At 33.5% G+C, this 101,423-nt stretch carries 92 protein-coding genes (1 of these 92 cut by a window edge); 29 read left to right on the forward strand and 63 right to left on the reverse strand.

Annotation, left to right across the window (positions count from 1 at the left end):
- Positions 1 to 1,945, reverse strand: partial view of a beta-galactosidase GalA gene (galA, locus tag ABXT06_RS15205; RefSeq protein ID WP_354591506.1) — the 5' portion only. 875 nt of this gene lie to the left of the window's left edge; 1,945 of the gene's 2,820 nt are visible here — the first part of the coding sequence; its start codon is at positions 1,943 to 1,945; the stop codon falls past the left edge of the window.
- Between the two features lie 212 nt (positions 1,946 to 2,157).
- On the opposite strand from galA, the gene ABXT06_RS15210 reads away from it, so the two are divergent.
- Entirely contained in the window at positions 2,158 to 2,538 is a 381-nt protein-coding gene (locus tag ABXT06_RS15210) for a hypothetical protein (protein ID WP_354591507.1), read from the forward strand.
- 262 nt (positions 2,539 to 2,800) lie between these two features.
- Here ABXT06_RS15210 and ABXT06_RS15215 read toward each other — a convergent pair whose 3' ends face one another.
- Complete coding sequence (locus ABXT06_RS15215) at positions 2,801 to 3,295, reverse strand: TlpA family protein disulfide reductase (protein WP_354591508.1); 495 nt, start codon at positions 3,293 to 3,295, stop codon at positions 2,801 to 2,803.
- A 32-nt stretch (positions 3,296 to 3,327) separates the two neighbouring features.
- Entirely contained in the window at positions 3,328 to 3,639 is a 312-nt protein-coding gene (locus ABXT06_RS15220) for a hypothetical protein (RefSeq protein WP_354591509.1), read from the reverse strand.
- On the opposite strand from ABXT06_RS15220, the gene ABXT06_RS15225 reads away from it, so the two are divergent.
- Positions 3,638 to 3,940, forward strand: a complete 303-nt coding sequence (locus ABXT06_RS15225) for an ArsR/SmtB family transcription factor (protein ID WP_091496855.1) — start codon at positions 3,638 to 3,640, stop codon at positions 3,938 to 3,940. The two genes, ABXT06_RS15220 and ABXT06_RS15225, sit on opposite strands and share 2 nt — an antisense overlap.
- Positions 3,941 to 3,947: 7 nt before the next feature.
- A complete protein-coding gene (locus ABXT06_RS15230; RefSeq protein WP_354591510.1) occupies positions 3,948 to 5,054 on the forward strand; it encodes an NADH:flavin oxidoreductase in 1,107 nt (368 codons plus the stop codon).
- A gap of 501 nt (positions 5,055 to 5,555) precedes the next feature.
- Here the strand turns inward: ABXT06_RS15230 and ABXT06_RS15235 are convergent.
- The 4 genes from ABXT06_RS15235 to susR form a co-directional block, all read right to left on the reverse strand.
- The gene (locus ABXT06_RS15235; protein WP_354591511.1) at positions 5,556 to 6,695 is read right to left on the reverse strand and encodes an acyltransferase family protein; all 1,140 of its coding nucleotides are present in this window, start codon (positions 6,693 to 6,695) and stop codon (positions 5,556 to 5,558) included.
- Positions 6,696 to 6,767: 72 nt separating this feature from the next.
- Positions 6,768 to 7,415, reverse strand: a complete 648-nt coding sequence (locus tag ABXT06_RS15240; RefSeq protein ID WP_354591512.1) for a DUF1349 domain-containing protein — start codon at positions 7,413 to 7,415, stop codon at positions 6,768 to 6,770.
- A gap of 203 nt (positions 7,416 to 7,618) precedes the next feature.
- Positions 7,619 to 9,835 (reverse strand): glycoside hydrolase family 3 C-terminal domain-containing protein, encoded by a 2,217-nt coding sequence (locus ABXT06_RS15245; protein WP_354591513.1) that lies wholly within the window; start codon positions 9,833 to 9,835, stop codon positions 7,619 to 7,621.
- Positions 9,836 to 10,038: 203 nt separating this feature from the next.
- The gene (gene susR, locus ABXT06_RS15250; protein ID WP_354591514.1) at positions 10,039 to 11,685 is read right to left on the reverse strand and encodes a SusR family glycan utilization regulator; all 1,647 of its coding nucleotides are present in this window, start codon (positions 11,683 to 11,685) and stop codon (positions 10,039 to 10,041) included.
- A 112-nt stretch (positions 11,686 to 11,797) separates the two neighbouring features.
- Between susR and ABXT06_RS15255 the strand changes: the two genes are divergently transcribed.
- A complete protein-coding gene (locus tag ABXT06_RS15255) occupies positions 11,798 to 12,142 on the forward strand; it encodes a 5-carboxymethyl-2-hydroxymuconate Delta-isomerase (RefSeq protein ID WP_354591515.1) in 345 nt (114 codons plus the stop codon).
- Between the two features lie 120 nt (positions 12,143 to 12,262).
- Here ABXT06_RS15255 and ABXT06_RS15260 read toward each other — a convergent pair whose 3' ends face one another.
- Both ABXT06_RS15260 and ABXT06_RS15265 read right to left on the reverse strand, forming a co-directional pair.
- Positions 12,263 to 14,521 (reverse strand): acyl-CoA dehydrogenase family protein, encoded by a 2,259-nt coding sequence (locus tag ABXT06_RS15260; protein WP_354591516.1) that lies wholly within the window; start codon positions 14,519 to 14,521, stop codon positions 12,263 to 12,265.
- Between the two features lie 319 nt (positions 14,522 to 14,840).
- Positions 14,841 to 15,755, reverse strand: coding sequence for an EamA family transporter (locus ABXT06_RS15265; RefSeq protein ID WP_354591517.1), 915 nt, complete (start codon positions 15,753 to 15,755; stop codon positions 14,841 to 14,843).
- 109 nt (positions 15,756 to 15,864) lie between these two features.
- Here ABXT06_RS15265 and ABXT06_RS15270 point away from each other — a divergent pair, with 109 nt between their 5' ends.
- Positions 15,865 to 17,289 carry an aminotransferase-like domain-containing protein gene (locus ABXT06_RS15270; protein ID WP_354591518.1) on the forward strand — a complete coding sequence of 475 codons (1,425 nt, stop codon included), beginning with the start codon at positions 15,865 to 15,867 and terminating at the stop codon, positions 17,287 to 17,289.
- Positions 17,290 to 17,487: 198 nt separating this feature from the next.
- On the opposite strand, the gene ABXT06_RS15275 is transcribed toward ABXT06_RS15270, so the two are convergent.
- The 5 genes from ABXT06_RS15275 to ABXT06_RS15295 all read right to left on the reverse strand — a co-directional run bounded on the left by ABXT06_RS15275 (position 17,488) and on the right by ABXT06_RS15295 (position 22,859).
- Positions 17,488 to 18,435: a bestrophin family protein gene (locus tag ABXT06_RS15275; protein WP_354591519.1), complete on the reverse strand. Its 948-nt coding sequence runs from the start codon at positions 18,433 to 18,435 to the stop codon at positions 17,488 to 17,490.
- Positions 18,436 to 18,543: 108 nt separating this feature from the next.
- Positions 18,544 to 19,266 (reverse strand): adenine nucleotide alpha hydrolase family protein, encoded by a 723-nt coding sequence (locus tag ABXT06_RS15280; RefSeq protein WP_354591520.1) that lies wholly within the window; start codon positions 19,264 to 19,266, stop codon positions 18,544 to 18,546.
- Positions 19,267 to 19,349: 83 nt separating this feature from the next.
- Positions 19,350 to 20,732, reverse strand: a complete 1,383-nt coding sequence (locus ABXT06_RS15285) for a HAMP domain-containing sensor histidine kinase (protein WP_354591521.1) — start codon at positions 20,730 to 20,732, stop codon at positions 19,350 to 19,352.
- 1 nt (position 20,733) lies between these two features.
- Entirely contained in the window at positions 20,734 to 21,408 is a 675-nt protein-coding gene (locus ABXT06_RS15290; protein ID WP_202001614.1) for a response regulator transcription factor, read from the reverse strand.
- Positions 21,409 to 21,572: 164 nt separating this feature from the next.
- Positions 21,573 to 22,859, reverse strand: a complete 1,287-nt coding sequence (locus tag ABXT06_RS15295; protein WP_354591522.1) for a BamA/TamA family outer membrane protein — start codon at positions 22,857 to 22,859, stop codon at positions 21,573 to 21,575.
- A gap of 225 nt (positions 22,860 to 23,084) precedes the next feature.
- On the opposite strand from ABXT06_RS15295, the gene ABXT06_RS15300 reads away from it, so the two are divergent.
- Positions 23,085 to 23,558, forward strand: a complete 474-nt coding sequence (locus ABXT06_RS15300) for a hypothetical protein (protein WP_354591523.1) — start codon at positions 23,085 to 23,087, stop codon at positions 23,556 to 23,558.
- Between the two features lie 76 nt (positions 23,559 to 23,634).
- On the opposite strand, the gene aspA is transcribed toward ABXT06_RS15300, so the two are convergent.
- Positions 23,635 to 25,044, reverse strand: a complete 1,410-nt coding sequence (gene aspA / locus ABXT06_RS15305) for an aspartate ammonia-lyase (RefSeq protein WP_354591524.1) — start codon at positions 25,042 to 25,044, stop codon at positions 23,635 to 23,637.
- 157 nt (positions 25,045 to 25,201) lie between these two features.
- Between aspA and ABXT06_RS15310 the strand changes: the two genes are divergently transcribed.
- On the forward strand, positions 25,202 to 25,780 hold the full coding sequence (locus tag ABXT06_RS15310) for a pentapeptide repeat-containing protein (RefSeq protein WP_354591525.1): 579 nt from the start codon (positions 25,202 to 25,204) through the stop codon (positions 25,778 to 25,780).
- Positions 25,781 to 25,921: 141 nt separating this feature from the next.
- On the forward strand, positions 25,922 to 26,647 hold the full coding sequence (locus ABXT06_RS15315) for a DUF6090 family protein (protein ID WP_354591526.1): 726 nt from the start codon (positions 25,922 to 25,924) through the stop codon (positions 26,645 to 26,647).
- A gap of 55 nt (positions 26,648 to 26,702) precedes the next feature.
- Here ABXT06_RS15315 and ABXT06_RS15320 read toward each other — a convergent pair whose 3' ends face one another.
- The 4 genes from ABXT06_RS15320 to glyA all read right to left on the reverse strand — a co-directional run bounded on the left by ABXT06_RS15320 (position 26,703) and on the right by glyA (position 30,483).
- A complete protein-coding gene (locus ABXT06_RS15320; RefSeq protein WP_354591527.1) occupies positions 26,703 to 27,200 on the reverse strand; it encodes a GNAT family N-acetyltransferase in 498 nt (165 codons plus the stop codon).
- A gap of 20 nt (positions 27,201 to 27,220) precedes the next feature.
- Positions 27,221 to 28,261 carry a GMP reductase gene (locus ABXT06_RS15325; RefSeq protein WP_354591528.1) on the reverse strand — a complete coding sequence of 347 codons (1,041 nt, stop codon included), beginning with the start codon at positions 28,259 to 28,261 and terminating at the stop codon, positions 27,221 to 27,223.
- Between the two features lie 242 nt (positions 28,262 to 28,503).
- Positions 28,504 to 29,097: a MiaE family protein gene (locus tag ABXT06_RS15330; protein WP_111376884.1), complete on the reverse strand. Its 594-nt coding sequence runs from the start codon at positions 29,095 to 29,097 to the stop codon at positions 28,504 to 28,506.
- Between the two features lie 111 nt (positions 29,098 to 29,208).
- Entirely contained in the window at positions 29,209 to 30,483 is a 1,275-nt protein-coding gene (gene glyA / locus ABXT06_RS15335; protein ID WP_354591529.1) for a serine hydroxymethyltransferase, read from the reverse strand.
- A gap of 109 nt (positions 30,484 to 30,592) precedes the next feature.
- Here glyA and fahA point away from each other — a divergent pair, with 109 nt between their 5' ends.
- On the forward strand, positions 30,593 to 31,876 hold the full coding sequence (gene fahA / locus ABXT06_RS15340; protein WP_354591530.1) for a fumarylacetoacetase: 1,284 nt from the start codon (positions 30,593 to 30,595) through the stop codon (positions 31,874 to 31,876).
- Positions 31,877 to 31,981: 105 nt separating this feature from the next.
- Here fahA and ABXT06_RS15345 read toward each other — a convergent pair whose 3' ends face one another.
- Both ABXT06_RS15345 and ABXT06_RS15350 read right to left on the reverse strand, forming a co-directional pair.
- Positions 31,982 to 33,166 carry an endonuclease/exonuclease/phosphatase family protein gene (locus ABXT06_RS15345; protein ID WP_354591531.1) on the reverse strand — a complete coding sequence of 395 codons (1,185 nt, stop codon included), beginning with the start codon at positions 33,164 to 33,166 and terminating at the stop codon, positions 31,982 to 31,984.
- A 213-nt stretch (positions 33,167 to 33,379) separates the two neighbouring features.
- A complete protein-coding gene (locus ABXT06_RS15350; RefSeq protein ID WP_354591532.1) occupies positions 33,380 to 34,420 on the reverse strand; it encodes an agmatine deiminase family protein in 1,041 nt (346 codons plus the stop codon).
- A 183-nt stretch (positions 34,421 to 34,603) separates the two neighbouring features.
- On the opposite strand from ABXT06_RS15350, the gene ABXT06_RS15355 reads away from it, so the two are divergent.
- The gene (locus ABXT06_RS15355) at positions 34,604 to 36,124 is read left to right on the forward strand and encodes a choice-of-anchor I family protein (protein ID WP_354591533.1); all 1,521 of its coding nucleotides are present in this window, start codon (positions 34,604 to 34,606) and stop codon (positions 36,122 to 36,124) included.
- Positions 36,125 to 36,326: 202 nt separating this feature from the next.
- A complete protein-coding gene (locus ABXT06_RS15360) occupies positions 36,327 to 37,586 on the forward strand; it encodes an OmpA family protein (protein ID WP_354591534.1) in 1,260 nt (419 codons plus the stop codon).
- Between the two features lie 337 nt (positions 37,587 to 37,923).
- On the opposite strand, the gene ABXT06_RS15365 is transcribed toward ABXT06_RS15360, so the two are convergent.
- The 4 genes from ABXT06_RS15365 to clpB form a co-directional block, all read right to left on the reverse strand.
- Positions 37,924 to 38,814 carry a carbon-nitrogen hydrolase gene (locus ABXT06_RS15365; protein ID WP_354591535.1) on the reverse strand — a complete coding sequence of 297 codons (891 nt, stop codon included), beginning with the start codon at positions 38,812 to 38,814 and terminating at the stop codon, positions 37,924 to 37,926.
- A 178-nt stretch (positions 38,815 to 38,992) separates the two neighbouring features.
- Positions 38,993 to 39,406, reverse strand: a complete 414-nt coding sequence (locus ABXT06_RS15370) for a hypothetical protein (protein ID WP_354591536.1) — start codon at positions 39,404 to 39,406, stop codon at positions 38,993 to 38,995.
- A gap of 338 nt (positions 39,407 to 39,744) precedes the next feature.
- Complete coding sequence (locus ABXT06_RS15375; protein WP_354591537.1) at positions 39,745 to 40,623, reverse strand: DUF808 domain-containing protein; 879 nt, start codon at positions 40,621 to 40,623, stop codon at positions 39,745 to 39,747.
- A gap of 399 nt (positions 40,624 to 41,022) precedes the next feature.
- Positions 41,023 to 43,620, reverse strand: a complete 2,598-nt coding sequence (gene clpB, locus ABXT06_RS15380) for an ATP-dependent chaperone ClpB (RefSeq protein ID WP_354591538.1) — start codon at positions 43,618 to 43,620, stop codon at positions 41,023 to 41,025.
- A gap of 206 nt (positions 43,621 to 43,826) precedes the next feature.
- Here clpB and ytxJ point away from each other — a divergent pair, with 206 nt between their 5' ends.
- Positions 43,827 to 44,216 carry a bacillithiol system redox-active protein YtxJ gene (gene ytxJ / locus ABXT06_RS15385; RefSeq protein WP_354591539.1) on the forward strand — a complete coding sequence of 130 codons (390 nt, stop codon included), beginning with the start codon at positions 43,827 to 43,829 and terminating at the stop codon, positions 44,214 to 44,216.
- A 201-nt stretch (positions 44,217 to 44,417) separates the two neighbouring features.
- Here the strand turns inward: ytxJ and ABXT06_RS15390 are convergent, their stop codons facing one another.
- Both ABXT06_RS15390 and ABXT06_RS15395 read right to left on the reverse strand, forming a co-directional pair.
- Entirely contained in the window at positions 44,418 to 45,584 is a 1,167-nt protein-coding gene (locus ABXT06_RS15390; protein ID WP_354591540.1) for a hypothetical protein, read from the reverse strand.
- Positions 45,581 to 46,582, reverse strand: coding sequence for a DUF2157 domain-containing protein (locus ABXT06_RS15395; protein ID WP_354591541.1), 1,002 nt, complete (start codon positions 46,580 to 46,582; stop codon positions 45,581 to 45,583). Before ABXT06_RS15395 ends, ABXT06_RS15390 begins: the two co-directional genes overlap by 4 nt.
- A gap of 258 nt (positions 46,583 to 46,840) precedes the next feature.
- Between ABXT06_RS15395 and ABXT06_RS15400 the strand changes: the two genes are divergently transcribed.
- Positions 46,841 to 48,157, forward strand: a complete 1,317-nt coding sequence (locus tag ABXT06_RS15400; protein WP_354591542.1) for a pectate lyase family protein — start codon at positions 46,841 to 46,843, stop codon at positions 48,155 to 48,157.
- A 79-nt stretch (positions 48,158 to 48,236) separates the two neighbouring features.
- Here ABXT06_RS15400 and argH read toward each other — a convergent pair whose 3' ends face one another.
- From argH to ABXT06_RS15455, 11 genes are all read right to left on the reverse strand, one after another.
- Positions 48,237 to 49,517: an argininosuccinate lyase gene (gene argH, locus ABXT06_RS15405; protein ID WP_354591543.1), complete on the reverse strand. Its 1,281-nt coding sequence runs from the start codon at positions 49,515 to 49,517 to the stop codon at positions 48,237 to 48,239.
- 61 nt (positions 49,518 to 49,578) lie between these two features.
- Positions 49,579 to 50,649 carry a M20 family metallo-hydrolase gene (locus tag ABXT06_RS15410; RefSeq protein WP_354591544.1) on the reverse strand — a complete coding sequence of 357 codons (1,071 nt, stop codon included), beginning with the start codon at positions 50,647 to 50,649 and terminating at the stop codon, positions 49,579 to 49,581.
- Positions 50,650 to 50,895: 246 nt separating this feature from the next.
- A complete protein-coding gene (argB, locus tag ABXT06_RS15415; protein ID WP_354591545.1) occupies positions 50,896 to 51,672 on the reverse strand; it encodes an acetylglutamate kinase in 777 nt (258 codons plus the stop codon).
- 97 nt (positions 51,673 to 51,769) lie between these two features.
- Positions 51,770 to 52,723 (reverse strand): N-acetylornithine carbamoyltransferase, encoded by a 954-nt coding sequence (locus ABXT06_RS15420; RefSeq protein ID WP_354591546.1) that lies wholly within the window; start codon positions 52,721 to 52,723, stop codon positions 51,770 to 51,772.
- Positions 52,724 to 52,808: 85 nt separating this feature from the next.
- The gene (proB, locus tag ABXT06_RS15425) at positions 52,809 to 53,567 is read right to left on the reverse strand and encodes a glutamate 5-kinase (protein ID WP_354591547.1); all 759 of its coding nucleotides are present in this window, start codon (positions 53,565 to 53,567) and stop codon (positions 52,809 to 52,811) included.
- A 96-nt stretch (positions 53,568 to 53,663) separates the two neighbouring features.
- Positions 53,664 to 54,857: a glutamate-5-semialdehyde dehydrogenase gene (locus ABXT06_RS15430; protein WP_502909050.1), complete on the reverse strand. Its 1,194-nt coding sequence runs from the start codon at positions 54,855 to 54,857 to the stop codon at positions 53,664 to 53,666.
- Between the two features lie 106 nt (positions 54,858 to 54,963).
- A complete protein-coding gene (locus tag ABXT06_RS15435) occupies positions 54,964 to 56,103 on the reverse strand; it encodes an aspartate aminotransferase family protein (protein WP_354591548.1) in 1,140 nt (379 codons plus the stop codon).
- A gap of 87 nt (positions 56,104 to 56,190) precedes the next feature.
- Positions 56,191 to 57,168, reverse strand: a complete 978-nt coding sequence (argC, locus tag ABXT06_RS15440) for an N-acetyl-gamma-glutamyl-phosphate reductase (RefSeq protein ID WP_354591549.1) — start codon at positions 57,166 to 57,168, stop codon at positions 56,191 to 56,193.
- A gap of 41 nt (positions 57,169 to 57,209) precedes the next feature.
- Complete coding sequence (locus ABXT06_RS15445; protein ID WP_354591550.1) at positions 57,210 to 57,620, reverse strand: hypothetical protein; 411 nt, start codon at positions 57,618 to 57,620, stop codon at positions 57,210 to 57,212.
- A 31-nt stretch (positions 57,621 to 57,651) separates the two neighbouring features.
- Entirely contained in the window at positions 57,652 to 58,845 is a 1,194-nt protein-coding gene (locus ABXT06_RS15450; protein WP_354591551.1) for an argininosuccinate synthase, read from the reverse strand.
- A gap of 54 nt (positions 58,846 to 58,899) precedes the next feature.
- Positions 58,900 to 59,547 carry a GNAT family N-acetyltransferase gene (locus ABXT06_RS15455; RefSeq protein ID WP_354591552.1) on the reverse strand — a complete coding sequence of 216 codons (648 nt, stop codon included), beginning with the start codon at positions 59,545 to 59,547 and terminating at the stop codon, positions 58,900 to 58,902.
- Between the two features lie 201 nt (positions 59,548 to 59,748).
- Here ABXT06_RS15455 and ABXT06_RS15460 point away from each other — a divergent pair, with 201 nt between their 5' ends.
- Positions 59,749 to 59,916: a hypothetical protein gene (locus ABXT06_RS15460; RefSeq protein ID WP_354591553.1), complete on the forward strand. Its 168-nt coding sequence runs from the start codon at positions 59,749 to 59,751 to the stop codon at positions 59,914 to 59,916.
- Between the two features lie 100 nt (positions 59,917 to 60,016).
- On the opposite strand, the gene ABXT06_RS15465 is transcribed toward ABXT06_RS15460, so the two are convergent.
- Entirely contained in the window at positions 60,017 to 62,287 is a 2,271-nt protein-coding gene (locus tag ABXT06_RS15465) for a M1 family metallopeptidase (RefSeq protein WP_354591554.1), read from the reverse strand.
- A 185-nt stretch (positions 62,288 to 62,472) separates the two neighbouring features.
- Between ABXT06_RS15465 and ABXT06_RS15470 the strand changes: the two genes are divergently transcribed.
- From ABXT06_RS15470 to ABXT06_RS15480, 3 genes are all read left to right on the forward strand, one after another.
- Positions 62,473 to 63,324 (forward strand): aldose 1-epimerase family protein, encoded by an 852-nt coding sequence (locus tag ABXT06_RS15470; RefSeq protein ID WP_354591555.1) that lies wholly within the window; start codon positions 62,473 to 62,475, stop codon positions 63,322 to 63,324.
- Between the two features lie 9 nt (positions 63,325 to 63,333).
- Positions 63,334 to 63,882: a GNAT family N-acetyltransferase gene (locus tag ABXT06_RS15475; RefSeq protein ID WP_354591556.1), complete on the forward strand. Its 549-nt coding sequence runs from the start codon at positions 63,334 to 63,336 to the stop codon at positions 63,880 to 63,882.
- A gap of 112 nt (positions 63,883 to 63,994) precedes the next feature.
- Positions 63,995 to 64,549 carry a DUF3575 domain-containing protein gene (locus ABXT06_RS15480; protein WP_354591557.1) on the forward strand — a complete coding sequence of 185 codons (555 nt, stop codon included), beginning with the start codon at positions 63,995 to 63,997 and terminating at the stop codon, positions 64,547 to 64,549.
- Between the two features lie 3 nt (positions 64,550 to 64,552).
- Here the strand turns inward: ABXT06_RS15480 and ABXT06_RS15485 are convergent, their stop codons facing one another.
- Together ABXT06_RS15485 and ABXT06_RS15490 are read right to left on the reverse strand one after the other, a co-directional pair.
- On the reverse strand, positions 64,553 to 64,777 hold the full coding sequence (locus ABXT06_RS15485) for a VF530 family protein (protein ID WP_354591558.1): 225 nt from the start codon (positions 64,775 to 64,777) through the stop codon (positions 64,553 to 64,555).
- A gap of 107 nt (positions 64,778 to 64,884) precedes the next feature.
- Positions 64,885 to 65,523 carry a hypothetical protein gene (locus tag ABXT06_RS15490; RefSeq protein WP_354591559.1) on the reverse strand — a complete coding sequence of 213 codons (639 nt, stop codon included), beginning with the start codon at positions 65,521 to 65,523 and terminating at the stop codon, positions 64,885 to 64,887.
- A gap of 140 nt (positions 65,524 to 65,663) precedes the next feature.
- Between ABXT06_RS15490 and smpB the strand changes: the two genes are divergently transcribed.
- The 3 genes from smpB to ABXT06_RS15505 all read left to right on the forward strand — a co-directional run bounded on the left by smpB (position 65,664) and on the right by ABXT06_RS15505 (position 67,923).
- Positions 65,664 to 66,119, forward strand: coding sequence for an SsrA-binding protein SmpB (gene smpB, locus ABXT06_RS15495; protein ID WP_095927676.1), 456 nt, complete (start codon positions 65,664 to 65,666; stop codon positions 66,117 to 66,119).
- An 81-nt stretch (positions 66,120 to 66,200) separates the two neighbouring features.
- The gene (locus tag ABXT06_RS15500; RefSeq protein ID WP_202001522.1) at positions 66,201 to 66,839 is read left to right on the forward strand and encodes a hypothetical protein; all 639 of its coding nucleotides are present in this window, start codon (positions 66,201 to 66,203) and stop codon (positions 66,837 to 66,839) included.
- 88 nt (positions 66,840 to 66,927) lie between these two features.
- Positions 66,928 to 67,923: a helix-turn-helix domain-containing protein gene (locus ABXT06_RS15505; protein WP_354591560.1), complete on the forward strand. Its 996-nt coding sequence runs from the start codon at positions 66,928 to 66,930 to the stop codon at positions 67,921 to 67,923.
- 27 nt (positions 67,924 to 67,950) lie between these two features.
- On the opposite strand, the gene ABXT06_RS15510 is transcribed toward ABXT06_RS15505, so the two are convergent.
- Complete coding sequence (locus ABXT06_RS15510; protein WP_177209989.1) at positions 67,951 to 68,592, reverse strand: protein-L-isoaspartate(D-aspartate) O-methyltransferase; 642 nt, start codon at positions 68,590 to 68,592, stop codon at positions 67,951 to 67,953.
- Between the two features lie 315 nt (positions 68,593 to 68,907).
- Here ABXT06_RS15510 and ABXT06_RS15515 point away from each other — a divergent pair, with 315 nt between their 5' ends.
- The 7 genes from ABXT06_RS15515 (at position 68,908) to ABXT06_RS15545 (ending at position 75,719) form a co-directional block, all read left to right on the forward strand.
- Entirely contained in the window at positions 68,908 to 69,873 is a 966-nt protein-coding gene (locus ABXT06_RS15515; protein ID WP_354591561.1) for a Gfo/Idh/MocA family protein, read from the forward strand.
- An 88-nt stretch (positions 69,874 to 69,961) separates the two neighbouring features.
- Positions 69,962 to 70,849, forward strand: a complete 888-nt coding sequence (locus ABXT06_RS15520; protein WP_354591562.1) for a 3-hydroxyacyl-CoA dehydrogenase family protein — start codon at positions 69,962 to 69,964, stop codon at positions 70,847 to 70,849.
- A 12-nt stretch (positions 70,850 to 70,861) separates the two neighbouring features.
- On the forward strand, positions 70,862 to 71,518 hold the full coding sequence (locus ABXT06_RS15525) for a YggS family pyridoxal phosphate-dependent enzyme (protein WP_354591563.1): 657 nt from the start codon (positions 70,862 to 70,864) through the stop codon (positions 71,516 to 71,518).
- A gap of 97 nt (positions 71,519 to 71,615) precedes the next feature.
- Complete coding sequence (locus tag ABXT06_RS15530; protein ID WP_354591564.1) at positions 71,616 to 72,977, forward strand: exonuclease domain-containing protein; 1,362 nt, start codon at positions 71,616 to 71,618, stop codon at positions 72,975 to 72,977.
- A gap of 30 nt (positions 72,978 to 73,007) precedes the next feature.
- Positions 73,008 to 73,847, forward strand: coding sequence for an ion transporter (locus ABXT06_RS15535; RefSeq protein ID WP_354591565.1), 840 nt, complete (start codon positions 73,008 to 73,010; stop codon positions 73,845 to 73,847).
- Between the two features lie 152 nt (positions 73,848 to 73,999).
- On the forward strand, positions 74,000 to 74,920 hold the full coding sequence (gene miaA / locus ABXT06_RS15540; RefSeq protein WP_354591566.1) for a tRNA (adenosine(37)-N6)-dimethylallyltransferase MiaA: 921 nt from the start codon (positions 74,000 to 74,002) through the stop codon (positions 74,918 to 74,920).
- A 52-nt stretch (positions 74,921 to 74,972) separates the two neighbouring features.
- Complete coding sequence (locus ABXT06_RS15545) at positions 74,973 to 75,719, forward strand: acyl-[acyl-carrier-protein] thioesterase (protein WP_354591567.1); 747 nt, start codon at positions 74,973 to 74,975, stop codon at positions 75,717 to 75,719.
- Positions 75,720 to 75,927: 208 nt separating this feature from the next.
- Here ABXT06_RS15545 and ABXT06_RS15550 read toward each other — a convergent pair whose 3' ends face one another.
- From ABXT06_RS15550 to ABXT06_RS15625, 16 genes are all read right to left on the reverse strand, one after another.
- The gene (locus tag ABXT06_RS15550) at positions 75,928 to 76,461 is read right to left on the reverse strand and encodes a hypothetical protein (RefSeq protein WP_354591568.1); all 534 of its coding nucleotides are present in this window, start codon (positions 76,459 to 76,461) and stop codon (positions 75,928 to 75,930) included.
- Complete coding sequence (gene prfH / locus ABXT06_RS15555) at positions 76,448 to 77,137, reverse strand: peptide chain release factor H (protein WP_354591569.1); 690 nt, start codon at positions 77,135 to 77,137, stop codon at positions 76,448 to 76,450. Before prfH ends, ABXT06_RS15550 begins: the two co-directional genes overlap by 14 nt.
- 16 nt (positions 77,138 to 77,153) lie before the next feature.
- The gene (locus tag ABXT06_RS15560; protein ID WP_354591570.1) at positions 77,154 to 78,545 is read right to left on the reverse strand and encodes an RtcB family protein; all 1,392 of its coding nucleotides are present in this window, start codon (positions 78,543 to 78,545) and stop codon (positions 77,154 to 77,156) included.
- Complete coding sequence (locus tag ABXT06_RS15565) at positions 78,535 to 79,296, reverse strand: hypothetical protein (RefSeq protein ID WP_354591571.1); 762 nt, start codon at positions 79,294 to 79,296, stop codon at positions 78,535 to 78,537. Before ABXT06_RS15565 ends, ABXT06_RS15560 begins: the two co-directional genes overlap by 11 nt.
- 496 nt (positions 79,297 to 79,792) lie before the next feature.
- A complete protein-coding gene (locus ABXT06_RS15570; protein ID WP_091496987.1) occupies positions 79,793 to 80,509 on the reverse strand; it encodes a response regulator transcription factor in 717 nt (238 codons plus the stop codon).
- Between the two features lie 3 nt (positions 80,510 to 80,512).
- On the reverse strand, positions 80,513 to 82,099 hold the full coding sequence (locus ABXT06_RS15575) for a sensor histidine kinase (RefSeq protein WP_354591572.1): 1,587 nt from the start codon (positions 82,097 to 82,099) through the stop codon (positions 80,513 to 80,515).
- A gap of 59 nt (positions 82,100 to 82,158) precedes the next feature.
- Positions 82,159 to 82,755, reverse strand: coding sequence for a dephospho-CoA kinase (gene coaE, locus ABXT06_RS15580; RefSeq protein WP_354591573.1), 597 nt, complete (start codon positions 82,753 to 82,755; stop codon positions 82,159 to 82,161).
- Between the two features lie 2 nt (positions 82,756 to 82,757).
- The gene (locus ABXT06_RS15585) at positions 82,758 to 83,756 is read right to left on the reverse strand and encodes a glycosyltransferase family 2 protein (RefSeq protein WP_354591574.1); all 999 of its coding nucleotides are present in this window, start codon (positions 83,754 to 83,756) and stop codon (positions 82,758 to 82,760) included.
- Between the two features lie 127 nt (positions 83,757 to 83,883).
- The gene (gene fabV, locus ABXT06_RS15590; protein ID WP_354591575.1) at positions 83,884 to 85,074 is read right to left on the reverse strand and encodes an enoyl-ACP reductase FabV; all 1,191 of its coding nucleotides are present in this window, start codon (positions 85,072 to 85,074) and stop codon (positions 83,884 to 83,886) included.
- A gap of 100 nt (positions 85,075 to 85,174) precedes the next feature.
- The gene (gene recN, locus ABXT06_RS15595) at positions 85,175 to 86,827 is read right to left on the reverse strand and encodes a DNA repair protein RecN (protein WP_354591576.1); all 1,653 of its coding nucleotides are present in this window, start codon (positions 86,825 to 86,827) and stop codon (positions 85,175 to 85,177) included.
- Positions 86,828 to 86,890: 63 nt separating this feature from the next.
- Positions 86,891 to 87,775, reverse strand: a complete 885-nt coding sequence (porD, locus tag ABXT06_RS15600) for a type IX secretion system protein PorD (protein ID WP_354591577.1) — start codon at positions 87,773 to 87,775, stop codon at positions 86,891 to 86,893.
- A gap of 73 nt (positions 87,776 to 87,848) precedes the next feature.
- A complete protein-coding gene (gene coaBC / locus ABXT06_RS15605; protein WP_354591578.1) occupies positions 87,849 to 89,060 on the reverse strand; it encodes a bifunctional phosphopantothenoylcysteine decarboxylase/phosphopantothenate--cysteine ligase CoaBC in 1,212 nt (403 codons plus the stop codon).
- 7 nt (positions 89,061 to 89,067) lie between these two features.
- Entirely contained in the window at positions 89,068 to 89,385 is a 318-nt protein-coding gene (locus tag ABXT06_RS15610) for a DNA-directed RNA polymerase subunit omega (RefSeq protein WP_008463064.1), read from the reverse strand.
- 9 nt (positions 89,386 to 89,394) lie between these two features.
- Entirely contained in the window at positions 89,395 to 90,189 is a 795-nt protein-coding gene (locus ABXT06_RS15615; RefSeq protein ID WP_354591579.1) for an outer membrane protein assembly factor BamD, read from the reverse strand.
- 139 nt (positions 90,190 to 90,328) lie between these two features.
- Entirely contained in the window at positions 90,329 to 91,210 is an 882-nt protein-coding gene (dapA, locus tag ABXT06_RS15620) for a 4-hydroxy-tetrahydrodipicolinate synthase (protein WP_354591580.1), read from the reverse strand.
- A 15-nt stretch (positions 91,211 to 91,225) separates the two neighbouring features.
- Complete coding sequence (locus ABXT06_RS15625; RefSeq protein ID WP_354591581.1) at positions 91,226 to 91,738, reverse strand: DUF6913 domain-containing protein; 513 nt, start codon at positions 91,736 to 91,738, stop codon at positions 91,226 to 91,228.
- Between the two features lie 47 nt (positions 91,739 to 91,785).
- On the opposite strand from ABXT06_RS15625, the gene ABXT06_RS15630 reads away from it, so the two are divergent.
- Together ABXT06_RS15630 and ABXT06_RS15635 are read left to right on the forward strand one after the other, a co-directional pair.
- Positions 91,786 to 92,565, forward strand: coding sequence for a 5'-nucleotidase C-terminal domain-containing protein (locus tag ABXT06_RS15630; RefSeq protein WP_354591582.1), 780 nt, complete (start codon positions 91,786 to 91,788; stop codon positions 92,563 to 92,565).
- 132 nt (positions 92,566 to 92,697) lie between these two features.
- Entirely contained in the window at positions 92,698 to 93,609 is a 912-nt protein-coding gene (locus ABXT06_RS15635) for a bifunctional metallophosphatase/5'-nucleotidase (protein ID WP_354591583.1), read from the forward strand.
- Here ABXT06_RS15635 and ABXT06_RS15640 read toward each other — a convergent pair.
- From ABXT06_RS15640 to ABXT06_RS15660, 5 genes are all read right to left on the reverse strand, one after another.
- Positions 93,596 to 94,288, reverse strand: coding sequence for a lysoplasmalogenase family protein (locus ABXT06_RS15640; protein ID WP_354591584.1), 693 nt, complete (start codon positions 94,286 to 94,288; stop codon positions 93,596 to 93,598). The genes ABXT06_RS15635 and ABXT06_RS15640 overlap by 14 nt on opposite strands.
- Positions 94,278 to 96,281, reverse strand: coding sequence for an NAD-dependent DNA ligase LigA (gene ligA, locus ABXT06_RS15645; RefSeq protein WP_354591585.1), 2,004 nt, complete (start codon positions 96,279 to 96,281; stop codon positions 94,278 to 94,280). The genes ABXT06_RS15640 and ligA overlap by 11 nt, the downstream gene beginning before the upstream one ends.
- Before the next feature lie 243 nt (positions 96,282 to 96,524).
- Positions 96,525 to 98,462 carry an OmpA family protein gene (locus ABXT06_RS15650; RefSeq protein ID WP_354591586.1) on the reverse strand — a complete coding sequence of 646 codons (1,938 nt, stop codon included), beginning with the start codon at positions 98,460 to 98,462 and terminating at the stop codon, positions 96,525 to 96,527.
- A gap of 11 nt (positions 98,463 to 98,473) precedes the next feature.
- The gene (locus ABXT06_RS15655) at positions 98,474 to 99,406 is read right to left on the reverse strand and encodes a PorP/SprF family type IX secretion system membrane protein (protein ID WP_354591587.1); all 933 of its coding nucleotides are present in this window, start codon (positions 99,404 to 99,406) and stop codon (positions 98,474 to 98,476) included.
- A gap of 47 nt (positions 99,407 to 99,453) precedes the next feature.
- Positions 99,454 to 101,423: T9SS type B sorting domain-containing protein (locus ABXT06_RS15660; protein WP_354591588.1), on the reverse strand; the 1,970-nt coding region annotated here is incomplete at its 5' end.

The following is a 101,423-nucleotide window of genomic DNA, read 5'->3' on the forward strand; positions in this document are numbered from 1 at the left end:
TTTTTTTGTTTAAGAAAAGCTCTACTTCATCGCAATTCGAATATGCCCAAACACCAATTTCTTTGCCTTCCATTCCGCTCCAATTCCAATGTGGCAATAAATGTAGAACAGGTTCTTTACCCCACCACGATTTTAAATAGAAAACATTGTCTTTCGGGAAACCGCAAACATCCATCATTCCGAAATAAGAAGTTACAGATGGCCAACCATACGGCGTTGGTTCCCCACGATAATCAAAACCTGTCCAGATAAACATTCCTGCCAAATAAGGTCGCTCAGCATAAAATTTCCAGCCTTCTTCGATACTGTAAAAAGTTGGGCGAGGTTTTTTATCGTAAGCGCTATGGTAATGTTTGGCATCATCTGTAAAATAAATGCCTCGAGTGGCAAAAGTCGAACCTTCTTCCGTTCCCATTCCTGGCTGCTGCTTAAATTGATTTCGATGCGCATCTATGTCTCCGTTTCCTAAGTAATTATAACCCATAATTTCTACTACAGAGGAAATTCCGCTTTTAAATCCACTGCTGATTCCTACAGTTACAGGTCTTGTCGGGTCAATACTTTTGCTGAAATCCTGCATGATATTGGTAATTCTTTCACCTGCAATTCCACCTTCAATCTGCCATTCTTCATTTCCAACTGACCAGCAGAAAATACTCGGATGATTGCGGTCACGCTCCATCATTCGCTGCAAATCATTCAAATGATAATCGTTAATTCCCATCAAACGCGTTTCGTCAATAACCAACATCCCCAGTTCGTCACAAGCCTTCAATAATTCAGGAGTCGGTGTATGATGTGAACAACGATAAGCGTTAGACCCCATTTCTTTCAGTTTTTTAATTCTGTAATACTGAATTTCATCTGGAAGCGCCGTTCCAATTCCTGCGTGATCTTGATGATTGTTGGTTCCTTTTAGTTTTACATGTTTTCCGTTAAGGGAAAAACCATTTTCTGGGTCAAATTTTATAGTTCTGATTCCGAACGAAGTTTTATAACTGTCAATTACTTTTCCTTCGCTTTTTATTTCTGTTATTAATTGATACAAATTAGGAGCATCAACATCCCACAAAAGCGGATTAGTGACATTTAATTTTGAACTATAACTATTTGTTTTGTAGAAATCTGGAGCTGAAACATTTTCCGAGTTTGATGCAACTTGTTTTCCAGAAGCATCAAAAATAGTCTGGCTTATTTCGACATTACCTTTATAATATCCTTTATTCCCCAATTTTACCTCAGCAGTAATTACAGCATTATTATTTTCAATTGCTGAAGTTACATAAGTCCCGTTCTGCGCCACATGAATCGGATTTGTTTTCTGAAGATAAACATGTCTGTAAATCCCTGCGCCTTCATAAAACCAGCCTTCTTCCATCGAAGCATCCACACGGACTACGATTGTATTTTCGCCACCATAATTTACATAAGCCGTTACATCATATTCAAAACCATTATAACCGCTTTCTTCAGTTCCTAAATAAAATCCGTTAAAAAATACTTTTGAGTTTCTAAAAACACCATCAAACTTTAAAGAAATGATTTTTCCTAAATCATCATTCGAAATGTTTATCTTTTTTCTGTACCAGCCAATGCTCTTTTCAGGATAATTTTTTCCTGCCGCTTTAAATCCGTGGCTGAAACTTGCGCTTTCGCTAAAAGGCTGTTCTACTGCCCAATCGTGCGGAAGATCTAATTTTCTCCAAGCGCGATCATCAAATCCAGAAGCCGCTGGCCCATCAGCAAATCCTGTTTTGGTCAAATAGGAAAAGTAACCTTCAGCATGTCCGAAATCTTTTTTAGTATCATATAAGTGTCCGAATGAAAATCGCCAGTCTTTATCAATTAAAATAAGTTCTCTACCCGATTTATTTTGAGCCAATAAATGGAATGAACATAGAAGGAAAAAGTAAAAAAAAGATTTTTGAGTAAAAGTGGTTTTCATGAGTTTGGTTGTTAGTAAATCAAATAGCGATAAAAATAAAGCTTTTAGAAAAGAAACATTAATAGTATTTTATCAAAATATGATAACTCATTCATAACAAATGCTTCTAGAATGGACTTTCTAAATTTAGAATGAATCTAATGGCTTCAGATTCAAAAATGATTTTCTTTTGATGTAATTTTATATTGAAATCATAAAAAGCAATTACCACTATGAGTACTATTATTAACGAAAATAGACTCCAAAGTACTTTTAAGAACCTTGATCATAAGATTAGCAAGCTTAATGATCAGAAGATTAGCGCTTTTTTTGAATCTTTAGGATTGTTGGAAAGAAAAGATGTTCCGAAAGACTTTTTGAACTGGGAAAATATACTAATTGTTGTTCCAAATCGACATGTCTCGCACGAACTGAAATACTATAAATATACCATTTCACGAATTTCATTCTTAACGAATCCTTACGCAGATCAGATTCATATTTTTGATCTCAAAGATTGGAAAAACGCATCGGGAAACAAAACGCAGTTTCAGATAAGAGAAATGCTGAAAACGAGTTTTGGAGGTGTAAAAAAAGTGATTAAAGAGTCTTAAGAAAAGAATTAAAAATCTGGAATTAAAAATTAAAAGTCTGGCTGTTTGCTGGACTTTTTGTTTTTTAACCGCAAAGAGCGCCAAGGTTTACGCTAAGCACGCTACATTTTTAAAGAATCTCGCAAAGTCGCAGAGTCGCTAAGAATAATAAACTTTGCGACTCTGCGACTTTGCGAGAGTTTTATTTTTCAAGTAAAAAACTTTGCTCCCGACAGTCATCGGCATTGCGTAAACCTTTGCGCTCTTTGCGGTTAAGGAAAATCTATTGCGCCTCTAAAAGCTCTTTAATTTTAGCTTCTAAAGCTTGTCCGTGAATATTTTTAGCTAAAATGATTCCGTTTTTATCAATTAAAAAGTTTAACGGAATAGATTGAAGCATATAATCTCCAATTACTGGAGATTGCCAGTATTTTAAGTCACTAACATTTGTCCAAGGCAATTTTGCTTTTGCGATTGCACCTGTCCATAATGGCTTTTTGGTATCCATAGAAACTCCGTAGATTGATAATTTATCAGGATAAGCATTGTGCAGTTTTAGCAATAATGGCTGTTCTTTAATGCAAGGTCCACACCATGAAGCCCAAAAATCGACTAAAGTCAATGAACCTCTTAGAGAAGAAAGTGCAACCTTCTCTCCTTTTGTATCTGGAAGATCAATTTCTGGAGCAATATCTCCAACATCTACACCTACAACTTGTGCTTTTGAATTGGTAATTATACAGCATAAGAATGCTACGATAAGTAAAGTTTTTTTCATAGTTAAGTTTATTTGATAAATATGGAGCCGTTTTAATCTCGCAAAGTCGCAGAGTCGCAAAGTTTTTTTTGAGTTGCCTCCAGCTTTAGCTGGAGATGCTCAGGAGATTGTAAAAAGGCTTTAGCCAAATCTATATTTTTGGCTAAAGCTGGAGGCATTTCAAATGGCATAACTAAAAACTTTGCGACTCCGCGACTTTGCGAGATTAACACAGTAGCAAATATAATTTTCTTTATTAAATCTTCCATCATTTTTACTTCATCATTCTCTTCCCAATCATAAAAAAATCCTAAATATTTTTCTTTAAATCCATATATCGGGAAAAGTCGATATATTTGTACCATGGAAACGATAGAAATTTTTAAAGCATTATCCAATAAATCCAGACTACAAATGCTGGAATGGTTAAAAGAACCCGAAATTAACTTTCCTGGTCAGCTAGAACATGCCGGATTTGAGCATGGAGTCTGCGTTGGGCAGATTCAAGCCAAAGCTGGTTTGACACAATCTACAGTATCTGAATACTTGTCTATTTTACAGCGCGCTGGTTTTATCGAAGCGAAACGTGTTGGACAATGGACTTATTATAAACGCAACGAAGGTGCCTTTGAAGCACTTAGTAAATTAATTCAATCTAATTTGTAAAATTACTATGAGTACAAACAACCTCTTTTCGGCATTTAACTTAAAGTCGTTAAATCTGAAAAACCGAATCGTAATGGCGCCAATGACGCGCTCTTTTTCTCCTAACGGAGTTCCAACTGATGATGTAGCAGCTTATTACCAAAAAAGAGCTGAAGGCGAAGTTGGATTAATTCTTTCTGAAGGAACTGTTATTGACAGAAAATCTTCTTCTAATGATGCTAATGTTCCTCATTTTTATGGCGATGCAGCTTTAAACGGATGGAAAAAAGTTATTGATGAAGTTCACGCTGCAGGCGGAAAAATGGGACCGCAAATCTGGCATATGGGAATTATGGACAACCATCATTCTGGATGGGTTCCTCCTGTTCCTTTCGAAGGGCCGTCTGGATTAAACCGTCCCGATTTTAGAAATGGTGTTGCCATGACTGAAAAAGATATTGAAGAGACTATTCTTGCTTTTGGTAAAGCTGCTGCAGATGCCAAAAGATTAGGATTTGACACTGTTGAAATTCACGGTGCACACGGCTATTTAATTGATCAGTTCTTTAGAGCTGAAACTAACTTGCGTGAAGATATTTTTGGCGGAAAAACTTTGCCAGAACGTAACCGATTTGCAATTGAAGTCATTAAGGAAGTGAGAAGACAAGTTGGAGATGATTTTGCTGTTATCATGAGATTCTCTCAATTTAAACCTTCTGATTACAATTATAAATTGGCTAAAAATCCGCAAGAATTAGAAGCTTGGCTTACTCCTCTTGTTGATGCTGGAGTTGATATTATTCACGCTTCACAACGTCGTTTCTGGGAACCAGAATTTGAAGGTTCTGATTTGAACTTTGCCGGATGGGCTAAAAAAGTTACTGGAGCGCCAACTATTACCGTAGGTTCTGTTGGTTTATCTGGTGATTTCTTCGGTGCATTTGCTGGAGAAAGTTCTCAGCCAACTTCTTTAGAGGAATTAAACAGACGTTTCGATAGAGGCGATTTTGATTTAGTTGCTGTCGGAAGACCTCTTTTATCAGATCCAAATTGGGTGGCTAAAATCAAAGCAGGAAAAACTGATGAATTAAAAGGTTTCAGTAAAGAAGCTTTAGGACAATTGGTTTTAGAATAATTTTTTTTGAAAGGCTCAAAGAAGCAAAGGTTCAAAGGAACAGAGGTTTTTCCTTTGATTGTCTTTATTTCTATCCGAAAAAAAGTGGTTGTTTCGATTTCGAGACAGCCACTTTTTCTTTATATATTTTTGTTCCGTAGGAACATTTCATTGGTAGAAAATAATAATTTCGTCCCATTTTTTACGTTCCGTAGGAACGTTTGATATCTCATAGCGTTAAAAACGACGTCTAAATCAAACGTTCCTACGGAACGTAAACATCTACGGACATTGTTCTACTACCGATCAAACATTCCTACGGAATGACAGCTTAATGAAAAATTATTTTTCATTATAAAATAATCAAAAAAAAAGAAAAGGGATAAACATAAAGTTTATCCCTTTTTGAATATCTATAACTAACAAAATTTAGAAATTCATTTTTTTAGGTTCAGAGCTACAAAGTTTCAAAGGGACAAAGTTTTTCACCTCTATACCTTTGCGCCTTTGAACCTTTGCTCCTTACAAAGAAACTTTTCTTTTTTGAAATTTTTTCATCAGCCACTTTCTAACTGGTTCATCGTATAATTTTAAGCATACAAAAGCAAGCAGTGTACTTACAATCAAAACTCCAATTCCTTCTAAATAGCCATTTTCCATTGAAACTTTATTATCTACAACCCAAGCGGTAAACCAGTAAATTAACGGATAGTGTGTGATGTAAATTGGATAAGAGATATCTCCTAATAGTTTACAGATTTTTAATGAAAATTCGTTTTTAATTTCTCCTCCTGCTCCAATTGCAACAATTATCGGGAAAATAAAAATAATGCAGATTGATTCATACAGACCATTCATCCAAAGGCTGTTTTCGTCTCCAAATCTTGGCAAGGCTAAAACAATTGTTATCAAGATACTACAAATCCAGAAAGCATTTTTTACATGGATTAATTTTCCTAAACGGCACAATAAAACCCCAGCAAAAAACGGATACAATAAACGGGTAAAACCAACATTCAGCTGTTCTAGATTTAATGACCATCCGCCGATTACGTCACCTTTTGGTCCAAAAACAGTATAGTTAATTAACAGTCCGGCAAATATCAATACAAAAACTGACATTACTTTATTCGAAAATTTACGGAAGATTAAGGCGTACAAGATGTTTGCAATATATTCGAAAAAAAGCGACCATGCCGGACCGTTTAAAGGATGCATTTCTCCCCAACCTCTAATTTCTAATGAAGGTGGGATTGGCAATAATGTAAATCCGATGACCATTGTTAGAATGACTTTCCACACTTCCATTCCTCCAATCATTGGAAACAATATATCTGAAGCTTGAAAATAGTAAAATATCGCCCCAATGATCATTCCTAGAATTACCATTGGCTGTAAACGAATTAAGCGTCGTTTGTAAAACTCCCATTGTCCCATTTTTACCCAGCGGTCGTCATATGCGTAAGCGACAACAAATCCAGATAAAAGGAAAAAGAAATCAACTGCAAGATATCCGTGATTGATGATTTGAACGAAACGATTTCCGCCAGCAAAAGCTTCAAAAATGTGAAAAGCAACTACTAAAATAGCGGCAACACCACGCAATCCGTCCAGAATTTCGTAGTGTTTTTTTGGTTTAATATCAGATGAAATTGAACTCATATTATAATGGTTAATTATTAATTGTTAATGGTTAGTTTTAATTAATAATTGATAATTTACAATTAACAATTATTATTGATGATTTTTAAGCCATTCTAATCTTCTTTGATCTGGCAAGTGTTTTACGGTGAAGTTTTCAAATTTAGCTTCAAAACCTTTTCCGTCTGGAGAAGCGGCCATTAAACCAACCATTACTGGCGTGTTATCTTGCAAAGGCGCATTTCTGGTCATGATATAGTTTTTATCATCAAAAGAATAAAATATCTCAACAGCATCTAAACGGCGTACTGCTTTTATCCAAATAAAAGGAGGCACTTTTTCTAGAGTTGTTACGCTCCAATCACTTTTATGTTGCGTTACAACGGTACTGATATTGAATTTTCCGTCAACGAATTCTACTCCTGTTTTAATGTAATTCTTTTCGTCGATACGAATCATTAATCCCATTTGGTCAAAACGGGCAATGTAATTTCCCGTCAATTTTACTTTTGCTTCAAATTCACCTCCATACGTTGCATAATAAAAAGGCGCATCATCTACTGTAAAACCATAATGCGAAATTCTCCAATAATCGCTATTTGCAGTAACATTCATAATTAAAGCATTGTTTTTAATTTCCCATTTTTCAGGTTCATTAAACCATTGCATTTTATTCAGGCTTTGTGCTGAAATATTTTTCGCAAAAAATAAAGTCAATATTGCAATCGTAATTTTTTTCATATTGTTTCTTTTTTTACCATTAAGATATTAAGAAAATTAAGTTTGACTTAATGAATCTACTCTTAATGCTTAAAATATTAAGAAAATAAAGCTTCTCTTTATGTTTCTTAATGTCTTAATGGTGAATTTTTAACCAAAAGCAAAGCTGCAAATTTTTACACTTGCAGCTTTACAAACCAACCAATTTTTAGAAATAAAAAAACTTATTTAAGTGAAAAATTCACTTTAGATTTAATATCTGTTGAAGAAGCACCAATAATTGCTTCAAAATCACCAGGTTCAGCAACCCAGTCGTGTTTTTTATCATCGAAGAAACTTAAAGCCGTTTTATCAACTGTAAACGTAACTGTTTTTTCTTCTCCAGCTTTAAGAGCTACTTTCTCAAAACCTTTTAATTCTTTTACCGGACGCGGCAATGAAGATTTTAAATCAGAGATATACAATTGAACTACTTCAGAACCTTCTCTGCTTCCTGTGTTTTTTACGTTTACTGAGAATGTGATTTTATCTCCAGCATTCATTTGTTTTTTGTCTGCTGTTACTTTTCCGTAAGCAAAAGTCGTGTAGCTTAAACCGTGTCCGAAAGAGAACAAAGGTTTTATTTTGTTTTTATCTGCCCAACGGTAACCCACAAAAATTCCTTCATTGTATTTTACTGAATCACCACCTGGGAATTCGCCTAAAGCGTGAGCTCCGTTATCAGATAATTTTACTGGGAAAGTGAAAGATAATTTTCCTGACGGATTCACATCTCCAACTAAAACATTTGCTAAAGCATTTCCAGCCTCAGTTCCTAAAAACCATCCTTGTACAATTCCAGGAACTTCTTTAATCCAAGGCATTGCAATTGCATTTCCAGAAATATTTACGAAAACAATGTTTTTGTTTACTTTCGCTAAATCGCTGATTAACTTATCTTGACCATAAGATAAATTCAATTCATTACGGTCATGCCCTTCGTCATCTTGATTTGGACTTTTGTTCAAACCTCCGATAAAAAGAACAATATCAGCATCTTTAGCCACTTTTAAAGCTTCTGCTGTCAATTCTGCTGGAGAGCGTTTGTCTTCTAAACTTACTTTGGCTACAACTCCGTTATAATTACTTGTAGGGTCTCCTACATAACCTCTTGCGTATACAATTTCAGCTTGATTTCCGATTCTTTTCTTTAAACCTTCAAGCGGAGTAATTTCGTATCTCGCTTTAAGCGAAGAACTTCCTCCACCAACAGTCATCATTTTGATAGCATTTTCTCCAATTACAGCAATCTTTTTAGTTTTAGAAAGATTGATTGGAAGAATATTGTTGTTGTTTTGCAATAAAACAATTCCTTCTTCAGCAATTTTGCGTCCTGCAATAGCATGTTCTTCTGTTCCGAAAGAGCCAAAAGGACGATTTCTATCCATTGTTGTCAAGAAAGACAAACGAAGAATACGACGTACTTTTTCATCTAATTCTTTTGTTCCAACTTCTCCTTTTCTGATCATTTCAGAATATGGTTTTGCTAAATAATAGTTGTCATAAGCATTGCTTGTTCCCCAAGATAGACCATTTGTCCATGAACCAAATTCCATATCTAAACCGTTGTGAATAGCTTGTTTAGTATCATTAACTCCTCCCCAATCTGAAACTACAACTCCTTTAAAGCCCCATTCTCCGCGAAGAATATCGTTTAACAAATATTCGTTGTGGCAACATTGCTGACCTTTGTATTTATTGTAAGCTCCCATAATTGACCAAACATCTCCTTCTTGAACCGCCGCTTTAAAAGCAGGAAGATAAATTTCGTACAACGCACGATCGTCAACAATTACATCAACTGTATTACGCTTAGTTTCCTGATTGTTTAAAGCAAAGTGTTTTACACAAGCAGCAACTCCATTTGATTGAACTCCTTTAATATAAGGAACGACCATTTTTGAAGCTAAAAACGGATCTTCTCCCATATATTCGAAGTTACGTCCGTTTAATGGGCTTCTGTAAATGTTTACACCTGGCCCTAATAATACGTTTTTGTTACGGTAACGCGCTTCTTCTCCAATAGATTTTCCATATAAAGAAGCCAATTCTTTATTCCATGTAGATGAAAGTGCAGTAAGCGCAGGGAAAGCAATACAAGAATCGTTTGTCCATCCTGCCTGATCCCATTCGTCCCATTTTACCTCAGCACGAATTCCGTGTGGCCCATCGGTCATCCAGTTTTCTGGAATCCCAAGACGTTTTACACCTGGAGAACTAAATTTAGACTGCGCATGAATCATGGCAATTTTCTCTTCGGTAGTCATTCGTTTAAGCGCATCTTCTACACGCTCTTCAATCGGTTTTTTATCGTCTAGATAAACTGGAACTTTGTTCTGGGCATTCATTCCTACAGAACTTAGTAAAAGTAAAACAACAATTGTTTTAACGTTTTTTAACATAACAGTAATTATTAAAGCATTAGTTTATAATAGGGAAAGTCTTTTTGAGAAAACTTTTTTATCATATTGTAAAACTAAAACGTTATCGTACAAGTTACATTTTTAGATAGAAAAAAGTAGTGAATTAAAAAATTAAAATATTGATTTACAGGTTTTTAAATTTTAAAAAACACTAAAAAAAGTAGTAGATTTAAAACGAATATTTATACTTTCAAAGCCTTCGAACCGATTTTCATGACCATTTCTTCGAAATCATTTCGCGAAACTGCAGCCTTATTTCGCGCTCTTGTGCGATAGTTGTAAATTGTGCTTAAAGAATAACGTAAAAATGCCGCTATTTTAACACTGTCTGTAATTCCGAGTCTGATTAAAGCAAAAATTCGAAGCTCTGTATTTAGCAATTCGTTTTGCTTAAGAACAATCTGTTCTTCTGGAATTAATAAGGCATTGAAATCTTTGACAAATGTTGGATATAAGTTTAAAAAGATAATATCGAAGTTTTTGTACAATTCTTCCAACTCATTATCAACCAAAGTGGTTGATTTTAAAATCTTATAAATCTCATCAAATTGTTTTGCCGTTGCTTTCTTGTTTAAGATAATACGATAATTTTCGAGCTTATTAATATAAGTGGAACAAAGATTGAAAAAATGCGCAATATATTCTTCCTTAACCAAGTTAGATTCGGACAATTGCAAGTTACTTTCCTGCAGCTGGCTGTTGGTTTCGGTAATATCTTTGTTTAATTCAGCTAATTTCTGACTCGTTTCGAAAAGTTCGGTTTTAATTCTCGAAACTTTTTTCATTTGTATATACACATAAATTACGGCAACGATCAAAAACAGAGAAAGCAGACTAATGCAAAGCAAATAAATCTGTAATTCGCTTTTTCTTTGCGCTTCACGCTCTAAATATACGGTATTGATAATCGAATATACTTCTGACATCAGCAAAGTTCTAAACTGAACATTGCAATAAAGTGCATCTTCAATAGCCGATTGTGTGAGTTTATACGCCATATCTACATCGCCAATTTCGTAAAAAACTAAAGCTAATTCTTGTAATGAAGCATTGTCTTTGTTGGCATTTTTAATATCTGAAGTTGCTGACAGCGCATAATACTTTTTTCTTGATTCAAGATCGTGCGTCGCTTCTCCAATTTTACCCAATAAATAGGTAATCATGGCATAGTTTGGACTTTCGTCTTTTGTTTTGCTCAATAAAGAAAGTAATTGCTTTTGTGGTTCTTTATATTTTCTATGAATAAAAATATCTTGCTGGATTCTGTTAATCTGATAATCTAAAGTATTCGGATTCAAAATCCCTAACAAGGAATCACGGTATTTACCAATCTGCTTTCTGTATTCCGCGCTGTAACTATTAGCCGCATAATGCTCAAAAAACTCACGATAAGAAATATAATAATTTGGAAGCAGCGAAGTGGCTAGATTTTTTTTATTAATGCTTTTCAAAATCGCTTCTGATTCTCGGTATTTTCCTGAAGAAGAATAAAGTGTCACCAATTGAAGCTGGGCCAAATTAAAAAGCTCTTTATCCTGAAGTTCTTCTGCTAGTTTGAGATTCTTTTTTACATATTGAATAGCCGAATCTGAATTTAGTTTCTGATATTCTAAATACAGGGTTTTGTTATAATTGTATTCTTGCTCTTTGGTAAGATTATCAGATTTAATTTTCTTGAAATTAGCAATTCGTTCTTCTTTAATCTTTACGTAATACTGTTTATTTTTGATTGCTTCATTTAGTTCTTTTAAAATAACATCCGTGCTTTCCGATGCAAAAAGAGGAAAGCTGATAAGAACTATAAAAAGGGAGAGAAATAGATTTTTCAAACTGACAAAAAATAAATAAGATATACAAATATAATAAAGTGTCTATTCTAAAATATTACAAGTAACCTTTTTTATAATTTTGTTACAGCAAACCCGATAAAACTTAAAAATTATGCCACACTTTATAATTGACTGTTCAGAAAATGTACTGCGCCGACTTGCAGCAGACGAAATTATGCAGGAGGTTTTTAATGCCGCTTTCTCGACTAATCTTTTTGCCGCTTCTGAAATTAAAGTTCGTATTAACCCTTTTACATATTATAACAACGGAAATACCTTAGATGATTTCATTCATGTTTTCAGCTACATCATGGAAGGAAGAAATGACGAACAAAAAGGTAATTTATCAAAAGTTATTGTTTCAAAATTAAATACGTTGCTTCCTGAAGTTCCTGTAATCTCTATTAATGTAATGGAATTCGAAAAGTCCAATTATTTCAATAGAACGATGGTATAAATATATTTAAGATATAAATATAATTATATCATTAAATACAAATTCATAAAAAAACTTTGTCAAAATTTTAAACTTTGACAAAGCTTTTTTCAAAACTTATATTACTTATATGGTTTAAAATCAAACTGCAATTGGCGCCGCCAAGCAACTTTCTGGAATATCGAAAGCATTTACCAGTGCGACTGCATCAGGACGAATATCCCAGCAAAGCTGATTTACGATTTTGCGGACTGCTTTAGTTTTAACCGCTTCCATATAACCGTCTTCCAGATACCAAGCTTTATTTTTTTCGATTGTTGAAAGTGCGTACAGCTGATTCAGTTTTGTCAAAATTGCTTTTGATGGTTCATCCTTGACCTCTTTTATTGCGATTTGAAATTGTTCTAAAACGATTCTCTCCAAATACGCCTGTGCGACATCAATCATTTGATGCTGAACGACATTAAAAGCATCATACGGTTCTAATCCTCCGTCAATTAATTTCTTGATACGTCGCGCTGCTGAAGCTAAAATTGTTTTTTCTCTGTGAACAAATGCCTGAAGATGAAATTCTCTATCCAATAAATGTTCATCGTCTGTTTTTCTAGTTGCAATTGGGTTTTTCTCTGCAATAGCCGTTTTTGCATTTTCGTAAACATAATTAATGATTCCCAACGAACCCATTTCTCCAAACGATTTTCTGAATTCTGCCAAACGATTTTTAGCTACTAATTGCATCAAAACTGTATTATCGCCTTCAAAAGTAGTATAGATTTCGGTATCATTTTTAAGCGCATCGATTCGGTTTTCAGACAAATATCCTTTTCCTCCACAAGCTTCACGGCATTCCTGCAAAATATCTCTCGTGCTCCAAGTAGAATATGATTTCATTCCTGCAGCTAGTGCTTCAATGTCTTGCATTTCAGATTCTGTTCTATTTAAAAATCTGTTTGTTAAATATTGAAGCGCAAAATGAACGGCATAAGTTTTTGCCAAATGCGGTAATAATCTGCGTTGATGCATTCTATAATTTAAAATCGGAACTTCAGATCCGCCTTCTGGTCCAAATTGTCTTCTTTGATCGCTGTAGCGAATTGCAATTGTCAGTCCAGATTTTGCTGCTGCTAAAGCCGAACGCGGAATCCCGATTCTTCCTCCTACCAAAGTGCCTAACATGGTAAAAAATCTACGATTATCACTCGGAATCGGACTTTCAAATTCACCTTTATCATTCACAGAAGCAAAACGATCCAGCATATTGTCTTTCGGAATCATCACATTATCAAAACTGATCGTTCCGTTGTCTACGCCATTTAATCCCATTTTATGGCCGCAATCGCCGATTGTTACGCCATTTACGACATTTCCATTTGGATCGCGTAACGGAACAACAAAAGCATTTACACCATAATCGTGATCGTCAATAATTAATTTAGCAAAAACAGTCGCCATTTGCCCGTGAACAGCTGCATTTCCAATATATTCTTTTTGTGCGTTTTTATTTGGTGTGTGAATAATAAAAGTCTGATCATTATGATTGTAAGTCGCTGTGGTTTCCAACCCTTTTACGTTGGAACCATGATGTGTTTCGGTCATCGCAAAACAGCCCGGAAGTTTCAGCGAACCAATATCTTTTAAATATTTGGTATAATGTTTTTCGGTTCCTAAAGATTGAACGCTCATTCCCCACAATCCAAATTGTACTCCAAATTTAATTACCAGACTTAAATCGTGATAACTAAGCGTTTCCATAATGGCAAAATAATCAGCTATGTTTTCTCCTCCTCCATATTGTTTTGGATACGCCATATTTCCGAGGTTTTCATCGGCTAATATTTTACACCATTTGTAAACAGTTTGCCTGAAAACATTAATATCTGTCGAAGTTTCATAAGCAAATTCAGGTCTTGAAATAACCGATTTTACTCTTTTGATTATCGCGGCCTCCTTTCCGTCCAAAATTTGTGTGAGTTTCAGAATGTCAAAACTCGCATTGGTTTGAGAATTGGCTGTAAAAGAACCAGCTTTAGTTTTAAAGTTTTGAAGTGCTTCTTCACCTAAAATTCCAAGATCATTTTCCAATTTCACAAAATCTGATTCTATGGGAGTTAAATCCAAATCTTGTGCAGAAAGTGCTTTAGCAATATCAAAAATCGATTTTATAGAAGATTTATCCTGAATGCTTTTTTCAATATCCGATTTCCATTGTGTAAGTTCATTTCGCGAAGGCGGATTTGAAATATCTACTTTAGAAAGCAAATATTCTTTTTCGTCTGGAGATAAAACATTTAAGGAATTTATAAACTCTTTTAAAGTTGTAAATTCTTTCTGTGTCAGTAAATCATCTGACCACACTAAATAAAATAACGGAGTAAAGGCTTGAAGTTTGGATATTTTCATATGAACGGTATTCGGTTTATAATAGTTTTTTTTGCCACAGATTAGAAAGGATTTTTTGTTTGCCACGAATTACACGAATTTGCACAAATTTTATTCTCAATTCTATAACAAATTAATTCGTGGAAATTCGTGTAATTGGTGGCAAAAATTCTTAGTATAAAGAATATAATCCTTTTAATCCGTTAAATCATTGGCTAAATAATTTTTCTGTTTAGTCAAAAAAAAACAGGAATGAAATATACTCATTCCTGTTTAAACATCCTGTTAAGATTCTGACAATTTTCGATTTTAAACCAATAAAAAATATGAAAACTAAGAATTAAGAACCTTTGGATATTGAGGTCATTTTTTGCTTTATGGCAAAAATATGATGCGAATTAAAAACTAACACTGCGGTAAAAATGATACCGTATGCTGTAATCTGTAAAGGCGTAATATTTTCTTTGAAGAAAAAGGCCGCCAAACCAAATGCAATCATCGGATTAATGTTTAATAACATTCCAACTGTCGAAGAGTTGATTCCTGAGAGTGCATACAAATTGAGAAATAACGGAATTATAGTAAATACAATTGCAATGGTTTCAATGCAGAGATAAAACTTAAATTCCGTTGGAACCGGTCCCCCAAAAACCGGATAAAACGGTAATAATACTAATGCTGCCAAAGTAATGTGAAAAGTCAGTACAATAAATTTGTCAAAACCTTTATTGGCGCGCTGGCTTACTAAATAAGATGCATAAGTTAATCCGATAATGATACTGAAAACCATATCCATTATAGCAGCGTATGACAATAATACACATCCTGAAATACTTAATCCAACAGAAATCCACTGCGTTTTAGACAGTTTTTCTTTTAATATAAAATAAGCTAGTATGGTTGTCAGAATAGGACAAACTAAATATGCTAGAGAAGTTGCTTTTACGCTGACATGATTCATTACATAAATATACGTAAACCAATTTCCCATCAAAAATGCGCTTCCGCCAATATTAAGCAGAATTGATTTTCTTTTTTCTGATTTTGGCAACGCTTTAAATATCTCGATGGTTTCTTTTATTTGTTTTCTTTTGAATAAAAGAGCAATCAAAAGCATCAAAATACTACAGCTGAAAACGCGATAAAATAAAATATCTAATGATGGATATTCATGAATTGGTCTTAAAACCAAACTGAAAAGTCCCCATGTTGTAAAGGCAGAAATAGCTGCGATATAATATTTTGTTGTTTTCACTAAAGCCGTTTTTGAAATGTTTCTTTTTGATGAAGCAAATTTCTAAAAAATATAACAGCAATACAGATACAGTTTTTGTAAATTGCAGCATAACAGTTTTTATTTTCTCATGAAAAATTCGAATTACTTATACCTTCAATTTGCTGACCGAATTGAAAAACAGATTAAATCTGGTGTTCTAAATGTAGGCGATAAACTTCCCTCCATACGTGAAGTATGTGCAGAAACGGGTTATAGCATGAGCACGGTAAGCAAAGCATATTATGAAGTAGAAAGCCGTTCTTTGATCGAATCAAGACCACAATCAGGCTACTATGTTAGTAATATTTCGGCAAGAACAATTCCAGAACCATCGGCAAGCAAACCACTTTTAACTATTGAAAATATTGAACGCGAAGGTTTAGTGGATTTGGTTTATGGCGATATGCGCAAAAAAGACATTACGATGCTTTCGCTTGGTTTTCCGTCTAACGAATTGCTTCCGATTGCGAAATTGAATAAAGGAATGGTTCAGGCGATGCGCCAATTGCCCAACAGCGGAACAAGTTATGAGGAAATTGAAGGAAATAGTAATTTGAGAAAAGAAATTGCGCGCTGGTCATTTACTTGGGGCGGTTCTTTGACCGAAGAAGATATTATCACGACTCCGGGCTGCATTTCTGCAATTTCAAATTGTTTGCTGGCACTGACTAAACCTGGAGATACCATTATTACTGAAAGTCCAGTTTATTTTGGAATTCTTCAATTGGCTCGATCTTTAGGTTTGTATGTAATGGAACTTCCTACCAACATGACCACAGGAATTGAGCTTGAAGCAGTTAAAAAAACTCTTGCTTCCAACAAAGTAAAAGCTTGTGTTTTGATGAGCAATTTCAGTAATCCATCTGGAAGTATGCTCCCAAACGAACATAAAAAAGAAATTGTCCGTTTAATGGAATTTTATAATGTTCCGCTTATTGAAGACGATATTCATGGCGATTTGTATTTTGGCGCAAGCCGTCCTACGAATTGTAAAACTTACGATGAAAGTGGCATTGTACTCTGCTGCAGTTCTGTTTCTAAAAGTCTAGCACCAGGCTATCGTGTGGGCTGGGTTTCTCCAGGAAAATTTAAAAAAGAAGTCTTGAGAACCAAATTGTACCATACAATCTCCAATTCAACTATTACACACGAAGTGGTTGGTGACTTTCTAAAAAATGGTCGTTATGAAAATCATCTCAGAAAAATTCGCCAGATTCTGAATCGCAACTGTACTAATTATATCAATACTGTTTTAGAGTCTTTTCCAGCGGGAACAAAGGTAAGTCAGCCTCAAGGCGGATTTTTTCTTTGGGTGGAATTGGACAAAAAAATTGATACTGCTGCTTTTTATCATTTAGCGCTAAAACATAATATTAGCATTGCCCCAGGAAGGATCTTTTCATTTCAAGATCAGTTTTCAAATTGCATGCGATTGAGTTTTGGATTGCCTTGGTCTAATGAAGTGCGAACTGCTATTCAGACTCTTGGACAATTAGCTAAATCTCAATTATAGATTAAGTTTGTCATTTCGACCGAAGGGAGAAATCACACTCGGAATTCCATAAAGATTAGCGATCAATCTATGCAGAATTTAGAGTGAATCCTCGTTCCTCGAAATGACAAAACTGTGAGAATATTTTTTACAAAAAAACTGGACAGCGCAACTACACACTGTCCAGCCAACAATTAAAAGAAGACCAAAATTAAATAGTTATAAGACAAAATAAGCGTCCTTTTCGACTTTCTTAGGTTCGTCATTTAATTCAAATTCTTTCAGGATATCAAATTCGCTTTGATATTCATTCAGCATTTGCTTGATATTTTTTTCAATTGTGTTTGCAATTGTTGTAACTGGCGTATCTGTTGGCCTGTTTTCAAATGGATCTTGCAAATGAATCGCCATTCTTTCGATCAAAAAGAAAGCGGCACCAATTGCAGTAATCAGCGGAATTGCAAACCAACTCAATACACTTGTCAAACCAAAAGGCAACAATAGAATAAACAAACATAAAGTCAATCTAATGTACATGCTATATGTTGTTGGAAAAATCGTGTTCTTAATACGCTCACACTTTCCCATTTCGTCACATAATCTAGACAATGTATTATCAATCTCAACCTGCTGGTACATATTGATTTTCTTTTCGTTTTTAGCATTTTTCAAATCTCTTGCATGCAGCATCAAAATTGCATTTGGAACGTTTTGATGATTCTTGATGTATTTGATTTCTTCTTCGCTAATTAAACCTTCAAGGGGTTTTATGGCATCTCTATTTCGAAGCGACTGACCTAAACTGTAGCACCAAGCAATTTGCCTTTTAGCAAAGTTTTCTTTGAATTCACTAGCTTCAACTGAATAATCAGGATCATCATAAAAGGTTAAAACCTGACGAATTAAGGTTCTAGAATCGTTTACAACTGCTCCCCAAACAATTCGCGCTTCCCACCATCTATCGTAAGCTTGATTGGACTTAAAAGCTAATAATAAGGAAATAATTGTTCCGATCATCGTCGGAATTGCAATTGGAATATCTACAGGAAGATTTATAAAATAATGATGAAAAATTTCAAATAGTACAGTATATGCTAATACCAATACAATTTCTACTTTAATTTTCCCGAGAACGTACTTCATTGGTATTCTTTTCTTTAATAACATATTTTCGGTTTTAAATTAATATTTTTAAGGGGCTAAGGTTCTGAGATTCTAAGGTTAAAAATTAAAAAACTTAGTATCTTAGAACCTCAGAATCTGAGGGCCTTAGCCTCAAACCATCTCTTCGTACAATGAAAGAACTGGAAGTCCTAGCTTTTCATTAACATTTTCTTTTTTGACTTTTTTAAATTTGATTTTTTCGCCTTTTCGAGTTTCTACCAGCATATCGATATTGTGTTTTGATATGGCTTCTGATAAAAAGGGCGCTACATTTTCGTAATTATCTTCAAAACTTGCCGTCTGGCTTACGATTTCAAAAGAGAAATTGGCACTTAAAAATTCCTGCAAATCTTTTACATGAATATTTTTACTAGAATTTTCTACATACAAGGCTTTATGGAAAACTTCTTTATTGATTTCTGTGCTTAAATGCAAAATCGGGCATTTTTGATTTCCTGCCAATTGCACCAAATATTGATGAATTCTTTTGGTTTCTTGCTTATAAGAATGCGTAAGTATAATTAACTTTACTGAAAAAGCTTCGATAAGACGTTTGAAAATTGGTGCTGAAAGTCCATATTGATTATGAACTTTTAGTTTAATATTTGAAGTGTGTTCTATAATATATCGGCAGGTTTCTAGAACTTCTTCCTGACTTTTGGTAAGTCCAGACCTCATTTCTCTTAAAAAACCCGACGATGAAAACGTATCGGGAGCTTCTGAAACTAATACTAAAATAATTTCCGATTCCGTATTCTTAGACTGATTTACCGCAGATTTAACAGCCGAAATAGTATCATCTTTTAAAGTTGTAGGTATAAGAAAATTTTTCATAAGTATATCTTTTAGTTTTATACTTACAAAATAACTTTCGGCAAATTAGACCTTTATTAATCTAAAATTAGAATTTTCTAAAATTAAACATTAGATTTTTTAATGTTGCCTTTTTTAAAAATGATGGTAACGATTGTTCCTTTGTTTTGTTCAGATTGCACTTGAAGTTCACCATCGTGCATTCTAATGATTTTAGAAGCCAAAGGAAGTCCTAAACCATAACCAATGTACTTAGCCGCGATTTTACCTCTAAAGAAAGGTTCATATAAGTGCGGAATGTCTTCTGGCGGAATTCCTATTCCAATATCATTGATCGCAATTTTGATCATTTCTTTGTTGGCCGTAAGATTTACAAATACCTCATTGTTATCAGAATACTTTACGCCATTGGTTATAATATTATTAATTGCCAGTTCTAATAAAGGCTTATTGCATGGTAACAAAAGCAAATTTGAGTCTTCTGGAGCAAAATTTAGCTTAATGCTTACGCGATTGTCTGGATAGATTTTGTCTAAATCAGATTTTACATCCAATAACAGTTCATCCATTCTCGCAATATCAGATACCTGTTTTTGTCCGTCATATCCCGTCTGAGTCAATTTAAGCAAACTTTCTGTCAAATTTCCTAATCTTGAAGCCTGACTGTAAATATTTTGAAGAGATTCTACATATTCATACTTTTCTCTTTCTTTTAAAAGCATAATCTCAGATTCGGCAATAATGGTGGTAATTGGCGTCTTTAATTCGTGAGAAGCATTATTAATAAAATTAGCCTGAATCTCAAAAGAAGTTTCCAATCGATCCAGCATATTATTAAACGTATTGGTTAAGTCTGATATTTCATCGGAGTTTTTAACCTCAGGAAGACGATTATGAAGATTAGAAGCGCTAATTCTTTTTACTTCTTTTGTAATTCTTGCTACAGGATTAATAACACGTTTTGCCAGATATCGACCTAAAAGAAAAGCTAGAATCACAAAACCAATACCGCCAAAAAGCATAATTTTGACAATATAAACCGTTGTGTCTTTTCCTTTACGGTCTCTCGCACCAACAATTACAATATATTTTTGATTGTTTTCTTGAAAAATCTGCCCTAAATAATACTTGTTATCTCTCTCATAAGAGTCTTTTCCTATACTTAAAATATTAGTATAAAAAGTATTCGGCAGATTTAGGTTTGTATTGTAATCAAAACTGTTGTGACTGTTTATTTTGAGTACATACTCTTCTTCTTCAATTAATTCTTCAAGGCCATTTTTTTGAAGATTTTTATAATATTTAATTTTCTCAGGATCCTTTTGAAAATGGATTGAAGCTACAATTTTTGCCCTGTCATCTAAACGCTTTAAAAAATGGTATCGATTGTTTTCTCTGAATAAAAAAAACACAATGATACACAATAGCGAAGTGCTAAAAGTAGAAAGAGCAACATAATTGAAAGTGATTTTTTTCCTAATATCCATATTATGGTTTTATTACATAACCCAAACCTTTCATGGTGTGAATCAGTTTGGTTGAAAAAGGCTTGTCTATCTTTCTTCTTAAATACGTAATATACACATCGACAACATTGGTATTCATATCAAAATTAATATCCCAAACATTATCCAAAATCTGATCACGCGAAACAATACGTCCAGTATTTTTAGCCAAATAATATAAAAGTTTAAACTCCTTGGCCGTCAGTACAATGTTTTCTCCATCTCTTTTGACCGTTTTTGCACGACCATTTATCTCTAAATCACCAATTGTAATAGTATCAATTTTCTCTGTTTCCTGCTGAGATCTTCTGTACAAAGCATTTACTCTAGCATCGAGTTCCCCAAATTTAAAAGGCTTAACCAAATAATCATCGGCACCAGAATTAAGTCCAGTCACAATATTTTCTGAAGTTCCCAGAGCAGTTAAAAGTAAAATTGGTACGAAGTTTTTGGCTGCGCGAAGTCTTCTGCAGATTTCAATTCCGTTAACATCAGGAAGCATTACGTCTAAAATTACAACATCGAAAGTATAATTATGAATCATTTCTATGGCCGTTTTGCCATCCATAGCAACACTTACTTCATTATTATTTTCTGCAAAACCTTTTCGTAAAATCGATAATAGATTTGGCTCATCTTCGACTATCAGTAATTTCATATTAAGAAGTTTGTATATACAACAAAAATAAGAATACTATTTAAAATAATTTTAAACAACTTTACAAATTATGATTTTATTGTGAAGAATAAAAAAAGCAGACCCGATAAGCTGTTTTTTGATATTATTTTACGTTTAAAGTTTTTGATTTTTAATTTTTGAGATTAAAAAGTCTCTCCAGCATTCAAATAAAATCCTTTAGAATTGTTACCCCAAGCGTAATCTGCAATAAGATTGGTTCTTGTTGCTTTATCTATTAAAACGCGAAGACCGAAACCAAAGGCTGGCTGTACATATTCAAACAGCTTGGTATTGGTATCTGGATTACTTGTGGTTACAAAATTCGTAAAAACGGTACCACTCAGCATTTGATTGCACGTTATTGGAAATCTAAATTCAGTTGCCAAATAAACCAAATTTGTACCTCTAAATAATCCCTGCGTATAGCCTTCTCCACTTCGACTACGCTGATCCCAGCCAATTGCAGGCAAATTCAAATAGGGAACTTTTCCTTTGGCAACAAATTGTCCGTAAGTCCAAAGTGCCAAAATATATCTTTTGTCTTTTTTAGAAACTGGAATAAAATTTCGGTACTCAGCATACAAAACATTACTTACTTCTTGATTGTCAAATATTTCTGGATTAAATCGGTAATTTATATTGGCAAACCAGCCGTGCGTTGCATTCACCTGATTATCTCTAGAATCGTAAACCAAATTAAGACTCACCCCGTTTAAGAAATATTCCGATTCATCGAATCCATATTTCTGATTGTAATTATAATGGTAAGTGAAATTTCCATTGGCAATGTCGAGATCTTTATCAACAATGCTAGAATACCAATCGATATTGATACCCCCACCAACATAAAAATTAGGTCGAACCTGAAAAGAAACAGATTGATGAAATTTAAAATAATTATAATCCATTGGCTGTGCAATAGAATCAATACTAAAACCTGAATCTTGTTCACGACGAGGCGGAATAATATTTGTTCCTAAACCATAATTGGGTTGCGAAAAAATATACAAACGGTAATCGCCACTCAAGAATATCTTATTGTTTTTGAGTAAAATATTATTCTTGACATTTACCAGCCATTGTTTTTTTGTGGTATAAGTTATTCCAATATTTGCTATTGAATATTTATCGGCAACTTCTTTTCCTTTAAAAGTATATTGTGCCACAGCGCCATAAAAAAAGCCCGTTGCTGGCTGAGAACCTATCGCTGGAATAATCAAGAAAAAGCTATTTTTTATGGGTTTAACAACATAAACAGAATCCTTTTTTTTGAAGATTTCTAATATTGTTTTAGGAGGGCAAATTTTTGGGTTTTGAATTTCAGGATTTTGATTTCCTTCCTGAGCAGATAGAGTAAAAGAAATAAAAAGTAATAATCCTAAGATTTTAGACTTGTACTGAAAGGCATTATTTTTAAAAAAAATTACCATTTACAAAGTTTAGCTTTAGAAATAAGACTTAATCTCACTGTAAATATAAGTCTTATTTTCAGCATTTTACCAAATAAAAAAAGAAAAAAACGAATTTAAAAGTCTTATTCTATTATTTTTTTGGCTTTTTCTAACCAAAGTAAGCTTATCTTCTAGAGTAATTTTGCAAAATAATTTTGAGAACATAAAAATTGATTAAACATTTCGCAAACAAATCAATAAAGAATGAAAAATACTTTTGAATTTACATTACCAGAATTTCCAAATGATAGCTTTGAATTTGAAAATAATATTTTTTCCGGTAAATCTACGTTAAAGCAGAATGGAAATCTAATTGAGCAAAGCAAAGAAAAAGGGAAACCTTTCTTAATTAAAAGAGCTAACGATGAAGTCGTTAAAGCTTATCCTAAAATGAATATTCCTGATATTTCAGCACAATCTTTGACAATTGACGGAAAAAAACATATTATGGCTAATCCATTAAAATGGTATGAATACATAATTGGAGGACTACCATTTCTAGTAATTTTTGGCGGAGGTGCAATCGGCGGCCTTATAGGTGGTGGTGCAACATTTATTAATTATGCTTTTTTTAGAGAAAAAACATCAAATAAATATTTTAAAGTGATTGGGGTTAATATACTTTGTTTTATTTTATACTTATTTATAGCTGGTCTTTTCTATAAGTTAATCAATTAAAAAAAATCAACATAACAACAAAACAAAAGCCATCAGCAAACTGAGGACTTTTGTTTTGTTATTCTTGTATCAAAATCTATTTTGTAATAAATTTTGGGTGAATTAAATTCTCTAAAGAATAAATTTCATCCCATTTTTCTTGAGTGATTAATTTTCGCTCTAAAACGGCAATTTGATGTACGCTTTTACCTGTTTTTAAGGCTTCTCCTGCAATACTAGCACTTTCTTCGTATCCTAAAATTGGATTCAATTGCGTTACAATCCCAATGCTGTTCATCACCATATTGTAACAGTGATCTACATTTGCTGTGATTCCGTTAATACATTTATCTATTAAAGTCTGAATAGCATTTGAAAGATAATCCAACGAAGTAAACATGGCAAAAGCAATTACTGGCTCCATTACATTCAGCTGCAATTGTCCCGCTTCTGCCGCCATTGTGACGGTTAAATCCTGACCAATTACATAAAAACAGGTCTGGTTTACTACTTCTGGAATTACAGGATTTACTTTTCCTGGCATAATAGATGAACCTGGCTGACGAGCTGGAAGATTGATTTCGTTAAAACCTGTTCTTGGTCCTGAACTTAATAAACGTAAATCGTTACAGATTTTAGAAATCTTAACTGCAGAACGTTTTAAAGTTCCCATAATCTGAACATAAGCTCCAGTATCTACAGTAGCTTCTATTAAATCTGGTGAAAGTGTTAACGGAATACCAACCTCATCTCCCAAATATTTAACGCAAATTTCAGGATAACCTTCTGGAGCATTTACTTTTGTTCCAATGGCTGTTGCTCCCATATTGATTTCTAACAACAATTCCTGAGCATTTTTTAAACGCTGAATATCCTCGCCAATTGTCGTAGCGTAAGCTTTAAATTCCTGCCCCAAAGTCATAGGAACCGCATCTTGAAGCTGCGTTCGTCCCATTTTCAAGACTTCTTTAAACTCTTCTCCTTTTTTAGCAAAAGCAACTTCTAAACCTGCAAAAGTTTTAATGAAGCTTTCCATTTTAAGATACAAAGCAATTCTAAAAGCCGACGGATAAGCATCGTTTGTAGATTGCGAACAGTTTACGTGATTATTTGGATGCAGAAATTGGTATTCTCCTTTTTTATGACCTAAATATTCTAGACCGATATTTGCAATTACTTCATTGGCATTCATATTGACAGAAGTTCCTGCTCCACCCTGAATTAAATCGCTCACAAATTCCTTATCAAATTTACCTGCAATAACCTGATCGCTTCCGTAACATATTGCTTCAGCAATTTTAGAATCAATTGCGCCGCAATCTTTATTAGCCAAGGCCGCAGCCTTTTTTACATATCCTAAAGCTTTGATAAATAAAGGTTCTTTTGAAATCGGAATTCCAGTAATATTGAAATTCTCTACCGCTCTAAAAGTCTGGATTCCGTAGTATAAATGATTAGGAATTTCTAATTCTCCCAAAAAATCGTGTTCTTTTCTTGTTAGTTCCATATAATAAAATTGATATGTTTTGACTTAAAAAATAAGTGTAAAGCTACAGCATTTTATGCATTAAAAGTGTGAATGAAATCAAAATCATTTATAATTTGTTCCCATTATTCTATGGTAAATTATTACCTTTTCACCGTCAAATAATTATAGAAAAGGATTGAAAAAAGAAAGCGAATATTTTCTTGATAAAGAATACAATACAATTGTTTACGCCAAAGACGATCTTAATTTTAAAGATTTTGAAGGTTGCGTTTTTAACAATTGTAATTTTTCTGCATGCACTTTTCTGGCCGTTACTTTCATTGATTGTATTTTTAATGATTGCATTTTCAGCGAAGCAAAAATTAATTATGTGGCATTGAGAACGGTTACTTTTAACCGATGCGAAATTAAAGAAGTTAATTTCGCTATGTGTGATAAACTAATTTTTGAAGTTCATTTTAACGATTGCATCCTCGATTTTTCTAAGTTTTATACTTTAAAATTAAAAGGAACTCCGTTTACCAATTGCAGTTTAATTGCGGTAGATTTTATGGCAGCAGATTTAACCAGCGTAATTTTTGACAATTGCGACTTATACCGTTCAGAATTCAACAAAGCCATTGCTAATAAAGCTGATTTTAAAACAAGTTACAATTACACTATTGATCCTTCTAAAACTAAACTGAAGAAATCTATTTTTTCTTTGAGTGAAGTAAAAGGTTTACTGTTTACGCATGATATTATTGTGAGTTAGTCAAACTCTTTGTACCCTACTAAATAAATCTTATTCTATTATTTTTATGGCTTTTACCAGCTAAAGCAAGCCGCTACTCAGTGTAATTTTGCAAAAATTTTCAACAACGAAATCAACTAAATAAGTAAAGGTTTAAAAAAAATGGCAGAATTAGAAGCGATTAAGCATCTTAAAAAAATCGATGAAATAAGAAAGGATAAAGAGAATAGTACTTTAAAAAAAATTAAAGAGATTAGCTTAGAAATTTTTATTATTGTTTTTGCAGTTTCTTTATCAATTAAATTACATGAATGGAGTGAGCATAAACGCGAACAAGAGGAAGTTAAAGAATTCTTAATAGGACTAAAATCAGACATTCAAAGAGATATCAAAAGCACAAAATTTATAATTACACAATATGAAAAATATGGAAAATTATACACTTCACTTAGTCAATTAGACAGAAATAAACCTTTTAACCAAGACTCTTTAAAAAAGCAACTAATATTAGTTAATAGTAATATCTACTTACGACCAAATATTTATCGATTTAATGGATTTGTTTCTTCAGGAAAAATTGGAAACATTGAAAATGATTCTCTTTCTGTCAATATTTTGAACTTTTATCAAGGAATCCTTTCACAAATCAACTCGTCAGAGTCTGGCTGGCTAACACGCCAGAAGAGTCTAAGAGCCTATTTAGAAAATACAACTAATCCAGAAGATTTAAAAGATAATTGGCAAGCCTTAACAACTCCAAAAGGTAAATATTTAACAAAAAATTTAATCCCTTGGCAAGAAATTTATGATCGTTACAACTATTTTATTGAAAATGGCGAAATAATTATCCAACAAATTGATAAAGAATATAATCTAAGTAAACAATAGTCGATTAATTGCAAACAAAAAATGCATGATTTAATTTTAATCATGCATTTTTTGTTTATAGCTTCTTCTCCATCACATAATCTTCCATCAAATAACCGTTCCCAATTTCTATATCAACGGTTTCTTTAATCTCGAAACCTACTTTCTTATAAAAATCTAATGCTGTATTAAATCGGTTTACGTTTAATGATAATTGTTTTGAATTGTTTTCCAGAGCCAGTTTTTCTATAAAATCAAATACTTTTTTCCCATAACCTTTTCCTTGTGCTTCTGGCAACAAGTAAATTTTATGAATTTTCGTAATGGCTTCATTTTTATAATTATGCTCAATTCCGATAAAGCCAATTGTAGATTCAGAATCAAAAATGAGATAGAATAATTGTTCTTTATTCTCAATTTGCTTTGCTAAAGCCTCATCAGAATAAAACAAACCTAGCATATAATCTAATTGTGATTGCGATAAAATTTCACCGTATGTAATAGGCCAAGTGATGTTTGTAATTTTCTGAATTGTACTGATATCACCTAACCCTGCTTCTGAAATGCTAATCATAATGTATTTTGAAGTATATTTTATTTTTTAAAAACTTGATTTTCTTGTTCGCTTACGCGGATGAAAGTCGTTCGTTTAGTCAATTCTTTTAATCGTGAAGCTCCTACATATGTACAGGTACTCCTAATTCCGCCTAATATATCTAAAACAGTATGAATCACGTCTCCTTTAAATGGAACCTGAACTGTTTTTCCTTCACTCGCTCTGTATTCTGCAACACCACCAGCATGTTTGTCCATTGCAGTTTTAGAACTCATTCCATAAAATTGCTTGAATTTTTCGCCTTTCACTTCGATTAGTTCACCACCGCTTTCGGTATGTCCGGCAAGCATTCCTCCCAACATTACAAAATCAGCACCAGCGCCAAAAGCTTTGGCAACATCCCCCGGAGTTGTACAGCCACCATCGCTGATAATATGTCCGCCTAAACCGTGAGCAGCATCAGCACATTCGATAATGGCAGATAATTGCGGATAACCGACACCTGTTTTAACACGTGTAGTACAAACAGAACCAGGTCCAATTCCGACTTTTACAATATCAGCTCCTGCTAACAGAAGTTCTTCGGTCATTTCTCCTGTTACCACATTTCCAGCAATAATTATTTTGTCTGAATATTGTTTACGAGTTTTCTTTAAGAATTGAACAAAATGTTCCGAATAACCATTTGCAACATCAATACAGATAAATTTCAGTAGTGGATTTGCAGTTAATATTTTTTCGATCTTTTCAAAATCTTCTTTTCCTGTTCCCGTACTTACAGCAATGTAATCGTAAAAATCTGGAGTTGCATTTTTTAAGAAATTATTCCATTCTTCTAAAGTGTAATGTTTATGAATGGCAGTAAAAAGCTTTTCTTTTGCCAAGACCTTTGCTATTTCAAAAGTTCCAACGGTATCCATATTAGCGGCCATAATCGGGATTCCTGTCCAATTTGCAGTACTGTGTAAAAACTTGAAATTTTGTTCTAGGGAAACTTCAGATCTGCTTTTTAGCGTTGATCTTTTAGGTCTAAACATTACATCTTTAAATCCTAATTTCAGGTCCATTTCTATTCTCATAGTTCGAGATTTTGGTTACTCTCAAATGTAAGAATTTATGATTTTAGATTTCAGATATTAGATTAACAAAAACTTGAACTTTTGAACAATTAGGTTGCTAGTTCGCTTTCGCGAAAGCTCGAATCAAATATGATGTTTTGAAAATTTGATATACTTTGCGTGGCTTCGACTTCGCTCAGCCTGACAAACCTAAAACGTGAGAATTGGAATTTGGAATTTCTAAAAATTTGAATTTATTTTCTTTACCCGTGAATCGTTTCGTTTTTTCCGTAATTGGTAATGATAGATTCTTCAAATTCTAACCATTCTCTCCAACGTTTTTCAACATCAATTCCAACTCCGTATTTACGAGCGTAAGTGATGAAAGTGGTATAATGTCCTGCTTCGCTTTCCATCAATTCTCTGTAGAAAACAGCCAATTCTTCATCTTGAATGTTTTCAGAAAGCACTTTAAAACGTTCACAGCTTCTTGCTTCAATCATAGCCGAAAAAAGAAGTCTTTCTACAAGACCAGAAACACGGCTTCCGTCACCGCTTCTTTTCATGTATTGATATAGTTCGTTTACATATTCATCTTTGCGCTCACGGCCTAATTTCAATCCTCTTTTGATAATGATATTATGCACTTGTTCAAAATGATCAACTTCTTCTTTTACCAAAGCCAATAAATCCTGAACCAAATCCTGATGTTCTGGATTGTTGGTAATAATCGTAATTGCGTTCGTTGCAGCTTTCTGCTCGCACCAAGCGTGATCTGTTAAGATTTCTTCTATGTTTTTCTCAACAATATTTACCCATCTTGGGTCGGTTGGCAATTGTAATCTTAATACGCCCATTTCTAAAAGTTATGAGTTATGAGTTTTAAATTTTGAGTTATAAAAGCAAAAATCGAAAGTCAAAATAAGACTTTTGACTTTCGACTTTAAAAACTCTATAACTTATCTTAATTAATACGCAAAAATTGGTCTTTCGCTCATTAATTCGTTTACTTCTTCAGCAACTTCTTCGATAAGATCTTCGTTTGTATGATCAGCAAGAACTTTATCGATTAAAGCTACGATAGTTTCCATATCTTTTTCAACTAAACCACGAGTTGTGATTGCAGCTGTTCCAACACGGATTCCAGAAGTGATAAATGGAGATTTATCGTCAAAAGGAACCATGTTTTTGTTTACTGTAATTTCAGCTTTTACTAATGCATTTTCAGCTTCTTTACCAGAAATACCTTTATTTCTTAAGTCAATAAGCATCATGTGATTATCAGTTCCGCCAGAGATAATGTTGTAACCTCTTTTTACGAAAGCATCAGCCATTGCATTTGCATTTTTCTTTAATTGCATTGCATAAGTAAAGAACTCATCTTTAAGCGCTTCACCAAAAGCAACCGCTTTAGCAGCGATAATGTGCATTAAAGGTCCTCCTTGGTTTCCAGGGAAAACAGCTAAGTCTAATAAAGAAGACATCATTCTGATTTCTCCTTTTGGAGTTGTTAATCCTTGTGGATTTGGAAAATCTTTCCCCATTAAAATAAGACCTCCACGTGGTCCTCTTAATGTTTTGTGAGTTGTTGTAGAAACAATATGGCAATGTGGAATTGGATCGTTCATTAATCCTTTTGCAATAAGACCAGCTGGATGAGAAATATCAGCAAATAAGATCGCTCCTACGCTGTCAGCAATTTGTCTGAAACGAGCAAAATCCATATCGCGAGAATAAGCAGAAGCTCCAGCGATGATTAATTTTGGCTGCTCTTTAGTAGCAATTTCTTGAATTTTATCATAATCTAAACGACCAGTTTCAGCATCTACACCGTAGAAAACTGGACGGTATAAACGGCCAGAGAAGTTTACTGGAGAACCGTGAGTTAAGTGACCTCCGTGAGATAAATCGAAACCTAAAATAGTGTCACCAGGATTTAAACAAGCGTGGTAAACAGATGTATTTGCCTGAGAACCTGAGTGAGGTTGTACGTTTGCATATTCAGCGCCAAATAATTCTTTAGCTCTGTCAATAGCAATCTGCTCAATAACATCAACTACTTCACAACCTCCGTAGTATCTTTTGCCTGGATAACCCTCAGCATATTTATTAGTTAAAACAGACCCTGCTGCTGCCATTACTTCATCACTTACAAAATTCTCAGAAGCAATAAGCTCTAGTCCGTGAATTTGTCTTTCTTTCTCCTCTTGGATAAGATCAAAAATTTGTTCGTCGCGTTGCATTTTTTTGTTTTTCGTTAATTTCACGCAAAAATACAAAAAAACGTTTGTCAAACAGCTAGATTATGATATATTTGACATGTAATTTTTCAACAAACAATTAACATTAAACATGCCAATAACCGCCAACGATACCAATAGAAAATCATGGTTAGAAGTGCCACAAAATAGCGACTTCCCTATTCAGAATATTCCTTTCGGTGTATTTCTTACCAAAGAAAATGTCGTTACAGTAGGAACACGAATTGGCGATTATGCCATAGATTTAGGGGCTTTGCAGCAATTAAATTATTTTGAAGGAATTGAATTAACCGATGATATGTTTATGCAGGATACGCTAAATGATTTTATTTCTGATGGAAAAAAAACATGGCGTCTGGTGCGAAATCGCATAGCTGAGATTTTCGACGAAACCAATCCGCAATTAAGAGATACAACAAAACATCGCGATATTGTTATATTTAAAATCGAAGATGTAGAGATGCAATTACCAGTTTTAATTGGTGATTATACTGACTTTTATTCAAGTAGAGAACATGCTACAAACGTAGGAAAAATGTTCCGTGATCCAGATAATGCTTTATTGCCAAACTGGCTGCACATTCCGGTTGGATATCACGGAAGAAGTTCTACAATTGTTCCTTCTGGAATTCCAGTTCACAGACCAATGGGGCAAACTTTACCTGCTGGACACGATACGCCAGTTTTTGGGGCTTCTCGTTTAGTAGATTTCGAATTAGAAACTGCTTTTATCACGACAGATGTAAATGTAATGGGCGAAAATATTTCAACTTATGAAGCTGAAGATTATATTTTCGGAATGGTTTTACTAAATGACTGGAGTGCGCGCGATATGCAAAAATGGGAATATGTGCCTCTTGGACCATTTTTAGCTAAGAACTTTGCTACTTCGATTTCACCTTGGATTGTGACTATGGATGCTTTGGAACCTTTTAGAACTAAAGGACCTAAACAAGATCCGTCACCGCTTCCGTATTTACAAACAAAAGGAAAAAAAGCTTTTGATATTCATTTAGAAGTTTCTTTACAACCAGAAAATCAAGAAGAAACGGTAATTTCAAAATCTAACTTCAAGTACATGTACTGGTCTATGGCTCAGCAATTAACGCATCATACTTCAAACGGATGTCGCGTGAATTCTGGAGACATGATGGGTTCTGGAACTATTTCTGGTCCAACTCCAGATAGTTTTGGTTCTATGCTGGAATTAACTTGGGGAGGAAAAAATCCACTTAAACTGAGTGACGGAAGCGAACGTAAATTTATTGAAGATAATGATACTGTTATTATTCGCGGTTTCTGTGAAAACAACGAAGTAAGAATTGGATTTGGAGAAGTTTCAAGTCAATTATTACCTCCTTTTACAAGACAATGAAGAGCAGAGCAATCTGAAGAGATATAGAAATACAAAAAACCTTGGAAAGCCAAGGTTTTTTTATGCTTTAATATTTAATCTTGAAAAAATTGAAAGAAAAGCTATTTATTCTAAGATCACCTTTACCCAAACCAAACGATGATCTGAACTTGATTCCCGTTTTTCTACCAATTCTGACATTGGCTGACCTTTTGCAGGCCAAAATACGCCGCTATTGACTACCTTAAAACCAAGTCTGGATGGCAATACATAATCAGCTCGCATTCTCCAAAAGGCTGTATGATTAACTCCAAAAGGATTTTTAGGGCTAAATTCAGCACCACCTTTACTAGCAGGCGTAAAGTCGCTATTAATTTTTGGACTGTCTATTAAAGATTTTACACCTTCTCTCATAGCATCTCCTTCAACTGGTGAAGCGTTTTGATCACCCATTATGACAAATCGAGAATTCGGAGACAAACCACCTTTTACCCCCTTATCATCATAAATATACGAAGCCGAATTGTCTGAAATATAATCTCTCCAAAATCGGATTTCATCATGATTTCTTTTTCCGTTTCGATCTTCATCGCCATCAAAAGTAGGAGGAGTTGGATGACTGACTAAAACATGAACTGTTTTATCCCCAATTTCTACAGGAACATCCCAGTGAGATTTTGAAGACAATGGAAATTCCTTCCATGCTTTCTTACTGTACCAATCCGTTCCATCTGCCTTTTTGGTAATCAATGCTCCTGGCATATCTTTCCATTTAAAATGTTGAAAAGTGCGAACCGCATTAACATCAATAGGATATTTAGACAAAAGCATCATTCCATATTGTCCCGGATACAAACCAAACGCCCACGCATCATTTCCAAAATTATCCAACTTTCCATCATTGTTCAAATCGTAAGGACTTGGCTGGCCAGTATTCACTGTTGAATAATAGTAATAAGGATAATCAATTGCTGCGGCTCCACCTTGGCTCACATTCAAGTAATTTTTCACAAATGCCTTTACACCAAGTTCAGGATCTTTAATATAATCAAATTCGTTTAGCAAAATAACATCCGGTCTAACGGTCTGAATAATCGTGGCAATATTTCTAATTTGAGTATTATTTCCTGAACTAAGTTGCTTAATCAATATTTGCTCCGATTTTCCCATTGCGCCTTTTGGAGAATAATTATCAGATTCCATACTTACATTGTAGGTCGCAAATGTAAGTTCATTTTTTTTATGTGAATCAGACTGCGAAAAAAGAGCTCCGGAAGAAAGCACGGAAAGGATAAAAAATATTTTCTTCATATAAAATTAAATCTGCATTTCTGCATTGTTGAACATACGAATATAAGAAGGATGTCGGGACACACGGCAAATCTCTCTGTTAAATATACAACAAAAAAAAGCTGCCACTTTTGATGACAGCTCAAATAATATAAGAAAGTCTCTGTATATCTGATCATTTTATCACAGATTAAAAAATCAAAACGATTATTTTATAATCTGTAACTACTATTTTTATGCAGGAATCTGCTGACTTAAGCAATGTAATGTTCCGAATCCCCAGATAAAATCAATACAACTGATTCCGATAACTTCTCTGTCTGTGAAACATTCTGCTAAGATATTTAATGCTACACGATCATTGCTGTCGTTAAATGTAGGCACTAAAACGCAATTATTCAAAATTAAGAAATTAGCGTAACTAGCTGGCAATCTTAAATCTTCGAAATCTACACGTTTTGGCATTGGTAATGCTACAATTACAGGCGATTTTCCGTTTTCTAATTTTGCATTTTGAAGACGTTTCAAATTATCTTGCAAAGGTTTGTAGTTTGAATCGTTTTTATCAGTTTCTACAATCGTTACAATCGTATCTTCATTTACAAATCGGCACAAATCATCGATGTGTCCGTGAGTATCATCACCTTCTATTCCATCTCCTAACCAAATTACATTGGTTACTCCGAGATATTCTTTAAAAACTGCTTCGTAATCTTCTTTCGTAAAACCTTGATTTCTAACTTGAATTGTTGGGTGCATCAAACATTCTTCAGAAGTCAGCAAAGTTCCTTTTCCGTTTACGTCGATAGCCCCACCTTCTACAATTACAGGTTTTCCTTTGTACATAACCTGAGTTAGCGGAACATCAATAAAATCAGCTACTTTACCCGGAACATACTTATCTAATTGATAATTTTTATATTTTGCCCAACCATTAAAATTAAAATTCAACGCTTCTCTTTTTGAACCATTTTTCACAATAATTGGTCCAGAGTCACGCATCCAGCTTCTATTGGTTTTATGAATGATATATGAAACATTTTTAAGATTCACACGGGCTCTTTCAAGCATATCAGCAACTTTTTCTTTCAGTTTTTCATCGGCTACAACCAAAAAAACAGTTTCAAAAGTGGCTACTTTTTTTATAAACTCTACAAAAGCCCATTGAACGGCTTCGTATTTTCCTGGCCAATCGTTACCATTGTGCGGAAAACACAATACAATTCCTTGCTGTTTTTCCCATTCTGCTGGAAATCTTCTATTATTTGTTGACATAAATAGGTTCTAATTTAGAAAGTGCAAAGATAAGCATTCGTTAGGATTATAAAACATTTGATTAAAATTCCTGATTATTTCACAAAACTTATCCTGCAAAATTTAAGTTAAAGATTAAATAATACAGCCTTAATATTTAACAGAGAGCTCAGAATTACTTTTGCCAAAACTAAAAACTAACACATGAAAAATTTATCTCTCTCATTATTAGCAGCTCTATTTATATTGGCAAGCTGTAACAATGATGAAAATTCAAACACTGAACCCGAAGTTGTTGTAAATGAAAATCCAGGAACTTTTAAAGAAATAGGTTCTATTACAATTGGCGGAGAAGCCGCTGCTGAAATTTCTGCTTACTGCGAAAAAACAAAACGCCTTTTTACTGTAAACAATAGTGGAGTAAACCAGATTGATGTTATTGATATTACAGATCCAACAAAACCACTAAAAATCGGAAAAATTGATTTAGTTGCTTATGAAGGTGCTGCAAACAGCGTTTCTGTTTTTGACGGAAAACTGGCTGTTGCTTTAGAATCTACAGTAAACAAACAAGGAAACGGAAAAGTAGTTATTTTTAATACTTCAGATTACAGCTTGATTAAACAAGTAACAGTTGGTGCTTTACCAGATATGATTACTTTTTCTCCAGACGGAAAATATATTATGACAGCAAATGAAGGCGAGCCAAATACAGATTACACACAAGATCCAAACGGAACTATTTCTATTATTGAAACTAGCTCTTATAATGTAACAACTTTAGATTTTGCTTCATTTGCTGGTCAAGCAGAAGCCTTGAAAAAAGATGGTTTCAGAATTTCAAAATTTGCTAAAACTAGTTTTGCTCAAGATATCGAACCTGAATACATTACAATTTCTGATGATTCTAAAACTGCTTGGATTACTTTACAAGAAAATAATGGTGTTGCAAAAGTTGACTTAACTTCTAAAACCATAACTGCTATTTATCCACTAGGATTAAAAGATTACAACACTGCTGAAAATGCAATTGATGTAAGCGATAGTGACAACAAAATTGCTTTTAACCCTTGGAAAGTAAAAGGTCTTTATATGCCAGATGCTATTAGCCATTTTACTGTAAATAATACTCCATATTTTGTTACTGCAAATGAAGGTGACGCAAGAGAATACACAGCTTATACAGATGTGAAACGCATGAAAAGTTTGACGCTTGATGCAACAGCTTTTCCAGATGCCGCTACTTTAAAATTAGACACCAATTTAGGAAGATTAAATCTTGTTGCAGACATGGGAGACACTGACGGAGATGGAGATTTAGACCAAATGGTAAGTTTTGGAGGAAGATCGTTTTCTATCTGGAATGGAAATACAGGAAAAATCGTTTTTGACAGCAAAAATGATGTTGATAAAAAAACAAATGAATTAGGTACATACGACGATAAAAGAAGTGACGATAAAGGTTCTGAACCAGAAGCTGTAGTCGCTGCCAAAATGGGAAGTCAAAACATTTTATTTGTTGGTTTAGAAAGATCGGATGCTTTTATGGTTTATGATGCTACAAATCCAACTGCGCCTCAATATTTACAAACTGTAAAAACAGGTGATGCTCCTGAAGGCATTCTTTTTATTCCGGCCTCAAAAAGCCCTACAAAAAGAAGCTTGTTAGTAGTAAGTAGCGAAGGAGACGGATCTGTTAAAATTTATCAGCCTGATTTAAAATAATAACTCTTTTTTAGGATAGCCAAAAGGACAAAATGTGAATTTTGTCCTTTTTTTATGCATTCTATTGTACTTATTTTAACGGATTTACACAATTAAAAGCTAAAATATGGGAATTATGTAAGGGTATATACAACACATTCTAGAATTCGACTTCTAATTTTGTTTCAGAGTTTAAAATAAAAACAATTTAATTTTTGATATCATGAAAAAGAAATTAGTATCAGTATCCTTATTATTACTATCATTTGCTGCAGGCGCTCAAAATATGGCTACCACTTCTACAAAACCTAACGTAGATCAAGAATTCAACAAATGGTCGATCGAACTGAATGGCGGTGTTAACAAACCAACCAGAACAATGACTCCAGGTTATACTACTGAATCATTAAACTTTTTTCACGGGGACTTAGGTGTAAGATATATGTTTAGTCCAAAGTTTGGGGTAAAATTAGATGTTGGTTACGACCAATTTAAAGAGAAAAAAGATACTCCCGATTTTGAAAGTCGTTACGTTAGAGCAAGTTTACAAGGGGTTATCAATGTGGGACGTGCTTTAAATTTTGAAACTTGGACAAACACAATTGGTCTTTTAGCCCATGGTGGTTTCGGGGTTTCTCAAATTAGCACAGAAACTGGATTTGGAGGTCAGGATTATATGGCTCACGGAATTGCAGGTTTAACTGGACAGATTAGATTAAGTAACAGAGTAGCGTTGACTGGAGATCTTACAGGAATTGTAAACGGAAGACAAAACTGGAATTTTGACGGAATGGGCAATACAACAACTGGTTCTTTTGACGGAGTTTTACTGAACGCTTCTGTTGGTTTGACTTTCTACTTAGGTAAAAACGAAAAACATGCTGACTGGGTTGGTGAAGAAGATAGAATTAGCGAATTGGAACAAAGAGTGGACTTAATCGAAACTGGCCTTATAGATTCAGACAAAGATGGAGTTGCTGATTTATACGATTTAGAACCAAATAGCATCGCAGGAGTTGCTGTTAACACAAAAGGGCAATCTATTGATACTAATCAAAATGGTGTTCCAGATGAGTTAGAAAGCTATTTAGACAAAACTTACGAAAAGAAAGGCGCTGGAACTGCTACAAACAATACAGTTGAAGAATTAATCAACGGAGGTTATGTAAACGTTTACTTCGATTTCAATTCGTCTAAGCCAACAAATGCTTCTCTATCTGGTGTTGATTTCTTAGTGAAATATTTGAAAAACAACCCTGGAAAATCGGCTGATATTATTGGTTATGCTGATGAAATTGGAAATTCAAGCTACAATACTGAATTATCTAGAAAAAGAGCTGAAGCTGTGAAAAAAGTAGCAGTAAATGCAGGAATAGACGCTTCAAGATTAAATGTAATTGCTAACGGAGAAGATACTTCTGTTAACAAAAATTCTAAAGAGGCACGTCAAATCGTGAGACGAGTTACTTTCCAAGTGAAGTAATACATATAAAGCTAAAAATGAGAAAAAGAGCTATTCAAAATTGAATAGCTCTTTTTTGTTATAAAATAGAATTATTGGCAAATTTTTAAATGAAACGATTTCGGATTAATTTGCAATTTGAATGAAGCTTAGGAGAAGCGAAATATTTATAGAATTTTCTATAAGACAAATAAAAGAAGCTCCGAAGGAGCGACATATTTTTCTGACTGAATATGTCGCTCCTCCGGAGCTTTATTTTGTATACGTCTGTTCTTTTCTATAAATATCTAGCTTCTCCGAAGCTTATAAAAAAAAGCTGTCTTTTCAGACAGCTCTTTCTAATATTATTTTAATCAAATTATTTATCGATTGCTCTTTTTGTAATATCTCCAAAAGCATCAATTCTTCTGTCTCTGAAGAATGGCCAATTTTGACGAACATTTTCCTGAAGATCTAAATCAACTTCAGCAATTAAGATTTCTTCTTTATCGTGTGAAGCCTGAGCTAAAATCTCTCCTTGTGGTCCAGCAATGAAAGAAGCTCCCCAGAATTGAATTCCTTCTGTTCCATCAATATATTTTTCTAAACCAATTCGGTTAGCTGCTGCAACGAAAACACCATTTGCAACCGCATGGCCTTTCATTACGTTCATCCAAGCGCCATATTGGTTTTCTCCGTATTGCTCTTTTTCTTTAGGATGCCATCCAATAGCTGTTGGGTAGAATAAAACTTCTGCTCCTTTAAGTGCCGTAATACGTGCAGCTTCTGGATACCATTGATCCCAGCAAATTAATGTTCCAACAGTTCCTTTTTTAGTTTCGATTGCTTGGAAACCTAAATCACCTGGCGTGAAATAGAATTTTTCATAGAAATGAGGATCGTCTGGAATATGCATTTTACGGTACAAACCTGCTTCTGCACCATCTGTATCGATGATATAAGCACTATTATGATAGATTCCAGCCATTCTTTTCTCAAAGAAAGGAACAATAATTACTACTCCTAATTCTTTTGCCAATTCGCTGAATGCAATAAATGAAGTACTGTAAAGTGGCTCTGCTAATGCAAAATTATCTACATCTTCGCTTTGGCAGAAATAATGACTGCTATATAATTCAGGAAGTAAGATTACCTCAGCACCTTGACTTGCTGCATCTCTTACCCAGCTGATACATTTTTTAAGATTGTTTTCGGCAACATCATTCAGATTTAACTGAATAACCGATATTTTATACTTTCTTTTCGCCATGACATAAAATTTAGAGTGCAAAAATAGTACTTTTTAAAGGAATGGCAAAGTCGATAACTTTTATATAACAACTAATGGACTTGCATTGTTTCATATAAATCAAAAAACCATCTTACATTGATTTAAATCTCTGCAAAATGGCTTATCAACCTAAAAAAATATCAACTAAAAAGACTGTTTATTCAATCACAACCTTTTGAGTCAAGAATTCTGTTTCTGATTTTTTGAATTTAATTTCGAAAGTACCTTTTGCAGTTGCTTTAAATTTATAAACGGTTTTCTTTGGTTCAGGCACTTGCTGCGTGCAAACTTCTGATGGATACTTTGCAATTACTTGCAAGCCTTTTACAGATCCAATAGTTACTTCTGAGATTTTATCAAATTCTGCACAAGCATTATCAACTGTGTACGTCACATCGTAACTTAGTTCATCATTTACTTTTCCTGTCGCTGGTCCTTTAATTTCTGTAACTAGAGCTGCCTTTGTAGTTGGAGCTGGTTTTTGATCATTATCATCGTCGCTACTGCATGAAACTAAAGCAGTTGATAAAAATAATACTACTAAAACAGATTTTAATCTAAAACTTTTCATATAAAATAATAATTAATTGTTAATTACTATGAAGACATGGCTTAATTGCAAAGGTTGCTTAGAAGAAATGTTAAAAAAATTGGATGCGTAATTAACGCATTGTAAATCAATGACTTATTTAATAAAAAAACATTTAAAAAATACCGTTATTTCTTATGAAAATAAAAATTCTCTAGAATAGCCCCGATAGAAACGGCATCTTTTTGTGGTGGGGTTCACCACAAAAAATATAGTGGATAGCGGGACAAAACGTTCTTTTGAAAATGAATCGATCTGCTCCTAAAACAAAAAAAACACCAGCGTTAACTGATGTTTTTTACTATATTTTTAAAAGGGAATTAAGCCGTTTTCTTTTGAATAATCTTTTTGAAGAGATTTACGATTCCTAAAACTATAAAACCAATTATAAGTCCGATTGCGAACTCTTTTATAACAGAAGGAAAGTTTGGCAAAAGATGGTGAAAAAATTCGATGTTATGAACAAATAATCCACCAGCAACCAAAATCAACGCAATTGTCCCGATAACGGTTAGCGCTTTTATTACTTTTGGTAATGCTTGCACCAATATGTTTCCAACACTTTTTAAAAGACTTTTATCTTTTTTGCTGTGCTGAATCATTTTGAAACCTACTTCGTCCATACGAACAATAAGCGCTACGATTCCGTACACACCAATAGTTGCAATTAAGGCAATAATAGAAACTGTAACAATCTGCGACACTAATGGCTTTCCGATTACGGTTCCAAGTGCAATGATTACAATCTCTACCGAAAGGATAAAATCGGTTACAATTGCCGACTTCACTTTGTCTTTTTCAATTATTAAAATCTCTTCTTCAGTAAGCACTTCATCAGTTATTCCTTCCGATTCTTCATGTTTGTGAGGAACAATAAACTCATAAATTTTCTCAGCTCCTTCATAAGCTAAAAACAATCCTCCTAAAACTAAAATTACCATAATAGCAATTGGGAAAAATGCACTTAACAAAAATGCGATTGGAAGAATAATGATTTTGTTTAATAGCGAACCTTTACTGATTGCCCATAAAACTGGCAACTCTCTTGATGAAGCAAATCCTGAAGCTTTTTCTGCATTTACAGCTAAATCATCGCCCAAAATTCCAGCAGTTTTTTTTGCAGCAACTTTACTCATTACTGCAACATCATCCATAATTGCTGCGATATCGTCTAACAGAGCGAAAAAACCTGAACCCATTTTTTATAAAATTTATTTTTAGCTATGCGAATCTAGACATTTTGGCTTAATCTGCCCAATAATATCCAATCAAAATTTATCTTTTTATTCGTAATTTTCTGTATTGTATTTTTTAACTGCATTGTCCCAACAGAACCCATAGAATAATGAAAACGATAATAGTTCCGAAGCAACCTCCGCCTAACTTTTTAGCGCCATATCCTGCTAATAATCCTCTGAAAATATTATTCATGACTTTAATTTTTAAATTAATAATTTGCTGATTTTTATAAATTTAAAATTGGATATTTCTTCAAAATTTATTGTTATAAGAATTGTGCAAAAAGTTTCAGAATTCACGGCAAAAAAAAAGCACCAGCTTTGACACTGATGCTTTTCAAGATTAACTAAAAAAAATAATTATTTAGCGGTCTGGTTTCTAAAGACCAAATTGCCATCGAAAGCATCTAATAAAATGATGCTATCTGTTGTTATGTTTCCTGCCAAAATTTCTTTTGACAATTGATTCAACACTTCTCGCTGAACCACACGTTTCACAGGTCTTGCTCCAAAATGAGGATCGTAACCTTTGTCTGCCAAGTAAGCAATCGCTTCTGGAGTTGCGTCCATTGTAATGCCTTGCAACGCCAGCATTTTGGTAACGCTTTTTAACTGCAAACTTACAATTCTTGAAATATTCTCAACTGTAAGCGGTGTAAACATGACAATTTCATCGATACGGTTAATAAACTCAGGACGAACAGTTTGTTTTAATAATCCTAAAACTTCGTTTTTAGCCGCTTCTGTTGCTGCTTCGACGCTTCCTTTTAGGTTTTCAAATTTCTCCTGAATAATATTACTTCCCATATTTGAGGTCATAATAATAATCGTATTTCTAAAATCGGCCAAACGACCTTTGTTGTCTGTTAAACGTCCTTCATCTAAAACCTGCAATAAAATATTGAAAGTATCAGGATGCGCTTTTTCGATCTCATCTAAAAGTACCACAGAATATGGTTTTCTACGAACGGCTTCTGTCAACTGACCTCCTTCATCATAACCTACGTATCCTGGAGGCGCACCAACCAAACGGCTCACACTGTGACGTTCTTGATACTCACTCATATCGATACGTGTCATGGCATTTTCGTCATCAAAAAGATATTCCGCCAAAGCTTTTGCCAGCTCCGTTTTACCAACTCCGGTTGTTCCTAAGAATAAGAATGATCCAACAGGTTTTTTCATATCTTGTAAACCGGCACGGCTTCTACGAACAGCATCACTCACCGCTTCTATCGCTTCTTCCTGCCCTACTACACGTTTGTGCAATTCGTCTTCCAAATGCAATAGTTTTTCTCTTTCTGTCTGAAGCATTTTGGTTACTGGAATTCCTGTCCATTTTGCTACAACTTCTGCGATATCTTCTCTGGTAACTTCTTCTTTGATCAAAGAATTTCCAGATTGGAACTCTAACAGTTGTTTTTGCAAAGTATCTTGACGTTCCTGTGCTTCTTTTATTTTTCCGTAACGGATTTCGGCTACTTTTCCGTAATCGCCTTCACGTTCTGCACGTTCCGCTTCGTATTTAAAGTCTTCAATTTCGTGTTTTACAGCCTGAATTCCGTCAACGATATCTTTTTCCTGTTTCCATTTTGCATAGATTTCGTTTCGCTCTTCTTTTAGGTTGGCCAATTCCATACCTAAAATTTTCAGTTTGCTTTCTTCTTTTTCACGTTTGATGGCTTCGATTTCGATTTCCAATTGCATGATTTTACGATCCAAAACGTCTAATTCTTCTGGTTTTGAATTGATTTCCATACGCAGTTTAGAAGCCGCTTCGTCCATCAAGTCGATCGCTTTATCTGGTAAGAAACGATTTGTAATATAACGCTGCGAAAGTTCAACCGCTGCAATAATTGCTTCGTCTTTAATTTGAACTTTATGATGCGTTTCATATTTTTCTTTGATTCCACGTAAAATCGAAATGGCACTTTCTGTATCTGGCTCATCGATTAACACTTTTTGGAAACGTCTTTCGAGTGCTTTATCTTTTTCAAAATATTTTTGATATTCATCTAAAGTCGTAGCACCAATTGCTCTCAACTCTCCACGAGCCAAAGCTGGTTTTAGAATATTAGCAGCATCCATTGCGCCTTCTCCTCCACCTGCACCAACAAGTGTATGAATCTCGTCAATAAAAAGAACGATATCACCATCTGCAGCCGTAACTTCTTTTACAACCGATTTTAAACGTTCTTCGAATTCTCCTTTGTATTTCGCCCCGGCAATCAAAGCTCCCATATCTAGTGAGAAAACGATTTTATCTTTTAAATTTTCTGGAACATCTCCATCTACAATTCTGTGCGCTAAACCTTCTGCAATTGCAGTTTTACCAACTCCAGGCTCTCCAATAAGCATTGGATTGTTTTTAGTTCTACGAGTCAGAATCTGCAATACACGACGAATTTCTTCGTCACGACCAATAACTGGATCTAATTTTCCTGTTCTTGCTAATTCGTTTAAGTTTTTAGCAAATTTATTTAGCGAATTATACGTTTCTTCTGCTGAAGCCGATGTTACTCTTTCTCCTTTTCTTAATTCTTCAATAGCCGCTTTCAAACCTTTTCCTGTAACTCCTTGATCTTTTAAAATCTGAGAAACTTTACTTTTTGAGTCAAAAATGGCTAAAATTAAATGCTCGATCGAAACGTATTCGTCGTTCATTTTTTGTGCGATAATCTCTGCTTCGTTCAAAGCTTTATTGGCGTCTCTGGAAAGCATTACGTCTCCTCCGGAAACTTTTGGAAAACTCTGTATTGTACTATCCAAAATTTGAAGAAACAAAGGCACATTTACATTTAATTTTTTCAAAATAAACGGCGCTACGTTTTCATCAACTTCAAAAATGGCTTTGAAAATGTGTTCATTTTCAATTTGCTGCTGGCCATTTCGCTGTGCTAATTGTTGCGACAACTGTATGGCTTCCTGCGATTTAATAGTAAACTTATTTATATTCATATTTTTACGATTTTGATTGATTTAATTTGTTTGACATTTTATAAGATTAAAGTTACGATTTATTGAGGTAAATCTTTAGCTCAAATAATTTAACTTTGCATTGAAATAGACAAATTATATTCCATAGCACAAAAACAGACAAAACGACAGTAAAAATCAAAATTTTCCTGATTTAACACGTCAAAAAGTCATAAAACAAGCCAAATATGAGTTTTTTTAATTCAATCTTCGGAAGTTCAGAGAACTCAGAAGCAGCAAAAAGCAAAGTAAACTGGACAGAATTAACGGATATGCTTCAATTAATGGAAATCGAAGCCATTTCTCAAGAAAGACCAGTTGTAATTTTCAAACATAGCACAAGATGCAGCATTAGCCGTATGGCATTAAAACAATTTGAAAGAGAATTTGATCTTGAAGGAGTTGTTGACGCTTACTTTTTGGATCTGATAGCTCATAGAGACATTTCGAATGAAATTGCAAGCAGATTTGGAGTATATCACGAATCTCCACAATTGATTTTAATTAAAAACGGAAAAGCGATTTATGATGTTTCGCATAGTGATATTGATGCCGAAACATTGAAAAGTAAAGTATAGTTTTTTTTAGCCACAGATTAAATAGATTAAAAGGATTTTTTTTCTTCGCCACGAATTACACAAATTTCCACGAATTATATATTTTAAAAATTTTTGCTTCGGAAACTGCAAAAAAATAATTCGTGGAAATTTGTGTAATTCGTGGCGACTTGACCAAGATTAGAAAATCATTTTAATCTATTTAATCTGTGGCAAAATAATTTAAAAACTTTCTCCAGATCCTCCGCCGCTAAAACCTCCTCCTCCGAATTCCATTGGAGAATCTTGTGGTTTTACTTCTGGTTTCATTCCGAAAGCTGAGGCAACTACTAAAGCTTCGGCATTTAAAAATGCATCTGACTGATTGATTCTATCAGGCTTAAAAGTTAAACCCGTTTCTTTTTCTTTTAATTTTTTAATTGAAAAATAAGCCATTCCAAACAAAACTGCACCTCCAAGTGTAAGCGCAACTTCTATTGGCAAAACGGAATGATAAAATCGAATTGTATAGATTGAAAAAGCAATCGCTAAAAAGCTCGTCCAAAGCATTATTCGGTCTTTTGTTCTTAAAGCTTGCACCAAATAAATAATAGGAACAATAAAAGTAAAAGCATAAAAGAAAAACGCAAACGGAATATCTGTTCCAGGTTTTATTTCAGTCCCTAAAAGTTCTGCTGAAAGTTCTCTTACCACCAAATAATTACAAGAAAGATAAAATAAAGCCAAACAAAAACTATTTGCCAATAACAATCCATTATAATAATAACTTTCTTTTAAAGCATTAATCATTTTTCTTGTAAGGAAATAAAAAACTCCCGCAAAAATCATGGCAACAAATGGCAGAATAGCTTTTCCGATATCTCCAAATTCAAACATTTCGAAAAACAAAAAAGCAGTAGCCGAAATGCAAAAAACAAGCATTGATAGCACGTGCAAATACCTAAGAAACATAAAAAGAGATCCAATTGCCACAAAAAATGCAATTACCGCTTCATAACCTTCTGTTGTTATCGCTACCGCCGCACCTAAACATAAAAGTGCATTCAATATAAAAGCATCGTCTAAACCGTGATTATGATACTCCTGATTTGCAAGTAATTCTACTCCTGCAAATCCAACAACGGCAAAAATATAACAGCAGATTTGAAGAAAAACATGCTCGTCGCTTAAACCAAATAAAGAAATTGCGCCACAAATTGATCCGTATAACAAACATCCTAATAAAAAGAACCCTATTCGAACTAAAATATTATTTTGGCTTTTTAAAACTGGTAACTCTTTTTCTATAAACTTCTTTTGTTCTTTACTGATAAAACCTCCTGTGTACAAAGCGCCTGCTTCATCAATTAAAACTTCGTTATCTAACTTCTTTTTATCGTATACAATCATTCTGCTATTTCTTTATGAAATTTTTTAATCAATCTAATAAACATTACAATCGAACCAACAAAGTAAGCCGGTAGCATGAAAACCAATAGTTCCCAAATATCAGAGAAATCAACGTTTTCAAAAACCCTAAACAAAACAATATTTCCTCCGATGTAAGCATAAATAATCATAAAAACATACAAAGACATTGCTTTATATTGATAACTGACCTTATAAAAATAATAAGTTGAACCTCCTAAAATTAGAGCAAAAATCATCCAATTTAAGGTGTCATAACTTGTCAGATTACTGATTGCAGCGACACTTATTATATGCAATGCAAAAGTGAGAAAAACTAAACCAAAATGGGTTTTGAGTGAAATTCGGCTACTGTAGATTGTCCATAAGACCAATAAAACTCCTAACATAACTGCAGAATAGCTCAAACTTTGACTTGCATACAAGTTATTACTGTCATTAAAAATATCTTGAGGCGTAACCGAAAGTCCCACATAGGCCGCTAAACCTGTAATGGCAATGGTTAAAACACTTCTATTATCAAAATAATAAGCGCAAAAGAAACTTACTACAGTTGGAACCAAAGTTGCTAATCCGTAATGTTCACCAAAAGGTTTATACTGAAATTGAAGATATCCGATGAAAATACAAGTCAAGATATTGCCCGCCAAAACCAAATATTCTAAAACGGGATGCTCAAAAGTTGTTTCTTCTTTCTGAAAGCCTTTAGAATGTTTAAAACAATAAAAAAAGCACACCGCAATCACAATTAAAAGCAATGATAGAATCGCAATATGCCCTATGGTATCAATATTTTCATAAATTAAAACTCCAATTCCTGAAGTAAACAGCAATACTGATAAATAAAGAAATAACTTTAATTCTGCGTTTAGCGAAAAGATATTCAGACTCCGATAGTTTTTCACTTCTTCAAACTGATTCTCTGTAATTAAACCTTTTTCAAAAAGATGAAAAGCAGACTGTTCTTTGAATTTTTCCATTAGTGTAATTTAAACTGGCACATCAAATATATGTATTTAGCATGAAAATTCTGCTTTTATTTTAAAGCCTTTACCCTTTTTCTAAATATATCCATGAAATCATTTTACAATTTATTAGTGTAAAAACAACATTTATAATTCTATAAATCAAAACTTTAAAATATAAATATTTGAGAAATTAATTTGAAATTAATCTGAATCTTATACATTTGTGCAATCGATTACATTAAACTATTAAACCACAAAAACCACGCTTAAATGAAAACAAAACTTATTCTATTAGCATTGCTCCTGCCTTGCTCTTTTCTGTTTGCTCAAAATTATTTCATGAGTTCTCCTGAAGGATTTGGAGCTTCTACAACTGGCGGAGGAAGCGCTTCGCCTGTTACTGTGACTACTTTAGCAGATTTAACAGCAAAGCTAAAATTAACCACTCCGCAAGTTATTTTAGTTTCAGGAACTATTAACTGCACGTATACAAGTTTACTGGTAAATGACAAAACTATAATCGGACTTCCGGGTGCCAGATTAGTAAATCTAGATCAAACCGCAGCGGGTTCGGGAATTTTGAGTTTAAAACCTGGGTCGAATAATATTATCATTCAAAATTTAATTTTTGAAGGCCCTGGCGCTTACGATGTAGACGGACGCGATAATCTAACGTCTGAAGCAACGAATCTTTGGGTCGATCATTGTGAATTTCAAGACGGAATGGATGGTAATTTTGACAATAAAGGGACAGCAGACAACATAACTGTCTCTTGGTGTAAATTTATTTATCTCAAAGCTCCAAAAGCTGGAGGTTCTGGCGGAGCCGATGACCACCGTTTTTCTGATTTAGTAGGTTCTTCTAAAACAGATGCTCCGTCTGACGGACATTATAGCATTACTTTTAAAAACTGTTATTGGGCAGAAGGCTGTAAAGAAAGAATGCCAAGGGCAAGAAATGCCGAACTTCATATTTTAAACTGTTATTATAATACGTCTGTTTCGGGTTCGCTAGCCATTGGTTTAGGAGGCGGAAGTAATAATACAACTTGTTATGTAGAAGGGACGGATTTTGCTAAAATAGGGACTGCCTTTAAAAATTATGTCAGCACAGATGGAGGAACAATTGGAATTGCTTTTACAGATTGTTTGAATGCACCTGCGAATTCAGGAACTACAGTAACAAAACCTTCTTATAGTTATAGTATTTTACCGATTGCTAATGTGGGAGGATATATTTCAAATTCTACTTGTGGAGCTGGCGCAACATTACAAGTTACTGCTCAAGGTGTTTTGTCTACAAGCTGCAATAATTTAGGTTTAAATGAAGTTAAAAATAATCTGGAATTAAAATATTATCCATCTGTAATAAATCGTCTTTTGAATATTGATTTCTCAAGCTCCGATAATGGTTTGGCTGAAGTAAATCTGTTTTCTTCAAATGGTTCAAAAGTATATTCACATTCCAAAAACGTTTCTCCAGACGAAAAATTAGAATTAAACGTTGGAAACCTTGCAAAAGGCATTTATGTCTGTAAAGTTCAAATAGACAATCGAAGTAAAACATTTAAATTAGTAAAAAACTAAATTCCATAAAAAAAGGTCATTAAAACAAATCAATGACCTTTTTACATTTTATAGCTTACTTTTCGCATTTCACAAAAAACTAAAAAGCTGCTTTCATTTTATCTTTAATCGCATCAAGACATAAATTATTAATACTTCCTTCATGCGTATGTTTGGTTTCTTTTGGAGATTTGTATGTTCCTGCTTCCAATTGTTCTGCAACTGCTTTGTAAGCATCTCTAAACGGCATTCCTGCAACAACCATTTCGTTTAAAGTATCTACTGTAAACAAATAATCGTATTTTTTATCTTCTAAAATATGATCTTTTACTGTAATATCTTTAATTGAAAATATCGCAATATCTAAACAAGCTTTTAAGTTTTGAATCGCTGGAAACAAACCTTCTTTTAAAAGCTGTAAATCTCTGTGATAACCGCTTGGAAGATTGTTTGTAATCAAAGTGATTTCATAAGGAAGCGCCTGAATCTTATTGCATTTTCCTCTGATTAACTCAAAAACATCTGGATTCTTTTTATGAGGCATAATACTTGAACCTGTTGTAAGATGCGCCGGAAGACCAATAAAGTCGAAATTCTGGCTCATGTATAAACAAACGTCCATTGCAAATTTTGACAACGTTCCTGCAACACTTGTCATCGCAAAAGCAACTGTTTTTTCCGCTTTTCCACGGCTCATTTGTGCCGCAACTGCATTGTATTTTAAAGTTTCGAAACCTAATTCTTTTGTTGTAAATGTTCTATTGATTGGGAAAGAACTTCCGTAACCTGCTGCAGAACCTAACGGATTCTGATCTACAATTTTTGAAGCGGCGTTCAGCATTGTCACATCATCAATTAAACTTTCGGCGTAAGCTGAAAACCACATTCCGAATGACGATGGCATTGCAATTTGTAAATGCGTATAACCTGGCAATAAAACGTTTTGATGTTTTTCTGCCGATTCCATCAACAAGTCAAACAAAGTTTTTACCTGTTCTTTTATTGCTTTTAGTTCGTCTTTTAAATACAAATGAACATCTACTAAAACCTGATCGTTACGAGAACGCGCCGTGTGAATTTTCTTTCCTGCATCGCCTAGTTTTACTGTTAAAAGATATTCGATTTTAGAATGTACGTCTTCAAAACTGTCTTCGATTTCGAAATTACCTACTACAATATCAGCAATAATTTCGTTTAAAGCATCAACTAAAGATGTTGTTTCTTCAGCAGTCAACAAACCAATCTGTCCAAGCATTTTCGCGTGAGCAATTGAACCTAAAGCATCATATTTTGCTAAAACTAAATCCAATTCACGGTCGTTTCCTACTGTGAATTGTTCGATCTGTTTATCTGTTGGTATTCCTTTTTCCCAAAGTTTCATAGGTACTATTTTTAGAAACCCGACAGGTTTTAAAAAACTGTCGGGTTTAATTTCGTTTTAATTATAATTTAAAGAAATCAGTTAGTATTTTGATATACAGGTCGACTCCTTCTACAATTTCATTTACAAAAATAAATTCGTCTGCTGAATGCGAACGCAATGTTTCTCCTGGCCCTAATTTCAAAGACTGACAACTTAAAACCGACTGATCTGAAAGCGTTGGCGAACCATACGTTGTTCTTCCTAAAGCAATTCCGGCCTGAACCAAACCATGTGCAACTGGAATAGACGAAGCATTTAAGTGCATTGATCTTGGCGTTACTTCGGCATTTACATTTGCTTTTACAACTTCCAAAATTTCAGCGTTTGTATAACGGTCTGTTACACGAATATCCACAACTAAATCACATTCTGATGGTACTACATTATGCTGTTTTCCTGCATTGATCTGCGTTACAGTCATTTTTACGGGACCTAAAACGTCTGAGATTTTGTCGAATTTATAGTTTTTAAACCATTCCATTACTGGAATTGATTTGTACAAAGCATTATCATCGTTTTGATGCGCAGCGTGGCTTGCGGTTCCTTTTATTTTTACGTCCAAAACTAATAAACCTTTTTCGGCAACTGCTAATTGCATTAAAGTTGGCTCTCCAACAATCGCACAATCTAATTCTGGCAAGCTTTTTAAAACGCTGTTTAAACCGTTTTTTCCACTGCTTTCTTCCTCAGCCGAAGCTACAATTACGATATTATGAGTCAGATTTTGATTTTCGTAGAAATGCACAAACGTTGCCAGTAATGAAACTAAACATCCGCCTGCATCATTACTTCCTAAACCAAATAATTTTCCGTCTTTTTCAATTGCTTTGAACGGGTCGTTGGTATACGCCTGATTTGGGCGAACGGTATCGTGATGTGAGTTTAGTAAAAGTGTTGGTTTGTTTTCGTCGAAATATTTGTTGAAAGCCCACACATTGTTGTTTTCTCTCTTGAATGGAATTTCATTCTGATTGAACCAATTTTCGATTAAAAGAGCCGTCTGGTCTTCTTCACTTGAAAATGAAGGGGTTTCGATTAAGCTTTTTAATAAACTAATTGCTTCCTGGGTAAGCGTATCTATATTTTTCATTTTAATAAGGTTCAAAGGCTCAAAGGGACAAAGCAACAAAGTTTTTGAGCTTTCCTTTGACCATTTTTACTTGCGCAAATTTATTTAAAATACCTCGTGCGCTCTATTTTTTTGCCACTAATTACACGGATTTTCAAACATTATTTTTTTATGACAGATTTAAAATCAAAATAAACTTTTTGATGTATATCTAAAATTATTTTCTCCTTTAACAGTAAAAATTAATGTCAATTCGTGGCAGCATTTTTATAATGTAATCGTTGTATGTGGAATATCTGAATTTTGAAGCATTTTGTGATGTCCAATTTTGATTTTCTGCACGCCTCTTGATAAACTATTGAAACAGTTGTCCAATTTTGGAATCATTCCTGAATGAATTACTTTTTCTTCTTTTAGTTTATTGTATAATGTTTCGTTAATTTCTGTAATTACAGACGAATCGTCTTCTGAATCCTGTAAAACACCTTGTTTTTCAAAACAATATGTCAATGTAACGTCAAAAACTTCAGATAAAGCAATTGATAATTCGCTTGCAATGGTATCAGCATTTGTGTTTAACAATTGTCCGTTTTTATCGTGCGTGATGGCGCAGAAAACGGGCACAACTCCAGCTTCTAATAATGTAGCCAATAACTTGGTATTCACTTGTTTTACATCGCCTACAAATCCGTAATCGATTGTTGGGTGATTTCTTTTTGTTGACTGAATTAAATTTCCGTCAGCTCCTGAAAAACCAATTGCGTTGTTGTCTTTTGCCTGCAGTTGCGCTACAATATGTTTGTTGATTTGTCCAGCGTAAATCATCACCACAACGTCAAGCATTGGAGCATCAGTAATTCTGCGTCCGTCAATCATCTGCGGAACCAAACCAATACTCTGCGCCATTTTCGTAGCCGATTTTCCACCGCCATGAACTAGAACTTTATAGCCTTCGATTTTAGAAAAATCAGTTAGAAATTGTTCTAATTCTGTCGGATTATCGATGATGTTTCCACCTATTTTTATTACGGTAACTTTCTCCATGAGGTTCAAAGGTTCAGAGGGACAAAGGGACAAAGTTTAGATTCAGTTCGTAAAACCTCTGAACCTTTGCAACTTTGAACCTTTGTACCTAATAAAATTATATTTTTTTAAGAATCTTTTGTAAAACTAATTGTGCTGAATACGTTCTATTATTTGCCTGCTCGATTACTATTGAATTTTCTCCATCAAGAACTTCATCGCTTACAATAACATTTCTACGAACAGGAAGACAGTGCATGAATTTTCCATTGTTCGTTAAAGCCATTTTTTCAGCGGTAACTGTCCAATTTGGATCGCTGTTGGTTACTTTTCCGTAATCGTTGAAATTACTCCAGTTTTTTACATAAACGAAATCGGCATTTTTAAACGCTTTGTCTTGATCGTATTCTATTTTACAGTCTTTTGTGATTTCTGGACTTAATTCGTAACCTTCTGGATGTGTGATTACAAAATCCATATCTTTTTGCATCTGCATCATTTCTACGAATGAATTGGCAACTGCTTGCGGTAAAGCTTTTGGGTGCGGTGCCCAAGAAAGCACTACTTTTGGTTTGTTTTTATGTCTAGGTTTGAATTCTTCCATTGTAATTGCATCTGCCAACGACTGTAATGGGTGACGTATAGCGCTTTCCATATTTACGATTGGCACTGTAGCATATTTCAAAAATCCTGAAATTACAGTTTCCTGATAATCTTTTTCTTTATCAACCAAACCTGCGAAAGCACGAATGGCAATAATATCACAATATTGAGAAACTACTTCTGCCGCTTCTTTAATATGCTCTGAAGCACCAGAATTCATCACTGCTCCATCTTCAAATTCTAATGTCCATCCTTCGTTGGTAAAATTCATTACCATAACATTCATTCCTAAGTTCATTGCCGCTTTTTGAGTACTCAAACGCGTTCTTAAACTCGGATTGAAGAATAACATTCCAAGAGTTTTATTCTTTCCTAAACTTTGATTTTTAAGCGGATTCTTTTTGATTTTGATCGCTTGTTTTACCCATTTTGATAATGAGTTGATGTCTTTTATTGAGATATAGTTCATATTTTTTTTTAATTTAGATAATGTGATAATTAGAAAATTTGATAATTAGGCATTATTTAATTGACTAATTTTCTAATTGACTCATTTAGATTATTTTCGTAAACGGAATTTCGTCTTTTAATGCTTTTAGAATAAAATTATCATTTAAACCATTAACAATCCAAGTTTCGATGTTGGCTGCTTTTGAAATTGCGGCTGCTTCAATTTTGGATTGCATTCCTCCTGTCCCATGTGATGATTTTGAATCGCCGATTTCTTTCTCAAGAGATTGTAAATCATTTACCAATTTTATTGTTTCAGGAACTTCATTTTGAAAAGTTTCTTTCGTATAAATTCCGTTTGTATTGGTTGCAATTATCAGAATATCAACATTTAAAAGAACTGCCGTTAAAGCAGCTAATTTGTCATTATCTCCAAACCGAATCTCATCTGTCGCAACGGTATCATTCTCATTGATAATCGGAATGTAATTATTTTTAACCAATACATTAATCGTATTTACAATATTCTTTTTGGTCTGTTCTTTTTCGAAATCAGAATAAGAAAGCAAACACTGCGAAGTATTTAACCCCAAATCCTTAAAATTTTCATTGTAAATCCGCATTAAATGAGGTTGTCCTATTGAAGCCAAAGCTTGTTTTACAAAAACATCTTTATCCTGATTATCCAATTTTACAAATTGCTTTGCCGCCGCAATTGCTCCTGAACTGACTATGATAAATTCATATTCGTCGTTTAAAGCTGCAATCTGTATTCCAAGATCTTCAATCTTTCCCCGCGAAATATGATTGGTTTCTTTGGTTAAAGTATTACTTCCTATTTTTAATAAAATCCGTTTTTTCATTTTTTAAGATGCTAAGGTTCTGAGATACTGAGATTCTAAGTTTTTTCTTTAGAATTTTCTAATTATCTAATTGCCTCAATTTTCATATTATCTCAATTACCTAATTTGCCCTTCTCCGTACACGTACCATTTATTGGTTACGAGATGCTGAAGACCAATCGGGCCACGTTGATGCAATTTATCAGTACTTATTGCTAATTCTCCTCCAAGACCAAATTGTCCGCCATCTGTGAATCTGGTTGATGCATTTTGGTAAACTGCTGCTGCATCTATTGATTCCATAAACTGCTGCGCAACTTCATTATCTCTGGTAATAATTGCTGCAGAATGACCTCCGCAGTACTTATTAATCATATCAATGGCATTTTCCTGAGAATCGATGGTTCCAATTACGATTTTATAATCTAGAAACTCTTCATACCAAATATCTTCGTTTTCAATTGTTTTGGTATTTTCAAAATTCTCTAAAGATTTATCTACAATCACCTCAACTTTTGCTTCTATTAATGCCTCTATTAACATTGCAACAAAACCTTCAAAATTTGGCAGTTTAGAATCGATTAGAACTTTATCCAAAGCATTACAAGCTGATATTTTAGCTGTTTTAGCATTTAAAATTACTTTTAAAGCCAAATCTGTATCTGCTTTTTCATGAACGTAAACAAAATTATTTCCGCGTCCGCTTACGATTACGGGACAAGTTGCGTGTGCTTTTACAAACTCAATTAGTTTTTCTCCGCCTCTTGGAACAATTAAATCAACTTTTTGAGTTGGTTTTTCTAAGAATGCCTGAGTCTCTGTTCTGTTATAATTCAGATATTCCACCCAGTCTTTTGAAACTCCGTTTTCTTCTAGAGCTTTGTGCCAAAGACTTACAATTTTCAAATTTGATTTTAAAGACTCTTTTCCACCTTTCAATAAAATCTTATTTCCGGATTTAAAAGCAATTCCTCCCGCTTCTATTGTAACATCCGGACGAGATTCATAAATAATTAAAATCGTTCCAAAAGCGGCAGTTTTGTTGATGACTTTTATTCCATTATCATGAGTAAAATGAAAACGCTCAACGCCAACGGGATCTTCCTGAGAAGCCAATTGGTTTAATGATAAAATCATTTCATCGACTTTTTTATCATCTACTTTTAAGCGTTCTTCCATCGCTAAATCTGAACCGTCGTAATCAGCAAGATCTTCCTGATTGGTCAAGATTATCTCATTCCGCTCCTGCTCGACCAGCTTTGCCATAGTCCGCAAAACCGCATTGCGTGTTTCAATTGATAATGGTTTCATAATTTCAAGTGGGTTGGTTGTTTTTTGGTTGTTTCTTTTAATATTAGAAACTTATTTTTTAAACCCGACAGGTTTTTAAAACCTGTCGGGTTTTATTTGATGAGAATTAGTTTTTTAATTCTTCTAAACTTTCTTTTAAGGCTTTTACAAACGTATCAATATCAGTTTTTTTCACAGTCAACGGCGGTAAAATTCTTAATAGATTTTTATTGTTGGCGCTTCCTGTAAAAATGTGTTTTTCGATGATTAATTTCTTTCTTAAAGCTGCAACATCAAAATCAAATTCAACTCCAAGCATTAATCCTTTTCCTTTTACTTGTTTGATTCCGTCAACTTCTTTGATTTTTTCTAAGAAATATTCATAAACTTCATTTACATTTTTTTGCAAATCCAATTTTTCAATTACATCTAAAACGGCAATTCCTGCTGCACAAGATAAGTGGCTTCCACCGAAAGTAGTTCCTAACAAACCAAAACTAGCTTCGAATTTTGGAGAAATTAAAATCGCTCCAACAGGAAATCCATTCCCCATTCCTTTTGCAACTGAAATAATATCAGCGTTGATTCCGTGATGTTGGAACGCGAAGAATTTTCCGCTTCTTCCGTATCCTGATTGTACTTCGTCTAAAATTAAAACAACATCGTGTTTTTTACATGCTTTTTCTAAAGCTTGAAAAAATTCAGTTGTTCCTTGGTCTAAACCTCCAACTCCTTGAATTCCTTCGATAATTACAGCTGTAACATCGCCTTTAGCTAATTCTGCTTCAACTAATTCGATTTGGTTTAAAGGTAAAAAAGTAACAACTTGCTGCGCATTAATTGGCGCAATAATCTTTTTGTTATCAGTAACTGCAACGGCAGCAGAAGTTCTTCCGTGGAAAGAATTATGAAAAGCCACCACTCTTGATTTTCCGTTATGGAAAGAAGCTAATTTTAAAGCATTTTCATTGGCTTCAGCTCCAGAACTGCATAAAAACAATTCGTAATCTTCAAGACCAGAAAGTTTTCCTAATTTCTGTGCCAATTCTACCTGCAAAGGATTTTGAATAGCATTCGAATAAAATCCTAAATTATCTATCTGATTTTTAAGTTTTGCTACATAATCAGGTTGTGTGTGTCCGATAGAAATCACACCATGTCCACTGTATAAATCTAAATATTCTACTCCTTTGTCGTCAATAATTGTACAATCTACTGCTTTTACTGGAGTGATGTCGTATAATGGGTAAACGTTAAATAAGTTCATGTGTTTTTTTGTTTAAAGTTTCAGGTTTCAGGTTTCAAGTTGCACACAGAACGTGAAACTTGAAACTTTAAACCTGAAACAAATTTTCTAAAATCCGCTTGGTTTCAAATGTAAACCTGTGGTTTCTTCTAAACCAAACATTAAATTCATGTTTTGAATCGCTTGTCCTGAAGCACCTTTGGTTAAGTTATCTATAATTGATGTTATAAGAACCCGGTTTCCTTTTTTCAATAAACTAATAATACATTTATTCGTTTGCACCACTTGTTTCATGTTGATGTTGGTTGTGGCAACAGTTACAAAAGGTTCGTTTTTATAGAATTCTTCGTATTTCGCTACTAATTGTTCCAAACTATCATCGCAAACTGTATATAAGGTTGCAAAAATTCCTCTTGGAAAATCTCCTCTATTCGGAATAAAAAGCAATTCGCTGTCAAAATCATCTTGCAATTGAACCAGACTTTCTGAAATTTCTCCTAAATGCTGGTGCTCAAAAGCTTTGTAATGCGACATATTATTGTTTCTCCAGCTGAAATGAGAAGTTTCAGAAAGACTTACTCCTGCTCCTGTGCTTCCTGTTGTAGCGTTAATATGTACATCATTATTCAGCAAATTATGCTTTGCTAAAGGCAATAAAGCCAACTGAATAGCAGTTGCAAAACAACCTGGATTTGCAATATAATTTGCTTTTTTTATTTCGGCTTTATTGATTTCAGGCAATCCGTAAACGAAATCTTTTCCTTCGAAATGCGCGTCTTTATTTAATCTGAAATCATTTCCTAAATCAATGATTTTAGTATGACTTGCAAACTGATTTTCTTTCAAAAATGAAATCGATTTTCCGTGACCCAAGCACAAGAAAACAACATTCACATTTGGATTTATTTCAGCTGTGAAATTCATTTCGATATCGCCCATCAAATCTTGGTGCGCCACAGAAAGCGACTTTCCGGCATTTGTAGTACTGTAAACAAAATCGATGTTTACTTTTGGATGATACATTAAAATTCTGATGAGTTCTCCAGCCGTGTAGCCCGAACCACCAATAATTCCGACATTAATCATAATTTTATTTTTTTTAAGATTCTGTAAAAAATCTTTGATTTTTATAAATCTGCAAGAACGAATTCAGCAGATAAAAATTTTATTGATTTAATAGTTCCTAATGTTGGATTTAATGCAGTTTCAACATCATAACTAGCGGTATAAAAGGAATTTGCTCCAATTTTTTCATAAGGGTCGTCGTTGGGTACTCTTCTGATAGGAGTTAAAATAAGTCCATCAGCGTTATATGTTATCTTATAATTTCCTTTTACAGCAACATTATTAGGATTAGTAAACTTTATCTCATAGCGTAGCCTAGATGTATTGTTGCCAGTATCAGGTGTATATTCAAATAGTAAGACTTCATACGTAATTACCTTTAAAGTTTCTTTTTCCTGCTTCGCATCATTATCACTTGAGCATGCAAAAAACATTAAGAGAAATGGGAGTAAAAAAAATATCTTTGTTCTCAAATTAGTTTTATTTATAAATAATTTATTACAATTAATCATAATCTAAATGGTTTACAGATGAAAATATGTTTTGAGCATTTCCTAAAATCTTAATAAATCCTTTCGCATCGTCAGATGTCCAAGCATTGTTCATTTCTCCGTATTGTCCAAAACCTGTGTTCATCAAATCGTTTTCAGATTCGATTCCGTCCAATGAGAAATGATATGGTTTTAATGAAACTGTAACAGTTCCATTTACTGTTTTTTGAGTGTCTTGCAAGAAAGTTTCGATGTTTCTCATAACTGGATCCAAGAATTGTCCTTCGTGGAATAACATTCCGTACCAGTTTCCTAATTGTTCTTTCCAATATTGTTGCCATTTTCCAAGAGTGTGTTTCTCTAATAAATGGTGCGCTTTGATGATAATTAACGGAGCAGCAGCTTCAAAACCAACTCTTCCTTTAATTCCTATAATCGTATCACCAACATGAATATCTCTACCAATTGCATAAGCACTTGCTAGTTTTTCAAGAGCGACAATATTATTTGAAGGTTTATCTGTTTTTCCGTTTAAACCAACTAATTCTCCTTGTTCAAAATGAAGCGTTACTTTTTCTTCACCTTCTTTTTGTAATTGAGAAGGATAAGCTTCACTTGGCAATGGCTGGCTTGAAGTTAAAGTTTCTTTTCCTCCAACACTTGTTCCCCAAAGTCCTTTATTGATAGAATATTGTGCTTTTTCCCAAGAATAGTGAACTCCGTTTTGAGCTAAATAATCTACTTCTTCTTGTCTTGACAATTTTAAATCTCTAATTGGCGTAATGATTTCGATTTCTGGAGCGATTGTCTGGAAAATCAAATCAAAACGAATTTGGTCATTTCCTGCACCAGTACTTCCGTGAGCGATTGCAGTTGCTCCTACTTTTTTTGCATATTTTATAGCTTCAATTGCCTGAAAAACACGCTCTGCACTTACTGATAATGGATATGTATTATTTTTTAATACGTTTCCGAAAATCAAATATTTTATAGCTTTATCGTAATATTTGTCTAAGATTGTAAGGTTTGCGTGTTGCGCACTTCCTAATTCATAAGCTCTTTTTTCAATAGCCGTTAATTCTTTAGCAGAAAATCCTCCTGTGTCAACAAGAACAGTGTGAACTTCGTATCCTTTTTCATTTTTTAAATATTTCAAACAATACGAGGTATCTAATCCTCCGCTATAAGCTAATACTACTTTTTTCATTTTTTATAATTTTGGCTAATACTTTCGTATGTAGCAGTTTGAGATTTTTCTTTTTTAAATTTTGAATAAAAAAACAAATGACAATATTTTGTTTAAGAATAAAGCCTGTTTAATTTTTTTAAGTCTGCTTAAAACAGCCTCGTTGAAAGGATGTCTTGGCGGTGTTTTTTGTTTTTCTTTTGGATCGTATAACATTCCTGTACAAAGACACATTTTGTTTTCTTTGCTTTGTAAAATCGGAAAGTTAGTACAGGTTTTACAACCTGCCCAAAAACTTGGGTCGGTAGTTAATTCCGAGAAAGGAACAGGTTTATAACCTAATTCAGAGTTAATTTTCATAACCGCTAAACCTGTTGTAATTCCAAATATTTTAGCGTCTGGAAATCTCTTCAAAGAATATTCAAAAACTTTTGATTTTATTTTTTTTGCCAAACCATGACTTCTATAATCTGGATGTACAATTAATCCAGAATGCGCAACAAACTTTCCATGCTGCCAGCTTTCTATATAACAAAAACCTGCAAACTTTCCATCAGCCAAAGCAATCATTGCATCACCGTTTGCCATTTTTTTCTGAATGTACTCAGGAGTTCTTTTAGCAATCCCCGTGCCTCTTAATAAGGCAGATGATTCTATCGTATCGCAGATTTCTTGCGCGTATTTGAAGTGTTCTTCCTGGGTAACAACAATAGAGATCTTCATTTCAATTATTGAAGTTAGAGTTAAAAATTAAAGCATATTGATTCGCTTGAAATCCAGAATTGAATCCAATAAAATTAAGCATAAAATAAGTAACATCCTTAAGATCAAAACATTGATTAAGAAAATTTACAAAATAATAAATACTTTTAGGATATGTTTGTCCAATGGACAAATTATGTGATTTCAAAATGAAAAATGGGTATGAATAAATATACGGCTATAAAACTCAGTGAACACTATAGAGCTAGTGTCCGTACTTCGGGAGAAGTAATCGGTGAGTTTGTCCGTGACAAAGAAGTTATATGTAAACTTATTTTATTCATCGGTGCAAAAGTACATCTTTTTTTTATTCACAAAGCAAAAAATTAAAATTCTAACATTTTTTTTACGTTTTGTGAATATACAGAAAAACAAAACCCGATAATTAGAAGTAATTATCGGGTTTTTAATCCATTATATTTTTAAAATACTATTTTTTTGTAAACGGAATCACTTGCCCATTTCCTGTAAGTATCAAATCGAAACCTGTTTTTGCTTCATTAAATTTAAGTTTTAAGCCAGCTCTAGCAGATTCGAAAGTATCTTTTTCGTTTACAAGAGGCTCTAATGCAAACTTAGGATAGTTTGGAAGTTCTGCATTTAAAACACTATTTTTCTCTGTCAATTCAATTGTTAAAGGTGATTTTGAAGTAATATAACTTCCTATATATGGATCTAAAATAAGATCTTTTTCTATCTTACCTTTTCCCGATGTCCAAACATTATTAGACGTATTATTGTCTGGAAAAGCATGATCTGGATCTAAAGTAATACTTTCGATTTCTTCAGTAGAATTGTGTTTGAAAGACCAAGAATTATTTCTTTGCCATATTTCTACTGGCAAATTTACTCTTGTCACTTTTCCACTTTTTGTTTTTACATCTAAAACAATTGGCATTGGCATTTTATCAAAGTTTTCAACTGTGATTACAGCACCTTTCGCTGGGTCATTTTTCACATATTTTACAGAATTAACACCTTGATCGAAACGCCAGTTATTTACATACCAGCTTCTCCAGAACCAGCTTAAGTCTTCTCCTGCCACATTTTCCATAGATCTAAAGAAATCATCTGGCTGTGGATGTTTGTAAGCCCAACGCTGAATATAAGTTCTAAAAGCAGTATCAAAACGTTCTTTGCCTAAAATTTGCTCTCTTAAAATTACTAAACCTGCACTTGGTTTAAAGTAGCATAACATACCGATATTAGCTTCCTTCATGTTGTCAGGAGAACTCATAATCGTTTCTAAGTCAGGTCTAGTAAACGGTTCTGCCATATCATGCAGATTTGTTGGCTCTTCTTTATATTCTCCATTATTAAATGCAGCAGTACTTAATGAGTTAATGAAAGTATTAAATCCTTCATCCATCCAAGCAAATAGTCTTTCATTTGAACCTACAATCATTGGGAACCAGATATGACCAAATTCGTGATCTGTAACTCCCCAAAGATCTTGTCCTTTAGATTTCCATCCACAAAAAACAATTCCAGGATATTCCATCCCTCCTTCATTCCCTGCAACGTTTGTAGCTGCTGGATAAGGATATTCGAACCATTGTTTTGAATAATGCTCAATAGAAGCTTTTACATATTCTGTAGAACGACCATAAGCACCTTGTCCTGCACTTTCAACTGGATAAGCAGATAATGCTAATGATTTTTTACCGCTTGGAAGGTTAATTTTTGCTCCATCTAAAATGAAAGCTGGAGATGATGCCCAAGAGAAATCACGTGCATTTTTGATTTTATAATACCATGTTTTTTCTGTTCCTGCATTTGCATTTGAAGCTGCATTTACTTCTTGCTCAGAACGAATTGTTACCGTTTTATCACTATTTGTTGCGTCTTTATATTTTTTGAAATGATCTGCAGAAAGCACTTCTTGACCATTTAATAATTCACCAGAAGCAACTACAAAGTGATTTCCTGGAACAGTTAATTTCACATCAAAATCACCGTATTCTAAGTAAAACTCAGACGCACCTAAATACGGAGCTGTATTCCATCCTCTTACATCATCATACACACACATACGTGGGTACCATTGTGCAATTGTAAAGATTTTTCCATTTTTAGTTTCTAAAACTCCCATTCTGTCAGATCCTTCAAAAGGTGCAATGAAAGAGAATTCAATTTTAACCTTTACAGAACCTCCTTTTGCTGCCAATTCCTGAGGAAGAAAAATCTGCATTCTGGTATCTGTAACTATATATTTAGCATCAACTTCTGTTTTGTTTTTTCCTCCAGAAATTACTTTAACAGATTTAATTTTATTTCCGCCATCAAAAACTTGTCCTTGAGCTCCGTTACGGCTTCCTGTTAAAGGCACAACAGCATTTCCTCTAGAATCTTCTTTGAATAAGTTTTGATCTAAATTTAACCAAAGAAATGATAATTTATTAGGGCTATTATTAGTATAAGTAATTTCATCTGTCCCTACAATCTCATTTGTAGTTCCGTTTAATTTTGCCGTAATCTGATAATCGGCTCTATTCTGCCAATACTCTACTCCTGGCTCACCGCTCGCAGTACGCGTCGATGTAGCGTTTTTGGTGTAAAAATGAGGTCCAAAGGCATCATGATAATTGTAATTGTTTACTGGATTTGCTGCTGGTGCTGACGGAGTTTGCTGCGCCCAAACTGAAGAAATCCCAAAAAATAAAGCCGCGGTTAAAATGGCTTTTGCAGATTGCTTTTTCATATTTTTTAGCTGTTTATGTAGCAAATTAATGAAAAAAAAAGCTATTTACAGAGATAATTCAAAACATAAATTCAATTTTAGCAAAATTTTACCAATAAAATAATTTAAGCCATTTTCTTAAAAAACTAAATTTTATAAAATATATTTACATCTATTAAAAGAACACTCATTTTAGATTCAACATTGTGACTACAACTATTTCAAATTCTATATTAAAAGCTTCTATTAAACATGCTGGAGCTGAATTATATTCTATAAAAGACAATCAAAACAACGAATATATCTGGGAAGGTAATCCAGTTTTTTGGGGTAAGCATTCGCCTGTTCTTTTTCCTATTGTAGGAACTTTAAAAAACAACACTTATACAATTAACGAAAAAGAATACCATCTTCCTCGTCATGGTTTTGCTCGCGATATGGATTTTGAGTTGATCGAAAAAACGGTAAACAAAGCCATTTTCTCTCTTAAATCTTCTGAAGAAACATTACAGAAATATCCGTTTGAGTTTGAACTACAGCTTATTTATACGCTTAACGAAAGCTCATTGGAACTTGAATACAAAGTAATTAACAACGGAAACGAAAAAATGCCTTTTTCTATTGGTGCGCATCCTGCCATTGCGCTTCCTGAGCAATTTGAAAATTATGCATTTCAATTTGAAAAAGAGGAAAACTTAAAATATTATCTTCTTGAAAATGATTTGATTTCATCTAAAACGAAAATTTTAGAAACAAAAAATAATTTGGTCCCTTTAAATTATGAACTGTTTAAAAATGATGCTTTAATCTTTAAAACATTAGAATCAAAATCTTTAACTATACTTAATAATTCAAAACCATATATAAAAGTTGATTACAATGATTTTCCAAGTTTAGGAATCTGGACAAAAGAAAATGCGCCTTTTATTTGTATTGAACCTTGGCTTGGCTATTCTGACACAGACGAAAATACAGGCAACTTATATAAAAAAGAAGGAATTTTGATTTTGGATGAAAACAAAAATTTCAGTGCAAAATTTAGTATTACCATATTATAATAAAACAAAATGTTAGATTTTAACTTCACTCCATTTCCAATAATAGAAACAGAACGCTTAATTTTGGACAGACTGACAGATAAAGATGTACAGGAAGTCTTTGAATTGCGTTCTAATCCGGAAAACATGAAATATATTCCCAGACCTCTGGCAAAAGACCATGAGGATGCTTTGGAGCTCATTAGAATGATTGATGAAAAAATTGATACTAATGAAGGAATAAATTGGAGTGTCCGATTTAAAAATGATTCTAAATTAATTGGAATTATCGGGTATTACAGAATGCAACCCGATAATTACCGTGCTGAAATAGGTTACATTCTTTCACCTGATCATCATGGAAAAGGAATTGTCACAGAAGCAGTAAACCGACTGATTAAATATGGTTTTGAAGATTTAAAACTTCATTCAATTGAAGCCGTAATTGATCCTGAAAATTATGCCTCTGAAAAGGTCTTGCAGAAATGTGGTTTTGTTAAAGAAGCACATCTCAGAGAAGTAGAGTTTTGGGAAGGAAAATTTATCGACAAGGTAATTTACTCATTACTAGAAAATTAACTCTTTATACTTGTTAAAATGATATTATAGATAACAATCCTTAAGCATTATACTTTATATTTGCGCTCAAAATTAGCAAACCACAGCTGTTTTTGAATTCCAAACAATATTTATGAAAAAAATATCCGCCCTACTTGTTCTTTTATTTTGTACCCAATTACAAAGCCAGACATTTGTAAAATTTAACGGAGCAACTGCTCTAATATTAGTCCCAAATATTGGAATAGAAACCAGTATTGGAGAAAAAACCACTTTTAGTGCTGATGTAATGGCTTCTTTCTGGGAATCTTTTAACGGAAATAACCCGATGAAATTTGTCACTGTTACTCCTGAGATTCGTTATCATTTTAAAGAAAAGTACAATGGCTTTTATGCTGGAGCTCATATTGGTGCCGATAAATACGAAATACAAAAATGGAATTATTGGGATACTAATAAGTACGAAGATGGTTTTGGTTATAGAATTGGAGCTACAGTTGGCTACAATTTAAAGCTAAACGATAAATTTCTACTTGATTTTTTTGTTGGAGGCGGATGGCACCAAGGTTTTTATCATGGTTACTATAACGACGGAACTCCTGGAAGATACGACAAAGCTCCTAACTATAATAAAAGTGGAGAATGGCTTCCGTACCGTGGAGGTGTAATGATTTCTTATAAATTATAAAACTCAGATTAATTTTGGAAGTGTTTTAATATAAAGTTCTTCTACTTTTTTACGAGCCCAATCTGCTTTTCTTAAAAAAGTAAGACTTGATTTCACACTCGGATTTGAGGTAAAGCATTTAACAGGAATTAATTCTCCTAAAGTATCAAAACCATAATAATCGACTAAGGTTTCGACAATTTTTTGAAGTGTAATTCCGTGTAAGGGATCTTTGGATTGATTTTGCATCTTATACTTTTTAAATACTATCAAAAAGACCGTACTTCAAAAAAGTACGGTCTTCTTTTTCGCAAAATTACTAAATAGAATTTTACATTAATCAAATAAAGAATAAATTAGAATATGAATTTAAACCCAACAGAAACAGGAGAAGTCAAGTTTGGGTTACTTCCTGCTAATTCTGTATTGTAAAATGGATCAACATTTGCAACATGCGCTAAACCAAAATTGGCAACAGTTGTTTTTTCCCCATCTTTAGCCTTAAGTGTTGTCGAAGTAAAATTAGCCAGATCATAAGAAAACTCTACAGAGAAGTTTTTAGTAACAAAATAATCCAAACCTCCTGATACTGAAAGTCCCACTTGATTAACTTTCAACTCACTCTCTTTCTCTTTCCCTGTAATAATTGGTATTGCAGCTTGCCCGAAGAAATATAACGATCCTGCTACGTTCCAATATTTTCTAATTAAAGGCTGAACAACAATTAAATCTGTTTTAGCAGCTGTTCCTGCATCTGTTTGAGCTTTGATATTAATATATCCTACACCCGCTCCAACAGCAACGGATGGGGTAACAAATGTGCCTACAATTGGAATTACAGATAAATTTGTGTTTTTATTGCCCTCATTTTTTGTCTGCTGATAGCCAAATTGAGAAGTTGCAAACCAAGCTCCTTTCAATCCTTGAGACGAATCTTGAGCTTTAGCTGTTAAACCGATTAATACCATACTCACTAATGTTACAATCTTTTTCATTTTATTTCGTTTTTTTTTAATTACAGGACAAACTTATGCGTAAGCTTTTTGTTCGAGACTGATTTAAATCATAGATTAAAAGAAAACTTTAATTATCTTTAACTGCCACACTTTTTTAATTTTGTCTTACATTTGCAGCTATGATAAAATCAGTCAATATACTTAACAAGAGGGCCCGATTCGATTACGAAATAATCGATACATATACTGCTGGAATTGTTTTGGCAGGAACAGAAATTAAATCTATCCGCTTAGGAAAAGCAAATATTACCGAGAGCTTCTGTGAATTTAGCGGCATGGAACTTTTTGCCATTAATACTTACATTGAAGAGTATTCTTTTGGTAATCAATTCAATCATAAATCAAGAAGTGAGCGAAAATTACTTTTAAATAAAAAGGAACTAAAAACACTTCATAAAAGCGTTCAAGCAAAAGGTTTGACAATTATTCCTTTAAAACTGTTCACAAATGAAAAAGGTTTAGCCAAATTACAGATTGGGCTTTGCAAAGGAAAAAAGAATTACGACAAGCGTGAATCACTAAAAGAACAAGATACCAAACGTGATTTAGATCGTATTAAAAAAGCTTACAATTAAAAGCAAATTTAATTCTCTCTAAATAATGCATTTATAACATTTTATTGTTATTTTTATTACAAAATAATATAACTGTAAAATATGAAAAAGTACTTCGTTTTGTTTTTCGCTATTGCAGCGTTTTCAAGTTGTGGCAGTAATACTTCTATTGTAAACAGCTGGAGAGATCCTGATGTAACAATCACGCAGGAACAATTTAAGAAAGTTTTGGTTGTAGCTTTGGTCAAAGATGAAGCTTCGAGACGAATCACTGAAAATAGAATTGCAGCAGGCAATCCGATATTTAAAACTTCATATCAATACTTAAACGCAACGACACAATTATCTCAAGAACAAAAACTTAAGATTCTACAAGATGAAAATTTTGATGGCGTAATTAGTATGCGCTTAGTTAGTAAAGAAAAAGAAGTCAACTATGTTCCTGGCACTTACACCGGAATGTATTATGGTGGTTTTGACGGAATGTATACAGGAATGTACGGATATGGTTTTGGAAACTGGTACGGAATGTATTCTCCAAATTTCTACGATCCAGGCTACTATCAGGAAACCACTTCTTATATGGTAGAAACCAATGTTTTTTCATTAAAACAAAATAAATTAATCTGGACAGGAACAACAGAATCGCAATATGTTACAGACTTAGGGCAAACAGTCGATGCAATCATGCAAGCTGTAGTCAAAGAAATGAGAAAAGATGGCTCTCTGCCTCCAAAATAATATTTTTTTAGAAAAGCGATATTTAAACATCGCTTTTCTTTTATCTAAAAAATTGACTTCATTTGTCAAGACAAAATTTTTCATTAAAATGAAATCACTTCTTAAAAATGCTAGAGAGCAAAAAGGTTTAAAAACTCGTGAATTAGCGAAACTTGCAGATATTGATCAAGCATTGATCAGTAAATTTGAATCAGGAACACGAAAACCAACCAAAGATCAAGTTATTAAGCTATCTCAACTTTTAGAAATTGATTATGAAACTTTAATGATTACTTGGCTGAAAGAAAAGATTCTTTATGAGATTGGCAATGAAGAATTTGCTCTGAAAGCTTTAATCTTGGCTGAACAAGAAATTCAAAACAATACCAAGAAATTAAATTCTGAGATTTTTTTCTCTTTAAAATCTTATTTAGACGAAATAGATTTATTAAGAAAAGAAATTTTATCTCTACAAGAGTTTGATTTACATAGAATATCGAAAATTCTAGAATTAGAATTCATTTCCGAAATCAATCATCTAAATGGAAACACTCTAACATTCAAAGAAACTAAAGAAGTTATTAATGAAGGAGCAAAAATTTCTAGTAAAAGTCTGCAAGAACATCTCGAAGCAATAAATATCAACAACGCTATTTCTTACATCAAAGATTTAAACCAGAAAAAATCACCCGTCTCTGAAAAGGAGTTTCTTTCAATTCATAGCCTAATTTCAAAAGGAATCGAAATTGATAATTCAGGAAATTACAAAAAAGATCCTATTATTATAAAAGAGATGAACTTATTGTTTAATTGGCTTGAAACAAATAAAACGAACTCACATCCTTTATTATTAGCAATAGAAGCGCATTTTAAGATTATTTCTATCACCCCTTTTGAAAACAGGAACATTCAAATGGCAAATCTTTTAATGAATTGGATATTGCTAAAACACGATTTTGTATTTGCTACAATAAAAGGAGATTTAAAAGAATACTTATCTATTTTTGATTTAAGCCAGAATAAAAACGACAAATCTCTCTTTATTAATTTTATTCTCCAAAAAGAAAAAGAAAATCTAATTCATGCATTAGAACTAGTCAAATAAAAAAGCCCATTTAAATGGGCTTTCTCATTAATTTTTATCTTCTAATAAAGGAACAAATCTAAATTCCCCAAACTCATGTTTTTCAAATTGCGTTTCATTCTTTCTAATCAATAAAGTCATAATCTGAACATCTTCTCCCAACGGAATAACAAGCCTTCCCCCTATTTTCAATTGAGCCATTAAAGGCTGTGGAATAAACGGCGCACCTGCAGTAACAATAATACTGTCAAACGGTGCAAAATTTGGTAATCCTTTATAACCATCTCCAAAAGTAACGTGTTTTGGACGTATATTTAATTTCGGAAATAAATTGGATGTTGTTTTAAATAATTCACTTTGTCTTTCAACGGTATACACTTTAGCTCCAAGCATAAACAAAACAGCAGTCTGGTAACCAGAACCAGTTCCAATTTCTAAAACTTTGTGATCTCTTTTTACTTCTAACAACTGTGATTGAAAAGCAACTGTGTATGGCTGCGAGATAGTCTGCCCGGCTCCAATAGGAAAAGCCTTATCTTGATAAGCATAATCTTCAAAACTTGAATTCAAAAAAAGGTGTCTCGGGATTTTTTTTATCGCATCCAGCACCGCTTTATCCGTAATTCCTTTTTGCTCTAAAGTAGTTACTAATTGATTACGAAGTCCTTGATGTTTGGCAGTATCTTTCAAAATAGGTAGGTTTTATTTTCGCAAAAATAAGAAACAAAACAGGATTTCAAATATTGATTTTTAAATAATAAAGTGTAAAGTCAAAAGTCGAAAGTCAAAAGGTCACAATCTGTGAGTCTAAGTGGAGTCGAAGCCCTTCGACCAATATAGCCTTTCGACTTCGCTCAGGGTGACAAACTATAAAATTAAAAGGAGCAATCAACTGCAAACTTCAAACGACCAACAACCAATAACTAACAACCAACAACCAATAATTCGCTAAATTCATTTTCACGTTCAACAAATAAATTATATTTTTGTTTAAAATACATTCTCATGTTAAAAGTAGGAGTTTTAGGTGCTGGTCATCTTGGTAAAATACATTTACGCTTATTACAACAATCTGACAAATACGAATTAGTTGGATTTTACGACGAAAATCAAGAAAATGCCGAAAAAATCTCAAAAGAGTTTGGCTACAAAAACTTCAGTACAATTGCAAAACTCATTCACGCTGTTGATGTGATTGATATTGTAACTCCAACCCTTTCGCACTATAAATGTGCTAAAGTGGCAATCAAATCAGGAAAACACATCTTTATTGAAAAACCAATTGCAAACACTGTAGAAGAAGCCGAAGAAATTATCGCTTTGGCTAATGAATACAATGTAAAAGGGCAAGTTGGTCATGTAGAGCGTTTTAATCCCGCTTTTATTGCTACAAAAAACATGATCGAAAATCCGATGTTTATAGAAACGCATCGTTTAGCTGAGTTTAATCCACGTGGCACGGACGTTCCTGTGGTTTTAGATTTAATGATTCATGATATTGATGCTATTTTAAGCGTTGTAAAATCTAAAGTAAAAAGCATAAACGCAAGTGGTGTTTCAGTTATTAGCGAAACTCCTGACATTGCCAACGCCAGAATCGAATTCGAAAATGGCTGTGTTGCTAATTTAACGGCAAGCAGAATTTCCTTGAAAAACATGCGTAAATCTCGTTTCTTTCAAAAAGATGCTTACATTTCTGTTGACTTTTTAGAGAAAAAATGTGAAGTAGTTCGTATGAAAGATGCACCAGAAGTTCCTGGAGATTTTGATATGATTTTACAGAATGCTGAAGGTGTGAAAAAACAAATTTATTTCACTAATCCAGATGTAGAACAAAACAATGCAATCTTAGACGAGTTAAATTCGTTTGCAGATGCCATAAACAATAATACAACTCCAATTGTTACACTTGAGCAAGCTACAGACGCACTACGTGTAGCTTACCAAATTATTGAGTGTTTCGATAAATAATTAGAAAAAAATCAAAATAATTAGCCACGAATTCACGAATTAATTGTTGAATTCGTGGCTAAATCATAAATAAAATATCTAGCAAAAAATGAAAACAATAGCTGTAATTGGAGCAGGAACAATGGGTAATGGTATCGCGCATACTTTTGCACAAAGCGGATTTACCGTAAAATTAATCGATGTCTCTGAAAAATCATTAGACAAAGGAATGGCGACTATTGCTGCCAATTTAGATCGAATGTTATCTAAAGGCACAATAACTCAAGAGGAAGTTGCCAAAACCATTACCAATATTATAACTTACACGGATTTAAAAGACGGAGTTGTTGGTGTAGATTTAGTAGTTGAAGCTGCAACTGAAAACGTTGATTTAAAACTGAACATCTTCAAACAATTAAACGAATACTGTTCTCACAATACTATTTTAGCAACCAACACTTCTTCAATCTCAATTACACAAATTGGAGCTGTTGTAGCACATCCTGAGCGTGTGATCGGAATGCACTTTATGAATCCGGTGCCGATTATGAAATTAGTTGAAATTATTCGCGGATACAACACAAGTGATGAAGTAACTAAAATCATCATGAATTTATCTGAAAAATTAGGTAAAGTTCCTGTAGAAGTAAATGATTATCCAGGCTTTGTAGCAAACAGAATCTTAATGCCAATGCTAAACGAAGCAATCGAAACGTTATACAATGGTGTTGCTGGAGTTTACGAAATTGACACGGTAATGAAATTAGGAATGGGACACCCAATGGGACCATTGCAATTAGCAGATTTTATCGGACTTGACGTTTGCCTTGCAATTCTAAACGTAATGTACGACGGATTCAAAAATCCTAAATATGCTCCTTGCCCACTTTTAGTAAATATGGTGAGAGCTGGAAAACTGGGAGTAAAATCTGGTGAGGGATTCTATGATTACAGCGAAAGCAAAAAAGCAGAGAAAATTTCGAAGCAGTTTTTATAAAAAATAAATGCCATGTCGATTCAATCGAATTTAAATACAATCAAAGCAACTTTACCTGAACACGTAACTCTTGTTGCCGTTTCAAAAACTAAACCCGTATCTGATTTGATGCAGGCTTACGAAGCTGGACAACGCATTTTTGGAGAAAACAAAATTCAGGAAATGACTGAAAAATGGGAACAAATGCCAAAAGATATTCAATGGCACATGATTGGTCACGTTCAGTCCAATAAAGTCAAATTTATGGCTCCTTATGTGAATTTAATTCACGGCGTTGACAGTTTGAAATTATTACAAGAAATAAATAAACAAGCTTTAAAAAATAATAGAACCATAGATTGTCTTCTTCAAATTTATATTGCTGAAGAAGAATCTAAATTTGGTTTAGATGAAAACGAACTAACCGAACTTTTAACTTCTGCAGAGTTTAAAGAATTGAAAAATATTCGTATCTTAGGTTTAATGGGAATGGCAACCTTCACAGAAGACCAAAACCAAATTAAAAAAGAATTTACCCATTTAAAATCAATTTTTGATTCCATCCAAAAATCACAAGATATTAAGGATTTTACAATTATTTCAATGGGAATGTCTGGAGATTATCAATTGGCAATAGAATGCGGAAGTACAATGGTTCGTATTGGAAGTAGCATTTTTGGAGGAAGATAATTTTCCAAACCACAATCGTAAAAACACACCTGTGTCTTTACAGAAAAACTAAACACTAATTTCGATTTCAATCGAATCTGAACACTGAATACTGAATTTGTACGCGATATTAGACATAGAAACAACCGGAGGGCAATTTAATGAAGAGGGAATTACCGAAATCGCTATCTATAAATTTGATGGGCATGAAGTAGTTGATCAATTCATTAGCCTTGTCAATCCTGAAATTCCAATCCAGCCTTTCGTAGTAAAACTGACTGGAATTAATAATGCTATGTTACAATCAGCTCCTAAATTTTATGAAGTTGCAAAGCGCATTATCGAAATTACTCAAGATTGTGTTATTGTAGCTCACAACGCCTCTTTTGATTATAGAATCCTAAGAACCGAATTTCGTCGTTTAGGTTACGATTTCGAAGCGAAAACACTTTGCACAGTTGAGTTAGCAAAAAAACTAATTCCAGAACAGCCTTCCTACAGTTTAGGAAAACTGGTTCGCGCACTTGGAATTCCAATGGCCGACAGACATCGCGCGAGTGGAGATGCAATGGCGACAACGAAGCTTTTTAAAATGCTTCTAGAAAAAGATACTGAAAAAACAATAGTAAAAGATTTCATAAAACTAGAAGTCGAGAAAGGAATTGCTCCAAAATTCCTAGATATCTTAAGTCAAATGCCAACTAAAACTGGAGTTTACTATATCTATAACGAAGGTGGCACTCTAATTTACATTGGCAAAAGTCAAAATATCAAAAAAAGAGTCAATCAGCACTTTACAGGAATTACTACAAAAAGCAAAAGAATTCAAGCAGAAGTCTTTACGATTACTTATGACGAAACCGGAAGCGAATTAATTGCACTTTTAAAAGAAAGTCAGGAAGTAAAAGTGAATCGCCCGAGATACAATCGTTCGCAGAAAAAATCAGTTTTCCCTTTTGCTTTATATGCAGAAAAAGATGCCAACGGTTATATTAATCTAAAACTAGAAAAAGCAGACGGACGTAAAAAGGAAATTACTTCTTACGCATCATTGCAAGAAGGCAAAAATGCACTTTTTAAAATAACTGCAAAATACCATTTATGCCAAAAATTAACAGGTTTATATCAAACCAAAAAAGAATGTTTTCAATATAAGATTAAAGAATGTGACGGCGCTTGTATTGGCGAAGTAACTCCCGAAGTTTATAATTTGAGAGTACAACAATTCATCTCCGAAAACAGCTTTGAAAACAAAAGCATGATTTTAATCGACAGAGGTCGAAATGTAAACGAAAGAAGTGCCATCTTAATCGAAAACGGAACCTATAAAGGCTACGCTTATTACGATTTAAATTATCAGATTACAAATATAGATATCTTAAAGAATATTCTAATCCCAATGCAGCACAATCGTGATGTAAAAAACATCATTCAAAGCTACATTCGTAAAAGCAAATCACTAAAAATACTTCATTTTTAACAAATCAAAACTTTCATTATCTTTAAGGATATGAAAAATAAAAAATCACAATACGAAATCTTTAGAGAAAAAGTCAAAATCGTTCTATATGGTACCAACACCTTTTTAGGACGAATGTTCGATTTAGTATTGCTGGGTTTAATTTTACTGAGCGTTCTATTGATAATGCTTGATACCGTTCAAGGCGTCAGTTCTAAATATCACGAACAATTATTAATTTGCGAATGGATAATTACTATATTTTTCACCATAGAATACGTATTGAGAATTATCTCCATTCAAAAACCCGTCAAATACATTTTCAGTTTTTACGGAATCATAGATTTACTTGCCGTTTTACCAATGTATTTGTCCATCTTTTTCCCAGGTGCGAGTATTTTATCAATTGTAAGAGCATTGCGTTTTCTTCGATTGTTCAAAATATTACATATTCCGCAAATCAACCATCAATCGCTACAACTAAAAGAAGCTATAGAAGCCAGCAAAGAAAAAATTCTGGTTTTCATCTATTTTGTATTAATCAGTACTGTAATCATTGGCACTATAATGTACTTGGTCGAAGGAAAAGAATCAGGATTTACCAGTATTCCAATGGGCATTTATTGGACAATCGTTACGCTTACAACAGTAGGTTACGGTGACATTTCTCCACATACCCCACTTGGACAATTCATTGCCGCTTGCGTAATGATTTTAGGTTACGGAATCATCGCAGTTCCAACCGGAATTGTAACTGCCGAATTTGCCAAAAGCAGTATGAGAAACAATACTGTAAGCGGAAAAAAAACATGCCGAAAATGCCAATCTCAAGTTCACTTCGATAACGCTAAATATTGTTACGAATGCGGAACCGAATTGCCAAATAATTAATTTTAGAAGCTAATCCAGCTGTACATTCCAACTCCTCCTTATATTTGTAATTTTTTAAGGCATAAAAGGAGCTTCCGTTGGTCGCTCTTTTATACCAAAAAAATTCAACAAATATAAGTCCGGGGTTTCCATTTCCATCTGGGCTAAAAACTATGAAATACCTAATTACCATTGTCGGACCAACAGCTATAGGCAAAACAGCCTTGAGTATTGCTTTGGCACAACACTTTAAATGCGAAATCATTTCGTGCGACAGCCGTCAGTTTTTCAAAGAAATGACCATAGGAACCGCAGTTCCAAACCAAGAAGAACTCAATTCAGCCAAACATCATTTCATTCAAAACAAATCTATTTTTGAAAATTACACTGTTGGCAATTACGAAAAAGAAGCTTTAGTCAAAATTGAAGAATTATTTCAAAGCAATGATTTCGTAATTCTTATTGGAGGCTCAGGATTATATGTCGATGCTATTTTAAAAGGATTCGACGAATTTCCAGAAATCGATCCAAGCATTCGTTCCGAAGTAAATTCTAATTATGAAAAACTTGGAATCGAGTATCTTCAGGAACAATTAAAAAACCTAGATCCAGATTATTATCAAAAAATAACTGAAGAAAATCCGCAGACTTTACAAAACCCGCAACGAATGATGCGTTTTGTAGAAGTTTGCATTGGTTCTCAAAAACCATATTCTTCTTTCTTAAACCAAAAGAAAAACAACCGAGACTTCACTCCCATTTTAATTGGTTTAGATGCCGACAGAGAAATCATTTACAGCAGAATCAACCAACGTGTTGATATTATGATGAACGAAGGATTACTAAAAGAAGCCGAAGCACTTTATCCTAACAAAGCGTTAAATGCGCTCCAAACCGTCGGTTATAGAGAATTATTTAGTTATTTTGACGGAGAATTCACGTTGCCATTTGCCATAGAAGAAATCAAAAAAAACACACGAAGATTCTCCAAAAGACAATTAACGTGGTTCAAACGAAACGAAAATACCAAATGGTTTGATTACGCAACAGATAGAAAAGAAATCATAAATTACATAGAAAATCTTATAAAGTAAAATCAAGTCTTTTTTCTATAATCTTTACTCTATTCTCTAAAAAAATAAAAAAATGCCAATATCTCCCAACTTCACATCAGTTTTAAGCAAAGACTGGGAAATCAATTTCACACAATGCACACCAACAGGTTTCTTAAAGTATACCGATTTGTGTAATATTTTACAACTAACCGCAGCGGCACATTCAGAAGTTGGCGGAATAAGCTTTTATGATATGCAGGAATTTGATCAGGCATGGGTTTTAAGCCGAATGCGTGTCGAAATTACAGCATTACCAAAATGGCAGGATGTTGTAACTGTAAAAACATGGATTAATAGTTTAGAAAATTCACGTTCTGTCCGTGCCTTAGAAATGTATGTAAACGGAAAAAAAATAGTCGGTTGCGAAACCTATTGGGCCGTTTTCAATACCAAAGCACGTCGTCCAGAAGCTTTAGCATTGCCTTTTGAACATTTCGAATTGTTTCCTGAAAAAAGGGCAACAGAAGAAGGATTTTCAAAAATCAATATCAATCACGAAAAAGAAGCCGTTTTCGAAAAAACTGTCTATTTATCAGATTTAGACATTGTGAATCACGTAAATAATGTAAAATATTTAGAATGGTGCCTGGATCATGTTGATCCAAAACGAATCATGAAACAAGAAGTTAAAAGCTTCGAAATGAATTTCATGAAAGAGCTTTCACTACAAGATAATGTTGTAATTCACGAAAGTGAAGATGACGATCATACAACCGCAACTTTCAGCATTACAAAAGGCGAAAAAACGTGTTTTGCTTTGGAGTTGCATTGGAAATAAACTACGATTTCTCTTTACTACAAAGATTTACCACAATCTTGTCATTTCGACGAAGGAGAAATCTTCGCGAGAAGCTCTACAAATATTGGCGATTTTGATCATGGAGTTACTTACGAAGATTTCTCCTTCGTCGAAATGACAAACTTTGTAGATATACTATTAATAAACAAAAAACCCATGCAAAATTTGCATCGATTTTTTGTTTTAATCATTTCGATTTCTTTTTAGAACCTTTCTTAGATTTTTTCTCTTTCTTCTTTTTCAGTAAATCAATCTTATCTTTAATTCTTTTCTCAACCTCGCTAATTCCTGAATCATAGTCATGTTGAATAGAATATAATTTTGCCTGCTTAATTTCTTTTAAAGCATCCTTAAATTCATGTTGCACTTCTAACAGAATTGCTTTTTTAATATAAATCTCTGATTTATTAATTCCTTTTACCGTTAAAGCAAAATCAATAAGCTTACGCGCTTCTTCGTAATCTTCGTTTAAAATCAACGTTTTTAAATAATAAGGATAAACTTCAAGAGCATGAATATTAATCGCTAAAGCTTGCTGAAAATATGATTTTGCTTCTTCATAATTCATTAATTGTTCTGCCTGAATTCTTCCGTACAAACACAAAACCATCGTGTTTTTATCATCATAAGAAAAAGCATAATCTAAAGACTCAATTGTCCCTTCCAACCAAAACGGATAATTATCCAAGGCTTGAAAAAGGTATTTATCAGTTGTTTTCATTGCGTAAATCGTTTTTTAATTTCTGACGAGTTCCTTTGTAGCTTTTCTCTACTTTGTTCTTTTTAAAATCACTTCCTGTAAAAACTCTCACAGGATTTCCACGCTCTACATTCAGCTGATTTTCCCATTGTTTTCCCACATGATTTTTAAGCTGAACCAGTTTTTCGTCTTCTAGTTTTTTTAATAATCTTTCTGTTGCCAGTTTTTTATTTTGGTGTTGCGAACGGCTGTCCATAGCTACAACAGCAATTCCAGTCGGAATATGAGTTGCCCGAATTGCCGAACTTACTTTGTTCACATGCTGACCTCCCGCTCCGGAACTTCTCATAGCCTGATATTGAATATCATTTTCCGAAACTGAAGCATTCTTCTGCGGTTCAATTTCAAAAATTCCAATAAACCAGTTTTTGCGTTTGTTCATTTTCCTAAACTGACTCTGGCCAATCCACTGGATCGTTCCAATCCAAGATTTTACAAATTGATCGACATTCTTTCCTTTTACAGAAATCGATGCGGTTTCGATTGTTCCGTTTTCTTCTCCTTTCTCTCTTTGAAGTAAAACCACATCTAAATTCTGATCTTGTGCCTCTTCCAAAACTTTTTTAAGCACTTGGGCAACAACCCAAGTGCATTCTGCAGGTCCGCGACCCGCTGTTATCTGAATAATTTTTTCCATTTTTCTAAATCTCTTTTTAACGATCCATTCTAACAATCTTCGGCGTAAACGTGCCTAAAACTTCTACTAAATCTGTTTGGTTTGCCATTACTTTTGTAATGTCTTTGTATGCCATCGGAGCTTCGTCAATATTTCCGCCAATTAAGGTCACTTCGTGTTTCTTCAACTCTTTATTGATCAGGCTTTGTGTAAAAGTGCTTTTGCATTTCGCTCTCGAAAATAAACGTCCTGCTCCATGCGAAGCTGAATTTAGACTTTCTGTATTTCCTTTGCCTTTTACAATAAAACCCGGAGCAGTCATCGAACCGGGAATAATTCCCAATTGTCCTTCTCCTGCTGGAGTTGCACCTTTTCTATGCACAATACATTCCTGACCATTTACGATTTCTTTCCAAGCAAAATTGTGATGGTTTTCAATTGTCACCAATACTCTTTTTCCAATTGCTTTGGCAATTCGTCTGTGAATATCATCGTGGCAGGCTTTTGCATATTCTCCTGCTAAATTCATCGCCAGCCAATATTCCTGACCATCATGCGTATTCAGATCCAACCAAGCCAAATGTTGGACATTCTTTGGTAATGGACATTGTTTTGTTGCCAAATACGTGTAATGCTTTGCAATGTTTGCACCCAATCCGCGGGAACCACTGTGTGATAGGACAGCAAAATATTCGCCTTTTTCGAGTTTCCATTCGTTCTCAGGATTGTCAATTTTAGCAATTCCAAATTCTACAAAGTGATTTCCTCCGCCAGATGTCCCTAATTGTTTATAGGCTTTTGGAAGAAGATTTTTCAATAACGGAATATCTTTAAATCCACTATTGTAAAACACCTCATGATCCACACGTGAATTGTGCGTTTCATACATTCCAAATTTTGTATTGTCTTTTAAAATTGCTTCCAGCTGATGCTCTTTTCCTTTAAAATGAGAAGCTGGCAAATCAAAAATAGAAAGGCTCATTCGGCAACCAATATCAACCCCAACTCCGTACGGAATTACAGCATTATCAGTAGCTAAAACACCACCTATTGGCAATCCGTAGCCCGAGTGCGCATCTGGCATTAAAGCTCCTGCAACCGAAACAGGCAGTTTTAATGAATCATACAATTGAAATTTTGCCTGTTCGTCAATTTCATTTTCTCCAAAAATTTTAAAAGGCGCTCTTGTATTTTTAAGCTGGTGCATTCTTACCTGAACAGGTTTTATCAAACCTTCGGCTACTTTACCCCAAGTTCCGTTTCCTTCGTACTTTTCAGGATTCAGCAAAACATCTTTTGCTTCTGTTAGAATAGATTCTTTTTTTTCTCTTTTTCTATATCTGTTTATCTGCCCTAAAGCGATGTTTATTGAATTGTTCTTTGGAAACCCCAATTTAATCAGGTCTTTTCCAGATAATTTATTTCCCATGATTTTCTATCATTTCATCTGCATATTGCTGATACAAAACATGCAGACTTTTATTTTTAATTGGGCTTATCTCTTTTGGATTTTCTTTTTCGTAGTAACTCCATTTACGAGAACTCCCGTATAATAATCTATTTATTTTATCTCTCAGATTGTGATTAACAACGTAATTGTCTATAAGCTGAATTTCGCTTTCCAAATCTGAATCGACCATCTTAGTATGTGTTATCATATAAGGACTAACACGAAGCACATATCGCCAAGGCTCATTAAATACATAATGAATTTTGTATCTTTTACAATTGCTGCACCAGCGCTCTCTTTTGTAAAAATGTACTTTTTCTTTTTCGGTCAATTCGAGTTTAGAACTTCTCCATTCCCATTCTGAAAACTCTTTTACAGTTTGGATTTTTTCAACATAAACATGTTTTCTTTTTCTCTTTTTCTTTCTCTTAAAAGATTTTTCCGGAGAAAACTGCCATGTATTTATTTTTTCCAATAATTCTCTGTAAAATGGAGCTTCACTTGATCTAGCAACATCATCTCTTAATTTAAAATTGCGTTGCCAGCCTTTTTGATAAGGAATTTCTAAAGGAACTAACGGTAAGTTTCTGCGTTTTTTCCAAAGTTCTACTTCAAGCTTTCTTAATTGAATTAATTGTTTTTCAAAATCTTCTTTTACTAATCTTTTCTTTTTTCTTTTTCTTTTAAAACGAGTGCATAATGCATACTCGTCCACCGTATAATTTTCCATAAAAAAATTATCGTGCATTAAATTAACAGCCAAAAAGGCTTAACATTTTATCCTAACAGATAAATTTTAAAATCGATTTTCGGGAAAATTTTGAAGTGTCTAGAATAAAAAAAGCCCGAAACTTATTGTCTTCGGGCTTTTTTATATATCTAAAAGTATATTTCTAAGATTGAAATAAGCCACGAAGAATTGCTTCACCAAATACGTTTGATGTAAAGCTCTGAGATGTCGATGTAAGTACAAACACTATTTCTTCGTTTTAAAGGGTTATTATTTTTTTCGTGTGCAAATATTGTGAATTGTTTTTTGATTTTCCAAATTTATTTTAAGAAAATTCATCAAAATAAAATTCCTTTTCTAAAAGAAGATATAAAACAAAAACATAAACAATTTGCAATCAAAACATTAAACTCAATCTTAGCACCAAAAATGAATTTAATTAAAATGCATAAAAAAAGCTCTGATTTCTCAGAGCTTATATATTTTAGTGAATTAATTATTCAGAAACTTTGCTTTTTACAACTAATCTGAAACCTTCTCCGTGAATGTTTAAGATTTCAACATCTTCATCAGCTTTTAGATATTTTCTAAGTTTTGCGATGTAAACATCCATACTTCTTGAAGTAAAGTAGTTATCGTCTCTCCAAATTTTTGTTAAAGCTAATTCTCTTGGCATTAAATCATTTTCATGAAGAATAAGCATTTTAAGCAATTCATTTTCTTTTGGAGATAATTTGATTGGCTCTTCATCTTGATAAGTCAAGAATCTCAATTTTGAATTTAAGTGGAATTTACCAATATTAAATTCAAACTGTACTTGTTCTGCTTTTGTATCTGCAGATTTTCTTTGAATGATTGCTTTAATTTTCATTAAAAGAACTTCTGAGTCAAAAGGTTTATTTAAATAGTCGTCAGCACCTGCTTTATATCCTTTTAAAACATCTTCTTTCATAGATTTTGCTGTCAAGAATATAATTGGCACTTCACTGTTCTTCTCTCTAATTTCTTTGGCCAAAGTGTAACCATCTTTATAAGGCATCATTACATCAAGAATGCATAAATCGTACACATCCTTCTTGAATTTCTCGAAACCTTCCATACCGTTTTTAGCTAAAGTAACTTCAAAGTCATTTAACATTAGATAATCTTTAAGAACCGCCCCAAAATTTAGGTCATCTTCTACTAAAAGTATTCTTTTGTTAGTATTTTCCATATTTTAATTTATTAATGGTATTTTTATTATAAAGGTGCTACCTTTTCCTTTTTCGCTTTCTACATATACTTGACCATTGTGATCCTCTACTATTCTTTTAACGTAAGCTAGTCCTAAACCATGTCCTTTTACATTATGAAGGTCACCGGTATGCTCTCTGTAAAACTTTTCAAAAACTCGTTTCTGAGCTATCTTACTCATTCCCAAACCATGGTCTTTTACTTTTATCAGAATCATGTCCTTCACATTTTCTGTAAAAATCTCAATCTTAGGTTCATTTGGAGAATATTTGATTGCATTTTCTAAAATATTTACCAATACATTTGTAAAATGAACTTCATTTATCAAAACTGTTGTCCTAGCTGCATTATAATGTCTTTCAACTGTTCCTTGCCTATCTTCTAATATTAAATTTACATGCTCAATTGCATCGTCAATTATATCAGTAACCACAGTAGGCTCTTTAGTTATGTCAAGTTCTCTTTTTTCTAATTTAGAAATACGAAGAACGTTTTCAACTTGTGCATGCATTCTTTTATTCTCATCTCTAATCATTTGAAGATAACGGTAAACCTTTTCTTTATCTTCAATAACTTTAGGACTTCGAATAGCATCTAATGCTAAATTTATTGTAGCAATAGGAGTTTTAAACTCGTGCGTCATGTTATTAATGAAATCTGTTTTAATTTCAGAAATATGTTTCTGACGTATCAACTGATTTAATGCACTGGTATAGGCTACAATTATAATCAAAGTAAAAACTATCGATAAAATAGTAATACTCAATAATTCGGATAATAAGAACTTCTTTTTATGAGGAAATGTTACAGAAAGTTCATATCTGCTATTTCCTTCATTATCTGTGTAAATTGGAATATTGTATGTAGCTTCTTTATCGTAATGAAATCCATCAGATTTTATCTTTGTTGGATTGCCACTGCTATATATTCCAAATTCAAATTTGGTTTTTACGCCATATTCTTCGAGCTCTTTCTTTAATAACTTAAAAAGTTTGTCTTTAGTTATTCTACCTTCAATTGGAGTTAAAGAAGCAATATCTTTATATTGAATCTGCTGCTGAACCTTGTTTAATATATCTAAGCTTCCTGATTTTTCAATTTTAAGATCAGGAATAATACTTTGGCCTAAGCTATTATTATCAATTCCGTTGTTATTATTATAAACTTCAGTTACTCTTTTTGAACTAAAATTTTTAAAACGCTCGCTGCTGAATTTTTTGTTAAAAACCGAACCATTGATATCATAATCTTCAGAAGTCAATGTATTCGAATAAACAATTGTTTTGTTTGTTTTAGTATTTCTCTGAACATAAAACACTTGCAATAAATCTTCTTTTTTTGGAATTTTACCCGTACTGTCTTTAATACGGTTGTATTTGTCGTAGAAACTGTACTCTTCTTGTTGTTCCAGCTTATCTGCAACATTTCCAATTACTTGAGTAACGTGGTATTTAAACTGCTCTTCATTATTTTTGAACGAAGAATTGAACCAAAATACTTGTACCAGAATTATCCCTATTAAGGACAGACTCATCAATAAAACAAGTATTCTAAAAAATAATTTATTCATCGAAACAAAATTAATATTTTAACAATATACTAAATAATACATTAACCAAATATTAACATTTAAGACTGTTTTTGTTTTATATTTAAAATTTTAAGAATTTTAACAACTTCTTCTCTAGCATTTTTAAGATTATTGTTATTAATCACGAAATTGCTCTTAGAAATTCGTTTTTCATCATTCCACTGCATTTTCATTCTACTTACAACTTGTTCTCGGGTAGTTTTATCTCGTTTTACAACTCGGTCAATTCTCAGTTCTTCTGGAGCAGTAACAGTTATAATTACATCGCAATCTTTATATCGGCCACTTTCAAACAAAATCGCAGCTTCATAAATTACATAATCATGATTTTTATATTTTTCCATCCATTCTTCAAAATCTAATTTTACTGCTGGATGCACAATTGCATTTAATTTTGCTAATTGCTCTTTATCATTAAAAACTACCTGCGCCAACTTTGCACGATCTAAAACTTCACCATCAAAAACATTGCCACTAAAAGCTGATTTTACTTCTGCAAGAATATTTTTTGACTGCATGACCCTTTTAGCACCATCATCAGCAATATAAACAGGAACGCCCATTTCTTCGAAATAGTTTGCAACAGTAGTCTTTCCGCTGCCAATTCCTCCTGTAAGACCAATAACTTTCGCCATTTTTATAATTTAAAAAACATACGCGGAAAAGCTTCTTGCGGTTTTTTCTTTAACAAAATCACTTTCACATATGATTTCAAAAATCCTGTTCCGTAACCATAAAACTGCTTCCACACAGCTATTACAGATAGATATCCGATTTTGACACTTTTGTTTTGAATACTAGCTGTAAGAAAAATTATAACGAAATATACGAAATATAATTGTAATAAAATATCAATATTAAAAATTAACAATAAAAAAGCTAATAATAATCCTAGGATAAAAAAGGTTGGAAAGAAAAAAGTAAACTTATTATACTCTGGATACCAACTATTTAAAATTGGCCTTGCTATTCCAAATTTATTAACCTGAATTGAGAATTTCTCCCAGTCAATTCTTCTTTTATGATATACATAAGCTTCCTTAAAAAGCCTTGTTTCAAATCCAAGATTCCACAAACGTATAGATAAATCAGGATCTTCGCCAGGATGTATATTTCCAAAACCTTTTGAAGCTTCAAAAGCCTTTTTAGAAATTCCCATATTAAAGCTACGTGGCTGAAACTTATTGATTTTCTCCGAACCTCCTCTAATTCCCCCTGTTGTCAAAAAGGAAGTCATAGCAAAATTAATTGCTTTTTGAATATCTGAAAAACTATCAAGCGCTTTATCTGGTCCACCAAAACAATCCACATAATTTGCATCTAATTCTTTACGAACTTCTGTCAAATATTGTGATGGAATAATACAATCTGAATCAAAAATGATATAATAATCACCTCTGGCTCTCTGCATTCCGAAATTTCTAGAATCTCCTGGACCTGAATTTTCTTTGAAATAATATGATATATTTAATTTTCCTTGATAATTCATCACCACATCTCGGCATGGAATTGAAGATCCATCTTCGACAAGAACAATTTCAAAAGCTTCATTATAATCAGATTTTGAGAGACTTTCTAAAAGCTCATCAACTTCATCTGGACGATTATACACGGGTATAATTAAAGAAAAAATCATAGCAGAATGCGCGTTATTAAAGGGTATATTTTTAGTGTCGTAAAATTTTAACAAAGATATGGTATATTCACAAAAAAACCATCAACTTTGGGCTGATGGTTTTTCGATTTACTATGTAAACTAGTATTTATTTGATACTTTCAATCTCAACAACTTCGTTAGTGTCTGCGTTGTAATCAACACCAGGAACTTCAAAACCGAATAAATTTAAAAAATCATTTCTGTAGCCTGCTAAATCACCAATTTCTGGCAATGTTTCAGTTGTAGCTTCTAACCAAAGTTTAGCTACTTTTTCCTGTACGTCTTCACGCATTTCCCAGTCATCAATTCTAATTCTTCCTTTTTCATCAACAGGAACCTCAGAACCATTGTACAATCTATCTTGGAATAAACGCTGAATTTGTTCGATACACCCTTCGTGAATTCCTTCTTCTTTCATGATTTTGTATAAAAGAGAAATATATAATGGAATTACAGGAATTGCAGAACTTGCTTGTGTAACTAAAGCTTTATTCACAGAAACATACGCTTTTCCTCCAATAGATTCTAAAGAATCTGAAATAGTAAACGCTGTAGCTTCTAAATGATCTTTTGCACGACCGATAGTTCCTTTTCTGTAAACTGCTTCAGTTAATGCTGGCCCAATATAAGAGTAAGCAACTGTTACGGCTCCTTCAGCCAATAAATTTTCAGCTTTCAAAGCATCGATCCACATTGCCCAGTCTTCTCCACCCATAACAGCAACCGTATTTTCAATATCTTCCTCATTTGCAGGAGCAATTGAAACGTCTGAAACTTTTCCTGTATGAAAATCAACTGTTTTGTTTGTAAAAGTCTGTCCAATTGGTTTTAAAACTGAACGGTGCGTAACACCTGTATTTGGATTTGTACGTACTGGAGAAGCTAAACTATAAATTATAAGATCTACTTTTCCTAAATCTGCTTTAATCAAATCTAGAGTTTCTCTTTTAATTTCGTTTGAAAATGCATCTCCATTAATGCTTTTTGCATATAAACCTGCTTTATGAGCTTCTTTTTCAAATGCTGCAGAATTGTACCATCCTGGAGAAGCGGTTTTTCCTTCAACTGGCGGTTTCTCAAAAAACACTCCAATTGTTGCTGCACCAGAACCAAAAGCACTAGTAATTCTTGAAGCCAATCCGAAACCTGTAGAAGCACCGATCACTAAAACTTTTTTAGCACCAGCGATTTCTCCTTTAGATTTTACGTATTCGATTTGATTTTTTACATTTTGCTCAGCTCCCGTTGGGTGGGCAGTCAAACAAATAAATCCTCTCATTCTAGGTTCTATAATCATACTTGTTTTATTTATTCGTTAATAAGCTATTTATTAGGTAAATGAGCGCTTATTCCCGTTTGTTTACTTATTTTTTCGATGACAAATATAAAGTATTTCTTTAGTTCAACAAGGCTTTCGCGTGATTTAAAGCTGAATCAGAAACAACTGCACCAGATAGCATTTGAGCAATTTCTATAACTCTTTCATCCTGAGACAACAACTTTAATTCTGATTGTGTATCATCACCAATTGTTGCTTTAGAAACTTTAAAATGAGAATCTCCCTTTGCTGCAATTTGCGGCAAATGTGTAATGGCAAAAATCTGCATTGTATTACTCATTTCTTTCATGATCTCTCCCATTCTGATAGCAATTTCTCCAGAAACTCCTGTATCAATTTCATCAAAAATTAACGTCGGTAGTTTTGAGTATTTAGCTAAAATAGCTTTTACAGCCAACATAATACGAGACATTTCCCCACCTGAAGCCACTTTTTTCAGCAAACCAAAATCGGTTCCTTTATTTGCAGAGAACAAAAACTGTAGTTCGTCTTTTCCGTTTTGGAAATACGTTTCTGAAGGTAATAACTCCATATTAAAACGAGCATTTGGCATACCTAAAGTTTCCAAAATAGAAACCAATTGCTCTGACAATCTCGGAATTGCATTTATTCTATTTTCATGTATTTTCGATGCAAAATCATCCAATTCAACCGCTTTATCTTCTATGATCTTAGATAAAGAAGCAATTTCTTCATCCATATTATCTAATTCCAACAAAGAGTTTCCTAAATCTGATTGAATTTGAAGAAGTTCATCAACAGAATTCGCCTGATGCTTTTTCTGCAGATTATAAATCAATTGCAATTTTTGATTTATAAGTTCTAGCTGTGTAGGATCATTTAATAATTTCTCTGAACAATTTTCCAATTCTTTAGAAATATCATCAAACTCAATAGTCAAACTTGTAATTCTTTCGAATAAATTATGATATTCTGATGAAAAAGGAGCCACTTTTTGCAGTGCATTTTTGATTTCATTCAGATTATGAAAAACACCAAATTGTTCTTCATTTGCAATTGATAAAGATTTATCTAGAGATTCTTTAATAATCTCAACATTATTTAGTTTTTCGTAGTCAGCTTCTAATTCCTCTTGCTCACCAGATTTTAATTGAGCCGCAACCAATTCATTTAATAAAAATGTATGGTATTCCTGCTCTTTTCCTGCATCACTTTGTTTTTTCAGCAAAGCATTTAATTTCGATTTATCAGCTTTATAAGATTTCAGTAATTTTTGATATTCGGCGATTACCTCTGAATTATTTGCAATAGCATCGATAATTTTAAACTGAACGCTTTCATCTGAAAGCTCTTGAGTTTGTTGCTGTGAATGGATATCAATCAAATACAAACTTAAATCTTGCAATTCTTGGAGATTTACAGGACTGTCGTTTATAAAAGCACGAGATTTACCAGAAGGCAGAATTTCTCTTCTTATAATTGTCTCATCTTCATAATCTAAATCATTGGCTTCAAAAAACTCTTTTAAATTGTATTTTCCGATTTCGAACTGTGCTTCAATAACACATTTTTCTTCTTTATTTTTTAACGAAGTAAGATCTGCTCTTTTCCCCAAAACAAGACCAATTGCTCCTAAAATAATCGATTTTCCTGCACCTGTCTCACCTGTAATTATAGAAAAACCTTTAGAAAAATCTATGGCAAGTTTTTCAATAAGAGCATAATTTTTAATTGACAGTGAAGTAATCATAGAGCAGTTTGGTAAAATATTAAGATTAGAAAGATAACAAAGTTTGCAAAATGGGAAACTAGATTAATACTTAATCTGTGACCATTTCGTAGAGTTTAACGGCGAAACCTTATTTAAGACATCAGTTAAGTCAGTAATAGAAATACTTGGTCCACCAGAAAAAATAGAAACAATTTCGTCTGATTTTGCATCAAAGAAAACTCGGGTGATAAAAGCATTCGGTTTCACCGAATTCAATTTTCCAATTAACAGCAAAGCATTTTTTATTTTCTCTTTTGCTGCTTTTTGATCCATCGTCATAGCATCTAATCCTGTATGATAAGCATACGTTGTTTGACGCAAATCGCTATAAGTTGGCGCAATCATATCGTTAATTAAATAGTAGCGATTCTGAAGTCCATCAGATTGATTCCAACCTTTAAAACCACCTTGCTGCGCCACATTGGCAATATTCTGTGCTGTTTGAAGATACGGATTTCCAGCACCCATTTGAAAAGTATCGGCGTCCATACCTAAAATCATATAACAATAAAAAGAGATTACAGAAACTAAATTTGAATCATAAGTGCTAGGATTAAACAACAATGGCTCGTACTCTGTATATCTAAAATTAAAATCTTTATCGTTATAATTTAAAACAGGAGAGGAATAAGTAGAATTAAAAATCAGCCTTGAAGATTGAACCTGAATGGTTCCTGTAAACTGATCTGAACTATTAGACGACAAAGTAATATACATCGAACAGTTTATTCTCTCATTTTGCTTTAAAACTGACCCTGTCCAGTCTGTTTTATTTACAAATTCAGCCAAAGAAGTTTGGAGTGTTTTAAAAACCTGATTATTTGGATTTGTTAACCGTTCTGTATTAATAGTTACTGTACAATTTAGCTGTTGAGCTTGTACAAAACCAAAGCTTAAAAACACCAATAGTGTAACTACCTTATTCATAATCGTCTTGATATTTAATTTTACAAACATAAATCGTTTCCAATTTATGTTTTCGGCGTATATTCTAAATTTGTTATTTTGAAAAATATTGAATAACTTTATTCAGAATATCAACCGCTACAGATTCTTTTGATTTCAATTCCATTGGTTCTATTTCGAAATTTTTATCAATAAAAGTCACTTTATTGGTTTCTTTTTTAAAACCAGCACCTTTATCTTGTAAGGAATTTAAAACAATCAAATCTAAGTTTTTTTTCTGAATTTTCAACTTAGCATTTTCAATTTCATTTTCAGTCTCTAATGCAAATCCAATTAAAAACTGATTTTTTTTGATGGCACCCAAAGAAGACAGTATATCTTTTGTCTTTTCTAGTTCTATCGAAAATTCTTCTGTATTTTTCTTAATTTTCTGATCTGCAACAAATTTTGGTCTATAATCTGCAACTGCTGCAGCTGCGATTGCAGCATCAACTTCATTAAAATATAAATGACAAGCATCGTACATTTCTTGAGCAGAAACAACATCAATCACTTTTACCAAACTATTTTTAGCTTTAAAATGAGTTGGTCCAGCAATTAAAAACACTTGAGCTCCTAAACTTGCCGCTTCATTTGCAATATCAAATCCCATTTTTCCAGAAGAATGATTTCCAATAAAACGCACAGGATCTATCGCTTCGTATGTTGGGCCACCTGTAACCAGTATTTTTTTTCCTTTTAAGGGCAATTTACTCTCTAAATCAGCCTCTAAGAAAGCAACAATATTTTCAGGTTCAGCCATTCGGCCTTCGCCAGATAAACCGCTTGCCAATTCTCCACTTTCAGCAGGAATCATAATGTTTCCGTACTGTTTAAGCGCAGCAAAGCTCGATAAAGTCGAAGGGTGTTTGTACATATCCAAGTCCATTGCAGGCGCAAAATAAACTGGACATTTTGCCGATAAATAAGCAGCAATTAAAAGATTATCGCAGTTTCCTGTTGCCATTTTAGATAAAGTATTGGCAGTAGCAGGCGCAATCAGCATAAAATCTGCCCAAAGAGCCAATTCTACGTGATTGTTCCAAACCTCGTCTTCATCATCTTGATTAAAGAAACTTGAATGTACAGGATTTTTTGATAAAGTAGATAATGTAAGTGGGGTTACAAAATCCTTAGAAGCAGGTGTCATGATCACTTGGACATGTGCACCTGCTTTTATAAAAAGTCGTACTAAAGTGGCTGTTTTATAGGCTGCAATTCCACCGGAAACACCCAGTAAAATCTTTTTCCCGTTTAAAACTGACATTGTACTATTATTTGTTTGAACTTCTGTGGTAAGTTTTACCGTCTAACCATTCTTGAACAGCTAAAGCGTGTGGTTTTGGTAATTTTTCGTAAAATTTAGAAACTTCAATTTGTTCTTTATTTTCAAAAACTTCTTCTAGACTATCATTGTAAGTAGCAAACTCTTCTAATTTTTCAGTCAATTCTTTTTTAATCTCTGAATTAATTTGATTTGCTCTTTTAGCCATAATGGTAATTGCCTCATACACATTTCCTGTTGGCTCTTCAATAACTGTTTTGTTGTAAGTTATTGTGTTTACAGGAGCATTCGTCTTTTTTAAATCCATGACTTTATTTTATTTAGTAAATTTTTGTAAATCTGTTTCAACTCTGGCATTCATTTGGTCTGCCTTTTCTTTGTATTTTGTATCGCTTTTAAATTTCATCAAATTAGCATATGCAGCTTGCGCAACATGCAGACGTTCTTCCATTTTTGAAGGAATACTGTTGATTGCTAATTGATATGCTGAATCATATTTGTAAAACAATGCGTCTTCTTTGAAAGGTGTTCCAGGAAAATCAGCGATAAAATTATCAAAAGCAATTAAAGCTGATTTATAATCTGAAATTGTATTATATCCTTTAGCATTTTCGTATGCTTTTTTCTCCAATTTACCATTCAGTTTTTGTACAGCCTCGTTTGCTTGAGGAATGTATTCTGAATTTGGATAATTATCTATGAAAGCTTGTAATTTTTCTAATGCCTTTACAGTATCTGCTTGATCTAAGCTGTAAACTGGAGACAACTTAGAGTAGCTATAAGCTCCTAAAAAAGCAGCTTCTTGCACTTTTTCGCTTCGCGGATAACCTGAAACAAACGCTTCAAACTGGTAACCAGCCAAATAGTATTGTTTTGTTTTATAATACGATTGCGAAAACATGTAAAACAGCTTTTCTGCTTGAGGTTTTCCTCGGTAAGAAGTGGCTAATTGCTCAAAAAGACGAATCGCTTTTGTGTATTTACCGGCATCATACATTTTTGTTGCCATTTCAAATTTTGCTGCAACATCTTCATTTTTCAACGCTTTTTGATATTCTCCACAAGAATAAAAAAGTGTTACAACAATTAAAAGCAATAGTGTTTTTTTCATTTTCTTACTGTTATTACAATCTCTCAGACAATTTTATGCCAAAGTGAAATTGCACCGAAGTTTCGGTGGCAAATTTAGTTATTAATTTAGCTACTGCAAAATAATTTTTTAGTATCTTAAAATACTAACACTTTAACAATTATTTAATGCTGTTTTTTACAAAGTCATTTAGTCTCGCTGCTAGAGCATCATCAACTGAAACTAAAGGAAGGCGAACTGTATTCTCAGCAATTCCAAGCGCTTGGAAGATTTGTTTGATTCCGGCTGGATTTCCCTGCTCAAAAATCATATCGATACTATCTGATAAAAAGTAATGAGTTTTAAAAGCGTCTGCTGCTTTTTTATTTAATCCTAAACGAATCATTTCTGAAAATTCTTTAGGAAAACCTTGTCCAATTACAGAAATCACTCCTGCTCCTCCTGCTAAAACAATTGGTAATGCAAGCATATCGTCTCCAGAAATCACTAAGAAGTCTTTTGGCGCATTTTTAATAATTTGCATTGCTTGAGCCATATCTCCAGCCGCCTCTTTAATAGCTACAACATTTTTAAAGTCGTTAGCCAAACGCACTACTGTCGATGGAAGCATGTTACTTGCCGTTCTTCCTGGAACGTTATATAAGATTACAGGAACTGGAGAAGCTTCAGCAATTGCTTTAAAGTGCTGATAAATTCCTTCCTGAGTTGGTTTATTATAATAAGGCGAAACAGATAATATCGCTTCAAAAGCAGAGAAATCTCTTGTTTTCAACTCTTCAACAATCTGCATAGTATTATTTCCTCCAACTCCTAAAACTAGAGGCAGTCTTCCCTTATTTACATCGATTACTGTCTTTATAACCAATTCTTTTTCTTCTGATGTAAGGGTAGCATTTTCTGCTGTAGTTCCCATTACAACAAGATATTCCACTCCTCCATCTATAGAGAAGTTTACAATTCGTTGTAAAGCTTCAATGTCAACTGAAAAATCTTTTTTAAATGGCGTTACAAGTGCAACACCAGTTCCTATTAATGATTGCATATTATTAATTATAATTTATTTTATATTTTTTAAATACCTAAACAATTCTGAAACGAACAGTTTATAGTTTCCTAATCCTGTATCTATCATCAAACGATTCAGATTTTGATCTACAGCAGAAAATCCGACTTTAAATTTAGCTTTTGATTTGCTGGTTACCAACATCAAAAAAATATTTTCAACATCGTAATAACTGAGCAAAAGATCGAATTTTGAATCTAAAAATTCATTCACAAAACCTTCTGTAATTTCGCCGTTCCAATTGATGTGTTTTTTACCAAAAGTTGGACGCGAATAAACTTCTTTTTCCTTAAGTTTTTCTCTGTAGGTAAGAACTTTTATATTCTCCAAAGCAATTCCGTGGAGCGTTAACTCCTCAATTAATGCTTCTGAAGACTCAAAAGAGTTCTCATCTATCAATAAACCAATAGTTTGAACGTTTTTAGTAAATACTTCGCTTTTTTCATTATTTAAATTAACATTTAATGATTTTTTTACAAAAAACTCCTTTATATAATTCAAAAACATAGTACTTTTACCAGATTACAAAATTAATTATTTAAGTTGCATTTAAAATGGTAAAACTAAAAAAGTATAACGGATTTTTAAAACTTTTTGTTATATTCTTAACACTTTTTTCAATCTCTTCTTGTAGCACCAAGAACTACAATCTAACTAAAATTGAAGGAAAACAGGTTCCAGTTACCGAAAAAGCTGGAGAAACCTCTGAAATTGAAAACTTTATTAAACCTTATCGCGATCACATTAATAAGGATTTGGATAATGTATTGGCTTATTGCCCTGAGACTCTTGACAAAAGCACTGGAAAATGGCAAACTAGCATTGGGAGCTTAATGGCAGATGTTTGTGTGCAAAGAGGAAATATTGTTTTAAACGCTCGCGAAAAGAAAGATATCGATTTATGCCTTTTAAATCATGGTGGAATTCGTGCTATTCTTCCTAAAGGAAATGTTACAACAAGATCGGCTTTCGAAATTATGCCTTTTGAAAACAGTTTGGTTGTGATGGCTTTAAAAGGTGATCAGATCTTAGATATTGCTGCCTATATTATTAAGGAAAAAAAACCTCAGCCATTGTCTGGAATGACATTTACTATTACAAAAGACAACAAGGCAAAAGATATTATGGTACAAGGTAAACCGCTTGATCTAAACAAAACGTATTATGTTGCTACAAATGACTATTTAGCAAATGGTGGTGACAGTATGACTTTCTTTGCAAAAAGCACTCAAAAGTTTGATTTAAACTATAAACTTAGAGATGTCTTGATTGATTATTTTAAAGAAGTAGACACCGTAGTTGCTCCAAAAAATATCAGAATTACAGAAGAATAAAAAAGTTTGCTGCGAATTACACCAATTTGCACAAATTTTTAAATGATTGAAAAACCAATTCGTGTTAATTCGTGAAATTGGTGGCTAAAAAAATTAAAACGACATAGCGCCTCTGGCAAAAAAATATATAAAATGAAAAGAAGAGAGTTTATCGAAAAAACAGCAGCGAGTACTGCCCTATTAAGTTTAGGATTGTCTTTGAGCAGTTTTGAAAGTAACGATATTAAGCATCTAACAATTCTACATACTAATGATGTGCACAGCCACATTGATCCTTTTCCTGCTGATGACCCGCGTAATCCTAATAAAGGTGGTGTATCTCGCCGTGCAACATTAATTGAAGCTATCCGTAAAGAAAATCCAAATGTACTTTTATTAGATGCTGGAGATATTTTTCAAGGGACACCGTATTTTAATTATTATGGAGGTGAATTGGAATTTAAATTGATGAGTATGATGAAATATGATGCATCGACAATTGGAAATCACGATTTTGACAATGGTCTTGATGGATTATATGCTCAGCTTCCGCATGCAACTTTCGATTTTATTAACTCTAACTACGATTTTAAAAACACGGTTATGGACGGGCATGTTAAACCGTACAAAATCTTTAATAAAAATGGAATTAAAGTGGGTGTTTTTGGGGTTGGAATTGAACTGCAAGGCTTAGTAGATAAAAAACTATATCTGGAAACGGTTTATAATAATCCTGTTGAAGTTGCTCAGGATATGACTAAACTTTTAAAACAAGAACAAAAATGTGATCTTGTAATTTGTCTTTCGCATTTAGGCTACAAATACAAAGATGAGCCAACTAAAATAAGTGATTTGACATTTGCTGCACAAACTCAAGATATTGACCTGATTATTGGCGGTCACACACATACCTTCTTAGACAAACCTACAATAGTAAAAAATAAAGCTGGAAAAGATGTTTTGGTTAATCAAGTGGGATGTTACGGAATTAATTTAGGCCGTATCGATTTCTATTTTGATAAAGACAAAGCTCATACCAACCAAAGCACTACTATTGTGGTATAGTCTTTTTTTGAATTCTAGCTTTTTCTAAAAAGTATTCTACCATAAAGAAATAAGCTAGAATTTGAGTTGTATCTCGTATTAAAACCAAAACAATAGAATACGAGAAATATTCATTGAAAATATAAAAGATGTCAGAGAAGATGTAGCTTATTGCCATTAGCGACATCAGCAGAGCCATATGTGTTCCTTTTGTAATATAAGTGACAAAACAGAAATAACTCAGTATACTAAGCACTATTCCATATACAGTATAAATCGTAATAAATTTTCTCATACTATCAAGCTGAAGGCTTAAAACAGAGATTAATAAGTAGACAATAAAAACAACCACGATAGAAATAGGCAAAATATCCCGTTTGGTTAATTTTATCCTCTCGTGTTCTCTAATAAATATGGTCACGATTAAAATATAAACAATCAGAAAACTTAGTACCCCTCCTATTTCAGAGCTTTCAATATCCATCAAATCATAAACCTGGCCAACAAAACAGAAGAAAAAAATTAAACCTTCCGTTTTTTTTATTTCAAACTCACTGCTGATTAAATAATAAATAAAAATTGCCGGAAGAACAATTGCCTTTGCGTATGTCGCAAAAAAGTCCTGTTCTGTCCAATCAAAAATGATGGTACAGAACAATGCCAGGAAGAACAAAATTAATGATGGTTTATTAGGCTTCATTCAATTTGTTTATAAAATCTTCTTCTGATAATATGGTGATATTTAATTTGGTGGCTTTTTCCAGTTTTGCTGGTCCCATATTATCGCCCGCCACTACAAAATCTGTTTTTGCAGAAATTGAGCTTCCTACTTTTCCTCCATTATCTTCAATGGCTTTCTTTAGTTCGTCTCTAGAAAATTGACTAAAAACGCCAGAAACCACAAAGGTTTTTCCAACAAATTTATCAGTAGCATTTGGGTTTATTTTTTCTTCAATTTCAAATTGAATTCCATAACTTTTTAAACGTTCAATAATTTTTTTGTTCTCTTCATTTTCGAAGAATTCGATAACGCTTTTTGCGATTCTTTCTCCGATTTCATCAACCAAAACTAAATCCATTAATGAAGCTTGGGCTAAAGCATCTATATTTTTATAATGTTTGGCTAATTTTTTAGCCACAGTTTCTCCAACAAAACGAATTCCTAGCGCAAACAAAACACTCTCAAACGGAATTTCCTTTGATTTCTGAACTCCGTTTACCAAGTTCTCTGCTGATTTCTGAGCCATTCTTTCTAAATGCAGAATATCCTCAACTTTCAATTCATACAAATCAGCATAATTGTGAACCAAACCATTTTTAAACAATAAAGCAACCGTTTCTCCTCCAAGTCCTTCGATATCCATCGCTTTTCTTGAAATGTAATGCTGCACTCTTCCTATAATCTGCGGAGGACATCCGTAGAAATTAGGACAGTAATGATTGGCTTCTCCAACATTTCGAACCAATTCTGTATGGCATTCTGGACAGTAAGCAATATAATGTGTTGGTTCTGAATTTTCAGGACGTTTTTCTAAATCTACTGCAATTATTTTTGGAATGATTTCTCCTCCTTTTTCAACAAAAACAGTATCGTTTATTCTAATATCTAATTTTTCAATCTGATCTGCGTTATGAAGAGAAGCTCTTTTAACGATTGTTCCCGCAAGCTGTACAGGCTCCAAATTGGCAACTGGTGTTATGGCTCCAGTTCTTCCAACTTGATACGAAATTGATTTTAATACAGTTGAAACTTGTTCAGCTTTAAATTTATAAGCAATTGCCCAACGTGGCGATTTGGCTGTATAACCTAATTCTTCCTGATACTGAATGCTATTTACTTTTACCACAACACCATCAGTTTCATATGGCAAATTATGGCGGTGTACATCCCAATAATCAATAAAGTCAAAAACTTCGTCCATGCTATTGGCTAATTTTGCTTCTTTCGGAACTTTGAATCCCCAGCTTCTAGCCAATTCTAATCCTTCAAATTGAGTTTTAAAAGGCAAGTTGTTTCCTGTCACAAAATAAAGAAGACATTCTAGTGGACGTTTAGCAACCTCAGCACTATCTTGCAATTTTAAACTTCCTGAAGCTGTATTTCTTGGATTTGAATATGGTGTTTCTCCGATTTCTATTAGCTCTTGATTCATTTTCTCAAAACCAGCATGCGGAAGGATAATTTCGCCTCGGATATCAAATTTATCGGGATAATTTCCCTTTAAATGCAACGGAACCGTTTTTATGGTTTTGATGTTATTTGTTACCTCATCTCCTTGAAAACCATCTCCGCGTGTTAAGGCTTGAACTAATTTTCCGTTTTCGTAAGTAATACTTATTGAGGCTCCGTCATATTTCAATTCGCAAGTATATTGCAAACTAACATTTCCTAATACTTTTTGAATACGGTTTTCCCAATCTAAAAGATCTTCTTTAGAATAAGAATTATCCAAAGAATACATTCTGTATTGGTGTGCAATGGTTTTAAAATTTTTGGTAACCGTTCCGCCAACTCTTTGTGTTGGTGAGTTTTCGTCAAAAAATTCTGGATGCTTTCTTTCTAAATCCTGAAGTTCTTTCAGCTTAATATCAAAATCATAATCTGAAATTGTGGCATTGTCTAACACATAGTAATTATAGTTGTGCTGATTAAGTTCATTTCGTAATGTTTGAATGGTCTCTTGAATGCTCATAAATTGTAAAATATTGCAGATTATTGTAATGAAAAACTGAATATCAAAATTAGAATTTATTTTTGTTCAAATGCAGAAAAAATAAAAGTTTTAGAAAATCAAAAATCAGACTGCAAATTCATGCAGTCTGATTCTCTCCTTGTCCATTATTCTTAAAAAAGAATTAAAAAAACCAACTTCCAAATGGTTTCGACGTTTTATATTTTTAACTGAAAATCAATATCTTACAGCGAAAATATAAAATTATTTTTGAATAATGATAAAGTCTGAACGTCTATTTAACAAATGTTCTTCTTCAGTACATTTTACACCATTTTTACATTTGTTGATTAAGCGACTTTCACCATACCCAATTGCACTTTCAATTCTAGAAGCATCTATACCTTGTGAAAGGATATAATCTCGTGTTGATTTTGCTCTATTGTCTGAAAGTTTTAAGTTGTACGAATCTTTTCCGCGCGAATCTGTATGAGATTCAATTTTGATTCTGATGTTTGGAAATTTCTGCATAATGAAGACAACTTTTGTTAATTCTTCTACTGCTTTTGGCGTTATATCGTATTTATCATAATCAAAATAAATCGGGTTTACATCTACTTTTTCAACTCCTTGTTTTTTCACAACCAAATCGTCGTAATTGCTTAGTTCAAAATTCACGTCTTTTATTTCACCTCCGTTTTCACCGGTGGTTTCTACGGTTTTATCGTCGCTACTGTAATTTGGTTTTGCGGCAATCATTTTGACTACTTTATTGCAAGGAACTTCAATGGCATATTTTCCGTCAAAATTTGTTTTGGTCTCACCTAAAACTTCACTGAAGGAGTTGTATGCCATAATCGTCACATCCGTCAAAGGTTTTTTCGTTTTACGATCAATAGCCATTCCAGAAATACTTTGATTGCAAACTGGTTTTCCTTTTACAAAAGAATAAATGTCATCGTCTCCTTTTCCTCCAGCCCTATTTGAAGAAAAATAGCCGTAAGCATCTGTTTTGTCAATTATAAAAGAAAAGTCGTCTTTGTTGCTATTGATAGGCGCTCCAAGGTTTTTTGGCGCTGAAAAAGTTCCGTCTGCCTGAAGCTTGCTTTCATAAACATCCAAGTCTCCCCAGCCATAATGTCCATCAGAAGAGAAATATAAAACTCCGTTTTGAAAGAATGGAAACACTTCATTACCAATAGTATTAATGTTTTGGCCTAAATTTTCAGGTGAACTCATCGTCCCATCTGCCGCAATTTTCACCATATATAAATCGGTTTCTCCTTGTCCTCCTGGCATGTCTGAAGCAAAGAAAAGTAATTTTCCGTCTTCACTTAGTGAAGGATGCCCAACAGAGTAATCATCACTGTCAAAAAACACCTTCTCTGGATTCTCCAGTTTATTATTAACAATAGATCCTTTTACAATTTGGAAATTATTTACTCTCGCTTCATCAACAACCAATTTGTTTTTCTTTACTATATTGGTCGAATAATAAATCGTTTTCCCCTGACTGTCAAAACTTGCCGTTGCTTCATGATATTTGGTCATTACATTCGGAAGAAAAACCGTCTCATTGAATAAATTTCCATCTGCTGGATTTCTTTCTGCGATATAAAGATTAAGAAAAGGCTGATTGTTCCATGTATACAATTTCTCACTAAACTTTGTTGTATCACGAGCCGAAGTAAATACTACATTGTCTTTAAAAAATGTAGCTCCAAAATCTGATTTACTGGTATTGATATCTAAATTTTTAATGGTGTAAAGAGGTTTTGCCTTCGCTACGCTGTCCATGTAATTCTTTTGGGCGACGTATCTGTTAATCTCTGCTTTATCACCTTTTTTATCTAAATATTCTTTTGTGATTTTATCTGCTTCATCATAATCCATTACTGCTTTCATAGATTGGATATAACGCAAATAGTAAATATCAGTCAGATTATTTCCTTGTACTTCATACAGTTTTCTATACCATTTTAGTGCATTTCTGGAATCAGAGATAAAATAATAGGAATCTGCCGCATTCTTCAAAGTCTGCGCTGATGGATCTTTTATGTTTTGCAAACATTCTTCGTAAGCTTTGGAAGCATCCGAATAAGAAAAGCTTCTAAACAAGGCATCAGCTTTCTTTAAGTTAGTTTTTTGAGCGAAACTAAACGTAACGCTCAAAATTAAACATAGGATATATAGTTTTCTCATAAGTTTTGTTTTTAGAAGAATCGAGGAGATTTAATTTTACTTTGTTTTTGCACAAATTGATAACGTAAGATGAATTCGTGAGAACCATCATTGTATTTGTTCAATTGGCTTACAGTGTAATCAAAAGCATATCCAAGAAAGAAACTTGGTGAAATTTGAAAACCTGCTAGTATGCTTACCGAATCATCTGTTCGATACGCTCCTCCTATAACAAACTTTTCCTGAATCATGAAATTTGCTGATATATCTGCGGTAAGTGGAGCTCCGCTTACTGCTTTTACTAAAAACGCTGGCTTAAATTTCAAATTTGGATTCAAATCAAAAACATAACCTCCCATTAAATAGTAATGCATACGATCATAATCAATAGATTCACGAACGTCGTCATAGTAATCATTCTGAATAAAACTCGGGATAGAAAATCCTACATACCACTTTTCAGTATAATAGTAAACCCCTGCTCCTACTGCTAGTTTCATCTGATTGTTAATGTTCTGATTTAACAAAACATCGTCATCATCATAATATCTTCCTTTAGACCAATCGACGTTTAACATTCTTGTACCAGCTTTAATACCAAAAGCTAATCTTTTTTCATAACCAAGAGGCAATGAATAAGAGAAGTTTCCATCAAGATACAATTCATTTGAAGGTCCGATTTTATCATTTACAACGCTTAAACCTACTCCTAGTTTTTCATTTCTAAGTGGAGAATGAACGGAGAAAGATTGGGTTTCTGGAGCACCTGGCATTCCTACCCATTGAGAACGATATAAAAGTGCTGCCTCTATGGTTCCGGTAGATCCAGCATACGCTGGATTTACCGCCATAGTGTTATACATATACTGCGTATATTCGGGATCTTGCTGTGCCGAAGCGCAAACCGTAATAAAAGAACATATTAAAATGAAATATGTTTCTAATGATTTTATATATAGTTTCATAACGATACTTATTTAGTTTAATTAATTAGATGATTAATAGAAGTGGGTTATCTCATGATAGACAACCAGCCTTTTTTAACCGTTCCATCTCCAATGGTTATCACATAAAAATAAGTACCTGTTGGCAGCATATCTCCTCTATTAATTACACCGGATACATTTGCTGTTCCGTTCCAATCATTTTCATAATGTGCTTTACTATACACTAACGCTCCGTATCTGTTAAATACTTTCAGCTCGTTGTTTGGATAAGACTCAATACAATCTATTCTGAACAAATCGTTTTTACCATCATTATTTGGAGTAAACTCATTGTAAACCGTTAAACAAATTGGTACTAATGTTACCGAAGCTGAATTGTTTGAGGCATCAACATCTAAAGGAGTTGAAGTCTCTATAGTTGCTACACTTGTGTAATTGCCATTTGGTAAAACTTCTGCCACTATTGTCAATACGACGCTCTGACCAGCATTTAACGTTGGGATTGTCCAAAGCTGTGTTGCTGGGTCATACGCTCCTGATGTTACAGATGAACTCACTAATTGTAGACCGCTAGGAAGTAAATCACTAACAAGAGTATTAATGAAATCTCCTTCACCTACATTGTTTACAGTAATCGTAAATGTTACCTGATCACCAAAATTCGGAGTCGGATTATCAACCGTATGAGTAATCGTTAAATCTGAACAGCTTGCTACAGTAACATTTAAAGTCTTCATTGTTCTTTCGTCACAATTGTTAACATAAGCTACTGTTACAGTTCCTGGCCCAATATCTGACCAAGAAACGGTTACAGATCCATCGTTTGTACCACCACCTGAAATAATAGTACCTCCGTTAATAGTCCATACATAATTAGATTTTCCATTTGCAATTGAATAGGTCACTCCTTTGAATACACATGGCGTATCATCTGTAGTAGTAAGCTGAACTGCAGCATCATTTTCAAATGCAATTGTAATTCCTAATCTTGGTCCGTTATCACAGCCATTAAATGTGTTAGCTAATGAGCCTGCATAATAAGTAGTTGCCGTAAGCGGAGTTGTATTTGCTAATGGAGTTCCACCAGTTGCAGACGCATACCAAACTACATTTGTTTCATTTACCAAAATATTAGCTAATGTTGGTAAAGCAGATAAACAGAATGTTTGTGTTGTTCTTGGTGTTGTAATTACACTTGGCGAATTTACATTTGCCGTAACAGCCAATCTTGCTGGATTTTCGCAACCTATAGCACTTGAAACTGCACCATAATAAGTACCTGTAGCAAGAGCTGTTGTTGGCGGAATTGCTGTTCCTCCTGTTGCTGTACTATACCAAACTACATTTGCTTCGTTTACTTGAATATTTGCCACTGTAGGCGAATTTAAAGTACAGAAGTTTTGAGTTGTATTAGTTGTAGTTGGTGTAGGACTTGGATCAACTACCGTCACTGTTACCTGAAGACGAGTTGAGCTTTCACAACCTGCTGGATCAACAATATTTCCAAAATATACTCCCGAAGTAAGTGCTGTTCCTGCAGGAATCGCAGTTCCTCCTGTTGCTGCTGTAAACCATGTTACATTGCTTTCATTTACTTGAATGTTTGCAATAGTTGGTGCATTTGCAGAACAGAAAGTTTGTGCTGTATTATTTGTTGTTGGATTTATTGTGTTTCCAACTGTAATTGCTACTTGTAATCTTGCACTGCTTTCGCATCCTGTTGCTGGATCTTTAATTGCTCCGAAATAAGTTGCCGTAGTAAGCGCGGTTGTTGAAGCTAAAGCTGTTCCACCTGTTTGAGTTGTATACCAAACTACATTGCTTTCATTCACTTGAATATTAGCAACCGTTGGGTTTGTGCCTGTACAGAAAGTCTGTGCCGCAGCACTTGTTGTTGGCGTTGCTGGATCTATTACAATCACATCGACTGTCAGTCTTAAAGCACTTTCGCAGCCTGTTGTTGCATCTGAAATTGCTGCAAAATACTGTCCTGTTGTCAAGGCTGTTGTTGGCGCAATCACTGTACCGCCTGTTA

The organism is Flavobacterium sp. UW10123, assembly GCF_040538975.1.
Taxonomy (GTDB): domain Bacteria; phylum Bacteroidota; class Bacteroidia; order Flavobacteriales; family Flavobacteriaceae; genus Flavobacterium.

Coding starts and splice junctions, on each gene's coding strand:
- ABXT06_RS15505 (WP_354591560.1), top strand. CDS start 66,928: ATGAAATCACTTCTTAAAAATGCTAGAGAGCAAAAAGGTTTAAAAACT.
- ABXT06_RS15350 (WP_354591532.1), bottom strand. CDS start 34,420: ATGTCAACAAATAATAGAAGATTTCCAGCAGAATGGGAAAAACAGCAA.
- ABXT06_RS15300 (WP_354591523.1), top strand. CDS start 23,085: ATGAAAAATACTTTTGAATTTACATTACCAGAATTTCCAAATGATAGC.
- ABXT06_RS15610 (WP_008463064.1), bottom strand. CDS start 89,385: ATGGATTTAAAAAAGACGAATGCTCCTGTAAACACAATAACTTACAAC.
- fabV (WP_354591575.1), bottom strand. CDS start 85,074: ATGATTATAGAACCTAGAATGAGAGGATTTATTTGTTTGACTGCCCAC.
- ABXT06_RS15420 (WP_354591546.1), bottom strand. CDS start 52,723: ATGAACTATATCTCAATAAAAGACATCAACTCATTATCAAAATGGGTA.
- ABXT06_RS15490 (WP_354591559.1), bottom strand. CDS start 65,523: ATGAAAAAGATTGTAACATTAGTGAGTATGGTATTAATCGGTTTAACA.
- dapA (WP_354591580.1), bottom strand. CDS start 91,210: ATGCAATCATTAATAGGAACTGGTGTTGCACTTGTAACGCCATTTAAA.
- ABXT06_RS15360 (WP_354591534.1), top strand. CDS start 36,327: ATGAAAAAGAAATTAGTATCAGTATCCTTATTATTACTATCATTTGCT.
- ABXT06_RS15260 (WP_354591516.1), bottom strand. CDS start 14,521: ATGAAAATATCCAAACTTCAAGCCTTTACTCCGTTATTTTATTTAGTG.
- ABXT06_RS15235 (WP_354591511.1), bottom strand. CDS start 6,695: ATGAGTTCAATTTCATCTGATATTAAACCAAAAAAACACTACGAAATT.
- ABXT06_RS15560 (WP_354591570.1), bottom strand. CDS start 78,545: ATGGGAAATAAATTATCTGGAAAAGACCTGATTAAATTGGGGTTTCCA.
- porD (WP_354591577.1), bottom strand. CDS start 87,775: ATGAATAAGGTAGTTACACTATTGGTGTTTTTAAGCTTTGGTTTTGTA.
- ABXT06_RS15225 (WP_091496855.1), top strand. CDS start 3,638: ATGGAAACGATAGAAATTTTTAAAGCATTATCCAATAAATCCAGACTA.
- ABXT06_RS15240 (WP_354591512.1), bottom strand. CDS start 7,415: ATGAAAAAAATTACGATTGCAATATTGACTTTATTTTTTGCGAAAAAT.
- ABXT06_RS15410 (WP_354591544.1), bottom strand. CDS start 50,649: ATGAAAAATATAGATACGCTTACCCAGGAAGCAATTAGTTTATTAAAA.
- ABXT06_RS15500 (WP_202001522.1), top strand. CDS start 66,201: ATGAAAAAGTACTTCGTTTTGTTTTTCGCTATTGCAGCGTTTTCAAGT.
- ABXT06_RS15640 (WP_354591584.1), bottom strand. CDS start 94,288: ATGAAGCCTAATAAACCATCATTAATTTTGTTCTTCCTGGCATTGTTC.
- ABXT06_RS15325 (WP_354591528.1), bottom strand. CDS start 28,261: ATGAGAATAGAAATGGACCTGAAATTAGGATTTAAAGATGTAATGTTT.
- recN (WP_354591576.1), bottom strand. CDS start 86,827: ATGATTACTTCACTGTCAATTAAAAATTATGCTCTTATTGAAAAACTT.
- ABXT06_RS15575 (WP_354591572.1), bottom strand. CDS start 82,099: ATGAATAAATTATTTTTTAGAATACTTGTTTTATTGATGAGTCTGTCC.
- ABXT06_RS15370 (WP_354591536.1), bottom strand. CDS start 39,406: ATGAAAAGTTTTAGATTAAAATCTGTTTTAGTAGTATTATTTTTATCA.
- fahA (WP_354591530.1), top strand. CDS start 30,593: ATGCCAATAACCGCCAACGATACCAATAGAAAATCATGGTTAGAAGTG.
- ABXT06_RS15280 (WP_354591520.1), bottom strand. CDS start 19,266: ATGAAAAATTTTCTTATACCTACAACTTTAAAAGATGATACTATTTCG.
- ABXT06_RS15275 (WP_354591519.1), bottom strand. CDS start 18,435: ATGTTATTAAAGAAAAGAATACCAATGAAGTACGTTCTCGGGAAAATT.
- ABXT06_RS15315 (WP_354591526.1), top strand. CDS start 25,922: ATGGCAGAATTAGAAGCGATTAAGCATCTTAAAAAAATCGATGAAATA.
- ABXT06_RS15465 (WP_354591554.1), bottom strand. CDS start 62,287: ATGAAAAAGCAATCTGCAAAAGCCATTTTAACCGCGGCTTTATTTTTT.
- ABXT06_RS15635 (WP_354591583.1), top strand. CDS start 92,698: ATGAAAAGAAGAGAGTTTATCGAAAAAACAGCAGCGAGTACTGCCCTA.
- ABXT06_RS15570 (WP_091496987.1), bottom strand. CDS start 80,509: ATGGAAAATACTAACAAAAGAATACTTTTAGTAGAAGATGACCTAAAT.
- ABXT06_RS15215 (WP_354591508.1), bottom strand. CDS start 3,295: ATGAAAAAAACTTTACTTATCGTAGCATTCTTATGCTGTATAATTACC.
- smpB (WP_095927676.1), top strand. CDS start 65,664: ATGATAAAATCAGTCAATATACTTAACAAGAGGGCCCGATTCGATTAC.
- ligA (WP_354591585.1), bottom strand. CDS start 96,281: ATGAGCATTCAAGAGACCATTCAAACATTACGAAATGAACTTAATCAG.
- argB (WP_354591545.1), bottom strand. CDS start 51,672: ATGGAGAAAGTTACCGTAATAAAAATAGGTGGAAACATCATCGATAAT.
- ABXT06_RS15245 (WP_354591513.1), bottom strand. CDS start 9,835: ATGTTAAAAAACGTTAAAACAATTGTTGTTTTACTTTTACTAAGTTCT.
- ABXT06_RS15485 (WP_354591558.1), bottom strand. CDS start 64,777: ATGCAAAATCAATCCAAAGATCCCTTACACGGAATTACACTTCAAAAA.
- ABXT06_RS15295 (WP_354591522.1), bottom strand. CDS start 22,859: ATGGTAATTTTTTTTAAAAATAATGCCTTTCAGTACAAGTCTAAAATC.
- prfH (WP_354591569.1), bottom strand. CDS start 77,137: ATGGAAAAAATTATTCAGATAACAGCGGGTCGCGGACCTGCAGAATGC.
- ABXT06_RS15365 (WP_354591535.1), bottom strand. CDS start 38,814: ATGGCGAAAAGAAAGTATAAAATATCGGTTATTCAGTTAAATCTGAAT.
- ABXT06_RS15270 (WP_354591518.1), top strand. CDS start 15,865: ATGAAAAATTCGAATTACTTATACCTTCAATTTGCTGACCGAATTGAA.
- ABXT06_RS15565 (WP_354591571.1), bottom strand. CDS start 79,296: ATGGAAAATTATACGGTGGACGAGTATGCATTATGCACTCGTTTTAAA.
- ABXT06_RS15210 (WP_354591507.1), top strand. CDS start 2,158: ATGAGTACTATTATTAACGAAAATAGACTCCAAAGTACTTTTAAGAAC.
- ABXT06_RS15480 (WP_354591557.1), top strand. CDS start 63,995: ATGAAAAAAATATCCGCCCTACTTGTTCTTTTATTTTGTACCCAATTA.
- ABXT06_RS15460 (WP_354591553.1), top strand. CDS start 59,749: ATGAATAAATATACGGCTATAAAACTCAGTGAACACTATAGAGCTAGT.
- ABXT06_RS15545 (WP_354591567.1), top strand. CDS start 74,973: ATGCCAATATCTCCCAACTTCACATCAGTTTTAAGCAAAGACTGGGAA.
- clpB (WP_354591538.1), bottom strand. CDS start 43,620: ATGAATATAAATAAGTTTACTATTAAATCGCAGGAAGCCATACAGTTG.
- ABXT06_RS15430 (WP_502909050.1), bottom strand. CDS start 54,857: ATGAAACCATTATCAATTGAAACACGCAATGCGGTTTTGCGGACTATG.
- ABXT06_RS15355 (WP_354591533.1), top strand. CDS start 34,604: ATGAAAAATTTATCTCTCTCATTATTAGCAGCTCTATTTATATTGGCA.
- coaE (WP_354591573.1), bottom strand. CDS start 82,755: ATGGCGAAAGTTATTGGTCTTACAGGAGGAATTGGCAGCGGAAAGACT.
- ABXT06_RS15625 (WP_354591581.1), bottom strand. CDS start 91,738: ATGTTTTTGAATTATATAAAGGAGTTTTTTGTAAAAAAATCATTAAAT.
- ABXT06_RS15395 (WP_354591541.1), bottom strand. CDS start 46,582: ATGGAAAAATTCAAAGAACAGTCTGCTTTTCATCTTTTTGAAAAAGGT.
- ABXT06_RS15475 (WP_354591556.1), top strand. CDS start 63,334: ATGTTAGATTTTAACTTCACTCCATTTCCAATAATAGAAACAGAACGC.
- ABXT06_RS15650 (WP_354591586.1), bottom strand. CDS start 98,462: ATGAGAAAACTATATATCCTATGTTTAATTTTGAGCGTTACGTTTAGT.
- ABXT06_RS15535 (WP_354591565.1), top strand. CDS start 73,008: ATGAAAAATAAAAAATCACAATACGAAATCTTTAGAGAAAAAGTCAAA.
- ABXT06_RS15290 (WP_202001614.1), bottom strand. CDS start 21,408: ATGAAATTACTGATAGTCGAAGATGAGCCAAATCTATTATCGATTTTA.
- argH (WP_354591543.1), bottom strand. CDS start 49,517: ATGAAACTTTGGGAAAAAGGAATACCAACAGATAAACAGATCGAACAA.
- ABXT06_RS15345 (WP_354591531.1), bottom strand. CDS start 33,166: ATGAAGAAAATATTTTTTATCCTTTCCGTGCTTTCTTCCGGAGCTCTT.
- ABXT06_RS15655 (WP_354591587.1), bottom strand. CDS start 99,406: ATGAAACTATATATAAAATCATTAGAAACATATTTCATTTTAATATGT.
- ABXT06_RS15220 (WP_354591509.1), bottom strand. CDS start 3,639: ATGGTACAAATATATCGACTTTTCCCGATATATGGATTTAAAGAAAAA.
- ABXT06_RS15390 (WP_354591540.1), bottom strand. CDS start 45,584: ATGATTGTATACGATAAAAAGAAGTTAGATAACGAAGTTTTAATTGAT.
- argC (WP_354591549.1), bottom strand. CDS start 57,168: ATGATTAATGTCGGAATTATTGGTGGTTCGGGCTACACGGCTGGAGAA.
- glyA (WP_354591529.1), bottom strand. CDS start 30,483: ATGCAACGCGACGAACAAATTTTTGATCTTATCCAAGAGGAGAAAGAA.
- ABXT06_RS15285 (WP_354591521.1), bottom strand. CDS start 20,732: ATGGATATTAGGAAAAAAATCACTTTCAATTATGTTGCTCTTTCTACT.
- ABXT06_RS15585 (WP_354591574.1), bottom strand. CDS start 83,756: ATGATTTTTTCTTTAATTATACCCGTGTATAATCGTCCAGATGAAGTT.
- ABXT06_RS15550 (WP_354591568.1), bottom strand. CDS start 76,461: ATGAAAACAACTGATAAATACCTTTTTCAAGCCTTGGATAATTATCCG.
- miaA (WP_354591566.1), top strand. CDS start 74,000: ATGAAATACCTAATTACCATTGTCGGACCAACAGCTATAGGCAAAACA.
- proB (WP_354591547.1), bottom strand. CDS start 53,567: ATGAAAAAACGGATTTTATTAAAAATAGGAAGTAATACTTTAACCAAA.
- ABXT06_RS15375 (WP_354591537.1), bottom strand. CDS start 40,623: ATGGGTTCAGGTTTTTTCGCTCTGTTAGACGATATCGCAGCAATTATG.
- ABXT06_RS15255 (WP_354591515.1), top strand. CDS start 11,798: ATGCCACACTTTATAATTGACTGTTCAGAAAATGTACTGCGCCGACTT.
- ABXT06_RS15455 (WP_354591552.1), bottom strand. CDS start 59,547: ATGAAGATCTCTATTGTTGTTACCCAGGAAGAACACTTCAAATACGCG.
- ABXT06_RS15230 (WP_354591510.1), top strand. CDS start 3,948: ATGAGTACAAACAACCTCTTTTCGGCATTTAACTTAAAGTCGTTAAAT.
- ABXT06_RS15320 (WP_354591527.1), bottom strand. CDS start 27,200: ATGATTAGCATTTCAGAAGCAGGGTTAGGTGATATCAGTACAATTCAG.
- ABXT06_RS15615 (WP_354591579.1), bottom strand. CDS start 90,189: ATGAAAAAAACACTATTGCTTTTAATTGTTGTAACACTTTTTTATTCT.
- ABXT06_RS15525 (WP_354591563.1), top strand. CDS start 70,862: ATGTCGATTCAATCGAATTTAAATACAATCAAAGCAACTTTACCTGAA.
- ABXT06_RS15630 (WP_354591582.1), top strand. CDS start 91,786: ATGGTAAAACTAAAAAAGTATAACGGATTTTTAAAACTTTTTGTTATA.
- aspA (WP_354591524.1), bottom strand. CDS start 25,044: ATGGAACTAACAAGAAAAGAACACGATTTTTTGGGAGAATTAGAAATT.
- ABXT06_RS15330 (WP_111376884.1), bottom strand. CDS start 29,097: ATGGGCGTATTAAGATTACAATTGCCAACCGACCCAAGATGGGTAAAT.
- ABXT06_RS15435 (WP_354591548.1), bottom strand. CDS start 56,103: ATGAACTTATTTAACGTTTACCCATTATACGACATCACTCCAGTAAAA.
- ytxJ (WP_354591539.1), top strand. CDS start 43,827: ATGAGTTTTTTTAATTCAATCTTCGGAAGTTCAGAGAACTCAGAAGCA.
- coaBC (WP_354591578.1), bottom strand. CDS start 89,060: ATGTCAGTTTTAAACGGGAAAAAGATTTTACTGGGTGTTTCCGGTGGA.
- ABXT06_RS15520 (WP_354591562.1), top strand. CDS start 69,962: ATGAAAACAATAGCTGTAATTGGAGCAGGAACAATGGGTAATGGTATC.
- ABXT06_RS15400 (WP_354591542.1), top strand. CDS start 46,841: ATGAAAACAAAACTTATTCTATTAGCATTGCTCCTGCCTTGCTCTTTT.
- ABXT06_RS15515 (WP_354591561.1), top strand. CDS start 68,908: ATGTTAAAAGTAGGAGTTTTAGGTGCTGGTCATCTTGGTAAAATACAT.
- ABXT06_RS15450 (WP_354591551.1), bottom strand. CDS start 58,845: ATGAAAAAAGTAGTATTAGCTTATAGCGGAGGATTAGATACCTCGTAT.